The sequence below is a fragment of the Winogradskyella sp. PC-19 genome (assembly GCF_002163855.1).
Lineage (GTDB): Bacteria > Bacteroidota > Bacteroidia > Flavobacteriales > Flavobacteriaceae > Winogradskyella.
Map to the genome: position 1 here is coordinate 780,816 of NZ_CP019332.1, position 115,343 is coordinate 896,158.

116 protein-coding genes, 1 other RNA gene and 1 riboswitch (1 of these 118 only partly in view) are annotated in these 115,343 nt (G+C 32.9%); of the genes, 44 read left to right on the forward strand and 73 right to left on the reverse strand.

The annotated features are described in order from the left end of the window. Nucleotides 1–127: 127 nt before the first annotated feature. The 5 genes from BTO05_RS03595 to BTO05_RS03615 all read right to left on the reverse strand — a co-directional run bounded on the left by BTO05_RS03595 (nt 128) and on the right by BTO05_RS03615 (nt 4,288). Nucleotides 128–382: a VIT domain-containing protein gene (locus BTO05_RS03595; RefSeq protein WP_157662529.1), complete on the reverse strand. Its 255-nt coding sequence runs from the start codon at nt 380–382 to the stop codon at nt 128–130. 118 nt (nt 383–500) lie between these two features. Beyond that, the gene (locus BTO05_RS03600) at nt 501–1,115 is read right to left on the reverse strand and encodes a hypothetical protein (protein ID WP_157662530.1); all 615 of its coding nucleotides are present in this window, start codon (nt 1,113–1,115) and stop codon (nt 501–503) included. A 91-nt stretch (nt 1,116–1,206) separates the two neighbouring features. Further along, nucleotides 1,207–2,289 carry an AMP-binding protein gene (locus BTO05_RS03605; RefSeq protein WP_087491345.1) on the reverse strand — a complete coding sequence of 361 codons (1,083 nt, stop codon included), beginning with the start codon at nt 2,287–2,289 and terminating at the stop codon, nt 1,207–1,209. Further along, nucleotides 2,289–3,254 (reverse strand): CPBP family intramembrane glutamic endopeptidase, encoded by a 966-nt coding sequence (locus tag BTO05_RS03610; RefSeq protein WP_317041907.1) that lies wholly within the window; start codon nt 3,252–3,254, stop codon nt 2,289–2,291. Before BTO05_RS03610 ends, BTO05_RS03605 begins: the two co-directional genes overlap by 1 nt. Next, nucleotides 3,251–4,288, reverse strand: a complete 1,038-nt coding sequence (locus tag BTO05_RS03615) for an o-succinylbenzoate synthase (RefSeq protein WP_087493278.1) — start codon at nt 4,286–4,288, stop codon at nt 3,251–3,253. The genes BTO05_RS03610 and BTO05_RS03615 overlap by 4 nt, the downstream gene beginning before the upstream one ends. 98 nt (nt 4,289–4,386) lie before the next feature. Here BTO05_RS03615 and BTO05_RS03620 point away from each other — a divergent pair, with 98 nt between their 5' ends. Continuing rightward, complete coding sequence (locus tag BTO05_RS03620; protein ID WP_087491347.1) at nt 4,387–5,178, forward strand: SDR family oxidoreductase; 792 nt, start codon at nt 4,387–4,389, stop codon at nt 5,176–5,178. Nucleotide 5,179: 1 nt separating this feature from the next. On the opposite strand, the gene BTO05_RS03625 is transcribed toward BTO05_RS03620, so the two are convergent. Genes BTO05_RS03625 through BTO05_RS03635 form a run of 3 tightly spaced genes read right to left on the reverse strand, consistent with a single transcriptional unit; the run spans nt 5,180 to nt 7,638 of the window. Continuing rightward, nucleotides 5,180–5,863, reverse strand: a complete 684-nt coding sequence (locus BTO05_RS03625; protein ID WP_087491348.1) for a DUF2490 domain-containing protein — start codon at nt 5,861–5,863, stop codon at nt 5,180–5,182. 15 nt (nt 5,864–5,878) lie between these two features. Further along, nucleotides 5,879–6,784: a 1,4-dihydroxy-2-naphthoate octaprenyltransferase gene (gene menA / locus BTO05_RS03630; RefSeq protein ID WP_087491349.1), complete on the reverse strand. Its 906-nt coding sequence runs from the start codon at nt 6,782–6,784 to the stop codon at nt 5,879–5,881. A 14-nt stretch (nt 6,785–6,798) separates the two neighbouring features. Beyond that, on the reverse strand, nt 6,799–7,638 hold the full coding sequence (locus BTO05_RS03635; protein ID WP_087491350.1) for a 1,4-dihydroxy-2-naphthoyl-CoA synthase: 840 nt from the start codon (nt 7,636–7,638) through the stop codon (nt 6,799–6,801). Nucleotides 7,639–7,950: 312 nt separating this feature from the next. Here BTO05_RS03635 and BTO05_RS03640 point away from each other — a divergent pair, with 312 nt between their 5' ends. Beyond that, nucleotides 7,951–8,361 (forward strand): hypothetical protein, encoded by a 411-nt coding sequence (locus tag BTO05_RS03640; protein ID WP_087491351.1) that lies wholly within the window; start codon nt 7,951–7,953, stop codon nt 8,359–8,361. Nucleotides 8,362–8,365: 4 nt separating this feature from the next. Here BTO05_RS03640 and BTO05_RS03645 read toward each other — a convergent pair whose 3' ends face one another. The 5 genes from BTO05_RS03645 to BTO05_RS03665 all read right to left on the reverse strand — a co-directional run bounded on the left by BTO05_RS03645 (nt 8,366) and on the right by BTO05_RS03665 (nt 13,058). Beyond that, on the reverse strand, nt 8,366–9,196 hold the full coding sequence (locus tag BTO05_RS03645; protein ID WP_087491352.1) for a S1 RNA-binding domain-containing protein: 831 nt from the start codon (nt 9,194–9,196) through the stop codon (nt 8,366–8,368). A 93-nt stretch (nt 9,197–9,289) separates the two neighbouring features. After that, nucleotides 9,290–9,628: a DUF2853 family protein gene (locus tag BTO05_RS03650; RefSeq protein WP_087491353.1), complete on the reverse strand. Its 339-nt coding sequence runs from the start codon at nt 9,626–9,628 to the stop codon at nt 9,290–9,292. Nucleotides 9,629–9,722: 94 nt separating this feature from the next. Further along, nucleotides 9,723–11,483 (reverse strand): 2-succinyl-5-enolpyruvyl-6-hydroxy-3-cyclohexene-1-carboxylic-acid synthase, encoded by a 1,761-nt coding sequence (gene menD, locus BTO05_RS03655; protein ID WP_087491354.1) that lies wholly within the window; start codon nt 11,481–11,483, stop codon nt 9,723–9,725. Between the two features lie 33 nt (nt 11,484–11,516). Beyond that, nucleotides 11,517–12,632: a chorismate-binding protein gene (locus BTO05_RS03660; RefSeq protein ID WP_087491355.1), complete on the reverse strand. Its 1,116-nt coding sequence runs from the start codon at nt 12,630–12,632 to the stop codon at nt 11,517–11,519. Further along, on the reverse strand, nt 12,633–13,058 hold the full coding sequence (locus tag BTO05_RS03665) for a PaaI family thioesterase (RefSeq protein WP_087491356.1): 426 nt from the start codon (nt 13,056–13,058) through the stop codon (nt 12,633–12,635). 54 nt (nt 13,059–13,112) lie between these two features. On the opposite strand from BTO05_RS03665, the gene BTO05_RS03670 reads away from it, so the two are divergent. From BTO05_RS03670 to BTO05_RS03700, 7 genes are all read left to right on the forward strand, one after another. Next, entirely contained in the window at nt 13,113–13,751 is a 639-nt protein-coding gene (locus BTO05_RS03670) for an alpha/beta hydrolase (RefSeq protein ID WP_087491357.1), read from the forward strand. Next, nucleotides 13,748–14,326 (forward strand): GNAT family N-acetyltransferase, encoded by a 579-nt coding sequence (locus BTO05_RS03675; protein WP_087491358.1) that lies wholly within the window; start codon nt 13,748–13,750, stop codon nt 14,324–14,326. The genes BTO05_RS03670 and BTO05_RS03675 overlap by 4 nt, the downstream gene beginning before the upstream one ends. A gap of 43 nt (nt 14,327–14,369) precedes the next feature. Next, a complete protein-coding gene (locus tag BTO05_RS03680) occupies nt 14,370–14,672 on the forward strand; it encodes a hypothetical protein (RefSeq protein ID WP_157662531.1) in 303 nt (100 codons plus the stop codon). A 223-nt stretch (nt 14,673–14,895) separates the two neighbouring features. After that, nucleotides 14,896–15,591 carry an ABC transporter ATP-binding protein gene (locus BTO05_RS03685; protein ID WP_087491360.1) on the forward strand — a complete coding sequence of 232 codons (696 nt, stop codon included), beginning with the start codon at nt 14,896–14,898 and terminating at the stop codon, nt 15,589–15,591. A gap of 12 nt (nt 15,592–15,603) precedes the next feature. Beyond that, nucleotides 15,604–18,105: a TonB-dependent siderophore receptor gene (locus BTO05_RS03690; protein ID WP_087491361.1), complete on the forward strand. Its 2,502-nt coding sequence runs from the start codon at nt 15,604–15,606 to the stop codon at nt 18,103–18,105. Nucleotides 18,106–18,108: 3 nt separating this feature from the next. After that, a complete protein-coding gene (locus tag BTO05_RS03695; protein ID WP_087491362.1) occupies nt 18,109–19,557 on the forward strand; it encodes a DUF3526 domain-containing protein in 1,449 nt (482 codons plus the stop codon). Continuing rightward, complete coding sequence (locus BTO05_RS03700; RefSeq protein WP_087491363.1) at nt 19,554–20,903, forward strand: DUF3526 domain-containing protein; 1,350 nt, start codon at nt 19,554–19,556, stop codon at nt 20,901–20,903. Before BTO05_RS03695 ends, BTO05_RS03700 begins: the two co-directional genes overlap by 4 nt. Before the next feature lie 21 nt (nt 20,904–20,924). On the opposite strand, the gene BTO05_RS03705 is transcribed toward BTO05_RS03700, so the two are convergent. The 11 genes from BTO05_RS03705 to dnaK all read right to left on the reverse strand — a co-directional run bounded on the left by BTO05_RS03705 (nt 20,925) and on the right by dnaK (nt 31,579). Continuing rightward, entirely contained in the window at nt 20,925–21,971 is a 1,047-nt protein-coding gene (locus BTO05_RS03705) for a succinylglutamate desuccinylase/aspartoacylase family protein (protein ID WP_087491364.1), read from the reverse strand. A 158-nt stretch (nt 21,972–22,129) separates the two neighbouring features. Further along, a complete protein-coding gene (locus tag BTO05_RS03710) occupies nt 22,130–22,450 on the reverse strand; it encodes a YtxH domain-containing protein (RefSeq protein WP_087491365.1) in 321 nt (106 codons plus the stop codon). 121 nt (nt 22,451–22,571) lie between these two features. Beyond that, a complete protein-coding gene (locus BTO05_RS03715; RefSeq protein WP_317041908.1) occupies nt 22,572–23,357 on the reverse strand; it encodes a hypothetical protein in 786 nt (261 codons plus the stop codon). Between the two features lie 152 nt (nt 23,358–23,509). Further along, a complete protein-coding gene (locus BTO05_RS14095) occupies nt 23,510–23,674 on the reverse strand; it encodes a hypothetical protein (RefSeq protein WP_198295255.1) in 165 nt (54 codons plus the stop codon). Beyond that, complete coding sequence (locus tag BTO05_RS14100; RefSeq protein WP_198295256.1) at nt 23,671–23,841, reverse strand: hypothetical protein; 171 nt, start codon at nt 23,839–23,841, stop codon at nt 23,671–23,673. Before BTO05_RS14100 ends, BTO05_RS14095 begins: the two co-directional genes overlap by 4 nt. Before the next feature lie 248 nt (nt 23,842–24,089). Further along, nucleotides 24,090–25,469 carry a serine hydrolase domain-containing protein gene (locus BTO05_RS03720; RefSeq protein WP_087491367.1) on the reverse strand — a complete coding sequence of 460 codons (1,380 nt, stop codon included), beginning with the start codon at nt 25,467–25,469 and terminating at the stop codon, nt 24,090–24,092. 200 nt (nt 25,470–25,669) lie between these two features. After that, entirely contained in the window at nt 25,670–26,068 is a 399-nt protein-coding gene (locus tag BTO05_RS03725; protein ID WP_087491368.1) for a hypothetical protein, read from the reverse strand. Nucleotides 26,069–26,449: 381 nt separating this feature from the next. Continuing rightward, nucleotides 26,450–27,199, reverse strand: coding sequence for a fibrobacter succinogenes major paralogous domain-containing protein (locus tag BTO05_RS03730; RefSeq protein ID WP_087491369.1), 750 nt, complete (start codon nt 27,197–27,199; stop codon nt 26,450–26,452). A 67-nt stretch (nt 27,200–27,266) separates the two neighbouring features. After that, nucleotides 27,267–28,214 (reverse strand): NAD(P)H-dependent flavin oxidoreductase, encoded by a 948-nt coding sequence (locus BTO05_RS03735; RefSeq protein WP_087491370.1) that lies wholly within the window; start codon nt 28,212–28,214, stop codon nt 27,267–27,269. A 58-nt stretch (nt 28,215–28,272) separates the two neighbouring features. Next, complete coding sequence (locus BTO05_RS03740; RefSeq protein WP_087491371.1) at nt 28,273–29,505, reverse strand: class I SAM-dependent rRNA methyltransferase; 1,233 nt, start codon at nt 29,503–29,505, stop codon at nt 28,273–28,275. 169 nt (nt 29,506–29,674) lie between these two features. Next, a complete protein-coding gene (gene dnaK, locus BTO05_RS03745) occupies nt 29,675–31,579 on the reverse strand; it encodes a molecular chaperone DnaK (protein ID WP_087491372.1) in 1,905 nt (634 codons plus the stop codon). 187 nt (nt 31,580–31,766) lie between these two features. Here dnaK and BTO05_RS03750 point away from each other — a divergent pair, with 187 nt between their 5' ends. Together BTO05_RS03750 and BTO05_RS03755 are read left to right on the forward strand one after the other, a co-directional pair. Next, nucleotides 31,767–32,249 (forward strand): hypothetical protein, encoded by a 483-nt coding sequence (locus BTO05_RS03750; RefSeq protein WP_087493279.1) that lies wholly within the window; start codon nt 31,767–31,769, stop codon nt 32,247–32,249. Between the two features lie 119 nt (nt 32,250–32,368). Beyond that, on the forward strand, nt 32,369–33,793 hold the full coding sequence (locus BTO05_RS03755) for an L-serine ammonia-lyase (protein WP_087491373.1): 1,425 nt from the start codon (nt 32,369–32,371) through the stop codon (nt 33,791–33,793). Between the two features lie 2 nt (nt 33,794–33,795). On the opposite strand, the gene BTO05_RS03760 is transcribed toward BTO05_RS03755, so the two are convergent. After that, complete coding sequence (locus BTO05_RS03760) at nt 33,796–34,269, reverse strand: 3-methyl-2-oxobutanoate hydroxymethyltransferase (RefSeq protein WP_087491374.1); 474 nt, start codon at nt 34,267–34,269, stop codon at nt 33,796–33,798. A gap of 106 nt (nt 34,270–34,375) precedes the next feature. Here BTO05_RS03760 and panB point away from each other — a divergent pair, with 106 nt between their 5' ends. Together panB and BTO05_RS03770 are read left to right on the forward strand one after the other, a co-directional pair. Continuing rightward, nucleotides 34,376–35,194: a 3-methyl-2-oxobutanoate hydroxymethyltransferase gene (panB, locus tag BTO05_RS03765; protein ID WP_087491375.1), complete on the forward strand. Its 819-nt coding sequence runs from the start codon at nt 34,376–34,378 to the stop codon at nt 35,192–35,194. Nucleotides 35,195–35,205: 11 nt separating this feature from the next. Continuing rightward, nucleotides 35,206–35,904: an RluA family pseudouridine synthase gene (locus tag BTO05_RS03770; RefSeq protein ID WP_087491376.1), complete on the forward strand. Its 699-nt coding sequence runs from the start codon at nt 35,206–35,208 to the stop codon at nt 35,902–35,904. Between the two features lie 3 nt (nt 35,905–35,907). Here BTO05_RS03770 and BTO05_RS03775 read toward each other — a convergent pair whose 3' ends face one another. From BTO05_RS03775 to BTO05_RS03795, 5 genes are read right to left on the reverse strand one after another with little or no spacing between them, the layout of a single operon-like run. Continuing rightward, complete coding sequence (locus tag BTO05_RS03775) at nt 35,908–36,756, reverse strand: biotin-dependent carboxyltransferase family protein (RefSeq protein ID WP_087491377.1); 849 nt, start codon at nt 36,754–36,756, stop codon at nt 35,908–35,910. Further along, nucleotides 36,753–37,481 carry a 5-oxoprolinase subunit PxpB gene (gene pxpB / locus BTO05_RS03780; RefSeq protein WP_087491378.1) on the reverse strand — a complete coding sequence of 243 codons (729 nt, stop codon included), beginning with the start codon at nt 37,479–37,481 and terminating at the stop codon, nt 36,753–36,755. Before pxpB ends, BTO05_RS03775 begins: the two co-directional genes overlap by 4 nt. A gap of 5 nt (nt 37,482–37,486) precedes the next feature. Continuing rightward, a complete protein-coding gene (gene pxpA, locus BTO05_RS03785) occupies nt 37,487–38,230 on the reverse strand; it encodes a 5-oxoprolinase subunit PxpA (protein ID WP_087491379.1) in 744 nt (247 codons plus the stop codon). Beyond that, on the reverse strand, nt 38,220–39,443 hold the full coding sequence (locus tag BTO05_RS03790) for an Nramp family divalent metal transporter (RefSeq protein WP_087491380.1): 1,224 nt from the start codon (nt 39,441–39,443) through the stop codon (nt 38,220–38,222). The genes pxpA and BTO05_RS03790 overlap by 11 nt, the downstream gene beginning before the upstream one ends. A 1-nt stretch (nt 39,444) precedes the next feature. Next, nucleotides 39,445–40,554: a DUF2891 domain-containing protein gene (locus BTO05_RS03795; protein ID WP_087491381.1), complete on the reverse strand. Its 1,110-nt coding sequence runs from the start codon at nt 40,552–40,554 to the stop codon at nt 39,445–39,447. 103 nt (nt 40,555–40,657) lie between these two features. On the opposite strand from BTO05_RS03795, the gene BTO05_RS03800 reads away from it, so the two are divergent. Then, a complete protein-coding gene (locus BTO05_RS03800) occupies nt 40,658–42,811 on the forward strand; it encodes a hypothetical protein (protein ID WP_087491382.1) in 2,154 nt (717 codons plus the stop codon). Here BTO05_RS03800 and BTO05_RS03805 read toward each other — a convergent pair. The 7 genes from BTO05_RS03805 to BTO05_RS03835 all read right to left on the reverse strand — a co-directional run bounded on the left by BTO05_RS03805 (nt 42,808) and on the right by BTO05_RS03835 (nt 52,067). Next, nucleotides 42,808–44,346, reverse strand: coding sequence for a YifB family Mg chelatase-like AAA ATPase (locus tag BTO05_RS03805; protein ID WP_087491383.1), 1,539 nt, complete (start codon nt 44,344–44,346; stop codon nt 42,808–42,810). The two genes, BTO05_RS03800 and BTO05_RS03805, sit on opposite strands and share 4 nt — an antisense overlap. A gap of 27 nt (nt 44,347–44,373) precedes the next feature. Continuing rightward, a complete protein-coding gene (locus BTO05_RS03810; protein WP_087491384.1) occupies nt 44,374–45,333 on the reverse strand; it encodes a YheT family hydrolase in 960 nt (319 codons plus the stop codon). A gap of 12 nt (nt 45,334–45,345) precedes the next feature. After that, a complete protein-coding gene (locus tag BTO05_RS03815) occupies nt 45,346–47,244 on the reverse strand; it encodes a CocE/NonD family hydrolase (RefSeq protein ID WP_087491385.1) in 1,899 nt (632 codons plus the stop codon). A gap of 89 nt (nt 47,245–47,333) precedes the next feature. Continuing rightward, entirely contained in the window at nt 47,334–48,956 is a 1,623-nt protein-coding gene (gene ade, locus BTO05_RS03820; RefSeq protein ID WP_087491386.1) for an adenine deaminase, read from the reverse strand. A gap of 42 nt (nt 48,957–48,998) precedes the next feature. Further along, nucleotides 48,999–50,312: a tRNA lysidine(34) synthetase TilS gene (tilS, locus tag BTO05_RS03825; RefSeq protein WP_087491387.1), complete on the reverse strand. Its 1,314-nt coding sequence runs from the start codon at nt 50,310–50,312 to the stop codon at nt 48,999–49,001. Nucleotides 50,313–50,348: 36 nt separating this feature from the next. Further along, complete coding sequence (locus BTO05_RS03830) at nt 50,349–50,702, reverse strand: four helix bundle protein (RefSeq protein ID WP_087491388.1); 354 nt, start codon at nt 50,700–50,702, stop codon at nt 50,349–50,351. Nucleotides 50,703–50,765: 63 nt separating this feature from the next. Continuing rightward, entirely contained in the window at nt 50,766–52,067 is a 1,302-nt protein-coding gene (locus BTO05_RS03835) for an anthranilate synthase component I family protein (RefSeq protein WP_232459771.1), read from the reverse strand. 108 nt (nt 52,068–52,175) lie between these two features. Between BTO05_RS03835 and BTO05_RS03840 the strand changes: the two genes are divergently transcribed. Beyond that, nucleotides 52,176–53,531, forward strand: coding sequence for a DEAD/DEAH box helicase (locus BTO05_RS03840; protein ID WP_087491390.1), 1,356 nt, complete (start codon nt 52,176–52,178; stop codon nt 53,529–53,531). A 9-nt stretch (nt 53,532–53,540) separates the two neighbouring features. On the opposite strand, the gene BTO05_RS03845 is transcribed toward BTO05_RS03840, so the two are convergent. The 4 genes from BTO05_RS03845 to BTO05_RS03860 form a co-directional block, all read right to left on the reverse strand. After that, the gene (locus tag BTO05_RS03845; RefSeq protein WP_087491391.1) at nt 53,541–53,948 is read right to left on the reverse strand and encodes a DUF2721 domain-containing protein; all 408 of its coding nucleotides are present in this window, start codon (nt 53,946–53,948) and stop codon (nt 53,541–53,543) included. 84 nt (nt 53,949–54,032) lie between these two features. After that, nucleotides 54,033–55,355: a serine hydrolase domain-containing protein gene (locus tag BTO05_RS03850; RefSeq protein ID WP_087491392.1), complete on the reverse strand. Its 1,323-nt coding sequence runs from the start codon at nt 55,353–55,355 to the stop codon at nt 54,033–54,035. Nucleotides 55,356–55,439: 84 nt separating this feature from the next. Further along, a complete protein-coding gene (locus tag BTO05_RS03855; protein ID WP_087491393.1) occupies nt 55,440–56,069 on the reverse strand; it encodes a hypothetical protein in 630 nt (209 codons plus the stop codon). A gap of 13 nt (nt 56,070–56,082) precedes the next feature. After that, complete coding sequence (locus BTO05_RS03860) at nt 56,083–56,448, reverse strand: hypothetical protein (protein WP_087491394.1); 366 nt, start codon at nt 56,446–56,448, stop codon at nt 56,083–56,085. 310 nt (nt 56,449–56,758) lie between these two features. Between BTO05_RS03860 and BTO05_RS03865 the strand changes: the two genes are divergently transcribed. Together BTO05_RS03865 and BTO05_RS03870 are read left to right on the forward strand one after the other, a co-directional pair. After that, nucleotides 56,759–57,700, forward strand: coding sequence for a sensor histidine kinase (locus BTO05_RS03865; protein ID WP_232459772.1), 942 nt, complete (start codon nt 56,759–56,761; stop codon nt 57,698–57,700). Further along, nucleotides 57,693–58,430, forward strand: coding sequence for a LytR/AlgR family response regulator transcription factor (locus tag BTO05_RS03870; protein WP_087491395.1), 738 nt, complete (start codon nt 57,693–57,695; stop codon nt 58,428–58,430). The genes BTO05_RS03865 and BTO05_RS03870 overlap by 8 nt, the downstream gene beginning before the upstream one ends. 151 nt (nt 58,431–58,581) lie before the next feature. On the opposite strand, the gene BTO05_RS03875 is transcribed toward BTO05_RS03870, so the two are convergent. The 9 genes from BTO05_RS03875 to BTO05_RS03915 all read right to left on the reverse strand — a co-directional run bounded on the left by BTO05_RS03875 (nt 58,582) and on the right by BTO05_RS03915 (nt 66,443). Continuing rightward, nucleotides 58,582–59,118, reverse strand: coding sequence for a hypothetical protein (locus BTO05_RS03875; protein ID WP_087491396.1), 537 nt, complete (start codon nt 59,116–59,118; stop codon nt 58,582–58,584). A gap of 130 nt (nt 59,119–59,248) precedes the next feature. After that, the gene (locus BTO05_RS03880; protein WP_087491397.1) at nt 59,249–60,079 is read right to left on the reverse strand and encodes a hypothetical protein; all 831 of its coding nucleotides are present in this window, start codon (nt 60,077–60,079) and stop codon (nt 59,249–59,251) included. Nucleotide 60,080: 1 nt separating this feature from the next. Beyond that, nucleotides 60,081–60,629: a DinB family protein gene (locus BTO05_RS03885; RefSeq protein ID WP_087491398.1), complete on the reverse strand. Its 549-nt coding sequence runs from the start codon at nt 60,627–60,629 to the stop codon at nt 60,081–60,083. Between the two features lie 66 nt (nt 60,630–60,695). Then, nucleotides 60,696–61,148 carry a hypothetical protein gene (locus BTO05_RS03890; RefSeq protein WP_087491399.1) on the reverse strand — a complete coding sequence of 151 codons (453 nt, stop codon included), beginning with the start codon at nt 61,146–61,148 and terminating at the stop codon, nt 60,696–60,698. Nucleotides 61,149–61,165: 17 nt separating this feature from the next. After that, entirely contained in the window at nt 61,166–62,572 is a 1,407-nt protein-coding gene (gene lpdA / locus BTO05_RS03895; RefSeq protein WP_087491400.1) for a dihydrolipoyl dehydrogenase, read from the reverse strand. 239 nt (nt 62,573–62,811) lie between these two features. Then, entirely contained in the window at nt 62,812–63,582 is a 771-nt protein-coding gene (locus BTO05_RS03900) for a LuxR C-terminal-related transcriptional regulator (RefSeq protein WP_087491401.1), read from the reverse strand. Nucleotides 63,583–63,677: 95 nt separating this feature from the next. After that, a complete protein-coding gene (locus BTO05_RS03905) occupies nt 63,678–65,270 on the reverse strand; it encodes a S41 family peptidase (protein WP_087491402.1) in 1,593 nt (530 codons plus the stop codon). Between the two features lie 85 nt (nt 65,271–65,355). Next, complete coding sequence (locus BTO05_RS03910) at nt 65,356–65,901, reverse strand: CPBP family intramembrane glutamic endopeptidase (RefSeq protein ID WP_232459773.1); 546 nt, start codon at nt 65,899–65,901, stop codon at nt 65,356–65,358. 83 nt (nt 65,902–65,984) lie between these two features. Continuing rightward, nucleotides 65,985–66,443: an Lrp/AsnC family transcriptional regulator gene (locus BTO05_RS03915; protein WP_087491404.1), complete on the reverse strand. Its 459-nt coding sequence runs from the start codon at nt 66,441–66,443 to the stop codon at nt 65,985–65,987. A 159-nt stretch (nt 66,444–66,602) separates the two neighbouring features. Here BTO05_RS03915 and BTO05_RS03920 point away from each other — a divergent pair, with 159 nt between their 5' ends. Then, entirely contained in the window at nt 66,603–67,805 is a 1,203-nt protein-coding gene (locus BTO05_RS03920) for an aminotransferase class I/II-fold pyridoxal phosphate-dependent enzyme (protein ID WP_087491405.1), read from the forward strand. Nucleotides 67,806–67,807: 2 nt separating this feature from the next. On the opposite strand, the gene BTO05_RS03925 is transcribed toward BTO05_RS03920, so the two are convergent. After that, nucleotides 67,808–68,842, reverse strand: a complete 1,035-nt coding sequence (locus BTO05_RS03925; RefSeq protein ID WP_087491406.1) for a metal-dependent hydrolase — start codon at nt 68,840–68,842, stop codon at nt 67,808–67,810. 494 nt (nt 68,843–69,336) lie between these two features. Here BTO05_RS03925 and nhaC point away from each other — a divergent pair, with 494 nt between their 5' ends. After that, nucleotides 69,337–70,830: a Na+/H+ antiporter NhaC gene (gene nhaC, locus BTO05_RS03935; RefSeq protein ID WP_087491408.1), complete on the forward strand. Its 1,494-nt coding sequence runs from the start codon at nt 69,337–69,339 to the stop codon at nt 70,828–70,830. An 8-nt stretch (nt 70,831–70,838) separates the two neighbouring features. Here nhaC and BTO05_RS03940 read toward each other — a convergent pair whose 3' ends face one another. Together BTO05_RS03940 and katG are read right to left on the reverse strand one after the other, a co-directional pair. Then, complete coding sequence (locus tag BTO05_RS03940; protein ID WP_087491409.1) at nt 70,839–71,309, reverse strand: ankyrin repeat domain-containing protein; 471 nt, start codon at nt 71,307–71,309, stop codon at nt 70,839–70,841. 70 nt (nt 71,310–71,379) lie between these two features. Next, nucleotides 71,380–73,590: a catalase/peroxidase HPI gene (katG, locus tag BTO05_RS03945; protein ID WP_087491410.1), complete on the reverse strand. Its 2,211-nt coding sequence runs from the start codon at nt 73,588–73,590 to the stop codon at nt 71,380–71,382. A gap of 263 nt (nt 73,591–73,853) precedes the next feature. Between katG and BTO05_RS03950 the strand changes: the two genes are divergently transcribed. Then, a complete protein-coding gene (locus BTO05_RS03950) occupies nt 73,854–74,573 on the forward strand; it encodes a hypothetical protein (protein ID WP_087491411.1) in 720 nt (239 codons plus the stop codon). Between the two features lie 72 nt (nt 74,574–74,645). Then, complete coding sequence (locus BTO05_RS03955; protein WP_087491412.1) at nt 74,646–74,882, forward strand: putative signal transducing protein; 237 nt, start codon at nt 74,646–74,648, stop codon at nt 74,880–74,882. A 74-nt stretch (nt 74,883–74,956) separates the two neighbouring features. Here the strand turns inward: BTO05_RS03955 and BTO05_RS03960 are convergent, their stop codons facing one another. Continuing rightward, complete coding sequence (locus BTO05_RS03960) at nt 74,957–76,582, reverse strand: ABC-F family ATP-binding cassette domain-containing protein (RefSeq protein ID WP_087491413.1); 1,626 nt, start codon at nt 76,580–76,582, stop codon at nt 74,957–74,959. A gap of 152 nt (nt 76,583–76,734) precedes the next feature. On the opposite strand from BTO05_RS03960, the gene BTO05_RS03965 reads away from it, so the two are divergent. After that, nucleotides 76,735–78,180, forward strand: coding sequence for a TlpA family protein disulfide reductase (locus tag BTO05_RS03965; protein ID WP_157662532.1), 1,446 nt, complete (start codon nt 76,735–76,737; stop codon nt 78,178–78,180). A 31-nt stretch (nt 78,181–78,211) separates the two neighbouring features. Here the strand turns inward: BTO05_RS03965 and fsa are convergent, their stop codons facing one another. From fsa to ffs, 4 genes are all read right to left on the reverse strand, one after another. Continuing rightward, on the reverse strand, nt 78,212–78,865 hold the full coding sequence (gene fsa / locus BTO05_RS03970) for a fructose-6-phosphate aldolase (protein WP_087491415.1): 654 nt from the start codon (nt 78,863–78,865) through the stop codon (nt 78,212–78,214). Nucleotides 78,866–78,958: 93 nt separating this feature from the next. After that, a complete protein-coding gene (locus tag BTO05_RS03975; protein WP_087491416.1) occupies nt 78,959–79,366 on the reverse strand; it encodes a hypothetical protein in 408 nt (135 codons plus the stop codon). 44 nt (nt 79,367–79,410) lie between these two features. Then, nucleotides 79,411–80,214, reverse strand: coding sequence for an SDR family oxidoreductase (locus BTO05_RS03980; RefSeq protein WP_087491417.1), 804 nt, complete (start codon nt 80,212–80,214; stop codon nt 79,411–79,413). Nucleotides 80,215–80,296: 82 nt separating this feature from the next. After that, nucleotides 80,297–80,395: signal recognition particle sRNA small type (gene ffs / locus BTO05_RS03985), an RNA gene on the reverse strand. Nucleotides 80,396–80,483: 88 nt separating this feature from the next. On the opposite strand from ffs, the gene BTO05_RS03990 reads away from it, so the two are divergent. The 5 genes from BTO05_RS03990 (at nt 80,484) to BTO05_RS04010 (ending at nt 84,933) form a co-directional block, all read left to right on the forward strand. After that, complete coding sequence (locus BTO05_RS03990) at nt 80,484–81,506, forward strand: glutaminyl-peptide cyclotransferase (protein WP_087491418.1); 1,023 nt, start codon at nt 80,484–80,486, stop codon at nt 81,504–81,506. A 3-nt stretch (nt 81,507–81,509) separates the two neighbouring features. Beyond that, nucleotides 81,510–81,899 (forward strand): acyl-CoA thioesterase, encoded by a 390-nt coding sequence (locus tag BTO05_RS03995; RefSeq protein WP_087491419.1) that lies wholly within the window; start codon nt 81,510–81,512, stop codon nt 81,897–81,899. 84 nt (nt 81,900–81,983) lie between these two features. Then, nucleotides 81,984–82,733 carry a hypothetical protein gene (locus tag BTO05_RS04000; RefSeq protein ID WP_087491420.1) on the forward strand — a complete coding sequence of 250 codons (750 nt, stop codon included), beginning with the start codon at nt 81,984–81,986 and terminating at the stop codon, nt 82,731–82,733. A gap of 75 nt (nt 82,734–82,808) precedes the next feature. Next, complete coding sequence (locus BTO05_RS04005; protein WP_087491421.1) at nt 82,809–84,386, forward strand: hypothetical protein; 1,578 nt, start codon at nt 82,809–82,811, stop codon at nt 84,384–84,386. A gap of 1 nt (nt 84,387) precedes the next feature. Then, entirely contained in the window at nt 84,388–84,933 is a 546-nt protein-coding gene (locus BTO05_RS04010) for a hypothetical protein (RefSeq protein WP_157662533.1), read from the forward strand. Between the two features lie 53 nt (nt 84,934–84,986). Here BTO05_RS04010 and glyA read toward each other — a convergent pair whose 3' ends face one another. Beyond that, the gene (gene glyA, locus BTO05_RS04015) at nt 84,987–86,261 is read right to left on the reverse strand and encodes a serine hydroxymethyltransferase (RefSeq protein ID WP_087491423.1); all 1,275 of its coding nucleotides are present in this window, start codon (nt 86,259–86,261) and stop codon (nt 84,987–84,989) included. A 113-nt stretch (nt 86,262–86,374) separates the two neighbouring features. On the opposite strand from glyA, the gene fahA reads away from it, so the two are divergent. From fahA to BTO05_RS04045, 6 genes are all read left to right on the forward strand, one after another. Further along, complete coding sequence (fahA, locus tag BTO05_RS04020) at nt 86,375–87,667, forward strand: fumarylacetoacetase (protein ID WP_087493281.1); 1,293 nt, start codon at nt 86,375–86,377, stop codon at nt 87,665–87,667. A 99-nt stretch (nt 87,668–87,766) separates the two neighbouring features. Further along, nucleotides 87,767–88,942: a hypothetical protein gene (locus tag BTO05_RS04025; RefSeq protein ID WP_232459774.1), complete on the forward strand. Its 1,176-nt coding sequence runs from the start codon at nt 87,767–87,769 to the stop codon at nt 88,940–88,942. A 91-nt stretch (nt 88,943–89,033) separates the two neighbouring features. Continuing rightward, on the forward strand, nt 89,034–89,609 hold the full coding sequence (locus tag BTO05_RS04030) for a non-canonical purine NTP diphosphatase (protein ID WP_087491425.1): 576 nt from the start codon (nt 89,034–89,036) through the stop codon (nt 89,607–89,609). 17 nt (nt 89,610–89,626) lie between these two features. Continuing rightward, nucleotides 89,627–90,187, forward strand: coding sequence for a hypothetical protein (locus BTO05_RS04035; protein ID WP_087491426.1), 561 nt, complete (start codon nt 89,627–89,629; stop codon nt 90,185–90,187). A gap of 313 nt (nt 90,188–90,500) precedes the next feature. After that, nucleotides 90,501–92,375, forward strand: a complete 1,875-nt coding sequence (locus tag BTO05_RS04040; protein WP_087491427.1) for a DEAD/DEAH box helicase — start codon at nt 90,501–90,503, stop codon at nt 92,373–92,375. Between the two features lie 166 nt (nt 92,376–92,541). After that, a complete protein-coding gene (locus tag BTO05_RS04045) occupies nt 92,542–93,351 on the forward strand; it encodes a carboxypeptidase-like regulatory domain-containing protein (RefSeq protein WP_087491428.1) in 810 nt (269 codons plus the stop codon). Between the two features lie 13 nt (nt 93,352–93,364). Here BTO05_RS04045 and BTO05_RS04050 read toward each other — a convergent pair whose 3' ends face one another. After that, nucleotides 93,365–94,018 carry a TrmH family RNA methyltransferase gene (locus tag BTO05_RS04050; protein ID WP_087491429.1) on the reverse strand — a complete coding sequence of 218 codons (654 nt, stop codon included), beginning with the start codon at nt 94,016–94,018 and terminating at the stop codon, nt 93,365–93,367. Between the two features lie 50 nt (nt 94,019–94,068). Here BTO05_RS04050 and BTO05_RS04055 point away from each other — a divergent pair, with 50 nt between their 5' ends. After that, entirely contained in the window at nt 94,069–94,749 is a 681-nt protein-coding gene (locus BTO05_RS04055; RefSeq protein ID WP_087491430.1) for an SIR2 family NAD-dependent protein deacylase, read from the forward strand. 34 nt (nt 94,750–94,783) lie between these two features. Here the strand turns inward: BTO05_RS04055 and BTO05_RS04060 are convergent, their stop codons facing one another. Together BTO05_RS04060 and BTO05_RS04065 are read right to left on the reverse strand one after the other, a co-directional pair. Further along, nucleotides 94,784–94,984: a helix-turn-helix transcriptional regulator gene (locus BTO05_RS04060; protein WP_087491431.1), complete on the reverse strand. Its 201-nt coding sequence runs from the start codon at nt 94,982–94,984 to the stop codon at nt 94,784–94,786. Further along, nucleotides 94,984–95,430, reverse strand: a complete 447-nt coding sequence (locus BTO05_RS04065) for a hypothetical protein (protein WP_087491432.1) — start codon at nt 95,428–95,430, stop codon at nt 94,984–94,986. The genes BTO05_RS04060 and BTO05_RS04065 overlap by 1 nt, the downstream gene beginning before the upstream one ends. A gap of 159 nt (nt 95,431–95,589) precedes the next feature. On the opposite strand from BTO05_RS04065, the gene BTO05_RS04070 reads away from it, so the two are divergent. Further along, entirely contained in the window at nt 95,590–96,324 is a 735-nt protein-coding gene (locus BTO05_RS04070; protein WP_087491433.1) for a thioredoxin family protein, read from the forward strand. Between the two features lie 2 nt (nt 96,325–96,326). Here BTO05_RS04070 and BTO05_RS04075 read toward each other — a convergent pair whose 3' ends face one another. From BTO05_RS04075 to BTO05_RS04085, 3 genes are read right to left on the reverse strand one after another with little or no spacing between them, the layout of a single operon-like run. Next, on the reverse strand, nt 96,327–97,562 hold the full coding sequence (locus BTO05_RS04075; protein ID WP_087491434.1) for a glycosyltransferase family 4 protein: 1,236 nt from the start codon (nt 97,560–97,562) through the stop codon (nt 96,327–96,329). 60 nt (nt 97,563–97,622) lie between these two features. Continuing rightward, nucleotides 97,623–98,324 (reverse strand): helix-hairpin-helix domain-containing protein, encoded by a 702-nt coding sequence (locus tag BTO05_RS04080; protein WP_087491435.1) that lies wholly within the window; start codon nt 98,322–98,324, stop codon nt 97,623–97,625. Then, complete coding sequence (locus BTO05_RS04085) at nt 98,321–98,527, reverse strand: hypothetical protein (RefSeq protein WP_087491436.1); 207 nt, start codon at nt 98,525–98,527, stop codon at nt 98,321–98,323. The genes BTO05_RS04080 and BTO05_RS04085 overlap by 4 nt, the downstream gene beginning before the upstream one ends. 368 nt (nt 98,528–98,895) lie before the next feature. Here BTO05_RS04085 and BTO05_RS04090 point away from each other — a divergent pair, with 368 nt between their 5' ends. The 3 genes from BTO05_RS04090 to BTO05_RS04100 all read left to right on the forward strand — a co-directional run bounded on the left by BTO05_RS04090 (nt 98,896) and on the right by BTO05_RS04100 (nt 101,110). Continuing rightward, a complete protein-coding gene (locus BTO05_RS04090) occupies nt 98,896–99,468 on the forward strand; it encodes an adenylosuccinate lyase (protein WP_087491437.1) in 573 nt (190 codons plus the stop codon). A gap of 65 nt (nt 99,469–99,533) precedes the next feature. Beyond that, on the forward strand, nt 99,534–100,877 hold the full coding sequence (gene purB, locus BTO05_RS04095; RefSeq protein ID WP_087491438.1) for an adenylosuccinate lyase: 1,344 nt from the start codon (nt 99,534–99,536) through the stop codon (nt 100,875–100,877). Continuing rightward, nucleotides 100,874–101,110: a hypothetical protein gene (locus tag BTO05_RS04100; RefSeq protein ID WP_087491439.1), complete on the forward strand. Its 237-nt coding sequence runs from the start codon at nt 100,874–100,876 to the stop codon at nt 101,108–101,110. The genes purB and BTO05_RS04100 overlap by 4 nt, the downstream gene beginning before the upstream one ends. Nucleotides 101,111–101,133: 23 nt before the next feature. On the opposite strand, the gene BTO05_RS04105 is transcribed toward BTO05_RS04100, so the two are convergent. The 4 genes from BTO05_RS04105 to BTO05_RS04120 are packed head-to-tail and all read right to left on the reverse strand — an operon-like array spanning nt 101,134 to nt 103,316. Then, nucleotides 101,134–101,682, reverse strand: a complete 549-nt coding sequence (locus BTO05_RS04105; RefSeq protein WP_087491440.1) for a DUF4252 domain-containing protein — start codon at nt 101,680–101,682, stop codon at nt 101,134–101,136. An 11-nt stretch (nt 101,683–101,693) separates the two neighbouring features. Further along, nucleotides 101,694–102,311, reverse strand: a complete 618-nt coding sequence (locus BTO05_RS04110; protein ID WP_232459775.1) for a DUF4252 domain-containing protein — start codon at nt 102,309–102,311, stop codon at nt 101,694–101,696. 26 nt (nt 102,312–102,337) lie between these two features. Next, entirely contained in the window at nt 102,338–102,817 is a 480-nt protein-coding gene (locus tag BTO05_RS04115; RefSeq protein ID WP_087491441.1) for a hypothetical protein, read from the reverse strand. After that, nucleotides 102,804–103,316 (reverse strand): RNA polymerase sigma factor, encoded by a 513-nt coding sequence (locus BTO05_RS04120; protein WP_087491442.1) that lies wholly within the window; start codon nt 103,314–103,316, stop codon nt 102,804–102,806. Before BTO05_RS04120 ends, BTO05_RS04115 begins: the two co-directional genes overlap by 14 nt. Before the next feature lie 252 nt (nt 103,317–103,568). Here BTO05_RS04120 and BTO05_RS04125 point away from each other — a divergent pair, with 252 nt between their 5' ends. Next, nucleotides 103,569–105,014 carry a S41 family peptidase gene (locus tag BTO05_RS04125; RefSeq protein ID WP_087491443.1) on the forward strand — a complete coding sequence of 482 codons (1,446 nt, stop codon included), beginning with the start codon at nt 103,569–103,571 and terminating at the stop codon, nt 105,012–105,014. Nucleotides 105,015–105,067: 53 nt separating this feature from the next. Here the strand turns inward: BTO05_RS04125 and BTO05_RS04130 are convergent, their stop codons facing one another. Next, nucleotides 105,068–106,939 carry a TonB-dependent receptor plug domain-containing protein gene (locus BTO05_RS04130; RefSeq protein WP_087491444.1) on the reverse strand — a complete coding sequence of 624 codons (1,872 nt, stop codon included), beginning with the start codon at nt 106,937–106,939 and terminating at the stop codon, nt 105,068–105,070. Between the two features lie 62 nt (nt 106,940–107,001). After that, nucleotides 107,002–107,204, reverse strand: a riboswitch (cobalamin riboswitch). 67 nt (nt 107,205–107,271) lie between these two features. Between BTO05_RS04130 and BTO05_RS04135 the strand changes: the two genes are divergently transcribed. From BTO05_RS04135 to BTO05_RS04160, 5 genes are all read left to right on the forward strand, one after another. Beyond that, nucleotides 107,272–108,414 (forward strand): ABC transporter substrate-binding protein, encoded by a 1,143-nt coding sequence (locus tag BTO05_RS04135; RefSeq protein WP_087491445.1) that lies wholly within the window; start codon nt 107,272–107,274, stop codon nt 108,412–108,414. Continuing rightward, nucleotides 108,407–109,435, forward strand: coding sequence for a FecCD family ABC transporter permease (locus BTO05_RS04140; RefSeq protein ID WP_087491446.1), 1,029 nt, complete (start codon nt 108,407–108,409; stop codon nt 109,433–109,435). Before BTO05_RS04135 ends, BTO05_RS04140 begins: the two co-directional genes overlap by 8 nt. A gap of 4 nt (nt 109,436–109,439) precedes the next feature. Then, nucleotides 109,440–110,234, forward strand: coding sequence for an ABC transporter ATP-binding protein (locus BTO05_RS04145; protein WP_087491447.1), 795 nt, complete (start codon nt 109,440–109,442; stop codon nt 110,232–110,234). Nucleotides 110,235–110,341: 107 nt separating this feature from the next. Further along, the gene (locus BTO05_RS04150; RefSeq protein ID WP_087491448.1) at nt 110,342–111,664 is read left to right on the forward strand and encodes a DNA recombination protein RmuC; all 1,323 of its coding nucleotides are present in this window, start codon (nt 110,342–110,344) and stop codon (nt 111,662–111,664) included. 268 nt (nt 111,665–111,932) lie between these two features. Then, nucleotides 111,933–112,469, forward strand: coding sequence for an acyl-CoA thioesterase (locus BTO05_RS04160; RefSeq protein WP_087491450.1), 537 nt, complete (start codon nt 111,933–111,935; stop codon nt 112,467–112,469). A 253-nt stretch (nt 112,470–112,722) separates the two neighbouring features. Here BTO05_RS04160 and BTO05_RS04165 read toward each other — a convergent pair whose 3' ends face one another. The 3 genes from BTO05_RS04165 to carB all read right to left on the reverse strand — a co-directional run. Continuing rightward, nucleotides 112,723–113,544: a T9SS type A sorting domain-containing protein gene (locus BTO05_RS04165; RefSeq protein WP_087491451.1), complete on the reverse strand. Its 822-nt coding sequence runs from the start codon at nt 113,542–113,544 to the stop codon at nt 112,723–112,725. A gap of 2 nt (nt 113,545–113,546) precedes the next feature. Beyond that, nucleotides 113,547–114,077 carry an ankyrin repeat domain-containing protein gene (locus BTO05_RS04170; protein ID WP_157662534.1) on the reverse strand — a complete coding sequence of 177 codons (531 nt, stop codon included), beginning with the start codon at nt 114,075–114,077 and terminating at the stop codon, nt 113,547–113,549. 87 nt (nt 114,078–114,164) lie between these two features. Continuing rightward, nucleotides 114,165–115,343, reverse strand: partial view of a carbamoyl-phosphate synthase large subunit gene (gene carB / locus BTO05_RS04175; RefSeq protein WP_087491453.1) — the 3' portion only. The gene runs 1,677 nt beyond the window's last position; 1,179 of the gene's 2,856 nt are visible here — the last part of the coding sequence; its start codon lies off the right edge, out of view; its stop codon occupies nt 114,165–114,167.

The window sequence follows — 115,343 nt, forward strand, 5'->3', positions numbered from 1 at the left end:
TTTCAAACTGGTAATTCTCATTTTCAATAGATAGGTTCTGTTCATAGCTTATTACAATTCTTTTATAGCCTTTTGCTGGTATTGGATAAACTCTTACTTTATAATTATTTCCTTTTGTTTGTTCTAATTAGGCTGGGTCAATTCTCTGTTTTATTGTGTTCTCATAAGCAACTCGACCAAGTTCTTTTTCAACAATAACGGCATCTCTTAAATAACCATTTAAGTCCATAGATAAATGAGATACAGTTTGCCCTTGACCGAGTGGAAAAGCTAATTCACCTTCTAAAATTCTATCTTTCCCATTATAAAAGGTCATGTCATAAGTTACTTTTGCATATTGATTAGAAATATCTGCGTGTACCTTTAATTTACTTAATTTCAAATGTCTATTACCATTTAGTTTTACATACGGGGACGTTTGAGAATAAATGGTATTTATGCAAAAAAATAGGATGAATACGTGTAATAATTGTTTCATGATATGACTGTTTTTATGATTATTAATTTTTGATAACCTGAATGATTTCAGGAAGTAAGGCTAATGCCGAAAGTACTACTGCAGCACCAGTACCTTTATTTTTTGTTGGTACAACATTAGATGCAATACTTGGATTAGTTGCAGTAGATGCCTTTGCAATACCTTTTCGCTCTGGTAGACGCACCATAACAACTTTATTATCATAGCCTTCTTCAAAATTTACATTAGCATATTTGTAAGCGAATTCGATACCGTCTTTTGCAAAGGCTTCGATACTTTCTTTTGGATACTCAACTGTGTAAAGCAGTTTTTTTAAATCTGTAGCATTACTCTTCTGGAGTGCGATTCCACTATAATGATTATAAGTTGCTATACTTAAATAATCATCCTCAGTAAGGCGTTTTGATAGTAACTTAAAAGTCTGTTTTAGTATAAACTTGTCTTCATCAGAAAAACCTGCTGAATGGGTTTTTAATAAGAAAGTGACATTCTGTGGATTACCATCTTCTTCAAAATGATCTACAATAAATGTAAATAGATTTTCGAGTGTTACAGATTCTGTTTCAATCTTCTGCTCTTGACTGTTTAGTTGCGCTACTGTAAATAGTATAACAACACATTGGATTAGCTTTTTCATTGGTTCTGTATTTAAAATTCTTGATAAAACTAAATGCATTACCACTTTTAAAAAACACAGAATGAGTGAAGTGTAACTTTTGGTGAGTAAACTATCCTAAAACTAAATCGATAGTTTTTTGACGCTGTACTTTTCCATTAGAAGTCAAAACGAATTGATTAATAGCATAGATTTTCTTAGGCCTTTCGTATTTATGGAGTGACTTAGATTCTTGTATTTTACTATGAAGCTCTGAAGATATATCCTTGGAAGTCTCGATAATTAAAATAACTTTTTCTCCAAATTTATCATCAGGTTCAGAGCAGACAATTATACGTTTTTTTATGATTGGCAATAACTTTTGTTCGATTTGCTCTGGAAATAATTTTACACCACCAGAGTTGATAACATTATCAAAACGACCAAGCCATTTAAATTCTTTGTTAGATTTTAATTCTACAACATCATTAGTAACTAGTGGTACTTCCATTAAATTAGGAGCGTCAATAATTAAACAATCGCGTTTGTCTTGACTGAAACTAATTGTCGGTAATGCTTTAAAAAAATCTTCACCATCTTGAACTAATGATTGTAATGGTTTTAACGCTACGTGTGTCACTGTCTCCGTCATACCATAAGTTTCGTAGAATTTTATAGGACTCGTTTTTATCCAATCTAAAAGAAAAGGTACAATTTTAGAACCACCTACAATAACTGTTTTAACATTATCTAATTTTTTGATAGAACCAGCTACTTGTATTGGCACCATGGCACAAAAATCATATGTTTTATTTGTATCAAAAAACACCTTAGAATGCGGAATTACAGAGTCCATATGCAGACCTAAAACCATAGCTCTAACAAGCATCATTTTACCAGCAATGTAATCGCTTGATAAACAATTTAAAGCGGTGTTTGATGGTTTTAAATCAAAATACGCTCCTGTTGCTAAGGCTGAGTTAACCATGGCTTGCTTCTTTAACTTTATGCGTTTTGGAGTACCTGTAGAGCCAGAAGTTTCGGCAAATATAAAATAATCTTGATTAAGCCAATCGGTTAAAAATTGACCTGTTTTATATTCGAAAATATTTTTAGATTTTTTTAAATCTAAGGCTTTAATCTTAAGCTCTTCTGTATTATACGATTGGCCGTTATACTTAAATTCTTTGTGAACTTCTATAAAACTATTTGACATTATTCTAAGACTTTATAATCGTCTTTCGGTAGCTCTTTTACTTCCCCAAATAATTTTTCTTTCCAGTTTGTCCAACCATATTTTTTTGAAAGTATAAATAATAATATCGGATATACTATCAACACAGGTAATACAATCTCTGAAACTGTCATTTTTGAAGGATCAGCTGTGTACGTTAAAAGTGCATCCGTCTGTAATGCAGACCAATCTGCTGTTACCAAAAATGCTGTAAACATATTATTAGCAGCATGAAAACCTAGGGCTAATTCTAGACCATCATCCATTAAAGTCATTATTCCTAAAACTAATCCAGTACCTATGTAAAATACCATCATAATTGGACCTAATTTATCTACTTCTGGATTTAAGCCATGTAGCAATCCAAAACCAACTGATGTGAGTATTAATGGCATCCATTTATTTTTAAAAACGACTCCAAGTCCTTGCATAAGATATCCTCTAAAAAAATATTCTTCGAAACTGGTTTGTAAAGGCATTAAAAAAATAACAAGGGCCAATAAAATTAAAAATGGTTTTAGATTTAGATTATAAATATAATCTTCAGGAGCCATATTAAAGGACAGAGCTGTAGTCGCAGTAGAATATAATCCCCAGATTATGAAAATAAACCAAAATCGTTTCCAATCTACTGAAGGTCTTGTCGTTGTAAGTTTTACAAAAGATTGATTGTGTAAGTATTTAGAACAAAATACAACGCCTAATAAGCCTATAGCAAATGAAAAAAGCATTAAGAACAAAAACAAATTTTTACCTAATAGCTCAGCCATTTGAGCAATATCAGTAGTAATAGCCAAACTAGCACCATTAGCTACTTCTATACCAATGAATATTAATAGAGGTATCATTCCTATTATCTGCCATGCAATAAAAATTATTACGGTACCTATTAAGTAACGCCACCAATCAAATAATCCTAAAAATGCTTGCTGTATATAATTCATCATAAAATATTAAAATTCCAATTTTGTTTTTTATCGTAATGCAAAGTACCATTTTTTACAGTTAATGGCGAAGGAAAATTATTGGTAAATAAACTTCCTGTACCAAGACCTTGAGGCATTTTGTTACCCAAAGTATAAGTCCACTGTGCAATGGCATTTAGCCCAACATTACTCTCCAAGGCACTTGTTATCCACCATTTTAAGTTATGCTTTTCGGCAGTAGTAATCCATTGTTGACTTCCTAATATACCGCCGATAAGACTTGGCTTTAAAATAATGTATTGCGGTTTTATGATTGATAATATTTCTTCTTTCTTTTTAATTGAAAAAACACCTATTAACTCCTCGTCTAAAGCAATATCTATCGGAGACACTTCACAAAGACTAGCCATAACATCAAACTGGTTTGGCTTTATAGGCTGTTCTATTGAATGTAATCTGTATTCTGATAGTCTCTTTAACTTTTCTAAAGCTATATTTGGTGCAAAAGCACCATTAACATCTACTCGTAATTCTATATCTGAAACTGAGAATTCTTTTCGAATGGACTTTAAAATATCTAACTCAGTCTGAAAGTCGATTGCTCCAATTTTTAGTTTTATACAGTTGAAACCAGCATCAATTTTTTCTATTATCTGTTTTCGCATAAAGTCTTCGTCTCCCATCCAAACCAAACCATTGATATTAATATCGTCTGTTCCATTTGTAAATTCTGAAGGAAATAATTCAAACTTATATTCAGACTCAAGAGACATAAAAGCCATTTCTAATCCAAACTGAATACTTGGGAATTCTTCTAACTCATTAAGTAGAGTATTTAAGCCCAGATTAATATTATTACAAGCCCACTTAAGTTTAGCTTCATAATCTGGTCTATCATCGATTGATAAGCCACGCAAGATTCCACATTCTCCAATACCAGTTTTATTGTTTTTTTCGAGAGTAATAAACCAAGTTTCTTTAGTAGACATTACACCTCGAGACGTTCCGCTTGGGCGTTTGAAATTAAGAATATGTTTTAGGTATTTTGCTTTAATCATAGCGCTTCAAAGATACTTAAATAATTCTTGGTTTTTTTATTGAAACAGTTAGTAATAACTTAATAATTTCTAATTTTGACCTTTAAGTTTTAACTATGGATTTTACAAATAAAGTAATTTGGATAACTGGTGCATCAAGTGGTATCGGGAAGGCTTTGGCTATTAAGCTATCTCAATTAGATTGTAAACTTATTTTATCTTCTAGACGTGAGACGGAATTAAACCTTGTGAAATCTCAATGTCATAATCCAGAAAATATTGTAATACTTGCTTTTGATTTGGCAAACTACGATATGATGAAACCCATAGCTGAAAAAGCTATTTCCAAATTTAAAAATATCGATATCTTAATAAATAACGGTGGTATTAGTCAACGTTCACTGATAATCGATACTGACATTTCTGTTGACAAAAAACTAATGGAAATCGATTATTTAGGTACTGTTGGTTTGTCAAAAGCATTATTACCACATTTTATAACTAATCAAAATGGACATTTTGTAACAGTTACAAGTCTAATGGGAAAATTTGGTTCACCATATCGTTCTGGATATTGTGGTGCCAAACATGCGCTTCATGGTTTTTTTGATGTTCTGCGTATGGAACATGAAAAAGATAATATAAAAGTTACTCTGATTTGCCCTGGTTTTGTAAATACTGATGTGTCCAAAAATGCACTTACTGGTGATGGTTCAAAATTAGAGACATTAGATAAAGCGACAGAAAATGGTTTATCAGTTGAAGCGTTTGCTAAGCGAATGCTTAAAGCCATTTCAAAGGGAAAATTTGAAGCCTACATAGGTAAAAAAGAGACTATAGGTGTACTATTAAAGCGGTTCTTTCCTAAATTACTACACAAAACTGTAATGAAAAGTGAAGTGAGATAAACTACAACTTATGATGCATACTAAACTGTAATTGTCCTTTACCCCATGTATTAGTTTTCTGGTTCATCCAACCAAATTGAAAACGGATATTACTATTTATTACATAGCCCAATCCAAGATAGGTACGATTACGGTCAAATAGTTCAACTTCTCTACCATCACCAATTTCTTGTTGACCATTAATAAACAATTCGTTATATAACGCTGCATAGATTGTTTTTGGACTTAGCGCCTTATTATTAATTGGGATATTTAAAAAAAGGTTATAGCGGTATCGAGTTCTAAAATCTTGATTTTCAACAAAACGTTGTTCATACCTAAACCTATGTGTTAGCAAAAAGCGTCCAAATTTTGATGAAAATAATGCTTCTTGATAAATACGACTCTCATTAGATGTGTCGTTGTTAGCTCCTGGAACACCTGAAGTGATATTTGCGTAACCTAAAGTAAATTTTATACTTGTTTCTTTTGGTGTGTATGTAAAACCTGAACGAAGTAATAATTGCTCCTTATCACCTAAGCCTTGCCAATCACGGTATTGAAAATCACCTTGGATTCCAAATTGACTATCTTTTAATTGATGAGTAAAAAAATACATGTACCATGCTCCTGTTTGTGATTGATCTACTTGAGCAATTGACAAAAATGTAGCAAAACAAAAAACTAGTAATAGTATAAATCTCATTTCAATTATGTGTTTTTAATAAAGTAAATAGCCTATTCCCAATAAGATTGAAAATAAAAATGTAGTTAAAGCCAATACCTTTAGTTGACTATCGAAGTCGTTAGGATATTTGGCTTGTTTAATTTTTTTCAGATGAATTACTAAAGGAATGAAACTCAGAAGAAAAATAAAATTATAAGGTTCTACATAATATAGAATGCTGTAGGTCAGTGCAGTTAACATAGCACCTATTACTAAAAAATAATGATAGTTCTTAGCTCGTTTAGCGCCAAGTTTAACAGCTAATGTTATCTTGCTAACTTTTGCATCTTCTTCTCTATCACGCATGTTGTTTAGATTTAAAACAGCAACACTTAATAGGCCTAATGCAGTAGCAGGTAAAAACACAATATGGTCTATGGTTTTGACATTCAATAAATATGTTCCTAAAACACTAATAAAACCAAAAAACACAAAAACAAAAACATCTCCTAAAGCACGGTAACCATAAGGAGAATCACCCATTGTATAATTTATAGCTGCGTATATTGACAAACTACCTAGAACTATAATAAGTAAAGTATACAGGAAATTTTGATGACCAAATGCAACATATACTAACGATATAGTTAAAGCTATAACAACAAGAATATTCTTCTTTATAGCCTCAAACATTTGTTTAGGGGTAATTTCTCCACTTTGTATGGCGCGTTGAGGACCAACTCTATCTTCGTTATCGGTTCCTCTTACACCATCTCCATAATCATTTGCTAGATTAGAAAGGATTTGTAAGCTCACCGTGGTTAACAAAGCCAAAACAAATACAAAGATGTCAAATCTTCCATTATAAGCCGCTAAACAAGTGCCAATTATGATTCCTGATACTGATAAAGGCAGTGTGCGCAATCGCATAGCAGAAAGCCATGGTTTTAATTTACTCATAAATTTCTATAGATTTATGGAATCCATTTTTTATCAAAATTGGGTTTACGCTTTTCTAAAAATGCGTCTCTACCTTCTTTAGCTTCGTCTGTCATATAGGCTAATCGTGTAGCTTCACCTGCAAAAACTTGCTGTCCAACCATACCGTCATCTGTAAGATTCATTGCAAATTTTAGCATTTTAATAGACGTTGGTGACTTAGCTAATATCTCTTGTGCCCATTCGTAAGCTGTATCTTCTAATTCTTGATGAGGAATTACTGCATTTACCATTCCCATTTGGTAAGCTTCTTGTGCAGAGTAATTTCTTCCCAAGAAAAAAATTTCTCTAGCCTTTTTTTGACCTACCATTTTAGCTAAATATGCTGAGCCATAACCGCCATCAAAACTAGTTACATCTGCGTCAGTTTGCTTGAAAATTGCGTTTTCTTTACTTGCCAATGTTAAATCACAAACTACGTGTAAACTATGACCGCCACCTACTGCCCATCCAGGAACGACAGCAATAACTGCTTTAGGCATAAAACGAATTAAGCGCTGTACTTCCAATATATTTAGTCTGTGATAACCATCTTCTCCAACATAGCCTTGATGTCCTCTTGCCTTTTGGTCACCGCCAGAGCAAAAACTCCATATACCATCTTTAGTAGATGGTCCTTCTGCACTTAATAGTACTACACCAATGTTAATGTCTTCATTGGCATCATAAAATGCATCATAAAGTTCTGATGTAGTCTTTGGTCTAAAAGCATTTCTAATGTCTGGTCTATTAAAAGCTATACGAGCTACACCATTACATTTTTTATAGGTGATATCTTCATATTCCTTAGCTACTTCCCATTTTATTTTACTCATATAATCAATCAATTTGAAAAACAAAAATACGCATAAATTATATTTAATTTTTTTTAGATTTTTAATAATTATTGAAGTTTTATTTAGCGCTTATCAAATTTATAAACATTCGAAAACGATGTAGTGATTTTTACATAAAACACTAAAAATCATATTGTTTAGTAATTACTAATTTATTCGTAACTTAATTATCAATATCAAGATAAATCAAACAAAACATTCTTTAATTATTCTTAAAAAAGTTAAAGTCATTTAATCAGTATTAAAAAACTATGCATGCATAGTACTTTTGTAGTCCGAAAAAAATAAAATATGTCTATAACTGATTACGAAAATATAACCAATATAATTGACTACAAGGAAGTTAAAATTGGAAAACTCTTTTTTTTTGATAGATATGTAGTCACTGAATTTAATGAAGGTGTTCATATAGATTTTGAATCTTTTAAAGAGACTAAAGATGCAATTTTAAAGTTTTTTGGAGAGAAGGACTTTGGTGTCATTACTAATAGGACTAATACGTATTCTTTGGACTTAAATGATGCAAAACGATTTAATGAAAGTTTTCCTAACCTCAAAGCTTATGCTGTAGTCTGTAATACCTTGTTCGGCAAAGGTATCTTTGAAGTTGAAAACCAATTCTTTACCTATAACAGAAAAATATTCAAAGTAATAGAGGATGCTATTCCGTGGGTTGAAGAGATTCTTGAGTCTGGTAATTAGAGTATTATTTTAAATAAATACCATCTTCTTTAATTTCAATTTTTCGGTCTTTGTACAGTGAACCAATAGCTTTTTTAAAACTCTTTTTACTCATTTGTACTGTATCTTTTATATCATCAGGTGCAGATTTATCATTTAATGGTAAAAACCCATTGTTATCTCCCAAAACAGTTAAAATGGTTTGTGCATTTGGCTCTATAGCTCTATAACTTGTCTGACTCAATGAAATATCTAATTTATTTCCTGGTCTAATTTTTTTAACAATTCCCTTTAACTTATCACCAACACTTATGTCTTTAAAGATTTCGTCTTTAAAGACTAGTCCAAGATGGCGGTTATTTACAATAACATTCATACCAAGGTCGGATGGATGAGACACTATTAAATCTACTTCTTCGTAGTGCTCGACAGTCAATTCTTTGTTATCTAAAAAACGATTAGTTTTACTTGACGCGACAAGACGTTCGGATTCTTCATCTAAATAGCAATGCACCAAATACCAGCCTCCAGCTTTCATCTTAAATGCTTGCTCTTTAAATGGGCAAAATAATTCTTTAACTAAACCCCAATCCAAAAAAGCACCAAACTTAGTCACTTGATTACAACGTAATAAAGCAAAATCACCTCTCTTTATATAAGGTTTGTCAGTGATGGCAACTGGTCGTTCTTCATTATCTAAATAGGCAAAAACTTCTATCTTATCACCAATTTCGAATGTCTCAGGAACATATCGATTTGGCAAAAGAATTTCATTTTCTTCATTATCACCTAAAAAAAGTCCAGGTTCAGTATCTCTTAAGATGGTAAGTGTGTTATAATCGCCTATTTGTATCATACCGCAAAGTTATTATTATTAATGTTTGTAGCTAAAAAAAGCGCTAATATTCTCAATGAAATATTAGCGCTAACTTATATAGATTATTTTATTCTAATAAACAGACTCTTTTTTAAAGTGCTTAGTAAGCATATAATAAATTACAGCTCTATACTTGTTACGATTAGAACGTCCGTAAGTTTCGATAACACTATCAATAGCTTTATCTAAATCAGCGCTATCACTAAGTCCTAATTTCTTAATTAAAAAGTTATTTTTAACTGTAGCTAACTCTTTATCGTCAGAACCTGAAACTGTAGCAGCATCTGCATTATAAATAGATGGTCCTAAACCAACAGTTACTTTTGTCAACAAGTCCATGTCTGGATTCATACCACATTTGTCTTTTAAGTCTGCAGCATATTTTGCAATTAAGTCGTCTCTTTTGCTCATTTTATTTATTTTTTCAATTAATAATCAACAACGATTTAAATATAGTAAATTTTACCTTTAAAAGTCAAGTGGTTATAAATTATTCGGTATTTTATTACTTAATAAACTCGAAGTAATTGAGTAAAATCTCATCATTGATTTGAGAAGGTGTGAAAACTTCTAGTAATTTTGGTTGATTAGAATCATCATAAAATGATGTTAGTTCTTTTTTCAACGCTTCATTTGAGTCTGCTGATTGATATTCAAAACCATACATTTTTGACAAATCTGAAGCATTAAGATTATGCTTCGTCTCAAAATAAGTGTCGAAATTATCAGTGTTTTTATGACCAGGTAATATCCTAAAAATACCGCCACCACAATTATTTAGTACTATTATTCTGAAATTTTTTGGTATATAATTATTCCACAACGCATTACTATCGTAAAAGAAACTCAAATCTCCAGTAATAAAAGTCACTCGTTCTTTTGAAATAGATGCCGACCCTAATGCTGTACTTGTACTACCATCAATACCGCTTGTTCCTCTATTACAAAATACAGATATATCCTGTCTAAGTTGAAATAATTGAGTATACCTAATCGCAGAGCTGTTACCTACTTGTAGCTGACTATTCCTCGGAATACTATTCAGGAAATAATCAAAAACTGTAAAATCCGAATACGGAATTGTACTTAAGTAGTCATCGTGTAGCTTTCTTCTTCTCTCTCTGATAGATAACCAATATTGCTTATAATCACTTTTAACGGCATCTTTAATCTCTGGTAAAAATGATTCAAAAAAAGTATTAGGACTTAATTTTATGTGCTTGTCTAATGCAAAAAAAGTATCATTAGCATTGTACTTATCTATATGCCAGTGATAATTGGGTTTGTAATCTCTTAAAAAGCGTTTTACTTTTTTAGAAACTATCAAACCGCCTAAAGTTAATAATACTTCAGGTTGTAATTTCTGAAAATCTTCTTTATCTAATGGCGCTATAAGTTTATCTATTCCAGGAAAAACATCTTGATGGTATAAATTTGATGTTGTTTCAGTTAAAACAATCACACCTTCATCTTTTACCAATTGGTCTAAAACATTTTGCTCCACTGAATTTGGCTGAAGTACTCCAACCAAAACTAATTTTCGTTTTGAATTTTTCCAGATATTAGAACACTCTTTGATAACGGAGTCTTCAATATTCTTTTCAATATTTGGAAGTTTGAAAGGTTTTGGACTTATGGTCAATTCATCAACTCTACCATATAAAGGTTCGTCAAAAGGAACGTTAATATGTACTGGTCCAGAATTTATAACTGCACTATTTAACGCTTTATGGATTTCTTTTTCATTCTGGGATTGAATGCCATCTTGTAAACCTAAAATTTTCTCGACTTTATTTTCTAAATTTTTGAAAATTGGAACTTCCTCTTTTGGTGGTTTATGTGTTTCTTCTCTTAAATCTAGTTTAAGATTCGCACTATAAAAAACGTGTTCCCCGAAAACATTCTTTTGTTTTATGGTTTGTCCGTCGCCTATATCTATAAGATGTTCTGGTCTATCAGCAGATAAAACAACTAATGGAATACGACTGTAATATGCCTCTGAAACTGCTGGGTAGTAATTGAGTAAAGCACTACCAGATGTACAAACTACAGCAGTTGGCTCTTGATTTTGTTGCGCAATACCCATTGCAAAAAATGCAGCACAGCGCTCATCTACAATACTATAACATTTAAAAAAATCATCGTGTGTAAAACCAATAGTTAAAGGTGCATTTCTACTTCCAGGAGAAATAACAATATGCTTAATATTATGCGTTTTGCATAAGGTAACAACTGTCTGTGCTAAAGGAATTTTAGAGTAGTTCATCAACACACAAAGATAAGGAATTTCTCAGTGGACTTAGCTTAATATATTCCCAATAGTTTTAGCTTTATTTTGGGTTTCTTCCCATTCTTTTTCAGCAACAGAACCTCTGGTAATACCACCACCAACATAAATTGTTGCAGTATTGTCTAGAATCTGCATACAACGCAAATTAACGTAGAAATTTGATTGTGTTTTTACAACACTGTAAGCGTTATTCTCAATATTTCGTCTATTGGTGTTACGCGTTTTTGCGATTTTAAAGTTTAATTCACCAAGGAAACCTGTGTAAAACTGACGATTATAGCCTTCGCTTTTTAATATAAATGTCTTGGCTTTTTCTTTTGGAAAACCACAAACAGCAGGTGTTGGGTGCAACGCTTCGATAATAGATTTTAACTCAGATTTACTATCTATACGGCTAATCAATCGAGTTTTGAGATGCCATAAATTTCCAGCACGAATCGTTTCTACTTCAGAGATTTTAGTATTTGTAGTATATGGCGAAATCTGATTTGCTAAAAAATCAGTAACGATTTGTTGCTCTTCTAATTCTTTTTTTGTCCAGTTTGGAATACCTTCAACGCTATAAGGTTGTGTTCCTGCTAGCGAAATTGTGGTCAACTGCTGACCTTCGACCTTAAATAATAACTCAGGTGTTGCGCCTAACCATAAGCCTACTTTTGGATGATACCAGCAATAAACCATCGCATTTTTATAAGTATTGAATAGGCGTTTAAAAATAGTAATCGGATGTTCAGAAACTGGCTGTTTTTCAGAACGAGATAGTACTACCTTTTCTAATTCTCCATTTTCAATAGCATCTATTCCTTTATTGACTAGATTTATATGAAATGACTGACCGGAAGAATTAATTTTAGAATCTGAATTTAGAGACTTATCCACTTTTAAGTTAGATATTTCTAATACTTGATGTTCACATTCATTTTGTGGTAAAATAACTGCAGAAGATTCTAAATTGAAAGGTGAAAACACAAATCCACTTTCTTTAAAATCTTGTGTTTCGTACAACTCATCATCTTTTTGCAACCAATATTTTATGATAGAATTTATTGGACGACTATATACAACAAAAGGTGATTTTTTGTCATATTGTTGTTCTAAATTCTGAAAAAAAGAGGCTTCGGTCATTTACTTTTTCTTAGGCAAAGTAATTGTAGATAAACGGCAAATAGAAATCAAATTATCGTCCTGGTCAGTGACTCTAATATCCAATAATTGCGTTGTACGTCCACGATGCAAAAAAGATGCTTTTGCATAGACATAACCTTCTTTTGCACTTTTTAAATGGTTGGCTGTAATCTCTAAACCACGCACAAAAAACTCGTCAGTGTTTGTAAATATATGTGATGCAAAACTCCCTACACTTTCTGCTAAAGCTGCTGTTGCGCCACCATGCAAAACGCCGTCTGGCTGATGTACTTTTGGTGTCACTGGCATTCGGGCTGTAAGTGTGTCTTCGGTAAAATCAACAATCTTGATATCTAAGGTTTCCATTAGTGTATCTTTACTTGCCGCATTTGCTTTTTGTAGTAATTCTTCTTTAGAGATTTGCATAGTTATACCTACTTTTAGAGTCGGAATGCAAAAATACTGAAAGTACAAGGAATAATGAATACGACCGAAAAAGAAATCACTTATACAACAAGCAATTCATATGCTACGCTTAACCAATTAAACAAAGACACCAAAACTATTTGGCTCGTCTTTCATGGTATGGGTTATTTAAGCCAATATTTTCTGAGATATTTTAAAAATTTAAATCCCAATGAAAACTATGTTATAGCACCGCAGGCACCGAGTAAATATTACATTCAACCAAAAATGCATGTTGGCGCCAATTGGTTAACACGTGATAATACTGAAGTTGGAATGCAAAATATCATGAATTATATAGATGCTGTGTTAGAAACTGAAGGTATTCCAAGTGACAAAAACCTTATTATATTCGGATACTCTCAAGGTGTTAGTATTGCCACACGTTACGTAACAAGACGTCAATTACAACCAACAAAATTGGTACTACATTCTGGAGGCATACCAAAAGAATTGAGCTCTAAAAATTTTCAGTACTTATCTGAAACTTGTAAAGTGAAATTGATTTACGGTACTAAAGATGAGTATTTAGACGAAGTTAGAATTGAAATCGAACGTAAACGCGCTAACGAATTATTTGGGAAACGATTAGCAGTCTTACCATTTGAAGGTAAACATGTTGTTAATGTAGATTATATAAATAACTTGGTATGAAGTCACCAACATTAGAAAACAACCGCGTAAAACTAAGCTTAATCGATTTGAGTAATTATGAGCAATTACAGACAATAGCTCAGGAAAAAGACCTCATCCACTACTCACCTTCTGATATATCTACACCAGATAAATTACGTGATTATGTACAATTAGCTGTAGATGGCTATTACCACAAAACTATTATTCCTTTTATTGTTTATGACAAGCAAAAGCAAGTCTATGCAGGTTCAACAAGATTTGGACTTATCAACTGGAAAAATAAAGTCTTACACATAGGTTGGACATGGATTGGGCACGAATTTCAAGGCACAGGTCTAAACAAAAATATGAAGTTTTTAATGATGCAATACGCTTTTGAAACTTTAGAATTCGAGAAAGTAGAATTTAGAATTGACGAGCGAAATCTAAAATCAAGACGTGCTGTCGAAAAAATTGGCGGAACACTTGAAGGTATCTTACGTAAAGATACTATTATGAAAGACGGTTTTAGACGTAGTACTTGTTGTTATGGTATACTTTTGGATGAATGGAGAAATACTAAGCAGAATTTATTAAAAACTTTAAATAATTAAATATTATTGCAACCAAATTGCATTAAATATTTATATTTGACACGTGAAGAAAGATATAAATAAAAGAATTATAAACCTTTTTTTTACGGTAATCCTAATGCTACCAATGGTACTAAGTGCTCATGCCTTAGACCATATAAGCGATGATGATACCAATCCATGTGAACAATGCGATTTTTTAGCAGAGTCTTACGAGCTAGATTTTATTAGCACTACTAATAGCTTTGTAGAAATTGAGCCATGTCTTGTACCAAATTCATTTGTGTTATTCACAAGTTATCAAATCTCTAAAGAAACAATAGTTTTACCAGAATTTGTATACAACAAACCTCCTCCTAAACATTAGAGGAATATTCTTGACTTTTTTTTTAAAATAATATGCTATTTAATTATTTATAGCAGCATTAATTCTAACATTTTTTTTTAAACAAATAATTTATTTTCTTTTTTGAAATTGATAGAACTCAATTTACAATAGATATATTTTATTTTTTCAAAAGAATATTCTTGATTCTATTACGGGTTGTCCGTAACCAATACTAATTACACAAACCTTTACATTTTTACATATGCTTGAAGCAGTAAATCTTACCAAAACTTACGGTAAGCAAAATGCGCTTGATGCGCTAAATCTGTCTGTAAAAAAAGGAGAAATCTTTTGTTTACTTGGACAAAATGGAGCTGGAAAAACAACAACAATAAATCTATTTCTAGGTTTAATCGAAGCTACTAGTGGTGAAGCCTTAGTAAATGGAATTTCAATTAAACCTAATCAGAATAGTACAACTAAAATGATAGCATACATTCCTGAAGTTGTACAGCTATATGGTAATCTTTCTGGAGTTGAAAATCTTGATTTCTTTAGCAGATTAGCAGGATTTAAATATCAAGCAAATGATTTATCTGAATATTTATTAAAAGCTGGTCTTGAAGAAGAAGTTCACCATAAAAAATTAGCGTCTTACTCCAAAGGAATGCGACAAAAAGTAGGTATAGCAATAGCATTAAGTAAAAATGCAGATTATATTTTTATGGATGAACCAATTTCTGGTCTAGACCCAAAAGCCACTTTAGACTTTACTAAAATATGTAAAGAGCTAAGTCAACAAGGTAAAGCTATTTTTATGGCAACGCATGATATTTTTAATGCCGTAAACGTAGGTACACGAATAGGTATCATGAAAAAAGGACAATTGGTACACACCGCAAATACCAATCAAATCAATGCGGAAGAACTTCAAAATTTATATTTAAAAACTATCTAATAAACAACTAAAATGAAATTATTTAAATCATTAACAAAACTATTAATACTTCTATTTAGTATTACAGTATTTGCTCAATCTAAAGTCACAGGAACAGTAGTTGACGAAAAAGGTATACCAATCAATACTGCTACTATTGTCCTAAAAAACTCAAATGGTAAACTAGGGGAAATCACAGATGAAGAAGGTAAGTTTACCATAACTACAACAGCCGGCACTTACAATATTGAAATAAGCTATTTAGGATTTCAACTTTATAAATCAACTATCGATATTACCGATAATGAGACTAAGAATATTGGCACAATTACCTTATTAGAAGGCACTGAACAACTACAAGGTGTAGAAATTTTAGGTCGTGTAAGAAAAGATTACAATAGTGATTACTCTTTCTCAGCTACAAAAACATCTATAAAAAACAGAGAGTTGCCTCAGTCAGTAGCAACTGTTACCAAAGAGCTTATCGATGACCGTGTGGCTTTTCAACTACCAGAAGCTGTTAGGACAGTAAGTAACGTTGCACTTACTGGTTTATATAATCATTACAATATCAGAGGTATTACACAAGCAGACGATGGTCAAATGCTTAATGGTATGCGTACACGTCAGTACTACTTTTTACAACCGATTACATCACATCTAGAACGTGTAGAAGTTATTAAAGGTCCATCTTCGGTAACTTTTTCTAGTGCAGATCCTGGCGGAACAGTAAATATGGTAACTAAAAAACCATTAACTGAGAAAAGAAATTCGGTAAGCTTAACAGCAGGAAGCTTTGGTACTCTTAGAGCCACAGCAGATTTCACTGGACCTTTAAACGAATCTAAAACCTTATTATACCGTTTTAATGCAGCATTTCAAGAAGCAGATTCTTTTAGAGATGTTGTAAATAACAACGCCATTTTACTAGCGCCATCTATAAGTTTTGTTCCTAATGAAAACACTTCACTTAATGTTGAGATGATTTATAATGATGCTGAAGGGAACTTAGATAGAGGTCAGCCAATTTTTGGGGCTATAAATGGTGAATTTGATTTGAATAGCACGCCTATTACAAGAAATGTTGGTGCTTCTAATGACCATTACAAAAATAAGGAGGTGATTTTAATGGCTAACTTTACTCAACGATTTACTAAAAGTTTTGCGTTTAATGCGCAGTACATGAAGCAAACTTGGGATGAAGATTTGGCTGAGCACCGTGTTGATGGTACTGCTGTAGATATTGATGGCAATGTAATACCAACTCTCGCAAGGTTAAGATACGATAGAAGACAGCAATTTTGGGAAACTGATAATTTTAGTGCTTTCTTTACTTACGATATAGAGAAAGGTAACATTACTAATAAATTTTTAGTAGGCTATGATGCCACACGTTGGGAAAGACAAATTGGTGCAGGTTTTCTTAGAGCCAGAAGATACTTGACAGTTAATGGCGGACAAGCAAATTACGACCCAAGTAACCCTGGGAACTTTCAGCAAATGACAGTTGATGGTGTTACTATGCCAGTACCAGCAGTACCCCATTTTAATCTAGAAGACCCTTTTAATGGTGCAAGAAATACAGACAATTACAATCTTGCCACATTATCAATTCCAGCTAACTTAAATACTTCTAATGGTATCTATATTCAGAATCAATTTAAAATTGGAAAATTATCTGCTTTAGTAAACTTAAGATACGAATGGTTTAAAGACATCTTTGATTACAAGAGTAATGACGAACAAGAATTTACAACAAGTGCATTTGTACCAAGACTTGGTTTAACTTACGAAGTAAATGATAATATTAGTGCATACGCTACATATTTAGGCGGATTTCAACCACACACTAACACAGTCTCTTTATCACCAACTGCCGAAGGTTTTTTCTGGGCAGCATCACCAGGTAGATATGACCCATTAGAAAGTAGTTTAGTTGAGGTTGGTGCCAAAGGTGAATTTTTAAATGGAAGAATTTTTGCTAATCTTGCGATATTTAATATAACACAGAAAAACATTCTTTTAGGTGATACTTACGATTTAGATACGTTAACAACGAGAGGTGAGCAACGCAGTAGAGGTTTTGAGTTTGATATTTCGGGTTACGTATCTAATAATTTTCAATTAATGGCATCATATGGATTTAATGATGCAACTATTGAAGAAGATGCTATTGAAGAATTTATCGGAGAAAGAATTGGTGGAGCTCCAAAACATAATGCAAATTTCTGGGGTAGATATAACTTTAATTCTACATCTACTTTTAGAGGATTAGGTGTTGGTTTGGGTGCGCAATATGTAGACGAAAGGTTTACATGGTACAATCCAACTTATTCTACTGATAGAGTTTTATTACCAGATTATACGGTTTTTGAAGGTGCAGTATATTACAAACCAAGTGGTATAAATATGCAGTTGACTTTAAAGGTAAATAACCTATTTAATAAAACATATTGGTTAGGTGGACTTAATCCTTCTAGATTAGGACCTGGTGCACCTCGAAATGTATTACTTAACGCTACTTATAATTTCTAAAACATGAAATGGGCTAACATTCGGCTATTTGTATCACACTTTTGGCGTAATACAAAGTCACTAAAAACATTTTACATCCTTTACATCGTTTTTATATTACTAACAGCTTATGCAGCTTTTAGTGGTATACAAAACCATACAATCCAAAATAATATAAGGGAAGCACATCAAGTGGAAGCGAGACAGAGTTGGGAAGCTAATCCTGACAAGCATCCACATCGTATGGCGCATTTTGGGACATTTGCCTTTAGAATCAGTCCTGTTCTATCGGCATTTGACTATGGTATTGAAAGCTATACAGGAAGTACGGTGTTTTTAGAAGCCCATAGACAAAATAGTGTTAATTTTTCAGAAGCTACATTTGCTTCAGGTGCCCTAAGGTTTGGCGAATTAAGCTTGGCCTTACTACTGCAGTTAGTGTTGCCTCTGATTTTATTTTTTATAGGATTTTCCAGTATATCATCAGACAGAGAAAATAATACACTAAAAATGTTATTATCTCAAGGCGCCACGTGGAAAGACATGCTTTTTGGGAAATCTCTTGGACTATTTTTTATAGCACAACTGTTTTTTATACCCGTTTTATTAGTCGTTGTTTTTACGCTTCTTATTGTTGACAATCAACTAGCAAGTACTTCTGATTGGTTAAGGTTATTGATTATTAGTTTAGGATATTCTATATTCTTTTTTATAGTTTCTGCATTAACTATTGTTATCTCAGCAAGAAGTCATACTTCAAAAAGCGCCTTGTTACGTCTTTTGGGTATTTGGCTACTATTTGTAGTATTGTTACCCAAATCAGCACAAGCATTAGGAAATTATTGGTTTCCTACACCAACAAAACTAGCATTTCAATCTGCTATAGAAGCAGATGTTATTAAAAGAGGTGATAGTCATAATCCTGATGACCCACATTATAATAAGTTACGAGACTCTGTTTTAACAGTTCATAAAGTTTCAGATGTTACCGATTTACCTTTTAACTATTCTGGCTTTGTAATGCGAGAAGGCGAAAAAATATCTTCGCAACTCTATAAAAAACATTATAAATATTTAGTAGCTACCTATAACAATCAGAATAATATTACTCAGCTTTCAGCTTTGGTAAATCCATTTACAGCGATTAAACAGCTCTCCATGACAATATCTGGAACTGATTTTTCCTCATATATCGATTTTCAAGAACAAGCTGATGCCTATCGCTACAGTTTAGCACAAACCATGAATAATTTGCAGATGGAATACATTAGTTCAAAAGCTACAAGTTCCGAAGGGAAAGTTAATGTTATTGGTCATGAACATTGGGAAGAATTTGAAGATTTTAAACACCGACCTATACCTCTTGATTCTTCAATTAAAAATTCATTTTTAGCATTATTATCCATTCTATTATGGGGAATTTTAGCGTTTAGTTTAATCCTATTCACTTCAAAAAGAGCAAAAGCACTATGATTAAATTATATAAGTTATTATTTCAACAATGCATTAGGTCCAAAGAAGTTTGGATGAGTTTGTCATTAATATTTATACTCGGTATAGTAAGTATTGTTATTGGAAGCAAACATCTTGAAAGACAAAAAACTGAAATTGCAGAAGTAGAAGCGCATCAAAAGCAACATTTTGAGCGTCAGGTAAATTTACATAATGAAGATTTAGGTCTACTACTATACTATGCGAAATTTGCGCATATTAATACACTAAATCCACTAGCTGGTTTATCTATTGGGCAGTCAGATGTTAACCCAACCGTTAAAAGGATTACCATAAAAACATTTGAAGCGCAACGCTTTGATACCGACTTGATAAATGCTATGAGTCTACAATCAGGGAATTTAGACCTTTCTTTTATTATTATTTACTTATTTCCTCTACTAGTCATTGTATTAAGTTTTAATGTCGTTTCTGAAGAAACTGAAACCGGTACTTGGTCGTTAATAGCTGTGCAAGCAAAATCAAAATTAAGATTTATAATTTCTAAGCTTGCCATAAGATTTACGTTATTACTTGTAGTTTTATTACTACTATTTATAGTAGCCGTTTTGGTTATGGACATTTCCTTAACTACAACTTTTATCACCATCGTGACCTTAGCAATACTTTATCTTTTATTTTGGTTTGCATTAACTTTTTTAATCATAAGCCTTAAAAAGTCATCTGGATTCAATGCGCTTCTATTGTTATCAGGTTGGTTAGTACTTTTAATTTTACTTCCGGCTAGTATCAATGCCTACGTTGCTTTAAAATATCCTGTTCCAGAAGCATTGACTACTACAATCGCACAACGAGATGGATATCATGTAAAATGGGATACAGATAAAAAAGCCACGATAGAAGCATTTTACAAACATTATCCACAATTTAAAACATATGGTTATCCTACAGATGGTTTTAATTGGTTATGGTATTATGCCATGCAACAAATGGGTGACGACGAATCACAACCTCAACAAAATGCATTAGATAAAAAAATTAGATTACGTGATAAAGCGAGTAATTCAGTATCTTATGTAATCCCTAATATGCATTTACAATTGGCATTTAACCAATTGGCAGGAACAAGTACACGTCAGCATATGGAATATTTGAATGAAACTGAAGCTTTTCATGAGGAATTACGTTTATTCTTTTATCCTAAAGTATTTAAACAAGAGCATGCTGATACTGTAAACTGGGATGATATTAAACCAAAATTTCATGAAACTAAAGTCGAAACATCAGCTTTAAAAAACATATTACCAATACTTGTAATAATATTAGTGATTTTATTTATAGCTGTACCGAAAGCGAAACGTCTTTAAGAAAATATGTGTTTTTAATATTTACTGAAGTAATCCAATACTAAAAATAGTTTCATCCTTATTGATAGGTGGTGTCCCAATCATGTAAAGTATGATACCATCATTTTGTGCTTGTACATCTTCTAATTTGTTTCCAAAAAAATCTGTTATGTATCCTAATGTCTCACCTTTATTAACCATTTGCCCTGCCCGTTTTGAGCTATAAAAAATACCTGTAGATTTACTTTTTATACTGTATCGCTTAGAAATTATAGTTGTATCGCTTTTAGGGTTTATTAAAGAGGTTTCAATCATATCAAGATGATTGAATAATAAAACCATCGCATCTACGATACGAGTAACACTATTATCATCAGTGAGACCAAGTTTACCACATTCTATATCAACAGACGGAATCTTTCTATGAAATGCTTCTTGAGAACAATATATACTTGCCGATTTAAGTCGTTCTTCGGGTATTTTAAAAATAATAGAATAATCAAAACCCATAGCAAGTGCCATATCTCTGCCTTTTTGAGACACTTTTGGCAATGCGTCACTTTGATACCAAGCGTTATAAGCTCTTAAATCTTCAGGAGCATCTCCAGCGTGGATATCAACAAAATAATCTGATTTTGAAATCACTTCTGTTGTTATAAAATGTGCGATTCGTTCGGTTAGAGAACCTTTCGCTTTGCCAGGAAAGGAACGGTTTAAGTTTTTATCGTCCAGTGGATTTAAATATGGTGACCTTCCAAGAAAAGCAGGAACATTAGCCACCTGCACTAAAATAATTGTTCCTTTTAGTTGAATTGGATTAATTTTTTTATTCAGTTCTTGTGCAGCTAGTATTGGCGGATATTCATAACCATGTACACCAGCTGTAATACCTAAAGTTGGTCCAGGCTTTAAACCATGAAATACGGTGACAGGAATATTTACGGTATCCGTTTTATGCGTAATAGGAATTAAAAAATGACTTTTAGTACCGCGCTTTACAGTAGTATTTTTGAAAGTAAAAGTGCTTTGAGCAATTATTTTACAACTAAAAAGCAGCAAAAATAGTATTCCGAATCGAAACAGTTTCATGTTTAAAAGTTTTGATATTCAAAAATAATAAGGCTTTATGTAAAAGCTAAAATAATTTGCTCTAAAATTAAAATGGCCGACTATTAAGTCGACCATCTTTAAAGATTTTTAGTATTTGAAGTTCTCGACTGCGCTCGAACGGACAAAATTTAAAACTTTTAGCTTGTTTGCTGTAATGTCTTATTCTTCTCTTTTAGTATAGCCAATTGCTTTTCTAAAAACGTAATCGCTTTTTCTGCCTTTTGGCTTGCTTTAATTTTTAAATCTTCAATGTCTTCGTTTAGCTTTTCTTTACCTGAAACTGCAGCTTTACTAACATCTTCTTTTACGTCTTTAAAGTCCGAAACTATTTGGTCTTTAACATCCAAACCTTCTTTCTTTAATTTATCTCTTGTATCGCTTCCTTTTTCTGGAGCGATTAACATACCGATACCAGTACCAATAGCTGTACCTAACAATAATGCTGGAATATGAATCATAACTTTTTCTTTTTTTAATTGTTGTGTATCTATATGACTACTAATGAAACGATTTGTTACAAAATAAATGGATTATCTGCCTCAATAATATGTTTTACATTAATCGTGGATTGTTTGGCTGTTAAGTCTTTAAAGCATTATCATCAAAAATCTGCCTTTCAAATTTATTGTGAATTATGATTATAAACAAACCAAAAATTACTGCTGCTATAATCAACAACGTACTGATTAATCCACTAACACCAAAAGACATTCGAATTAAAATAGTAGAAACTATAAATCCTGAATTACGGATAATCTTGTGAAACTTGTCCGTGTAGAAAAAAGAGATTAGCAGTAAAACCACGTCTACCAAAATTAGTACCGTAAAAAACTCATCAAAAAAGAGATTATTTATACTTTCAAAAGACGGTAAATCATTTGAGGAAACTGATACCTCAGATAGCCAATTAAAAAGCGTTGTAATTGCCATTAGAAAAAATAAGGGCACTAAAACTAAAGCAATTATCCGCTTTCGACCTATAAATTTTTCGACTTTTAAATCTATTCTAGGTTTTTGAATATTGATACGTTTCCCTTGTTTTTGAAATTGATATATCAAATAAAAGAGAATGATTGACGCCAAAATATCATAGGTGAATTGTAAATCGCCTTTAATATCAAACCAGTTTGTTGTTAATTCTAGCGACGCTAAATCCTTAAATAATTTGCGAATTATTATAAGTGTAATAATCTCGTATTGTTTGGTAATGTAAGTAGTAAAAGACTTAGGTAAATAATAGATTAACAAATACACTTCATAGATAAGTATAAACGAAAATGGTGTATAAATAGCAGATATTGGATTTTTGAGTAGATCTGATTGGTAAGAAAGATTCAGAATGTCAAACTTCGTCAGGTATATCAAACTTAAATGCACAAAAAAACTAATCAAAGCAACATAGAGAATAAGTTTCTCTATGCGTTTTTGGGAGTTTTCTGAAAGAAAAAATGTGTAAAGTTTTTTGATAATATCAATTTTTAAAATATCATAACTGAATACTCTTTAGTGTAGAAAAGCTAAAGATTGTTAGATTCTTCATAACTCTCATTTATTTCTTTTTCGGTAAGGTTTGGATAATGGTTTTCTTTCTGTTTTTTGTGGGAATTAAAAATATTCCAAAACGTGAAGTATATATATACAGCAAATATTATACCTCCAATAATTAAAAAGCCCTTATTCATGTCGTTCTTCGTTGTCTAATTGCAATAGCAAATAACAGAATTGTTCCTGGCCAGTGTGCTGAGTACTGAGCTTCTTCTGTCATACCTGCTAATTCCAAACCTACAGAATATAGCAAGCATATAAATGCTAAAATAACAGGGTACCATTTTAAAATAATTTTTTTCATTTTATAAGTGTTTATTATTTTGTTTAACTAAAATTACAAAATATTAAACAAAACAACAAAAAACATGTGTTCCTTAATCAATAATTTAAAAAAATTATAGTTTATAAAACATTAAATGTTAAAATAAAAAAAGGGCTTTTTCTTCTGAATTAGCGGGTTGCTAAAAAAAATGAATATATAATTTTTAGACTATCACAAAGTTTAGTTAATATCATTCTCTTGCATACAAATTATATTGAATAAATAAATCATTTATCTTTATCAAAAACAAAGGTTTGTCCGTTTTGAGTGAAAATTATAGTATCATTTTCGGTATTAAAAATCATAGATATTTTTGCTTGGTCAAATTTAAACGTGTGGTCAGCATAACTATCTAAAGGAAAAGCACCTTGACCATCGCCTTGACCCATTAATATACCATCGCGTACAAAAAACCCAATTTTTATAGGAAAGTTTTCGTTAGAGTAAATGCCCGTGTATTTATCTAATTCCTTTTCTGAGAGCTTAATTGTTCTTGGTATGACAAAACCTTCATTATTTAAAATCTTACGTACCTTTTTATTCGGCAATTCAGTTAATCCAGTTGTATTATTCTGAAGGATAATAAATGTCTTATCATTATCTAGTTGTCGTTCTATAAATGTTAGATTTCCTGCCCAAGAACCAGAGTGATTTACAATTTTACCATAGGTTTCTGAATCAGAAATACCCCAACCAAAACCGTAACCAGAACCTTTTCCGTCTTTGGTCTCAGCAGAACTAAAAATCAAAGCCTTATCCACATCATTAACAAGTTTGTCTGTATATAACGCTCTATCCCATTTTAGCAAATCGTCTAAGGTAGAGTTGACCATACCATCACCAACGATACCATCGAGGTAATAGAACGGAATTTCCTTGTCTAAATCTTCTGGGCGTATTTTGTTACCGCTATTATCTGCGATGTAACCTAGAGCGATATTATCGATATCTCTAGCTTCGTATCTACTGCGATACACAAAGGTATTCTTCATACCTAAAGGCTTAAAAATTGTTTCTGCGAGATAGTCCGTAAATGATTTACCTGATGCTTTCTCAATAATAGAAGCTAACAAGGCGTAACCTGTATTACTGTACTCAAACTTTTTTCCTGGTTTAAAATTGGCTTTTGGCTTATACTCTGCTAAAAGTTTTATTATATCGTCATTGGTAGCAAATTTAGATTTGTCCCAATGCTTTTGAAACAAGCCCATATAGTCTGGCAAACCACCAGTATGATTTAGTAAGTTACGCACAGTAACATTTTCATAAAAAGCCAATTCTGGGATATATTTTGAAATCTCATCGTCATAATTTAATCTCCATTGTTTTTGAAGCATTACAATACCAATTGCCGTAAATTGTTTTGAAACGGATGCTAGCTCAAAAATGGTTTCGGTATTTAGTTTTTGCTCAGGTATTTCTACAGCGTTACCATAACTCTTTTTAAAAATAACTTCTCCTTTATCAGCTACCAAAACGTTACCATTAAACATTTTCTTAGCATACAATGATGAAAACAAACTGTCTAATCGTTGTGGTTGATTGTTTTGTGCTAAAATGGTTAAGGAGGAAATTAATGCAACTAGAAGTATGACATATTTTTTCATAGAAATAGTATATGTTTGATTGTTGAACAAGTTAAGAAATTCGAGCAAAAATATTTTTATAAATTATTAGTAATAGCACTATCTTTTTTTATAGAGACTATTATACTTCTCAATCATATACTTAATATTTTTTTCTGTCTCGACCAATGAATCAAACTCTTTTAAAATAGTTGGATTATCAATAAACAAAGGTCTTATTCTTAAATGGGATTCCTTTCTGCCATTAAATCCACAAAATCATTTAACCGAATCTTAGAGCCATCCTTTGAGGTATAAAAAATAACGCCATCAAGTAGTTGGTACACTTTTATTCTACCATCAATAACTAGTCTTATATACCATTCATCATAAATAGTTTTTATAATAGACTGACCGTCCACGCATTTAAGAGACTTTATAGTTTCAACATCTTCAGGAAGTAAGGTTTTCTTATCTCCATTTATAGCTTTAAATTTAATCTTAGACGGATTTAAAAAACTAGTCGCTCTTGTTACCTTTCCGTAAATCGTATCGCCTTTTTTTGTAACTAAATACTCATGCTCTTGAGCAGTACAAACTGCGAAAATGAATAAGTTAAAACAGAGTAGGATTGTTTTCAATGTTGAGCTTATTTTTTTAATTATGCTTATCGATTAGATAAAATCCAGTTTTAATTGATTTTATTGTATGATATGCGAAGTTAGCTTTTCACTTTGTCAAATTAAGATGTCTATAAGTATAAGACTTAAGCTTAAAGTTACATATTCAATGTAATTCTTAAAAAAAGATTTTACTTATTAAGACTATATCTAAATATTTAGTGCATAACTTCATATCAACTAAAAGAGGCTGTCCAAAAAGTATTTATTTTGTCACTTCGAACGAATGTGAGAAATCTCAATTTTATAATTATCAACAAATTATAACTTCAAAAGATTCTTCATTTCATTCTGAATGACACTTTTTAGACAGCCTCTTCTAGTATTTTTTTTAGTTACAACTTAATCGATTTTAATACATCGTATAGCTGCGCCCAATACTATGGATGTATCAGAATAAAATATTGAATTGTCTTCTGTTAATTGTACCCAACGCCTTGTTGTCGAAGAATTATTATCGGTATCTGAAATATTTGTAGTTAACCAAGATGCTATAGCTTCTGATGCTGTAGGAGTACCAAATCCAGAAACGTAACCATTAGGCAATCCGTTAAAACTAGACGCATTAGACCCATTACCTGAAAAAGAATCCCATCCGTTATCGGATTTTAAAGCCGCTGCAATGTTAGAAGAAAATCCGTTAGCATTTAAATGTTGTTCTAAAGCTATAAAATCCGCTTCTGTTGGTATACGCCATCCATCTGGTGCTAATTTTCCTGTTTCTACCGCAAAATGATTATACATAGCACCATAAAAATCCTCTGGTAATTCTTCATCATAAATATTATTTAGATCTGCTGTATTGGCAAATTGATAATGTGCTACTTGATTGTTAATACTTCCCCAATTGCTTCCAAAATCTTCAAATGTATATTTTGTAATTGGTGTACCATCATTTAATCTCGTCACCTCTAGGTTTTCGGCCATCCATGTCTGGTTTCCTATTTTGATAGTTGAATAAACATTACCATCAATATCTGTAACCGTAAGTGGAATCGGAGTTGGTGATGGACTTGAATCATCACTTTCAGAACATTGAAATACTGAGATTGATACTACAAAAATTAAAAGTAAGCGGGTATTTTTTTTCATTTAAATTATGATTTAGTTTATATACATAAAACAATTAAATGATAAAAACACCTACTCTATAAGCTAACTATTTTATTAAATTAGCTACTATATCTTTAACAGGAAGAATCTGTTTGGTATGCTCAATACTAGGTCCAGCAACCCAAACGGTTTTATACGTTGCTTTTTTAGCAGCTTTCTCTGTAGCTTTCATACCAATAGAAAAACGAATCATTTTAACCCATTTTTTGAGTTTCTTGTTTTTATTCAATACAGATTCTAACCACGTTTGTTTAGTTCCTATTTTTTGAACGTAAGGTGTATTAATCACTGTACATGGTGTACCAGAAATACGCTCGGTCATAATAATATCTTCTGCACCGTAATCTACGCAAGCTTGTTTATACTCATCAGTAACACCAGCTTCTAAAGATGCGATAAAAGGACTACCGACAGAAACACCTTCAGCACCATAACTTAACATCTTATCAATATCTGCTTTACAGCCAACACCACCAGCAGAAATTACTGGAATGTTTAATTCTTTATTCAATAGACTTGTTAATTCTTCAGGTGTCAAATTTCCGCGATGTCCACCGGCTTCATTGTTTACAGCTATAGATGCATCTGCTCCTAATTCTTCTACTTTTTTGGCAAATCGTAAATCCGTTACATCACAAAACACTTTAATTCCGGCAGCATGTGCTTGTCGTATAGTTTCTTCTGGACTTCCAAGAGATGTTATAATAAAATCGCAACCTTCTTCGCATAAAACTTCAAGCTGACCTTTATACTTTACGTTGGATTTATTAACGATTAAATTAAAACCAAATGAACCTCCTTCAACTTTATTAGCGTGCAACTCTTTAATAGCTGCTCTTAACTCATCTAACGTTCTGTAATTTAATGCTGGAATACAACCAGCAATTCCTGCTTTCATAGCTTCTGTAACCATTGAAACGTTAGACACCAAAAACATTGGAGCTTGAATGATTGGGTATTTTATATTGAGTAATTGAGTAAGTTTGGTTTGCATAATTGTATTTCTTATGCTACAAATATAATTATAATTTTATTATGCATGCATAATAGTTTCACTCTAAGAATTTATAGTAACCACACTTTAAATAAGCACCTTCAGGAAAAGTGACTGGATGGTCTGTATCGTGTTTAGTTTTAAGCATAGTTTCAAAAAGTCGAGATTGCCCATTTAGAACACGTTGATTTAAATCAAAAAAAGATTGTGCTAAAATCCTAGAAGAACATGATGCCAAAACCAATAACCCATTTTTTGCTGTTAGCTTCTCTCCTAACTCAGCCAACTGCGCGTATTTCTTTTTTGCTAATTCAATTTCTGATTGTTGCTTCGCAAAACTTGGCGGGTCTATAACTACGACATCGTAACGTTTTCCCTTTTGAATTAAAGCCTTCATTTCCTTAAAAGCATCTCCAGAAATCGTTTTATGAATTCCGTAATAATCATTAAGCTTTCCGTTTTCTCTGGCAATATCTAAAGCCTGTTTACTAATATCTAGACTAGTCACCTCATCAGCACCATTTGCTAGTGCATGAACTGAAAATCCACCAGCATATGAGAACACATCCAGCACGGTTTTTTTTGAGCTTAACTCACCAACACGTCTTCTGTTTTCGCGATGATCTAAAAAGTAACCCGTTTTGTGTCCTTTTATAACGTTTGCTGAAAAGTTAACACCATGTTCAATAAATTGTACTACCTCATCTTCTAATTTACCGTAGAGCACTTCTCCATCTTTTAGATTATGGTTATTGCTATTTTGAAGGTTGCGACTCAATCGCATAACTACAGTTTCTGCTTTTGAAATCTCTTGTAAACTATGTAGTATAGTCTCTAAATATGGCAGCCAAATTTCTGAATATAACTTAACAACGAGAACGTTATCATATACATCAGCTATTAATCCTGGAAAACCATCATTCTCACCAAAAAGTAATCGGTAACTATTTGTTTTAGTTTCTAATAAATCACTTCGTAATGCAAAGGCTTTTTCAATTTTATAGTGAAAGAATTCTGCATTAATATCAGCTTTGGTATTTTCAGAGTGAATAATTTTTATTCGGATTGGGGATTTAGCATCGTATAAACCTAGTCCAACTACCTTGTTTTTATTCTTACTAAAAATTATAGCTAAATCACCTGTCTGCGCATCATCATTAATCTTTACAATACTTTTTGAGAACACCCAAGGATGACCTATAACAATGGACTGTTCGCCTTTTGCGTTTAGCTTTACAGCTAATCGTTTTGGTTGTTTGGTAGATTTGATTTTAGTTATGAATTGATTCATTAAGCTTTTATTCTTTTTACTAGACAAAGAAACGGTTTTATTTTTTTAAACATCCGGTTCTTAAATGTTTGATAATTAGAAAACAAAAAACGCAATCCAATTAAGAATTGCGTTTTAGATTCTATTTTTGAGATTCTTCGCTTACGCTCTGAATGACAAAACTTTAAACTTATTTCACTTCTTCGAAGTCAACGTCTTCTACATTATCGCCTTCTGCTTCTGGTTGGCCTTGCGCTCCTGCATCAGGACCTGCAGCACCACCTTGAGCTTCCGCCTGTGCTTTGTACATTTCTTCGCTTGCTACTTTCCAAGCTTCATTGATTTTCTCTAAAGCTGGTTCGATAACTTCTAAATCTTTAGACTCATAAGCTGTCTTTAATTCTGCTAAAGCATCTTCGATTGGTTGTTTCTTATCATCTGATAATTTATCACCAAACTCTTTTAATTGACTTTCTGTTTGGAAAATCATAGAATCTGCTTCGTTTAATTTCTTAGCAGTATCTGCAGCTTTTGCATCAGCTTCAGCATTTGCTTCAGCTTCTTGCTTCATTTTCTGGATTTCTTCATCTGTTAATCCAGAAGAAGCCTCGATACGAATATCTTGTTTCTTTCCTGTTGCTTTATCTTCAGCAGATACTTTGATAATACCATTAGCATCGATATCAAAAGTCACTTCAATCTGTGGTGTTCCTCGTCTTGCTGGTGGAATTCCATCTAAGTGAAAACGACCAATAGTCTTGTTATCTACTGCCATTGGACGCTCACCTTGTAATACGTGAATCTCTACCGATGGCTGATTATCTGCTGCTGTAGAAAATACTTGTGATTTCTTAGTAGGAATCGTCGTATTTGCTTCAATCAAATTCGTTTTAACATTACCCATAGTTTCAATACCAAGAGATAATGGCGTTACGTCTAATAAAAGAACGTCTTTTACATCACCTGTTAATACACCTCCTTGAATACCTGCTCCTAAAGAAACAACCTCATCTGGGTTTACACCTTTACTTGGCGCTTTTCCGAAGAATTTCTCTACAGCTTCAACAACTGCAGGGATACGAGTAGAACCACCTACAAGGATTACTTCGTCAATATCTGACTTAGATAAACCTGCTGCTTTTAATGCAGTCTGGCAAGGCTCAATTGTTCTTTTTATTAAATCGTCAATTAACTGCTCAAATTTAGAACGTGTTAGTGTACGTACCAAGTGTTTTGGTCCACTAGCTGTAGCCGTTACGTATGGTAAGTTGATTTCTGTTTGTGTAGAAGATGATAATTCAATCTTAGCTTTTTCAGCCGCTTCTTTAAGACGTTGTAAAGCCATCGGGTCTTTACGTAAGTCCATATCTTCGTCAGCGATAAATTCTTCTGCTAACCAATCGATGATTCTTTCATCGACATCATCACCACCTAAGTGTGTATCACCGTCAGTAGACAATACTTCGAAAACACCATCTCCTAACTCAAGAATAGAAACATCATGCGTACCACCACCAAAATCAAATACTACGATTTTTTGATCAGTACCTTTTTTATCCATTCCGTATGCTAATGCCGCAGCCGTCGGTTCGTTAATAATTCTTCGAACTTTTAGACCTGCGATCTCACCAGCTTCTTTAGTCGCTTGACGTTGTGCATCATTAAAGTATGCTGGAACTGTGATTACAGCTTCAGACACATCTTGTCCTAGGTAATCTTCAGCAGTTTTTTTCATTTTCTGAAGAATCATAGCTGATAATTCTTGTGGCGTATATAAACGACCATCGATATCTACACGTGGTGTATCATTGTCGCCTTTAACAACGGTATATGGTACACGTTCTGCTTCTTGCTTAGACTCAGAATATTTATTACCCATAAAACGCTTAATCGAATAAACGGTTTTTGTAGGGTTTGTTACCGCTTGTCTTTTTGCTGGGTCACCAACTTTAATTTCACCACCTTCTACGAAAGCAATGACTGAAGGCGTTGTGCGCTTACCTTCTGCATTAGGTATTACAACCGGCTCGTTACCTTCCATTACGGACACGCAAGAGTTGGTTGTTCCTAAGTCAATTCCAATAATCTTACTCATAATTTGTTTATAGTTTTAAATATTTCCGTTTAAGCGAAAATTATAATATGATTCATTAAATAATTTGATTTGTAATAGGCAATGATTATGCCATCAAAAAAAATGTGACATGATGTCAGATATTCTTTTTTTTAAAAATTTAATCTTCGGCACAGCATTTGATATATTTGATAAAAAACATATAATTATGAAACGTATACTTACCCTAATTACCATTTTTGCATTTGCGCTAACAAGTTGCACTACTGAAGAAATTGTTGAAATACAAAACAACGATTTTGTGTCTTCAAGTTTTGAAATAGTTTTGGATTTCAATAGTGCAAATAACTATGAATTTGTTGAACCCTACGGATTTAATGTTTTTCCGTCTGATGTAACTTTGGTCTACATTTTATGGGATACCATAAACGGACAAGATGTTTGGAGACTAGTACCACAGACTGTGATTTTTGATGATGGTAATGATTTGGTCTATAACTTTGATTTTACTCAAGATGATGTTCGTTTCTTCCTTGAAGGTTCAGACTTAGATAATTTGGATTCAGTTTACACACAAAATCAAGTTTTTAGAGTTGTAGTTGTCCCTGCAGATAATGTTGGAAGAATAAATTATTCTGATATAGATACTGTTATAGAACTTTACAATATCGAAAGTTTTCCGAGACGATAATTAATCGTCCTTTATATATAAAAGCCTGAATTAATTTTCAGGCTTTTTTTTATTTCCTAAAAGGAAACACCATACAAAAACAACATCTATATTTGTTGCAAAATAAAACGAATACATAAATGGAAAGTATTTCTGTTTTTGATATGCTAAGTATTGGTGTTGGTCCTTCGAGCTCACACACACTCGGTCCTTGGCGAGCAGCTAAGCAATGGATTAAATATCTTCAGAGTAGAGAGTTATTCACTGGTGTAGCTTCAGTAAAAGTAGAATTGTTTGGCTCTTTGGCTCTAACTGGCAAAGGTCATGCTACAGACATTGCTGTTTTAATGGGGCTTTTGGGTACTGACCCTGTGACTTTTGATATTGCTAATATTCAGAATCAAGTAGACTTGGTTAAAACTTCAAAAATATTAATGCTGAATTTTGAAAAAGAAATTCCTTTTGATTTTGAAAAAAATATAAAGTTTAATCGAAAGTTTTTAGAATTTCATCCTAATGGCGTAAAATTTACTGCAACAATGAGAAATGGTAAGAACAGGTCGCAGACTTACTATTCTATTGGCGGTGGTTTTATCGTTCAAAAAGAACGAAAGCGAGCAAAAATTCAAGTTGAAAAGTTTCAAGCTTTTCCCTTTCCAATACAAAAAGCAACTGAAATCTTAGAGCATTGTCATGCAGAAAATCTTACGATAAGCGAATTGGTTTATAAAAACGAGTTGTCGCTACGTGACCCAGATAGAATTGATACTAAATTAAAAGCTATTTGGGATGTTATGCTAGACAGCATGTATGTAGGTTGTCATACAAAAGGTATTCTGCCTGGTGGTCTTAATGTCACCCGACGCGCTTTCGATAAACATGAAAAACTTAAAGGTAGCAAACCTTATAATGATGCTTATGAATGGATTGAATCTATTAGAAGTACTGAAGTAAAGTTTAGAGAAATACTTAAATGGGTGTCGTGCTTTGCATTAGCCGTCAATGAAGTTAACGCATCTCTAGGTCGTGTAGTCACAGCTCCGACTAATGGAAGTGCAGGCGTTATACCATCTGTTTTAATGTATTATATGGTTATTGAAAATCATGATGCAAACTTTGATGATGTTAGAAAATTTTTACTGGTTGCTGGAGAAATTGGAAGTCTCTTTAAAAAGAATGCCACAATATCTGCAGCGATGGGTGGTTGTCAAGCAGAGATTGGTGTCTCATCTGCAATGGCTGCAGCGGCATTAACTGAACTTATGGGAGGAACTCCTGAACAGGTATTAATAGCTGCAGAAATAGCTATGGAACACCACTTGGGATTGACTTGTGACCCAATTGGTGGATTGGTTCAAATACCTTGCATCGAACGTAATGCTATGGGTGCAATAAAAGCTATAAGTGCTTCTGAACTTGCATTAGATTCTGACCCAAAAAATGTAAAAGTCCCTCTTGATAAGGTTATACAAACCATGTGGGAAACTGCAAAAGACATGAGTTCCAAATACAAAGAAACCTCTGAAGGTGGATTAGCTGTTGGTGTTAATATGGCAGATTGTTAAAACTAGCTTTTTGAAAGTGCTTTACAACCTTGACGTCGTCTTGTATCTACCAAATAGATAATCTTCCAATCTTTATCTTCTTTTACTAGCTGAAAAGAATTTACACCGCAATGGCTAAAATTTTCATCAAACCAAAATTCATAAGCTGTCCAAGCATTTGCCATTTTTCCATCAATACGAATTTTGAAATCTAGAAGCTTTTCTTCGAACTTTTTATCTTTAGGTATTCCAGCTATATTTTTCATAAAACTACTATAATCATTTTCGTCCAAACGAGTTTTACCTTCTTTGTTGACGGAAATAGATTGCATATTTATGTTTCCCTTAGCCATAGACTTAAGCTTAACAGTATCCTGTTTGTGGAATGCTTCAAAAAAATCAATAATTGTTTGTTTCACTTGAGTTTCTTCTTCACTTTGCGTATAGGAAAACGAACAGAAACATAGTAATGTTAGGCTAAACAGAAGTTTTTTCATGATGAATACTTATTATTTATGTGAATTTAAAAAATGTATTTCTCAATAAAGGTAGATAAAAGTTAGACAAATCTCATTATTTTTACGACTCACTAATTACAACCGAATGTCAATAGCAAAAAAACAATACAAAAGAATTACTGTAAAGACCTTAGTAGATATGAAATCTAAAGGTGAAAAAATTTCAATGCTCACAGCTTATGATTATACCATGGCAAAAATTGTTGATGGTGCTGGTATTGATGTAATTCTCGTTGGTGATTCTGCAAGTAATGTTATGGCTGGTCATGAAACAACTTTACCTATAACACTAGACCAGATGATTTATCATGCATCATCTGTAATAAGGGCTGCTGAACGCGCTTTAGTTGTTGTTGATTTACCTTTCGGAACATACCAAAGTGATCCAAAAGAGGCACTACGTTCTGCTATAAGAATCATGAAAGAATCTGGTGGACATGCCGTAAAGCTTGAAGGTGGAAAAGAAATAAAAGAATCTATTAAAAGGATTTTGAATGCTGGGATTCCCGTAATGGGACACTTAGGATTGACACCTCAATCGATATATAAATTTGGGACTTATACTGTTAGAGCCAAAGAAGAACAAGAAGCACAACAATTGAAAGAAGATGCTTTAATGCTTGAAAAAGCAGGATGTTTTGCTATAGTTTTAGAAAAGATACCAGCTGCTCTGGCAAAAGAAGTTGCAGAAAGTGTTTCGATTCCTGTAATTGGTATTGGTGCTGGTGACGGCGTTGATGGACAAGTATTAGTGTTACACGACATGATTGGCATGACACATGAGTTTAATCCTCGTTTTTTACGCCGATATATGAATTTATATGAAGAAATGACGAATGCAATTGGTCAATATGTAGATGATGTTAAGTCAAGTGACTTTCCAAACGAAAAAGAGCAGTATTAATCTAAAATTCTGTGTCTAAAAAAATAATCTCTAATAAATCTAACCTTCAAGTTATCTATGAAGATAACCACATCATAGTTGCAAACAAAAGAGCAGGAGATATTGTACAAGGTGACAAAACTGGAGATAAGCCTTTAAGTGATGTTGTAAAAGAATATATCGCAGAGAAATATAATAAGCCTGGAAACGTCTATTTAGGCGTTGTACATCGATTAGACCGACCTACAACAGGGATTGTCATGTTTGCGAAAACGAGTAAAGCTTTACCTAGGCTAAATAAATTATTTGCTGAAAAGAAAGCTAATAAAACTTATTGGGCTTTGGTAAAAAACCAGCCACCTAAAACTGAAGATAGATTGGTAAATTGGTTACGAAAGAATCCTAAGAACAATAAATCCACAGCTTACAAAAAGGAGATTGAAAATAGTAAGAAAGCTATCTTAAGCTATAAGGTTATTAAAGCACTTGACAACTTTTACTTACTTGAAGTTGACTTAGAAACCGGACGACATCATCAGATACGTGTACAATTATCAGGTATTGGCTGTCCAATCAAAGGTGATTTAAAGTATGGTTTTGACAGAAGTAATAAAGATGGTAGTATAAGTCTTCATGCAAGAACTTTAGAGTTTATTCATCCAGTAAAAAAAGAACCTATTTTCATTGAAGCGCCTCTTCCAAAAGATGCACTTTGGGATGCTTGTCATTAATCTTTATTCTATTAACTTAAATACTATCTTATCCCTTGCTTTTTTTTGACTCAGCAAATTAATTGCTGATTCAGTTAGTTGAAGAACTCTTGGGTAACCACCTGTAGTTTGGCAATCACGCATTAATACAATTAATTTCCCTGAGGGTGTTAATTGTACTGTTCCCGGCAAAACTGGTCCTGTAAGTATAGATTCTAAATCATTATCAAATAATGGAGAAAGTTGATATGCCATACGACTATAAAGATTAGAAACTTGAAACTCTGAAGACAGTAACACCGATTTTTCTTTGTCAGACAATTTCTCAAATTCTGGACCTTTTAAGACATCTAAAAAATTAGATGAATAATCTATTGGCTTTAGCTTAGAAAATGTCTGAGGTGATTTATTAATTAGATTTGATTGCTCTATGCGTAATACATCGTTGTCCTCAATCTTAGCTTTAGATGTAATAGGACTAAAATAACTTCGACTGTTAAGAACCACATTAGATTTAAAGCCATCTTTAACAGCAACGTAAGCATGTAAACCTGATTTTAGCACTTTGAAACTAAGGATATCATTACGCTTCACATTATAAACTTTGTTATTATGAATCAAAGAGTCATTAAGATGCGGAGATATATTTGCTCCGCTAATTACGATTTGAGTATCAATCATAAATTGAAGCTTTGGACCAATCATGGTTATCTCTAACACAGCATCGTTTACCGCGTTGCTCAACAAAGTATTAGCCAACTCAAATGAAAACAAATCCATAGCGCCACTTTTAGGAACTCCAAATTCTCCATATCCAAAACGCCCTTTATCTTGAATTGTTGAAAATAATCCTGACTTTAAAACCTTAATCATTCTATCAACAGGCTTTTAAGGTTATACGTTTTTGATTCAATATCTTTAGAAATAGATATATATTCTTCCATAGAAACCGGCAGAAATTTTATTTTATCACCAGCTTTTGCAAAGCATGGATTATCTTTTTTTATATCGAAAAAATTGATTGGAGAATTACCAATAATATGCCATCCGCCAGGTGAGTTTTGAGGGTAAATTCCGGTTTGATTTCCACCTATTCCAACAGCACCTTTTTTAATGTTTAAATTTGGTGAAGATTTACGATTAAAATGCAGTGATTCATCCAAGCCACCTAAGTATAAAAAACCAGGTAAGAAGCCTATAAAATATACTGTGTAAATTTGCAGATAATGACGTTGGACAATTTCAGCTACTGGTAACTTTTTCTCTTTTGATAAAGTGACTAAATCTATTCCAAAACAGTCATCATAACAAACAGGAACTTCCCAAATTTTCTGTTTTACTAAACTGTGTTCTTCTAATTCAGAATATATGGATTTAAGTTCAGAAAACTTACCATAGACATCTTCAATAGTTAAACCATAATTAATTAATATTGAATTATATGTGTTAATTATATTAACTTTTACTTTAATATACTTGTGAAGTAATTTATTTTTGAAATTTAGGACATCAAATAGCACATTATCATCAATTATTGGTGGCCATTCAATTAAAATAGAACGCTCATTGAATTGAAAATATTTAAGATTATACTTCAAATTAATTATAATATTTTAATAGTATTGGCTTTTAAATTACGGTGTAAATATTCTAAAATAACCGAAGCATTTGTTGTATCTCCATGAACACAAACTGTATCAACTATCAAGTCCACCTCTACTCCATTTATGGTATTGACTTTTTGTTCTGAAATCATCTTAAAGACGTGTTGAAAAACAGTGTCTTTTTTAGTGATTAAAGCGTCTTTTTTTTGACGTGAAACCAGCGACAAATCTTCGTTGTAATTTCTATCTGCAAAACCTTCAAAAACAACTTCAATATTTTCTTGTTTTGCCAATTTAGAAATAACAGAATTATATGGCGCGTACAATTTTAATGGCTTAGAAAAAGAGGTTATGACCTCCAAAATTACTTTAGCAATTTCTTCATCTTTAGCTGCCAAATTATATAAAGCGCCATGAGGTTTAATATGGTGCATTTCTAAGTTTTCGGATTTTAAGACGATTAGTAAATCTTCAACTTGATATTTTAAACTATCAAATAATACTTCCGAAGTCAGCTTCATATCTAAGCGTCCAAAATTCTCCTTATCAGGAAAAGACGGATGTGCTCCTATTTTTACTTGATGTTTCTTAGCTAATCGCACAACAGCTTTCATAGTCTCAAAGTCACCTGCATGACCACCACATGCAATATTACATGAGGATAAATAAGGCATTAAGCTCATCTCATTACCCAAACCTTCGCCAACATCGGCATTGATATCTATTTTTAGATTAGATGACATTAAATACGCTTAAGATTGTTTTTGCACCCAAAAAGACGGCTACTGTCAATATTAAAAAACCTAATATATTCTGAAGTGAAGAATTTTTATACTTGCCCAAAATACTAGATTTATTCATAATCCAAAGTAAAACTCCAGCAATAACAGGCAATAAAAGTCCATTAGCTACTTGTGCGAATTTTATAATTTCAATAGATTTAAATCCTATAGAAGAAAACAAAACACCTAAAAACAGTATAAAAATCCAAACTAATCGAAACCGTTTTGATTTTAGATCGCTTCCCCAACCTAAACAACCAGAAGCAACAAAGGCAGCTGCTAAAGGTGCAGTAATAGCACTTGTAACTCCAGCAGAAAACAAACCAATCGCTAAAAAGTATTTCGCAAAATCTCCAAATAGTGGTTGCAAACCGAGTGCCAAATCTGAAGCATTACTAATCTCTTGAAATGAAACAGACGATGCCGAAATAATAATACACATAGATACTACTCCGCCCAAAACAACAGCTATAATGGTATCTTTTCTAGCAAAGGATAAGTCGGATTCAGACTTCCATTTTGTTTTTGCTAATGACGCATGCAAGAAAATATTATACGGTACTACTGTAGTGCCTATCAAGCCAATTATGGTTAGAATACTATTATCAGGAAACTGCGGCACAAACATACCTTTTAGAACTTCCAAAATATTTGGCTTAGTTATAACTGCTGTAATCAAAAAAACCAAACTCATGAGTATGACCATAAAAACCAAGGCACGCTCAATGATTTTATAATTCCCAATATACAATACTGTAAAAGCAATAAGACCAATTATAATTGGCCACACATCGATACTACGACTCAAAACTTGAAACTCTGGTGTACCAAAAAGTGTTTTTACACCTAGAGCACCACCGGAAATATTTCCTGCTTCATAAGCAGCATTACCAATAACAATAGCAGATAAAATAAGGATTATAATTACAGTTCTTATAATTGGGCTTTTAACCTCTCCACGGATCGTCTCTGACAATCCTTTTTGAGTTATAACGCCTAATCGAGCTGACATTTCTTGTAATACGACAGTAGCCAACACAGATAAAACCATCGCCCACAATAAAGCATAACCAAAGTTAACACCTGCAATTGTGCATAATGTTACGGTACCTGGGCCAATAAAGGCTGCAGCAACTAAAGGTCCTGGACCAATATTTTTGAAGAAATCCTTCATTTTATTCGATTGAATTCAATGCATAAATCGCAAAACTACCAAGCCAATGTCCACCTTCATAACTATCACCGACAATACTTGGTAAGGAATAATTGATGTGTTTGTTTGCTAAATTTTTCAAATGTGAATATTCGGGTAAATCTTTAGCTATATAATTCAAACTCCATGCACGAGAAAAGTTAACACCGTCCAAATGCACTAATTTTCCATCAGTTCTATCTGAAACCTCGCCAACAACAATGTCAAAATTTTTGTTTTTTGCTTCTGGTATAAAAGCTTCGAACCAAGTTTTAAATTCATCTATTGGCAAAACACGTTTCATGATAGCGGCTTCCTCAAAGCATGGTGATAAAAAATCTGAACCACTCGGCTCCCAACTTAATGGACAACTATCATCAGATTTATAAAAATCACGAGCACGTTTTTCAATCATAGATTTTAATTGCTCATTTTTTAATCTAACAGCATAATCAAAGGCAAATGTTAACCCGAAAGCAGTATTCGGATGCTCTCCAACGCGTAAAGGATAATTCAGTTTTGGCAAAAACTCAAGGTATTTATCTACAATTAAATCTGTTAAAGGTTGGAGATTCCCCTCCAATTCTCGTGCAATATCATTATCCCAAATATGAATTTCTTCTGCTAATTTTAATACCCAAGCCCAACCATAGGTACGTTCAAAATTCTTATTGTTTTTATCATCAAAATACGCCACTTCTTTTAGTATATTTTCTTTTGAAATACTGTTTAGCAACCACGCTTCAATCTCGTCTGCTCGCTTTAATCCTGGGAATTGACGCAATAAACTAACTAAACTCCAATGTCCATGAACCGCAGAATGCCAATCAAAGCATCCATAGAATGTTGGATGTAATTCGCGTGGTGTTTTTAAATCATCTACACTACCTAATGTTTGACCTAATCGGTATGGAAATTCTGTACCAACACACGCTAACGGTAAATCTACTAAGCGATTGGCTTGTTCTAAGTTTAAATTTGGTATTTCTTCTTGAGTAACTTCAACATCATTAGAAGATTCAGCTTTGGTTGATTTTTCATTATTACAATTCAGCAATAATAGAAATACAAAAGCAGTAAAAATATTTTTCATCAATCTTATAAATTTTAATAGGCTTTCTCAAAAATACAATTTACATATTATAGCATTTCATATATATTATTTATCTTTCAATTTAAATTCAGTATGTATATAAATGAGAGAAGAAAAACGTAAAAAAAAGTGGATTAAAACACTTCAATTTCTGGCAGCATATTTGGTAGCTGCATGGACATTTTTACAATTTATAGACTGGATACTCAATCGTTATGATATTTCCCCAAATTGGGTGGACTTATTACTTTGGATTTTTATTGGAATCATACCTTCACTCGTAATTTATTTTTATCATCAAGACCGAATAAACAATGGTATTTTAAAACTACGTGAAAAAATAATATTCCCACTTAACTTAATATCACTAGCAGTCATTACATATTTTGGATTTGGAAGTAGTGACTTAGGAGCAACCACTAAAGAAATAAGTTATACGAATGATGAAGGGAATCTATCTACACAACTTATTACTAAAGAAGAATTCAGAATAGGTTTGCCAATTTATCAATTTACAGCCAAAACACAGGACACAGCCTATGCTTGGCTCGATGATGGTATTCAAGAATTGCTATATCAAGATTTATCCCAAGACAAAAATTTGTCTCCCTATTTATCTGATACTGAAGGCACCGTTAATCGTGTATCGGAGTCAAGAATTTTTAATGACTATTATCTTGAAGGCACTTTTGACATAAAAGATAGCATCTATAGCATTACACCAATAATTAAAAATGCTAAAAACGGAAAAACTGTTTCTGAGAAAACTTTCGACGGTACAGATTTACTTTATATACTTGATGATGTTAGCGTATACGTAAGAGAAAATATAGGTATTACAGAAGACAAAAGAGATTTTTATATTGACTTGAATTTAAATGAGTTTTACAGTAATTCTTTAGAAGCTATACGTCATAATATTGAAAGTAACTATTACCGCGCACATGAGTTAGATCCAGAATTTTCTATTTCATATTTTGAAAATGGGCAACGTAGTATACGTTTTAGTAATGGTGCTGAGGGCGAAAAAGCATTGATTGACAAAGCCTATAAATACAGTAATAAACTACCGTTACAAAAGCAATTGCAAATTCGAATATTAAGATATATAGCCTATGAAGAATGGGATTTGGCAGAAAAATTATTAAAACTTCAGTTAGAGATAGACCCTAACGATAATTTATATAATAGACTATTAAATGCTGTTTATGGCGAAACAAAACAGATTAAAGCATACATAAAGTATGCAGAAGATAGATACTCTAAGAACAAAAGTATTGATAATGGAAACAACTTATTAAATGCAAGTCTAGTAAGTGGCGATTACGACAAAGTAATTTCTGCCATAAAAGCCATTGAGGTTGTACAACCCAATAATCCTGAGATTTTTGCTCTTAAACTAAGACCTCAATTATTAAAAGGAGATATTGAAAGCGCTCAAAAAACACAAGACCGCGTAAAAATCATTAATACAAACTGGATAAATTTTGTAAAACCTGTAGACACAGTAATAGAATACTTAAAAAAGAATAAGCCAACTAAAAGAACATTAGAAAAATTTACAGGAAAATATCGCTCAGAAAATTCAGAACAAACTCATGAATTTTTTATGGATGATGAGCGATTAATAAGACACGTCTCCAATCAGGAACTAAGCGCTCCAATTTTAGCTGGTGATGACAAATTAATGACAGGTGGATATAGCTATAGAAATACTACCATTAATGAATTCTTGACTGATAAAAACAGAGATTACTATGCAATAAAACTCCACTTATACAATTTCAATAGACGAATTAATTATCACTATTGGCGTTACGATGACACTATTAAAAATGCCGAAAAAGCGTTAATGGATGGTGATTACGAAAAAGCTGAAATGAATTACAAATTAGCAATTGAAGAATATCCTAACCATTATTTTTTGAAACAGGCTCTAAAGCATATCGAATATGTAAAAAACAATAGCAAAGAAAAGATAGCAGAACAATACAACTCAATTATTGGCAGTTATAACAGTCGTTTGTTTTGGGTGGAAGACGATAAGTTATACTATGAACGCAATGGTTTATCAAAAATTCATTTATACCCTATAACAGAAGATAAATATATTTCTTTATCACGTTATGCCAACCAATACGCATTTGAAACTACAGAAGACGGTAGACTAGCCTCAGCGGTATACTCTTATAAACATGACAGTCAAACTTGGGAAAAATTAACTGAAGGTGATAATTATTTTTTAAAAGACGATTAACCCAACCAACCTTCTCTATCCAAACTTCTGTATTGAATAGCTTCGCTAATGTGAGTACCAGTTAATTCTTTAACACCTTCTAAATCGGCAATTGTACGAGATACTTTAAGAATTCTGTCATAAGCTCTTGCAGAAAGGTTCAAACGCTCCATAGCAGATTTTAAAAGTTGAAGTGAAGCTTCGTCTAACTTACAGTACTGTCGAATCTGTTTGGTATTCATTTGAGCATTGTAGTGTACATTTTCTAATTCTAAAAATCTGTTGGTTTGAAGCTCTCTTGCCGCAGTTACCCGCTTCCTTATATCTACTGAAGATTCACCTTTACGTTCTTCAGAAAGTTTTTCAAAAGGAACAGGCGTCACTTCGATATGTATATCAATTCTATCTAACAATGGTCCAGATATTTTACCCATATAGCGTTGCATTTCGGCTGGACTTGAAGTCACAGGTGCATCTGGGTCATTAAAATAACCACTTGGACTTGGATTCATACTTGCCACTAACATGAATGAACTCGGATAAGTCACTGTAAATTTTGCTCTAGAAATAGTCACTTCTCTATCTTCTAAAGGTTGCCGCATCACTTCTAAAACTTCACGTTTAAACTCTGGTAATTCGTCTAAAAACAACACACCATTATGTGATAAGGATATTTCTCCAGGTTGCGGATAACTTCCGCCACCGACTAAAGCGACATTTGAAATCGTGTGATGTGGGCTTCTAAATGGTCGCTGCGCCATCAATCCAGCATGCGCTTTAACACGACCGACAACTGAATGTATTTTTGTAGTTTCTAAAGCTTCATGTAAAGTCATTGGAGGCAAAATACTTGGCAAACGTTTTGCTAACATAGTTTTACCAGAACCTGGTGGACCAATTAAAATAATATTATGTCCACCTGCTGCTGCAATTTCCATACAACGCTTTATAGATTCTTGTCCTTTGACATCTGAAAAATCAAACTCTGGGAAATTAAGACTCTTATTAAATTCTGCTCGGGTATCTATAATGGTTTGCTCTAGTGTTTCTCCTTTATCAAAGTAGTTAATGACTTGTGTGATATTATCTACTCCAAAAACTTTTAAATCGTTGACAATTGCTGCCTCTTTTGCATTTTGACTTGGTAGAATAAAACCTTTAAAACCTTCTTCTCTGGCTTTTACAGCAATTGGCAAAGCTCCTTTTATAGGCTGCAAGCTTCCGTCTAAAGACAGTTCGCCCATAATAAGATAATCCTCTAAGTATTCAGCTTTTATTTGATTAGATGCTGTGAGAATACCAATCGCCAAAGTTAAATCATAAGCCGAGCCTTCTTTACGCAGATCAGCTGGCGCCATGTTAATGGTAATCTTTTTACCTGGAATTCTAAAACCATTATTCTGAAGTGCAGCAGCAATACGGTAGTTACTTTCTTTAATCGCATTATCTGGCAAACCTACCAGATGGTAACCAACACCTTTATCTACATTTACCTCAACCGTAATAGTTGAAGCTTCGACACCAAATACGGCACTTGCGAATACTTTTTTGAGCATGGATTTTAATTTGATTAAATCTACAAATTAAAGTTTACTTACAAAATCTAAAGCTCGTTTCTCATTATAATAAAACTCTCCTTTTTGTATAAACCCAACGTGACCTCCATATTTAGGCATTTCGAAATATAGATTTGGATTCGCTTTTGCCTCTTTTACTGGATAACAATCTGGTGATAGAAAAGAATCGTTTAGTGCATTGATTAGTAATGATGGCACTTTAATATTCGGTAATAATTGCAGGCTACTCGCCTTTTGGTAATAATCATAAGCGTCTTTAAAACCATGAGCTTTAGATGTATAAACGTGATCAAAATCTATTAATGTTTTTATAGATTTATAATCATCTACAGTAATCTTATCAGGAAATTGCTTTAGTTTAGGTTTTAGCTTTTGTTTTAAATGGTCCAAAAAACGAATGGCATATGCTTTATTTTTTAGACTTAGTAATTCATCACAAGAGCCTTTTAAATCACATGGCGATGAAATTGCTATAACTGCTTTGACGGCTTTAGGCAATTCTCTCTCTTCACCTACATACTTTAAAGCCATATTAGCGCCAAGACTAATACCTTTAATGTAAATCTCATCGTACTTATCAAGAGAAATAATATGTTTGACAACAGCATCTAAGTCTTCCGTGGCTCCAGAATGGTAACTGCGATATAACAAATTTGGTTCTCCACTACAACCTCTAAAATTTACCGCACAAGCATCGATATCGTTTTGATTGAATAGCTTAGCTGCACCTGTCAAATACGGACGTTGTGCATGACCTTCTAACCCGTGCAAGAGAATTATAACTTTATTACTTTTTGATTCTGAATAACTCCAGTCTAAATCTAAAAAATCATTATCAGGCAATGTTATACGTTCTCTTGACTGATCAAGATTGCTGACCTTTCGAGCTAACCCGGAAAATACAGTAGAAACAAAACCACTCTTTGTCCAAAAGAGTGGTTTGTAAGTGGATTCAATAATTGGCATTAATGCAATTAATTATTTTAAGATTGTAAACTCAATTGAAGAATCGTTATAAACCTTGTGTGTTTGGGCTTTAAAGTCCTCTTCTTTAGCCTTAAAGATATTATCTACATACGTCTGCGGATTAGCATCTATGTAAGGGAAAAATGTACTCTGTACTTGTACCTGTATCTTATGCCCTTTCTTAAATGTATGAAATACATCTTGAAGCTTTAGGTTAACAGCAGTTTTTTGATTAGGTACAAATGGCTCAGGATTGGTCATACTGTTTCTAAAACGACCTCTTAAAACTTCGCTTCGTACTAACATGTGGTAATTACTTAGCTTTAAATGGTCTTGGACATCATCTGTATTTTCAGTATCTGCTGGATAAACATCGACTAACTTTACAATCCAATCGGCTGCTGTACCTGTTGTAGATACATTAAGTTTTGATAAAATATCGCCTGCAAGCGTTACATCGTTTTCTAAAACTTCAGTTTCAAAAGTCAATACATCTGGACGACGAGATGCAAAACGCTGGTCATCTGTCATGAACTTACGTGGTGTAAACACTACTTTTATATCTTCGGAATATGGCACTGGTTTTTTTGGATCACTTATAAAGTCTGAAGTTGCAATCATCCTGTTAGCTCTTTGAGTTAAACGCTCTTCTGGCTGCATAAACCAACTTTCCTTAGTCGTATTTTTTGGCGGCCATTGTTCGAATGATTGCCATTCCTTTTTACCTGTATCAAACATGTGCGCTTCAGCTAAACCTGTTTCGCCATTTGCTTCGCCTTTAAGAAAATGATTAAAGAATTTAGTTTCAATATTTTTCTGAAAATAATCGGATAAACTATCTCCGAAATGAACATTTCCAATCACTTGACGTTCTCTATTTCTTGCCCAATCACCATGACTCCAAGGCCCAAAAACGACAGTATTATAATTGTCACTATTAGCTTCAATACTTTTATAAGTATTATAAGGACCATATAAATCCTCAGCATCAAACTGTCCTCCAACAATCATAGTTGCAGGCTTAATATCTTTTAAGTGTTGAATAATTCCGCGTTTCTGCCAGAACTCGTTGTAGGTTACATTTTCTTCAATTTGCGTCATAAAAACGTTTTTCTCGTCATAATAATCATCTAACTTACTTAGTGGCATGTTATCTAAAAAGAATTGGTATTGGTCTTCTGTTCCTATATCCGGAAACTCATACCAAGCTTCTTTTGTTGGTGTATCTTTCATATAACCAAACACTGATGTCGCTCTCCAATAGCTTAACAAAAATGCACCATTATGGATAAAATCATCAAAAAAGAAATCGCCGATACAAGCTTGAGGTGATACTGCTTTTAACGCTGGATGTGAGTCTAACAACGAATATGTTGCATAAAACCCAGGATATGAAATTCCGTATGTACCAACGTTTCCATTGTTATTATCAACGTTATTTACTAACCATTCAATGGTATCATAAGTATCACTAGCTTCATCAACTTGGTTACCCGTTTTATTCGGAATATAAGCACGCATATTATCGTAAACACCTTCACTATTCCATCGTCCTCGTACATCTTGGTACACCATAATATTACCTTCTTCCATCAGGTATTTATTAGGTCCGATTTTAGATTTAAATTCATTTTCGCCATAAGGTCTGCAACTATATGGTGTACGCATCATTAGCATAGGGTATGTCTTTGACGTATCCTTTGGACTGTAAATAGTTGTATGCAATTTAATGCCATCACGCATTTCAATCATCACCTCTTTTTTGGTGTAATTGTCCTTTGCGTAAGTATCTACTGATGCAGTAACTTTATTTGCTTCAGTTTCGGCTTCTGTAAGATTGATGTTTTGTGCGTCTTTACAACCTAAAATAAAGATTGAAAACACAACAACTCGGAAAAGATTTTTAATCATGGTGGTTGGTTTTATTTGAAGCCTAAAGATAATTTTTTCTTTACACAAAAGTTTGAATGAAATGTTAACGTGGTTAGATTGTTAGATTTTTAGATTTCTAGACTCGTGAACTTAAATGAGTCTCCATCAAACAAACCTTTATCACCAAGTTTTAATGATGGAATAACCAGTAATGCCATAAATGACAAGCTCATGTACGGTGCGTGAAGTTCACTTCCCAAATCCTTTGCCATTCTATCTAATTCTGAATAAGCTTCACCAATAGTTTTTGCATTTTGGTCACTCATGATTCCAGCTATTGGTAATGGTACCACTTTTTCTGAATCGTTTGATATTGCACAGATTCCACCTTTATTATCTATTAAAAGATTAACCGCTTTACAAATTGCTTCGTCTGATACACCAACGGCAATAATGTTATGAGAATCGTGACCGACAGAAGATGCTATTGCGCCTTCCTTTAACCCGAAATTCTTAATAAATGCTATCGATGGCTTCTCATTCTTATAGCGATTCACAACCGTCATTTTAAGAACATCAGTTTCAGTATTAGAAACCAAATTTCCATTATCTGTAGTTGCGTCTTGTATAATTTCATTAGTTACCAATTCGCCATCTAAACATTCAATAACACGGATTTGATTAGCATCTGATTTGAATTGGAAATCTGAAACTACTTTGCTGTCTGTATTAAAATTATTCAGAATTTCGAAATCGACGTGCTTGATTTTAGATTCGCCATTACTGAAAACCAATTCACCATCAATGTAGGTTTGAAGCGTTTTAAAGTCTTTTAAATCCTCAACCACAATACAATCTGCGGTATCACCTTCTTTTAACAGACCCACATCAAGATTGTAATGTTTTACTGGATTAACACAAGCAGCTTGCAATACTTTAAATACATCAATGCCTTTCGCAATAGCACGTTCACAAAGCTGATTGATATGACCTAACAATAAGTCATCAGGATGTTTATCATCGCTACAAAACATTATATTCTCAAAATGTTCTGGTAATAAATCAATTAAGGCTTCAAAGTTTTTTGCAGCACTACCTTCGCGAATAATGACCTCCATACCTTTTTGAAGCTTCTCTAAACCTTCTTCACAGGAGAAACATTCATGATCTGTAGTAATTCCTGCAGAAATATATGTATCTAAATCTTTACCTCGTAAACCTGGTGCATGACCATCAATAGGCTTATTGTAATGTTTTGCCCATTCTAGTTTTTTATGAACCTCAGCATCGTCAAAAATAACACCAGGATAATTCATCATCTCAGCCAAGTACTTGATGTCTGGATTTGCCATTAATTGTTTGATATCATCAGAATCTATAATCGCCCCAGCAGATTCAAAAGATGTTGCAGGCACACAACTTGGCGCACCAAAATTGAATTTAAAAGGTGTTTTCTTTCCATTTTCTATCATAAACTCCACACCTTTTACGCCAAGTACATTGGCGATTTCGTGTGGGTCAGAAACTGTTGCAACTGTGCCATGATTAACAGCGATTTTGGCAAATTCAGAAGGCACTAACATTGAACTTTCGATGTGTATGTGAGCATCTACAAAGCCAGGTAAGATGAAGTGATTTTCTTCGCACGGTTTTTCTTCTATGGATTTTATCTTACCACTTTCGATAGTGATTTCTCCTTTAAAGATGCGACGGTTTTGGACGTCTACTATGTTTCCTTTTAGTACTTTCATATATTGAGACTTCTCGACTGCGCTCGAAGTGACAGTTAGTATTTAATGTAACTCTATTTTTAAAATATCTCTTGTTCTTTCATCAACCTTGAAACGGTTATCGGCACGCATACCAACAACCCAAATAATCTTGTCATCAGAAGTTAAAACCCACGTGTTTTGTTTTTCTGAAGGTTTTAATTTTTCATCTTTCAGGTATTTGCTGACTTTCTTTTTGCCATTCATTCCACTTGGGTAGAAAATATCTTCGTTTTGCCAAAGTCTTAATTCTAAAGGAAACTTAAACTTATGTTTGTCGATAAAGATTATATTTTTTGTTGATTCCGAAAGGCTTGAAACTTCTTTAAAGGATATGATTCCTATTGGAGTTTCAACTTCGTTCTTATCATTAGAGATTAGCAGAGAGTATTCGCTTTGCTCAAAATGACTTTTATCTGATAGAATTAACAACTCTCGATGTTTTGTTAGTTTATGCGAATTTGAAGTGACGTATTTACCTGTTTCAGCATCTAATAAATTGAAAACATCATTCCATTCTGTAAAGCCATAATCTTTGAACATCTCAAACAGATATGCTTTTGAATTATTTACTTTCTTGAACTCAGACACTTTAAAGGTGATGCCATTATTATCAATATCTACGATAGCACGTTTAGCAACTGCATTGAGGCTTTCTTCAACAATATCTGCTGTGTCATTTAAGTTCTCTAAGGTATTCTGAAAGCTATCTAACAGCTGTGGATTGATCTCCTTTAAGATGGGAACCACATCGTGACGTAACTTGTTTCTAAGGTATTTTTTGCTTTCATTACTACTATCTTCTCGCCAGTTTATATTGTTTTCTTTTGCATATGCTTCAATGACTTGCCTAGAAAATGGTAGTAATGGACGAATGATATTATCATTAATCATAGGGATTCCCGTTAATCCACTTAATCCAGTTCCCCTAGTGAAATTAATTAAAAATGTTTCGAGATTATCATCGGCATGATGCGCTGTTAGAATATAATCGAATTCTAATTGTTCTGCCAATTCGTTAAACCAATCGTATCTCAATTCTCTAGCAGCCATTTGAATAGACAACTTATGCTCACTGGCGTAAACTTTGGTATCAAAATGCTGAATAAAGGTCTCTACATCTAGTTCTTCTCCTAATTTTGAAACAAAGGCTTCGTCTGCGTCGCTTTCATTTCCTCTTAAGTTAAAATTGCAATGTGCTAATGCAAAATTCAGATTTACTTCTTTGCAAAGTTGTGCTAAAACAACGCTATCAATTCCTCCAGAAATGGCAATTAATAGTTTGCTTTCTTTTAGGAAAGGAAGGTATTGGTTTATATGTTGCTTAAATTCTTTCAATTGAGTAAGAAGTAATAAGACATAAGTTAAAAGATGTTATTGACTAAGTTTCTTGATTAATGTATTCAACATTTTTTCTACTTCAATTGATAAGCTTTTAATTTCTTCCAACTGATTTACATTAATAAATTCTAAATTGATAGCTATTTCTAGCTGGGTTTGCATCTCATATAAAGAACCTCTAGAGATTTGTAAGAAACGAGAATAATCTTTAGTATAATTTCTACCGTAACCTTCAGCTATATTTGAAGGAATTGAAACAGCGCTTCTTTTTATTTGAGAGACTAAAGAGAATCTTTCATCATTAGGAAAAAATTTTAAGACTGTATAAACCAAAGTAACCATCTTAACGGACTTTTGCCAAACTATTAAATCTCTATAACTTTTCATTTTTCAAATTTACAATATATACTTTTTGCCTTTCACTTATCCCTTTTAACTTATGCCTTATTATCAATCTTCCAAAACCTCACGCATTGCCTTGGCTTTAATCAAGCACTCTTCATATTCTCTTAGCGGATTGCTTTTGGCTGTAATCGCACTACCTACAGAGTATGATACATATTTTTGAGATTGATTATACAAAATACTTCTGATGATGACATTAAAATCAAAATTACCTTCTGGTGTGAAATAACCAACTGACCCAGAATATAATCCGCGTTTTGTCTCTTCTAAGTTTTCGATAATTTGCATTGCCGAAATCTTTGGTGCGCCTGTCATACTTCCCATTGGGAATGTAGTTCTTAATAATTCAGCTGGACTTACATTTTCTTTTGCTTCAGAAACCACAGTAGAAATCATTTGATGCACCTGTAAAAAGGAATACACTTTGCAGAGTTCCTCTACCTTAACACTTCCTTTTGTTGCCGTATGCGACAAGTCATTTCGAACCAAATCTACAATCATTATGTTTTCACTACGCTCTTTTTCATCTGTGGCTAATGCCTTAGCTAATTGCTCATCTTCTATCTTATCTATTGAACGCTTTGCTGTTCCCTTTATGGGTTGAGAGATAACATTATTACCTTCTTTTTTTAGATACCTTTCTGGAGAAGCCGATAACAAATATTTAGTATCCGTTTTTAAAAAAGTAGCAAATGGTGGCTTTGAAATATCGTTGAGTTTATTAAAAGTTTCTAAAGGTTGAATCTCTATATTTTCAGCATAAAACTCTTGACAAAAATTAGCTTCGTAAATATCACCACGATTAATGTGCGCTAACATTTGCTCAACTTTATTGAAATATTCGTCCTTGTGAATACGAAGTTTTATTTTTATTTGCTTTGAACTCGGATAGTTCTCGACTGCGCTCGAACGGACAGTGCTTCCAATCTGTTCTAAATCTCCTTCAATTTCGTCATCGACCATTCTTAGGTACTGAATTTCAACTTTATCCTCTTTTATAAGGAATAGTTTTTTTGGCTGAAAGAAATACAAATCTGGAAACTGCAAGCCATCAAAATTATTAGACTGTAAAAGCTCAACATCATTCTTTAAGTCATATGTCAGATAACCAAATAACCAATCATTGGTAATAGATTGGTATTCATTTAATTTTTCAAAAGCACCTTTGTAATCAGTCTTTATAGACGTAAAAGCGTCTACTGCCAAAACCCCATCATAACTACTGTATTTTGGGTTATGGTTATTAGAATCTAACCAAACAACATCATCGTATTGTTGTGCCCAAAACAATAACTGATGCTTAAAGTTTTTAATAGATTTCGGCTGGTGATATTTGTGTGTTCTCAATAGAAAATTAATTAGTGCAAAATACCAAAATTTGGTCATCATACGAAACCTTAACTATCCTTAGTCTACTAATTATGAAACCCTATCTTTGTGCCATAAATTAAGATTGTGAATTTTAGAGATTTAAATTTAAACACACCGCTATATAACGCTATTGATGACTTAGGTTTTGAAACACCTACGCCAATTCAGGCAGAATCATTTAATGTTGTAGCTTCTGGTAAAGATGTTGTTGGTATTGCACAAACTGGTACTGGTAAAACCTTTGCGTACATGTTGCCGATTTTAAAAAATCTAAAATATTCTACTCAAGAGAATCCAAGAGTCTTAGTTTTAGTGCCTACACGTGAGTTAGTTGTACAGGTTGTAAGCGAAATAGAAAAGCTTTCTAAGTATATTAATAACCGCGTACTTGGTGTCTATGGTGGTACTAATATCAATACGCAAAAACAAGCTGTAGCACAAGGTTTAGATATCATTGTGGCAACGCCAGGTCGCTTATATGATTTGGCAGTAAGTCGTGTATTACAATTAAAATCAATACAGAAATTAGTTATTGATGAAGTTGATGTGATGCTCGATTTGGGTTTTAGACATCAATTGATGAATATTTTTGATATTCTACCAGCAAGACGGCAAAACATTATGTTTTCGGCGACTATGACAACAGATGTCGATGAGTTAATCACAGATTTCTTTATTAACCCGACTAAAATATCTATAGCCGTTTCTGGTACACCATTAGAAAACATTACGCAGCAACGCTATGATGTGCCTAATTTTTACACCAAAGTTAATCTTCTTGAAGAATTGCTTCATGATAAAGATACTTACTCAAGAGTTTTAATCTTTGTGGCTTACAAACGAATGGCAGACCGTTTATTTGATAAGCTTGAAGAATTATTCCCTTCAGAAACTTGTGTGATTCACTCTAATAAAACTCAGAATTATAGATTACGTAGTATTGAGCAATTTAGAGAAGGTGAAAACAGGTTACTTGTTGCTACAGATGTCATGGCACGTGGTTTAGATATTGATGATGTCTCTCACGTTATCAATTTTGATACGCCAGATTATCCAGAAAATTACATGCACCGTATTGGTCGTACTGGTCGTGCAGAACGTAAAGGACAATCCATTTTATTATCTACAGAAAAAGAACAAGAGTCAAGAGAACGTATCGAAGCGTTAATGCAAATGCAAATTGATACTCATGAAATCCCTGAATCTGTTGAGATTTCTAAAGAGCTGATTGAAGAAGAACGCAATGTCATAAAAGAACGCTACAACCCTACAAAGCGTAGAGATGAAGATGCACCTGGACCAGCGTTTCACGAAAAAAGCGAGAAAAATCAAAAAGTAAATCTTGGTGGTAGTTACCGAAGAGAAATTGCGAAAAAATACAAAAAACCAAAAACTCGTGGCGACAAAAACTACAATAAGCGTAATAAAAAACGTAAGTAATTCGAGGTTTTAGCGCTGTTTCAAATCGTCTTCGATATCACTTAAATGGTTATTTAATGCCTTTGCAGAGATTTGTATTTCCCAAATCAAAAAGGCTAATGATACCAGAAGAAGTACCAATCCTAAACCAAATACATATACAGCAAGCACATGGTAATCGATGTAAATCAAAAACATGGTCAGTACACAAAGTAATAAACTCGTGATGCCAGAGATTTGCATGTAACGTGTTAAATCTAAACGTAACTTTAGGTTTTTGATTTGTTTGATTAATGACGCTTCTTTGCGTTTTAAATATTCGTCTCTTAGATTTCTAATCACCGATGCATAGGCCAAAAATCGATTGGTATACGCTAACATAATTAAGGAAATTGCCGAAAATAAAAGTGCTGGTGTTGTTAGTGTGAGTTCTTCCAAAAGCTGTTTTTTAATTACCTCTAAAGATAAAAAAAAGCGAACTAAAATGTTCGCTTTATAAAAATAAAATAACCAAAAACACTACTACTTTATTTTCTTAAACAATATAGGTTTATCATTTCCTTTAGTAAACTTCACTACTTCTATTCCTGGATAAAAATCTAATACGATACTTAAATTATCATATATAAACTGATGTTGCTTTGTCGCTCTTAACTCTTGTAAATTACTTTGCTCTGGAGCACCCATCAAAACAGTTCCATTAGCCTTGAATATCAATTTGTAAGGTACTTCCGAACTTGCATATTCGCCTTCATATATTTTTACTTGTTCTTCAGTTAATTGTAACTCTGTAAAAACTGGCATAATGATGGATTGACCATTAGTAACTCCTAAAACTGATAACATAATTTGCATTTTACTAAAACTTAATGCGTTTGCTGTAAGCGCAATAGTTACTTTCGTTTTTGGCACATGTATTAACATGGACTGAAATCCATCAATGCCACCTTCACTAGCATAAATATCTAGACCATCAAGATTAGCATAGAAGATTCCATGACACGTCTCTCCATCATTCGTCTTTTTCATCGCTTCAAAACTTGAATCAGACATCAGTTTACCAGTAAAAAGCGCGTCCATAAATTTGGTTAAATCTGAAGAGGTAGAAACAATTGCTCCTGCTCCACCTGGATTTGACATATCGGTTTCTAATTGCTTACTCCACTTTATATTTTCGATAGCATAAGAATGACTTTCATTATTTTCTGAATCAATTTTTCCACCAAAATAAGTATCCTTTAAGTCTATTTTACTTGTGATTCTTCGCTCTAAAGCTTGTGCATAGATATCTTTATCGATGCTTTCAATAATGTAACCAAGTAAAATATAATTTGTATTACTATATGCTGTTTTGTCACCAGGATTGAAATCTACATCGTAGGATTTTAATCTCTTTAACATATCAGCTCTTGATGATGACCCTAACATCCACTCTCCAAAATCTGAGGCGTTGGTGATATTAAACAATCCACTACTATGATTGAGTAAGTTTGCTATTGTAATCTTTGATGCATTAGGTATCTCATTAAAATATAGAGATAAAGGTGTATCTAATGTTAATCGTTTTTCATCTATAAGCTGAAAAATCATAACTGCTGTAAATGCTTTTGTGATAGAGCCAATTCTGAATTTTGTCTCATTAGTATTTTTTACATTGCTAGAAACATCTGCAAATCCAACGGCTTTATTGTAAAATTGATTTCCGTCTTTTGTAACAGAAATTGTTGCCATGAGCTTATTATTAGCTTCTAGCACATTCAAATAATCATCGATTTGTTTGGTGTCTTGTGCATTTAAGTTTACCGCATTGCAAAGCAACACGAAAAGGAAAAGTATCTTTTTCATAATTGTTTTAAGATTTATAAAGGGTTGATTATTTTACACCTAATGTATACCTATCAGTGTGCTAAATATGTACCAGTCTACATTTTAATTGTTGGGTCTTTCTGGAATATAAACCACATCTACTTCGATATCATTGCCATATTTTAATACCAACGAACATAACACTGAAACGTTTTTCCCATTGTGATTAGCTGGTTTCATAATTGGCATTTTTCTTAGTACACGCAAGATTTCTGCCTGAATGCTTACTTCTGCATCTCTAACTTTCATCCCAGTTCGGTTTCCGTTTTCGTCGATGATAAAAAAAGCTTCTACTTGCTTTTGTTCTGCAAGATTTAAATCTTTAGAGAGCTTTAAATTAAACTCTCGTTTTATAAATGTTGCCACTTTGGTATTAAAACATGCTTTTGTTTCTTCAGCAGATAGTTCCTCACAACCTTCATACACAGGCGCTATATCAACATCTTTTAATACCATTCTGTTATCTGGACTGTAATCGCCTAAACCGTCACTCTTTGATATAATGCTGCATAAACTTAATAGCGCCTGTTCTTCTTCTTCACTTATATTTCCTTGGACCATTACTTGTTGTTGAACAGCATTGATTTTATTTATCAATTCGCTTTCTGATATATTTGATGATGACTTTTGCTCGCAAGAAAAAACAAGTGCTATGACAAGTATTGAAGCTAGTTGCGTCTTTATAGTATTCATAGTAATGTATTGATTACTTGTTATCGCCTGAATTTAAACTCCATTTGTAAGCCAAAATTCCTATTCTAGCTATAACAAAAGAGAACAATCCAAATGTTATGGTCAATAAAGATACTTTTAGTCCCGCTGAAAAAAGGTCGGGTCTTGTTTCACCAAGAGCTTCTACCATATCAAATAGTCCAATGATTCCCAATAAAGAACCTAAACAACCAATTACTAAGGATAATAAGCTGGAGTCTACTGCCAAACCAATCATTTTTTTAGATTGCGTGTTGTCTTTAGCTTTACTCATAAAGGCTTTTAAAATAAAAAATAATGACAATAACAACAGTATTAAAATAATGTACATCATTGGTCCTCCTTCGTTTAATAATCTCATAATTAAGTTTTTTTATGTTAATAATACTCCAAACTTATGCTTAAACTTTATTTCAAAAAATTTTATGCGACTAACTACCAATTTTAAACTGGATTTAACTACAGCGTCAAAACGCAAACAAAATCTGTTATTCGTCTATAAAATAATAACACCCACAAAAAATAGATTATTATTGTAGCAATATCTTAAAATAGTGAGAATAAAAAATAAAATAACTAAACCTTTAATACGCGTACTGCGTCATATTTTGTTTTGGGTTTTTATAGTGTTTTTCTTCACCTCGATTTTTGGTGTTGGCAACACAATTGATATGAATGTGATTTATTTCTCATTATTTTTAATGCCAGTGACTATTGCTGCTACTTATATTTCTATTTATAAGTTATTACCCGATTATTTAATTACAAAACGCTACTTTTTATTTGGTCTATACAGTATATACACCTTAATCATCTTAGTGTTTAGCGCAGTGTTTTCAATCTTTTTTGCATTAGCATTTTTGACAGATTTTAAGTTTGAAAAAATGACTGTTTTAAGCAAGAGCAGTGTTTTTATAATTACTTGTATTTGCTTGGTAGTTATAGTTGTAAGTGCTTTTAAACTCTTAAAGTTGAATCTAAAGCAGTCGAATAAGAATACTAAACTCGAAGCCAAAATACTTGAAGCACAACTAAAATTAAAAGAACAAGAACTTAAGTATTTGAAGATGCAGATACATCCGCATTTTTTGTTTAACACCTTAAATACCATCTATGGATTTGCACTAAAAAAGTCTGAGCAAACTCCAGAAATGATTCTGAAACTTTCCAACTTGCTCGATTACTTATTATATCAAGTCGATAAACCATCTGTTAGTTTAGCCGAAGAGATTAACCATATTAAAGATTACATCAGTCTCGAAGAAACACGTTTTAATGACACTTTAGATATCAGCTTTAAAGAGTCTTCTTGTTCTGAAACATTAACTGTAGCACCAATGCTCTTCTTGCCGTTTATCGAAAACAGTTTTAAGCATGGTAAGATTATCGATGGTAAACTCTCTATTACTATTGCATTTGTATGTACTGCGAAAAGTATTGATTTTACCATTAGTAACTCGCACGAAAAGACATTATCAAAACCTCACGGTATTGGTTTAGAAAACATAAAAAAGCGTCTAGAGTTATTGTACAAAAACCAGTATGATTTAAAAATTACGGAAACAAAAAATAATTATAAGGTGCAACTTAAATTGGATTTAAAACATGGCTAAAATCGTTTCGTGCATCATAGTAGACGATGAAGCTATGGCAAGAGATATCATAGCCATGCATCTATCAAAGATGGAGCGCATTAACGTTGTGGCTAAATGTAGTAATGCGGTTGAAGCGTTTAATGCCATTAGCCAACATGATATCGATTTGGTGTTTTTGGACATTAACATGCCCGAAATTACAGGTATTGCCTTTGCCAAATCTATTAATAAAAGTATCAAAGTTATTTTTACAACAGCGTACCGTGATTATGCTGTCGAAGGTTTTGATTTACAAGCTGTAGATTATGTGATGAAGCCTATTTCTTTTGAGCGTTTGTCACAGGCTATTAACCGCTATTTTGAAATTGCTGAAACAAGTATACCACCAACGGCAGCAAAGCCTATAGAACTACAAGATTTTATCTTTGTTCGTGCCGACCGCCAAATGCAAAAAGTAGATTTTGATAGTATAATCTATATCGAAAGTTATAGCGACTACATTAAAATTTACTTAAAAGATACTTCGACTAAGCTCATTACAAGCAAAACGCTAGTTACCCGCGAAACGATAAGCAATATCGAAGCCAAACTCCCAAAGTCTCAATTTTTGAGGATACATCGCTCTTATATTGTTGCTATTAAAGAAATAACAGCTTTTACCAATGAGTTTGTTACTATTAGTGACAAAACCTTAACGATTAGTCGAAGTTATAAATCAGAAGCTTTAAAAGTATTGGAAAGGTTTTAGGAGTTACGCTTATCGGTTCTGGCTATGGTTTCGTTACGGAATGGTACGCGAGTATCATTCCGCCGTAACCATAAATTTAGCAAAAAGGCTTGAAATTCCGATTAGGAATTTCAGCCGTAATGAACTATAGCCGTTGTTGTACAATGTTTTTTTATTCTATTTTAAACGACTTGATTATGTTTTCAAGTTCGCATAATTCCTCTTTACCGTATTTGTTTTTTGAAACTGCAAGGTTCAAAGTGTAGAATAAATCATCTGTTGGATGTTCAACTGTTACATATAATCCAATTATTGGAATCGTATCGAATTTTTCTTCTACGAGATTCCAAATCGCCTTTTTTTCAAAAATGTCCGTTATTCCATTTTCAAGCACGTCATACTTGCTTTCAACATCCTTTTGTTGCTCCTCAAGATTCATCCAAGGTTTTGCTTTTCCCATTTCTGTAAGTCCGAAATATTTGAAAGCATTCCCATCAAAAATTCCAGCACTTATTCCATTATCAGTTATTTCTGGATTCCAGTCATTACTTGGTAATTTAATCGAATAACGATGTTCCATTCCGAACAAAGTAACATCACTATCTAAATTGATTTTTTCACATTCGCAGTTTTTTAGAAATTCCGATTTTTCAGAACAAGAAATCAGTAATAAAATTCCAAATATGAATAATGAGATTTTGTTTTTCATCAAATGTTGTACAACGTTAAGATAAACTCAGTTTCAATTGTGTTTATCGATTGATAAGCGAAGTTAGATTTTTGGTTTCATAAAGTCAATAGCTAAAGCAATTGACTTATAAACAGTTATAAACAAAAATCTACGTTTTGTAAGCGTCGTATTTAGCCAATTCTATCTCGACAATGGCTTCCCACTTTTCTTGTGTGTCTTTCTTTTCGCCCTTTTGGGTATCGGCATCATAACGCTCTTGAAATAGCTTGTATTCCTGGAAGGTAGATTCAAAAAGTGCTTTTGCTCTTGTAATGTCTTTGCTCGTTAGGTTATTATCAAACAATGTTTTGCGTAATTTTCTGGTAAAGATTTCTGTAATATCAAAGTGTATTTGCTCGTGGCGTAATACATAATCGTTCATATGTTCTGGTATACCCCAACTTTTAAAGGTATTAAACGTGTTATGCACAATAATTTCTGAGGCTTTAAAAGGATTAAAACTAGACTCAATACCAAAACCTGAGTTGGTTATTGCCAATGTGTTTGGATGCGCCTCTGTGTCTGGTGTGCCTTTAAAATCACTCCAAACTAATCGTCGTTTATCACTCCATTCTATTTTAGTCTCATACACTTTTGGGTCATCGACTTTATATATTTTTCCCCAAATCCTAAAACAACTACTCCACTTACTTGGTTGTTTCTCTTGGGTAATTTTAACCAAGTTTGCACCAGAGTTTCTTGCGACTTCCTTGAGGTTATTAATGTTTTGATAATACCCACAATTAACGGAAAAACCGTTGTCTTTGGCACTAACTTCACCAATTAATTGTCCTTCTATATCTTGATTATCTGTTTGCTCTAAGACCACTATCAATGTGCCTTTTGGCAAAGGCTCTAGCTTGGTTTCGATATTGCTTTTTAGTTTTGGTGCGCAAGCAAAAACTGAAAAAGCTAATGTTATAAGTATGTATTTTTTCATATTATTGATAGAGTACGTATCGTGGTGGATTGATGCCTTTTAATCTTAACGAAACCAACATCTGTCCTCGGTGATGGGTTATATGGTCTGATAGTAACATTAAAATCTGGCGTTTTGTTCTATTGGCACCAAAATAATCTAAGCGTTCTGATAGTTTATTTACATCATAACTCGAAATCAGCGCGATAGCCCTATCATAAGTATCATTAATAAGTTTTATCATTTGCGCCTTGGATTTACCTGCTGTTTTAAAAATGGTGTCGGTTTGCCAAACTCTAGCCGCACGACCACCTAACAACGATTGGCTGTGCCAATCCATAGCGTAACCTATATGCAGTAAATTTTCTGCAAAACTCATAGACTCTGGCGTTGCACGGAAATCGTAATTTTCTTCAAGCATCATATCAGCAACCAGCAAGGTGTATTTTTTGGAATTCTCTAAACGTTCTAAATACTCTTTTACATAAGTATCTTCTTTTTTCATTTCTTTTTCGGATGTACAACCAAAGCTTAAGATTGAAAGGACTAGAAGTATTGCTATATTTTTCATTACATAAAAGTATAAAAAAAGCGAATCTCAAGATTCGCTTTTTTTATAAATAATTAAAGTTCGGTTTTATTTACCAGAACCCATGTCATAAAGCACTTTAAGTATTTTACAAGACGTTTCTTTTCCTAAATACTCCATCAGATACTTGTGTGTATCACTAGTCAAATCATCCGTTTCTTTTTTTAATTCTTCGGTAATACCAGATGATTTGTCGCAATTATCAATTTTAGCTCCAAATGCTGGCTCTTGTATTTTTTGAAAAGAAGCCATATATGCCTGTTTTTCTTCATCAGTCATTTCAGATAATACATTTTGTATATGAGCAGGAAATTTCTCTTGACCGTTTTCTGCTAAATATATAAAAGACTCAAACATCTTTGGATGCAAATCAGTAATTACAGTATTAACACAGCCACAAATCACATTAGCATAATTATCAATGGCTTTCTTTTTCTTCTCAGTAATCTGTCCAAAAGATAAAAATGGTACTACGAGCAGTATTAAAAATAAATTTTTCATGGTTGTGTATTAAAGGTTTATATATGTAATGCTCTATCGTCAGTAGCAGCTAATGCGGCTTCTTTGATAGCTTCTGCAAATGTTGGATGTGCATGTGAGTAACGCGAAATATCTTCGGCAGATGCTCTAAACTCCATCGCAGTAACAGCCTCGGCAATTAAATCAGCACAACGTGCGCCAATCATATGCACACCTAATACTTCGTCAGTTGTTTTATCTGCTAAGATTTTCACAAAACCATCAATATCTCCAGAGGCTCTTGCACGACCTAAAGCTCTAAATGGAAACTGACCAACTTTATAAGCTATACCAGATTCTTTTAATTCTTCTTCTGTTTTACCAACAGCAGCCACTTCTGGCCATGTATAAACTACACCAGGAATTAAGTTATAATCGATATGAGGTTTTTGTCCTGCTAACGTTTCGGCTACAAATACACCTTCTTCTTCAGCTTTGTGAGCTAACATTGCGCCTTTAATAACATCGCCAATAGCATAAATGTTAGAGGCAGATGTTTGTAAATGTTCATTAACCTCAACTTGTCCTCTATCATTAATTTTTACGCCTGCAGCTTCAGCATTTAATCCATCTGTGTATGGACGACGACCAACAGATACTAAACAGTAATCACCTTTAAACTCTACAACTTCGCCTTTTTTGTTTTCTGCTTTAACAATAACTTCATCACCAATACGCTCAACAGATTGTACTTTGTGAGACATCTGCATTTTGCACTTGGCTTTCTTAAAGACTTTGTTAAGCTCTTTAGATAAACCTGCATCCATCGTTGGCAAAATACGGTCTTGATATTCAATTACTGTCACCTGACTACCTAGTCGGTAATATACTTGACCAAGCTCTAAACCAATAACGCCACCACCAATAACAATCATATGTTTTGGAATTTCTTTGAGCTTTAAAGCTTCGGTAGATGTAATGATGCGTTCTTTATCTAATTCTATAAATGGCAGGTTGCTTGGTTTACTTCCTGTTGCTATGATGATATTTTTACCTTCAATAGTTTCAGTAGAGCCATCGTTTTTAGCAATATTTACGTGAGTCGCATCTTTAAAAGACCCTAAACCTTCGTAAACCTCGATATTATTTTTCTTCATTAAGAAATCAATACCACCAGTTGTTTGGTCTACAACAGCTTGCTTACGACCAATCATTTTTTCAAGATTAACTTTTATATCACCCGGAATTTCAATGCCGTGATCCGCAAAATGCTTTGTTGCTTCTTCGTAATGGTGTGAAGAGCTTAAAAGTGCTTTACTAGGAATACAGCCTACATTAAGGCATGTACCACCAAGTGTTGAATATTTTTCGATTATTGCGGTTTTCATGCCTAATTGTGCACAACGAATTGCTGCAACATATCCACCAGGACCAGAACCTATAACTACGACATCGTATGAATTCATAAGAAGTTTTTTATCTAATTAAATGTAACTACAAAAATACAACTTAGAATAACCATTTGCGAATAGAATACTCCATTTTTTAAGATATTAAAAAATGAAAAATGCCTAAAAACAGCATATATGCAGTCTAGGCATTTTCTATATTTATTATAATTATCCCCCAATAATTATAATAAAAATTACTACGTAAAGATGAATTATAATTCAATCATTCACAATACTCAATTTGAGTAAATACATTAAATCATATTTTTATTAATCATAAGCATACCTACCAATTCTCCTGTTGAAGAAATATTAAGTTTTTTCAAAATATTTCTTCTGTGAGTATCTACAGTGTGGGAACTAATATTTAAACGATTTGATATTTGTTTACTGCTTAAATCTTGAACAAGTAAACGAATAACATCTCTTTCTCTATGACTTATTCCCGCTGATAATAATTTTTGCGAATAACTATTGAAGAATATAGTTTCATATTCGTCATTAGAATTAAGAATTTTTGCAGATGCCGAAATGTCCATCTTTATGTCCTCGTGTAAAACAGTATAATGTGCTAATCCTATAATTGGTTTTCCTGTTTTATCAAAAGCTAGAGGCGTTGTGTTTTGAATAATATTTACATATTTGTCTTCGGAATTTTTGAATCTATAATTCCAAGTATAATTTGCTTTACTTCTATCTTTAGAATTAATATTATTTAATGTAAACTCCATCAATTCGTTTAATGCTGCAAGCCATTTGTCCAAATCCTCTGGATGTATCCTACTCCAGAAATAACGCATGCCTTGGGTTTTTAAAATTTCAGATTCTAACCCTAAGCAAGATTTAAAATTTTTACTTACATACTCAAATGTTAGGCTTTGTGTATTTGTTATACAGAAAAATGTAGAACTGTATGGCAAATAAAAATCTAACTCAATGATTTTTTTTATATGCGCCTCAAGAGATGGTTTGTCATAAGACTTAAATATTAATTTATATAAATCCTTTACTTCTTTGTACTTCATAAATTACGTTGAATCAAAACTCTAATATAAATATAATTGAATAAAGAATACTCATTATATTAAAAGTCTCTAATGGAATGTTGCACAAAATCAATTTACTTTTTCGTTTCAATATCTCCTAAAACCCACTCTAATTCAGGATCAATACCATTAAGTCTATCTTGGTATGTTGGACTGATTTCTACATCTGGTTGTACACCATAACCATCTGGTGTGGTTTTATATTTAGAATCAATATGCATCAAGCCAATTCTTGCTTTTACCTTAGTGTTAGGTAATTCATAAACCTTATAAAATCCTGCAACTGTACCGTTATATGCGCCTCCAGTTTCTTCGCCCACAATAGTCGCTCTTTTACTGCCTTTTAGTTGTGTAGAGATTACAGAAGATGCCGAAAACGAATTACCATTAACTAAAACATAAACATTACCCTTAAAATTTAATGGACTTGGCTCTGTCTCTTTTGCAGATTTAAACTTGTAATACAGTTGCCCATCTTTTTTACTGGTATGAATAAGATTGTGCGTAATAATACCTGGTGATAATAGCCCAAACACAATTTTTTGTAAAGTAGAAGACGTATTACTCATAGCTGTTTTTAGCATTGGTATTCTACTATTTGTTTCGCTCAGGTTAATCAACTGAAAATTCTTGTCCGTGAGATAAGAATACAAATTAGTAATCTCATTTAGTCGCCCACCAAAATTATCTCTTAAATCGATTATTAGATTTTTTGATTTAGCCGAATCTATTTTTGTAAAAGCTTCTTCATAAAAAGCTTCGTAATCACCTCTACTAAAGCCTCTAATCTTCATTAAAGCTACAGTACTATCTTTTCCTATAAATTTTAAATCTCTATTATTAATCTTATTTAGATAGTCGTAGCCATACTTTTGACGTTCTTTAAATAGTTTTTTACGCTTTAGTTTTTTAGCTTTTTTCTCGGCTTTAGTAAGCTTCTTTTTTGGTTTGGCATTCTTTAGTGAATCAGATTTTAAAGAATCGACTTTTTTCTTTTCTTTTTTGACACGTTTGTATTTTTTGATAAAAGTTGAGTCAGAATTTTTTAGTGTTAATGAGATGCTATCAAATCGACCTATGTCCTGATTGTAATACCCAAAGAAACGTTTACCTACTACTCTATTATAGAATGTTATATTGTAACCATCTGATGCTACTGATTTTTTGAATTTTGTCATCAAGTCCTTAGTCTCTTTACCATCAACCTTTAAGATTATAGCATTAAGTAATAGTGAATCATTCCCTTTGGCTTTACTGATAATCAATTTGTCCTCGACATATTCAGTTTCTAGATTGTTGATATCAAACTTTTTTAACTTATTAGCTCTTTTCTCTTTTCGATTAAATTTTACTGAAGGTGGCGAGACTGACATATGGCCTTGACCAACAAACTTCGTAACCTTAGCTAGCTCTTTATGAAATTTTCGACTGGTCATTGGCGCTTTAATAGCAGTTTTTAAACTATCAAACTTAAAGTCTAAAGTTTCCTTTGGGGTAAACTGATATAATCTTGGGTGTAGGCGTTTTAATTGCTTGTATACCTTATCGACATCTTCTCGCAAATCCTCTACAGGATGCATCTTAGTTACCGCTTCGTTATAATTAGCAATACTTCCGCATGATGAAACAATAATTGTGAATCCGATTAACAGTAAAAATTTCTTCATATATAATTTTGAATTGATGAATTAAAAGTAAGTCTTTTTATTAAAGACGAAAAAAAAGTAGAAATGGTTGCCTTCTTAATAAAACTTATGCAGGAAAACCGAGCATTTCACCCATACCAACTGTATATAACCAACAGCCATAAAGTGTGTGTTCTATCAATACAAAAAGAGTAGACTTTGTTTTTGAATAGGTAAATGCAAATAACAAACCACCAATAAAAGTGATAAACATTACTAGAGTATTACCAAAAAATAAATGTCCTAATGAGAACAAACCTGCATTAATTAAAATGAATAAATTTTTGTTTTTAAAAAGTAGCTCGTAACGTTTAAAAAAGAATGTTCTGTAAACCAACTCTTGTGGAATCACAGAAACTAGTGTATAAACAGCTAAGAAAAACAACCAAACTTTTGTTTTTTCTATAACGACATAATATAATTTCTCAGGAGTTGTTACATATACATAGATTGATAACAATAGTGCTATTACTGAAAATTTAATAGCCGTACCAATAATAAACGGTCTCCATTTTGATTTTGATATTTTTGAGAACGAAAAATTATCAACCATAACAGTAATCAGAATAACATACAAAAATGCCAAAGCACCCAAAGTTATTTTAGTTTCCATTGGCCATTGTAATACCAGCGAAACAGGAAAAAGAACAAATAGCACAAAAAGCTCTAGTGCTCTATATCGTTTAGATTTAAACATCATAAAATAATCGCTGTACTATGTTTGACTTCGTTAATCATAAACATACTGTGAGTACTGCCAATATGATTAATATTGGTCAGTTTTTTGACCATAAACTCTCTGAATTCTTCCATATCTTCAACTATAACCTTGAGCAAGTAATCGTAATCACCACTAATATGATAACACTCTAATACTTCTTGCAATTTAGCAACTTCTCTTTCGAATTGCACTACGTATTCTTGCGTATGTTGTGTTAGTTTAACATGGCAAAACGCCACAAAACTCTTATCGACAAGTTCCTTATTTATCAAAGCTACATAATTGCTTATAAACCCTTGATTTTCTAACTTTTTTATACGTTCGTAAACAGCAGTGACAGATAACCCTAAAATGTTTGACAATGCTTTTGTGGTTTGCTTACAATCATCCTGAAGTAATTGCAGTAAACGTTTATCAGTAATATCTAAAACCATAAGCGTAAAATTTTCATCATTAATTAGCTTTATTCACATAAAATTAGATAAAAAATCTAAATATTTAATAATTATATGATTTATTTACTAAAATAACTTTACTCTATTGTTTTTGATTCTAAATATTATGAATTTTGAATTAAATAAAAATAATATATCATGGCTTTTAAACCTGCAAACAATATTCAAGATTTACAATATTTTGGTGAATTCGGAGGTGTAAATCCTTCGATTTCAGACTCATCGACTTACACGTTTTTATCAGCAAAAACAATGTTTGATACCTTTGAAGGTAATGCAGATGGTTGTTATTTATATTCTCGTCACTCGACACCTTCAAACTTATATCTAGGCGAAGCTCTAGCTGCAATGGAAGGCACAGAAACCGCGACTGTAACTGCATCAGGAATGGGAGCAATCACACCAGTTTTAATGCAATTATGTGGACAAGGAGAACATATCGTTAGTAGTCGTACAATCTATGGAGGCACCTATGCTTTCTTAAAGAATTTCACACCACGTATGGGTATCGATACATCGTTTGTAGATATTACAAAATTAGATGTTGTTGAAGCTGCCATAACCTCAAAAACTAGAGTGTTGTATTGCGAATCGGTAAGTAATCCGCTTTTGGAAGTTGCAGACATTAAAGGTTTGGCTAAACTTGCCAAAAAACACAACTTAAAATTAGTCGTTGATAATACGTTTTCACCATTATCAATTTCTCCAGCCGAATTGGGTGCAGATATAGTTATACATAGTTTAACCAAATTTATTAACGGCTCAAGCGATACTGTAGGTGGCGTTATTTGTGGGTCACAAGAATTTATTGACCAGCTACGAAATGTTAATGACGGTGCTTGTATGCTACTAGGTTCTACGATGGATAGCTTAAGAGCGGCTTCGGTTTTAAAGAACCTAAGAACACTTCATATCAGAATGCAACAACATAGCTATAATGCTTCGTATTTAGCAGAAAAATTTGAAAATGATGGTCTCAAGACTGTATATCCTGGACTTAAATCGCATCCGTCACATGGTTTATTTTCAGGAATGATGAATGATAAGTATGGCTTTGGAGGAATGCTAACAATAGATGTAGGATCTCTTGACAAAGCAAATGCTTTGATGGAACTTATGCAGGAAAGAAACCTAGGTTATTTGGCAGTAAGTTTAGGTTTTTACAAAACACTATTCTCAGCACCAGGAAGTTCAACTTCATCAGAAATTCCTGAAGAAGAACAAGCAGAAATGGGCTTAAGCGATGGATTAATACGTTTTTCTATTGGACTTGATGCTGATATAGAACGCACCTATAAAATGATGCATAAATGCATGAAAGATTTAAATATTCTTAATTAACATTAAATACCTTTTAATCGTCTAATCATCGGTCCTAAAACAGATTCAAACGTTGGATTGTCTTCCATCTCAGGTCTATTATTTTTCATATCCCAGCGGTTATTCTTTTTGTGAATTCTGAATGAAAATAGTGAAGAATTAACGTCATCAGGATTTAATAAAGCATATCTCAAATCTTTATAGATAAACTCACCAAAATCGTCTGCTTTTATAACACGATAATAGTCGTCGCTAAACCATGTCAATGTAGACAAATCAATATCATTCATTGGGATTATTGGAATTTCTTTAGGAATCACTTTCCAAGTGTCAATACGGTTTCCTTTATCCAAAAGGGAATAAAAACCAAGATGAAATGCATCGTCTGTCTCAGCGACACCATACCACAATAAGTTGTTTAATATTGTAGGCTGTGTTCTAAATCTTTGAAACTTTATGTTACTTTCGACTAGTGATTTTTCAAAAACTGAATTGATATAAAATTTATTTACAACTGTAAATAACATATATACTGAGCTTATTCCTACGCCGAGTTTTAGCCAAACTTTTCGTTTAGGCTTACTCCGTTTATAAAACATTAATATTATCAAACAGAGTAAAAAAGGCAATGTATATAGTGGGTCAGCAACAGCAATATTATTAAACGCTACACGATAATCTGAAAACGGATAAAATAATTGTGTGCCATAAGGTGTAAAACAATCTAAAATAGGATGTGTCAATAAGGACCAAAAGAATAGTTTTTGCCAATCACGAAGTTCTGTTGTGCTTTTACGCTTTCCTTTGTCATATAGTTTAAAGACCAACCAGCCGAAAATAAAGGTCCCTAAAATAGAAAATAGAATGGAGTGCATAAATCCACGATGGAACGCCATGGCTTGAATTTCGTTATCGTAAAGCCAACCACCTATAAAAACATCTAAATCTGGGATTGTACCACCAATAGCGCCAAACAATAATGCTTTATTTCCAATTTTCTTACCTAAAACAGCTTCGCCACAAGCAGCACCTAAAACAATTTGAGTTAATGAATCCAATTATAATTAAATTAATACAATGGTGGTGAAATTAATTATTAAAATGGATACTTCTAGATTAATGAACAATAGAATTTAATTTTTTCAGTGATTTTTACGATTTCAATTTTTAATTCTTGCTCAAAAGACTTCTTTTCCTCAAGTCTACAATCCTTATCTAGCAATTCTAAATTCACTGATATTGAAGACACATAATTAAGAGTCATTACCTTTTTGCAAAGCTCACTATTTGCCCTACGAAGTTCTTTTTTAGCTTCTAAAGAAGATATACTTCGCTTTCTGAATCTTTTAATTGCTGAACAAATTTTTGTGGATACCATAGCTAAATAATTATAACTAAAGTTCATATTCACCTAAAATATTGACAAACAGAAAGTTAAAATCAAATTAGTTTTGCCGATGAAATACTTATCTATTCGATAAAATAAATTATAATGGCTTAATTTGTTATAAGAGTAAGATTATTGTAAAATTACGTAATCAAACATATTCAAATGGAAGACGAAAACAATTACACAGAAATAAAAATAAAGAATCAAAAAATAATGGATAATAAAGAGCTTAGTCTGCTCGAAGCATTAGTTCCTGTTGTTATTCTGATGTGTATGTTGGCTTACAATATCTTTTTTGTTGATGGACAAGAGTGGTTTGGAGGATATACAAATCAAATCATTTTATTACTTGGTGGTGTCGTTGCTGCAGTTGTTGGGTTCTTAAATAAAGTGACCATTGGTAATATGATAGCTGAAATATGGGAGAATCTAAAAAGTGTATTTGTTCCAATTATGATTTTATTTTTGGTTGGTGCTTTAGCAGGAACTTGGTTAGTTAGTGGTGTAATTCCTGCTATGGTCTATTATGGACTACAAGTATTAAGTCCCGAAATTTTCTTACCTGCTTCAGTAATTATTGCAGCAGTTATTTCTATTGCTACTGGTAGTTCATGGACTACTTCCGCTACTGTTGGTATTGCATTAGTTGGTATTGGAACAGCACTAGGCATCTCTCCAGGTATGATTGCGGGCGCAGTTATTTCTGGTGCTTATTTTGGGGATAAAATGTCACCATTGAGTGATACAACAAATTTAGCTCCTGCAATGGCAGGTACTGATTTATTTACACACATCAGATACATGGCATTAACCACAGTTCCTACAATTATTATTACGCTTATTGTCTTTGGAATTATTAGTGCTAATATTGAACCAACTGGAAATGCTGACATTAGTAATTTGTTAGCTTCGATTGATAAAACTTTTAACATTACACCTTGGTTATTTTTAGTACCTGCTGCTGTAATTGCTTTAATTTTGATGAAGACTAAACCACTAATTGCATTAGCTACAGGTGTTATTTTGGCTGCTATTTTTGCTTTTATTTTTCAACCTGAAGTCTTAGCTGGATTATCTGATTCAAATTTGTCTGCAATAACGACTTCGGTATTAACAGACACAAGTATAACAACTGATAATGAAGCTTTAAACGAGTTGTTTTCTTCAGGTGGTATGAACGGTATGATTTGGACTATTCTATTAATAGTTTGCGCAATGGTTTTTGGTGGCATAATGGATGGTATTGGTGCCCTAGCGAGAATAACGAAAGCATTATTATCTATAGCTTCTAGTATTTTTGGTCTTTTTGCAAGTACAGTTGTTAGCTGTTTAGGGATAAATACTATTGCTTCTGACCAATACCTAGCAATCGTTATACCAGGAAAAATGTTTAAAAAAGCTTATGAAGATAAAGGTTTAGCTCCTGAAAATCTTAGTCGTACGCTAGAAGATTCTGGTACAGTCACCTCTGTATTAATCCCTTGGAATACTTGTGGCGCTTATCAAAGCGGTGTGCTCGGCGTAGGTGTAGGAGAATATTTTGTATATGCTATGTTTAACTGGTTGAGCCCATTTACAACATTACTATTTGCAGCTTTTAGAATAAAAATAAAAATGCTTCGAAAAGAAAAATATAATAAAAAAGCCGCTAATTAGCGGCTTTTTTATTTTAGTAAGGTTGCTATTTTTTGAAAACTCTTAACTTCTGCATAAAGAAGAGCAGTTTTACCTGTATTATCTTTTAAAGACTTATCGGCTCCTTTATTTAATAGAAACTTGACCATCTCTTCTTGCTGATACATCGTTGCAAAAATTAAAGGTGTAACATCTGCATTATTACGAGCATTAATATCAGCACCATTATTTAACAGTAATTCAGCAATAGCCATATTTCCTTTAAAACTTACACCAATCAAAGCTGTATTGCCTGACGCATCTTTAACATCAACCTCAGCATTATATTTCAAAAGAATTTCTGAAGCTTCTTTATTATCAAAATAAGTAGCAAATATCAATGGCGTAAAGCCTCTTGCATCTTTTGCGTTTACAATTTCAGGGTTATTTTCAATCTGAGCTACTAGCCTATCATTAAAACCTTTTCTTATAGTGTCAAAAAACAGTTCGGTTGCATTCATAATTCAAAATTTATAAAAAAAGGAATGCACTATCAAAGTACATTCCTCTTTTTTCATAATCCATTAACATTTATTTTAAATCGAAACGATCCAAGTTCATTACCTTGTTCCAAGCTGTAACAAAATCATTCACAAAACGCTCTTCTCCATCATTTGCACCATAAACTTCTGCAACTGCTCTAAGCTCTGTATTAGACCCGAAGATTAAATCTGCTCGCGTTCCTGTAAATTTAACTTCACCGGTTCTTCTATCTCTACCTTCAAATATTGTATCGTTATCAGAAGTTGCACTCCATGTGTAGGTAAAGTCTAAGATGTTTGTAAAGAAATCATTTGATAAACTACCAACATTATCAGTAAATACACCATAGTTAGAACCGTCAAAATTAACACCTAAAACTCTTAATCCACCAACTAAAGCTGTCATTTCAGGAATAGAAAGTGATAATAGATTTGCCTTGTCTACTAATAAATCTTCCGCAGCAACATCTAACTTTGGACTCATATAGTTTCTAAATCCATCAGCGATTGGCTCTAAATATCCAAAAGATTCTAAATCTGTTTGTTCTTGTGAAGCATCACCTCTACCCTGAGTAAATGGAACAGACACATCATGTCCAGCATTTCTAGCTGCTTCTTCAATACCAGCAACACCTCCTAATACAATTAAATCAGCCATTGAAATAGTTCCACTAAATTCGTTCTGTATGCCTTCATAGACTTTAAGAACTCTATCTAATTCAGATGGGTTATTAACTTCCCAATTACGCATTGGTTCTAAACGAAGGTGACCGCCATTGGCACCACCACGTTTATCTGAATCTCTATATGTCGACGCTGATGCCCAAGCTGTTTTTACCAAATCAGAAACTGATAATCCTGATGCTAAAATCATTTTCTTTAATGATGTGATATCAGAATCACTTAAATTATAATTTACTGTTGGAACTGGGTCTTGCCATAACAACTCTTCTTTAGGAACTTCTGGTCCTAAATAACGTTGAATTGGTCCCATGTCTCTGTGCGTTAACTTATACCAAGCTCGTGCAAATGCATCTTCAAACGCTTTGTGGTCTTTATGGAAACGTTCAGAAATTTCTCTGTATGTTGAATCCATTTTTAAAGCCATATCAGCTGTAGTCATCATCAAGGCTTGTGTTCCATTTCCTCCAGCTGCTGGTGCTCTTCGTGCATTAGAAGCAGCTGTTGGTGTCCATTGATGTGCACCTGCAGGGCTCTTTGTCAATTCCCAATCGTAATTCAATAAGACATCAAAATAATCTGCATCCCATTGTGTTGGGTTTGGTGTCCACGCGCCTTCTATTCCACTTGTAATAATATCATCTAAAACACCGGACTGAAATGTATTTTTCCAACCTGTACTCATTTCTTCAATCGATGCGCCATGAGGCTCAACACCAACATATTCTTCTGGGTCAGCAGCACCATGTGCTTTTCCGAATGTATGTCCACCAGCGACTAATGCAACAGTTTCTTCATCATTCATAGCCATGCGACCAAAAGTTATTTTAATATCATGAGCTGACTTAAGTGGGTCTGGCTCTCCGTTTGGTCCTTCAGGATTAACATAGATAAGTCCCATGTGCACTGCACCTAAATGTCCTTCTAAATCTCCATCGCTAGTATCATAACGCTCATCGTTATCTAACCAACCTGTTTCTGAACCCCAATAAATATCTTGTTCTGGTTCCCATACGTCTTCACGACCACCAGCGAAACCAAAAGTTGGGAAACCCATAGATTCCAAAGCAACATTTCCTGCTAAAATCATTAAATCTGCCCAAGAGATTTTATTTCCGTATTTCTTTTTTACTGGCCAAAGTAATAAACGTGCTTTATCTAGATTCCCATTATCTGGCCAACTATTTAAAGGCGCAAAACGATGTGTTCCACTTCCTGCACCACCACGACCATCTCCTACACGGTAAGTACCTGCACTGTGCCATGCCATACGAATCATAAATCCTCCATAATGACCATAATCAGCAGGCCACCAATCTTGAGAATCCGTCATTAAGTTCGTTAAGTCCTTTTTTAATTCGTCATAGTTAATACTATTAAAAGCTTTAGCATAATCAAAATCTTCACCCATTGGGTCATTTTTTGGTGCATTTTGACGAAGTATGTTTAATTTTAATTCGTTAGGCCACCAATCTCTATTTTGTGTTCCACCACCAGCAGATTTTTTTTGAGTTCCACTCAAAAAAGGGCAATTTGCCGCATCACTGCTATTGATGTTGTAATTTCCTTTGTTATCCATTGCTATTGTATAGTTTATATTATTTTCCGACTATAAAATTAGGAAATAATAGGAGCATGAAGCGTTAGTGATATATTAAATATTTATTTTTTCATAAGCGTTATCTATCATAGGCAAAATATCTATTACTACTTTTAATATTCACACTCTTTTTGTTTAACCTTTACTAGTCATTTAAACCCTGAATTAACTTTTGATTAAACACAAATGTTAAAGACTTGTACTGCATTGATTTGATTAGTATTTTTATAAATAAAAACGCTATGTTATTGAAAAAGACCAACATTGAGGAAAAACTACAGCGCTTAAAAAGAAAAGAAAATTCTGAATCTTTGATATTAGAGTCCGTAAAATCCATCTTGAAAAAAGATGATAATCATGACGAAAAAATAATTAAAACTCTAAACTCTGGTAAATCTTCTAATGATAATTCTTTTGAGTTTGATTTGTTAGAAACCAAAAACATATACCACATTGACCAAATTAAGCAGATTTGTATAGATTATCGTCTACGTTTTTTAGACACCAAGTACTTTAAAGGAAATTTACCATACGAAGCAGTGTCAAAAATTAAAGCTCTTGAGAAATCCCATAAAACTGATATTACGGGTTTTAAGATAGTAGCACCTTCAAAACTATTTAAGTTAGAAAATGCAGATGATCCATTACTATTTGCACCTATAGGTAATGGTTATTATTATCTCGTTCATAAATGGGGAAATGACCTTAACCCTTTTAGGCGTTTATTAATGTGGCCATACAAGAGTTTTGGAAATCTAATATTTACAACCTTATTAGTAAGCTTGTTAGCTACTGGTTTGGTTCCTGATGGTTTATTTTCAGATAAAATGACGTCTTCGCAAACAGGTATGATTTTCTTTTTTATGTTTAAATCTATTGCAGCTATTGTACTGTATTATGGGTTTGCCGCTGGAAAGAATTTTAATACTGCAATTTGGGATAGCAAGTATTTTAATGCCTAATAAATAGCAACAATTTTGTAACATACATTTAAATTTTGTAACTTATAGTTATAATCTTTAAATCGTTTAGTTATGGAAAATTCAGAATATGTAAAAGTTTACGGAGGCAACTTTATTTTAGCTAATCGTGTTATTGCTGAGCTACAATCAGTTGGTATTGTTCCTATTATTAAAGACGAGTCAGAATCTCAAAGACTGGCAGGCTATGCATCACTAGATGGTGGTCATCAGGATGTTGTTGTTAGAAGAGATGAGCTAGAAAAAGCTACGGAAATTGTTAATCGTGTAAAAGCTGAAATGGAAGCTTAAGACATAAAAAAGTAAAACAAAAAAAGGAACGCCAAATTGACGTTCCTTTTTTTATTTTTAAGCTATACTATAGATTATACATTTACTGCATACATCTTTTCGCGTTGCTCTTTAATCTTTTTATCACTCATATATTCATCAAAAGTCATATAACGGTCAATGACACCATTTGGTGTTAACTCTATAATGCGGTTACCTACAGTTTGTGCAAACTCGTGGTCATGTGTTGTTAAAAGTACTGTGCCTTTAAAATTCTTAAGAGAGTTATTAAATGCTGTAATACTTTCTAAATCCAAGTGGTTTGTAGGCTCATCTAGCTGCAAGACATTAGCTCTTGTCATCATCATACGACTTAACATACAACGTACTTTTTCTCCACCAGACAGTACATCTGAGGTTTTAAGCGCTTCTTCTCCACTAAAAATCATTTTCCCAAGAAATCCACGAATATGAACTTCTTCGCGTTCTTCTTCAGTTTGTGCCCATTGACGTAACCAATCAACTAATGTTAATTTGTTGTCAAAATATTCGCTATTGTCTAATGGCAAATAAGATTGTGTTGTAGTGACACCCCAAGCATATTCACCTGAATCTGCTTTTTCTTTTCCATTTAAAATTTGATAAAAAGCAGTTGTAGCTCTTGAATCTTTAGAATAGACAACAACCTTGTCGCCTTTATTTAAGTTAATATCTATATTTCTAAAAAGTGTTTCGCCATCTATACTGGCAGATAAACCTTTTACATTTAGGATTTGGTCTCCGGCTTCACGGTCACGTTCAAAAATAATAGCTGGGTAACGTCGACTAGAACGTCGTATTTCAGCAATATTTAACTTATCAATCATTTTTTTACGACTTGTAGCCTGTTTAGACTTTGCTACGTTTGCCGAGAAACGACGTATAAATTCTTCTAATTCTTTCTTTTTCTCTTCTGCTTTTTTGTTCTGCTGTGCATGCTGTCTCGCCGCTAACTGCGATGACTCGTACCAAAACGTATAATTACCTGAAAAGTGGTTAATCTTCCCGAAATCTATATCCGAAATATGCGTACAAACTGCATCTAAAAAGTGTCTATCGTGAGATACTACAATTACACAATTATCATAATTTGCCAAAAAGTTTTCTAACCAAGAAATTGTTTCGTAATCCAAATCATTGGTAGGCTCATCCATAATAAGCACATCAGGGTTACCAAATAATGCTTGTGCCAAAAGTACACGCACTTTTTGCTTACCATCTAGGTCAGCCATTAATGTATAATGAAAATCTTCTTTGATACCTAAATTAGATAACATTGCTGCTGCATCACTATCGGCATTCCAACCGTTCATTTCTTCAAATTGCACTTGTAACTCGCCAATCTTTTCAGCATTTTCGTCCGTATAATCAGCGTATAATGCATCAATCTCACTTTTTAACTTATATAACGGCTTATTACCTTTTAGGACGGTTTCAAGAACAGTATCCTCGTCATGCTTGTTATGGTTTTGCTCCAAAACAGACATACGCTTTCCTGACTCTAAATGCACATGACCAGAAGTTGGGTCCATTTTTCCCGCTATAATTTTTAAAAACGTAGACTTCCCAGCACCATTGGCACCAATAATTCCATAGCAATTACCATTATTAAAAGTCGTATTTACTTCGTCGAATAATACGCGTTTTCCGAATTGTACTGAAAGATTAGAAACTGATAACATTTATAGGTGTTTTATTTGGCGGCAAAAGTAGAAAATTTAAGTGATTACAGGAAATATATGTCAATGATAGTAACATTTAACTAGGCATTAACAACACAAAACCTATCCAAGGCATATTTTTGTCCATAATGAAGTGCAAAAAGTTACTTTTAATGAAACCCCACATTTTATACCTCACAGCATTACTCTCTTTATTTATGGGATGTAAGAGTACATCTGATAATAATGCAGATACTGCATTCTTTGGTGGTGAGATTATCAATCCAAAAGGTGATAAGGTTATTTTTTACAGTCGTGATGGCAAAATTAGTGATACTCTTAAGCTAGATGGTGATAATAGATTTCAAAAAAAGTTTAATTCTATAGAAACTGGTGTTTACTACTTTAGACACGGAAGCGAGATTCAATTAGTCATTGTAGAGCCTAACGACAGCATCATGATTCGTTTAAACACCTATGATTTTGACGAATCATTAGTATTTACAGGAAACGGCGCTAAAAAGAATAATTACTTACTTAAAACCTACAATCAGAATTATAATAACAATCGTAAACTAGTAAAGCATAGTGATAAGGAACCTGAAGTGTTTTTAGATTTTGTTGACAAAAGACACCAAAGACAACTTACCGATTTTAAAGAGTTTGTAGCAAAAAAGGACATTTCTGATTTTGCAAAGTCCATTATAAAAGCAAATATTGATTACAATAGTTATGCTGATAAAGAAATTTACCCATTTGCATATTATGGTGAAAATAAAATGGTTCACATAAAAGATTTACCAGATAATTTTTATGACTACAGAGCTAATGTAGATTATAACGCTGACCATTTAAGTGAAAATTTTGCTTACAAAAGATATTTATTTTTTCATTTTGATAACATTGCTGTAAACCACTTCTATAGCAATAATGAATTCCACAGTAAATTCAACAGACATGAATTATCGTATAACAAAGCAAAGTTGGACTTGGTTGATAGCTTGGTGCAAAATGAAATCATAAAAAATAATTTACTGAAGTATAAAACTAGAGCTTTTGTAAACAATAGCGATAGTCAAGACGAAATAAACGAAATTATGGCGTCTTATCTTTCAAAAACGACCAATGAGGAAGATATCAAATACATGAATGGTCTTATCGCATCATTAGATAATTTAAAACCAGGAAAAGGTCTTCCAGACATTAAGGTGATTAATGTAAATAACGATGAATATACTATTGCAGATGTTGTAGATAAGCCAACACTGATTTACTTTTGGTCAACAAACACAAAAAAACATTACAAGAATAGTCACTATCGTGTTAAAGAGTTAAAAAGTCAGTTTCCAAAAATGGGATTTATGTCTATAAACATTAATGACAATCCTGATAAATTCTGGAAAGAAACTATATATCAATACAAATTTGATTTAAACAACGAATACCGTTTTAAAAACCCTAAACAAGCATTACAAACACTTGCTGTAAACTATTTATATAAAGTGATAATTGTAGATAATAAAGCTAACATCATTCATCCTAATGTAAACATATTCAGTAAAGATTTTGAAAATACTCTACAGAATATGATACTAAAAAAGGAGCTCGTATTAAAATAGAGCTCCTTTAAATATTAAGGTTTAGATAAACCTAGTTTCCTTTTTTATAATCCGCTAAAAACTTTTCTAAACCAATATCAGTTAATGGATGTTTTAATAATCCTGATATTGAACTTAATGGACCAGTCATAACATCAGCACCTAATTTTGCACAATCAATAACATGCATCGTGTGACGTACTGAAGCTGCTAATATTTCTGTTTCAAAAGCGTAGTTATCATATATATGACGAATCTCTGCAATAAGATTTAACCCATCGGTAGATATATCATCTAAACGTCCAATAAAAGGCGATACATAAGTTGCACCAGCTTTTGCTGCCAATAAGGCTTGACCTGGAGAAAAGACCAATGTAACGTTTGTTTTGATACCTCTGTCAGAAAAATACTTACATGCTTTTACACCGTCTTTAATCATAGGTAATTTCACCACGATTTGATCATGCAGTTCAGCTAAAGCCTCACCTTCTCTAACCATACCATCAAAATCTGTAGCAATTACTTCGGCAGAAACATCGCCATCTACTATATTACAAATATCCACATAGTGCTTCATAATATTGTCGTGCCCAGTAATACCTTCTTTTGCCATAAGAGATGGATTGGTAGTTACACCATCTAAAATACCCATATCTTGGGCTTCTTTTATCTGCTCTAAATTGGCTGTATCAATAAAAAATTTCATGTAATTGTAGTTTGAGTTGTTGTGTTTAATTTCGGGACGAAGTTACGATAATTGGTAACTTTTAATTGAAAATAAAATAAAAGAAATTAACTTTTATTCAACAACTACTAAACTAAAGTCTTTACTGACATCATCAGAACATGTTGGACTAGAGTCAAAATAACCATCTCTAAAGCTTTCGACATAAAGGTATACTCTAAAATTAAAAGTTCCAGTTTCTAATGGTCTTCCAATAAACTCAATACGTCTTGCGAAATAAATTATATCGATACCTTCAGGAATGTCGCCATAAATCTCAAAGAAGTAATCAAAGGCATTGTCATTTGCAGCATTATCAACTTCGGCAGTAATAATCTGAAAATATTCTTCACCCAGAGTTGCACTAGCTATAGTATTTTCGTTGATTTCTGGGTCAATATCAAAAGCACATTCTAGAAACTCCTCACAAGAGGTTAAGACAAAAAAAGATAATAATAAGGGTAAGTAAAGTTTTGATTTCATGATGAAAGATTTTCTCTTTCAATTCACAAAAAACATACCAAAATTTATAAATTGTAGTGATTCATTAATAGTTTTTCGTAAACCTTATCTGGAAGAATTCGTTTTAAAACTATAGAAAACTTCTGCATAAAAGCACCTACTTTGTAATGAATCTTTGGATTATTACTATTAATAATTTTCAAAATAACCTCTGCTACTTCTTTTGGGTTACCGCCAGAATCTACATGTGCATCCATAGTATTTAACGTCTCGCCATATGTCTTTTTATAGGGAGAATTTTCTAAGACTGGCGCATGGTAACGTCCAGCAGCTATATTAGTAGCAAAGTCGCCAGGTGCCAAATTACACATGTGTACATTAAAAGCCTTGAGTTCCATCCTAAAAGCTTCAGTAACTAGTTCTAAAGCGCCTTTACTTGCACTATAAATACCACGGTAAGGCAATCCCATATAACCAGCAATGGATGTGATATTAATAATCAAACCGCTTTTCCTATCTCGCATACTTGGCAAAACTGCTTTGATAACATTTATGGGACCAAAAAGATTGGTTTCGAAGTTTCGTTTTATTTCTTCATCAGGAATTTCCTCAATTGGACCAGTAATTCCTGCACCTGCATTATTGACTAGAACGTCTATCTTTCCCTCTTTATCTAATACCTCGTCAATACAACTAGTAATAGTATTTCCTTCTGTAACATCTAAAGCGACTAACGTAAATTCGCTATTGGTATACTTATCCGGATTTCGGCTTGTACCATAAACTATAAATCCTTTAGTTTTTAAAAACTCACCTATGGATTTTCCAATCCCTGAAGAACCGCCAGTAATTAATACAACTTTAGACATAAGATATTATAATTTTAATGCTGAAAAATACAAATTTCAAAACTATTCAATGTGAAGAAAATATTTCAGTTTTGGGTACAAAAAAAGGCAAGCTACCTACATCACACCGCTACGACCATTTACCTTTGCTTCGTTCCCGACCTGGAGGATTCAACAGGAGCTGGTTGTGTAGGACTTGCCGGCTGCAAAGATACAACCTTTTAATACTTTCACAATATTTTTTTAATCCTATTTTTTATAAATATCTTGCACAAAACTTAATCAATTTTATGTTTAGATTTAAATATTTAGCAGTCATAGTATTAGCAACTATTATAGTAGGCTGCGCTACCGAAAAGCCTAAGCTTACGGTAAAAACTTCAGCAAAGAAAAATATAGCCACTCTTGGACAGACTGTAAAGTTATCACTTTATAACCCTGATGGTGTAAGTGTAAATTCGATAGATTATCAATTAGAAGGAAAAACAATTACCGGAAATTTAAAAGTAAACGGTAAACTTGGCAAACAAGATTTGGTAGCTAAAGTAATTTCTGGAAATGATACAATTATAGCCGAAAGTGATTTGGTCGTCTTAAATAATAGTCGTCCAGACATATACACCTATGAGATTATTAATACATATCCTCATGACCCAACATCTTACACACAAGGTTTAGAATTTTACAAAGGTGAGCTTTATGAAAGTACTGGTCAATTTGGTGAATCCAAACTGAGAAAAGTTGATTATAAAACCGGAGAAGTTTTAAAGAACATAAATCTTAATAGTGGCTACTTTGCAGAAGGGCTTACCATCTTAGACGATAAGATTTACCAACTCACTTGGAAAGCAGATACCGGAATTATATATGACGTTAATACATTCGAAAAATTAGGCATCTTCAGATATGACCTGAGCAAAGAAGGTTGGGGATTATGCAACAATGGTAAGTCTTTGTACAAATCTGATGGTACGGAAAATATCTGGACATTAAATACTACTACTTTTACTGAAGATGATAAAATACAGGCATATACCAACACAGGTAAAATTGGAAGACTAAATGAGCTAGAATGGATTAATGGAAAAATTTATGCCAACATTTACGAAAAAAATGGTGTCGCTATAATAAATCCTCTAAACGGAGCAACAGAAGGTGTTATTGACTTTACACCATTGACTAAGTTAATTGCAAATTTTTCGGCTAATGATAATGTTCTTAATGGTATTGCCTACAATTCTGAAACTGAAACAGTTTTTGTAACTGGAAAACGTTGGGATAAACTATTTGAAGTTAAGATTGTAAAAAAATAAACATTGCAAATCTTTAAAAAAGAAATTAAGGTCGTTCAAGACGATTTAGACCAACTTAATCACGTTAACAATGTACGCTATGTCCAATGGATTCAGGATATAGCTGAAGCACATTGGCTTAAAAATGCATCACAAAACATATTAGATAATTATTATTGGGTACTGGTAAAGCATACTATCAATTACAAAGGGCAAGCCTTTTTAGGAGATACAGTTTTAATCAAAACCTTTGTAGAATCTTCAAAAGGCGTTAGCTCTATTAGAAAAGTAGAAATGCATAATCAAAACTCAGAAAAACTAATTATTACTTCTGAAACTAAATGGTGTTTAATAGATAAAAAAAATAATCGTCCTACTCGTATTACCTCTGAAATAGCAGAGATGTTTAATTAACGTTTCATTAGGTTAAAATTTATCAAAATCAGTTTTCTGACTAAAAATAATAAACGTACTTGCACATTAGCTAACCCATCAAGAATGTTCAAAAAACTATTTTCTTTTCTCCTTTTAGTATTATCTATATTCTCATTCTCACAAGAAATTAATGGTATTGTCTATGATGCAGAAGCTAGAGTTAAAGGTGTTAAAGTATTAAACATTACCAAAAAAATACTCACGGCTACAAATGACGAAGGTATATTTACTCTGAAAGCAAATGTAAATGACACACTTACATTTCAATCAGTTTTTTACAAACCCATTATGGTAATTGTTAAACCAGATTATTTTGAAGGCACTTATGTTTTTGAACTTCAAAAAATCATTAATGAGCTAGATGCGGTTAATATCAAAGACAAACCAAAAGAAAAACTCTTTGGAGAAAAAGCATTTAATGCAAACTTAAAAGAAGTCATTGCCACAGATAAAAAAAAAGAACCTCAAAAATATAATGCTACTCCTAAATATGGTTTAGACTTTATTCAGGTCGCCAAACTAATTGGCAAACTCTTTAAAAAGAAAAAGAAAGAAATACCTAATACTTTAAAATATAATCAATACAAACTTCTTTTTGCTGAAAACAATTTTTTCACTAAAAAAATGCTTGTTAATGATTTAAAAATCCACGAAAAATACCATTCGCTTTTTTATGAATTTTTAGAAGAGAAGGCGATTCCAGAAACTAAGCTCAGTTACAATATGCGTCTTCAACTTCTTGATGAATTTACACTTTACAGTCAAGAGTTTTTGATAATCGTAGAAATGGCTGAGGAAAAAGTAAAAGATTAATCATTCTTTTCTGTCACTATACTAAATCATAATTTGAAAAGTTATATTTTTAACCAGAAATAACATTTTCACTATATGAAGCGATTGCTATACTTCTTTATTTGTTTTGGAGTTCTAATTTTTTGGAGTTCTTGTCGTAACGATTTCGAATTCACACCAAGTACAGGAAACTTAGAATTTGCGAGAGACACAGTGTATTTAGATACCGTTTTTAATAATATTGGCTCCAGCACATACAACCTAAAAGTTTACAATCGCAGTGATGAAGATATTGTAATTCCGACGATTCAGTTAGAACGCGGAACCGCTTCTTTTTACAGAATGAATGTCGATGGTGGTACTGGCAACGAAGGCACACCACAAGAAGGTAAGTTTTTTGAAAACGTAGAATTATTGGCTAAAGACAGTCTTTTTATTTTTATTGAAACAACAATAGACATTGCTACTTTACCAACTTTGGATACAGAGTTTTTATATACCGATAGAATTTTATTTGATGGTGGAACCAATCAACAAGATGTCGATTTAGTAACCTTAGTTAAAGATGCGGTATTTATTTATCCGGATTTTCAAGGAAACACCACCATGTTCGAGAATCTAAATTTTGATGTCGATGGAGACGGAATTGTTGACGAAACATCGCTTCCTGGACGCTTTTTAACCAATTCAGAATTAACATTTACTAATGAAAAACCCTACGTTATTTATGGTTATGCTGCTACGCCTGAAGGCGAAACCCTAACAATGGAAGCTGGTGCACGTGTACATTTTCATGCGGATTCTGGGATTTTAATTACTAATAACTCTACCCTAACTATTAATGGTGCTTCTAGTAGTGACCAAGAACTTTTAGAAAACGAAGTAATTCTTGAAGGTGATAGATTAGAACCAATCTTTGAAGACGTCCCAGGACAATGGGGAACAGTTTATTTATTCAATGGAAGTGTCAGTAACACTATAAACCATGCTACTATAAAGAATGCTACTATTGGTGTTTTAGCAGAAGGTAATGACGATGCACCAACTGATAAACTAACCATTACAAATTCTCAGATTTACAATACAAGTTCGTTTGGCCTTTTGGGAAGAGCAACTTCAATATCGGCAGAAAATGTTGTGATTAATAACTCTGGACAATCCTCTTTTGCTGGAACTGTAGGCGGAAAATATAATTTTACACACTGCACTATTGCTAACTATTGGAATAACAGTTTTAGACAGTTTCCAGCAGTTTTACTAAACGATTTTACACAAATAGACGAAACTACAATTGGAACAAATCCATTGATAGAAGCCAATTTTAATAACTGTATTATCTACGGAAATGATAATCCAGAATTTATCTTAGACCAACAAGGTGATGATTTTAGTTTTAAGTTTACTAACTGCTTATTACGTTTCGATAACAGTAATTTAGAAGGTACAACCAATTACGTGTTTAGTGATATGACTTTCTATGATAGTAACATTTTCAACGCAGACCCTGATTTTAAAGCACCATTTGATAACTTAATGCAAATCGGTGAAGATTCTGGAGCAAATGGTATAGGAAGCACGATTTTCTCTACACAAGTGCCATTTGATTTATTAAATACATCTCGTTCTGCTTCTCCAGATGCTGGTGCTTTTGAGAGTGTTATTTTTGATGATTAATATGATTAACAAACCTTTTGTTAAGTTAAACGATTCTGATTGGTCGATAATAATTAATGAAATAAATCGTCTTTTTCAAACTGAAATTTTATTTCCAACAGAAGAAGTTATCGTTTCATTTTTTGTAAATGTTCTTAATAATAAAGATGAATTCCAACTTTTAAAAACTGAAGAAATTCCTGAAAAAATAGAAATTATATATTCGCCTTCAGATGCTGTGATGTCATGGTTAAGAGCTTCAGCAGATAGTGAAACTCATAACTATGAAGCCTTAAAAAACGAACCCGAAATAGATTTAGATAGTTATTCATTTTATATTGGAGATGAACTAGCCCAAAAAGTATTTGATAATCTTCAAGTTGACTATTCTGAAGAGTTTGAAGACGAAGTTGAAGATGCTTATGACTTTTGGGATGATAAATTTGAATTGGAAGTGAATTTTGCGAAAAAATGTTGGCAAAAAGCACTTACTAAAACTAATAAATCAGTCATTGGTGTTTTTGTCGCAGGTGATAGCAGTAATGAAGAGATAATTCTAAATAACTAAATAGAAAAGCCTTTCCAAATTGGAAAGGCTTTTTATATATCAAAGAAATATAATTATCCTTTAAACAATGGACGTCCACTCATCAAAGCATTTACTTTAGTTGCAACAGCTTCTAAAGTTGCTTCATCTTCGTAGTTATTAATCACCTCATCTATTAAATCAACTACAAAAGCCATATCATCTTCTTTTAAACCACGAGTGGTTATTGCTGGTGTACCAACTCTAATTCCTGAAGTCACAAATGGAGATTCTGTATCAAAAGGTACCATATTTTTATTCACGGTAATATCTGCTTTTACAAGTGCTTGCTCAGCAGCTTTACCTGTAATATCTTTATTTCTTAAATCAATAAGCATCATGTGGTTGTCAGTACCACCTGAAATTAAATGGTAGTCTTTAGCTACAAATGCTTTTGCCATAGCATCTGCATTTGCTTTTACTTGTAACATATAATGTAAAAAATCATCCGCTAAAGCTTCGCCAAAGGCGATTGCTTTTGCACCAATTACATGCATTAATGGACCACCTTGATTTCCTGGAAAAATACCAGAATCTAAAAGACCTGACATTTTACGTAGATTTCCATTTTTCAATTTTAACCCAAATGGGTTTTCAAAATTTTCGCCCATCATTATTAATCCACCACGAGGTCCACGTAACGTTTTATGTGTGGTTGTTGTCACGATATGGCAATGTGGCATTGGGTCGCTTAAAATACCTTTGGCAATTAAACCAGATGGATGAGAGATATCTGCTAATAACAAAGCACCTACATTATCGGCAACTTCTCTAAACTTAGCAAAATCTATATCTCGAGAGTATGCAGATGCGCCAGCAATAATCATTTTTGGCTTTTCTTTTTCAGCTTGGTCCGATAACATATCGTAATCTATATAACCTGTATCTTTTTTTACACCGTAAAATGTAGGGTTGTATAAACGTCCCGAAAAATTAACAGGAGAACCGTGCGTTAAATGGCCGCCATGAGACAAATCAAAACCCAAAATAGTATCTCCAGGTTTTAAACAAGCATGATATACAGCTGTGTTTGCCTGACTCCCAGAATGTGGTTGCACATTGGCATATGCGGCACCAAACAAAGATTTTGCGCGGTCAATAGCGATTGTTTCGACCTCGTCGACCACTTCGCAACCACCATAGTAGCGCTTACCTGGATAACCTTCGGCATATTTATTTGTCAAAACCGAACCTTGCGCCTCCATAACCTGTGGACTTGCAAAATTTTCAGATGCAATAAGTTCTATTCCATCGATTTGACGTTCTTTTTCAGCTTCAATTAATTCAAAAATTTGTTCGTCGCGTTGCATATGCTTTAAAATGGTGTTAAATGAGCATCAAAAATACGAATTACATTAGTTTTAATTTGAAAAATCATGTAGATTTGAAAGTAAATAATGAACAATTAATCAACATAAGTAATATGCCGCTATCAGCCAACAATCCAAACAGAACATCATGGTTATACGTTAATAAATATTCTGATTTTCCAATTCAGAATATACCTTTTGGCGTGTTTTTGACCAAAGACGATATTATTACTATCGGAACTCGAATTGGTGATACTGCTATTGACTTAGGTGCTTTACATCAGTTGGGTTATTTTGATGGCATTCCTTTGACAGATGATATTTTTCTTCAAGATTCCTTAAATGATTTTATTGCAGATGGCCGTAAAACATGGAGAGCTGTTAGAAACAGGATTGCTGAAATATTTGACAAAAACAACGACACGTTAAAAAACCACACAGCACATAAAGAAATTATATGCTTCCGCTTGGACGAAATAGAAATGAAAATGCCTGTGCTGGTTGGCGATTATACAGATTTCTATGCTAGTAAAGAGCATGCAACAAATGTTGGTACAATGTTTAGAGGTGCCGAAAACGCATTAATGCCAAATTGGTTACATATGCCAGTTGGTTACCATGGTAGAAGTTCTTCAATAATTACGACTCATACTCCAATACATAGACCTCAAGGACAAACACTTCCTGAAGGTGCAGACAAACCTGTATTTGGGCCAAGTAAATTAGTGGATTTTGAATTAGAAATGGCATTTATAACAACGGATGCTAATGACTTAGGAGAACCAATTCCTATCGAAGAAGCTGAAGAGTATATCTTCGGTCTAGTAGTTTTTAACGACTGGTCTGCAAGAGATATCCAAAAATGGGAATACGTACCTTTAGGTCCTTTTCTAGGGAAAAATTTCGCGTCTTCTATGTCGCCATGGATTGTAACTTTAGATGCTTTAGAACCATTTAGAGTTGAAAGTCCTAAACAAGATCCAAAACCACTGTCTTACTTAAGAACAAAAGGAAAGCACAGCTTTGATATTAAATTAGAAGCTGGTATCATCCCAAAAGATGGAAAAGAGACTACTGTATGTAAATCCAATTTTAAATACATGTATTGGAATATGGCACAACAATTAGCGCATCACACGATAAATGGTTGTCCTGTAAATTCTGGAGACATGATGGGTAGCGGTACTATTTCTGGACCTACAGAAGATTCATATGGTTCCATGTTGGAATTATCTTGGAAGGGTACCAAACCTCTTAAGATGAAGGATGGCACTGAACGAAAATTTATAAATGATTACGATACTGTTGTTATGCGTGGTTACTGCGAAAATGATGATGTTCGTATTGGTTTTGGTCAAGTAAAAACACAATTATTACCAGTTTTTAACCCTAAGAAAAATAAATAATAAGACACAAATACAACAAAAAAGCTCAGTTTTATCTGGGCTTTTTTATGTTTGGCACGCCTATTGGAATCTACTATTGAAACCTTAAAACCTACGATTATGAAAAAAATTACAATTTTACTCGTATTAGTTGCATTCGTCGTTTCGTGCGGATCGAAGAAAAAGGTGGAACGTGCCTTAACTTCTGGTAACTACAACAAAGCCATATCAAAAGCAGTTAAACAATTACAAAATAATAAAGATGCTAAACGAAAGCAAGATTATATTTTGTTACTTAAAGATGCCTACGACAAAGCTAATGATAGAGATATCGAAGCCATTACCGGGCTAAAAACGTCAAAAAACCCTGAGTTTTATAGACGTATTTACGAAACCTACAATGCTTTAGCTAACAGACAAAATGCTGTAAAACCATTATTACCATTAAGTGTAAATGGACGTGAAGTATTTTTTAAACAGAAAGATTATACAAATGAAATAGTTAAAGCCCGTGAAAATGTTTCTGATTTCTATTACGAAAAAGGAATAGCGCTTCTAGAAGGCGATGACAAATTTCAAATAAGAAATGCCTACAATACTCTGGCATATATCGAAGATATAAATCCAAATTACGAAAAAACACGTGAGCTCATGCAAGAAGCTCATGAGCGCGGAACAGCACATGTTATTGTAGACATAGAAAATCAGACGAGACAAATCATACCAAGACGCTTAGAAGATGCCCTACTCGATTTTGACACATATGGTTTAAATCAATTTTGGACGCAATATCATGCTGATGAAAATGAAGACATGAATTATGATTATGCCATGCAATTACAATTAGCACGCATTAATATTTCGCCAGAGCAAGTTCGTGAGCGCGAAGTTGTCCGTCAGCAACGCGTCAAAGATGGTTGGCAATACAGATTAGATGCTAATGGTAATGTCGCTAAAGATAGTCTTGGCAATGATATTAAAGAAGATAAAATCATCACCGTTAGGGCTAGAGTTTTTGAAACAGAACAATTTAAACAAGCAGAAGTTTTAGCCAATGTGGTTTTTACAGATTTAAAAGCTCAAGAAACTATAGAGCAATTTAACATAAATAGTGGATTTGTTTTTGAGCATTTTTATGCCACTTTTAGAGGTGATAGACGTGCACTCAATAACGATGACAGAAACTTGATTAGAAATCGTCCAATACCATTTCCAACAAATGAACAGATGATTTTTGATTCTGGTGAAGACCTAAAGCTAAAGCTGAAGGATATTATTTCAGATTATAAGTTATAACGAATATAAAAAATGAAGCCTCGATATATAGGGGCTTTTTTATGACTAATCTATAAATTACTTTATTTTCACATTATAATCTTATTTATAAATGAAACTCGTATTCGCCACCAACAACCTCAATAAATTAAAAGAGGTTCAAGTATTAGTTCCTGACCATATTCAATTATTAAGTTTAGCAGATATTGGTTGTGCAGAAGACATACCCGAAACGCAACCAACAATTGAAGGCAATGCCATCCAAAAAGCAGAATACTTGGTCAAAAACTATGGATACAATTGTTTTGCAGACGATACAGGTTTAGAAGTCGAAGTCCTTAATGGAGAGCCAGGCGTTTATTCGGCGCGATATGCAGGACCAAAACGCAATTCTGATGATAACATGGAAAAACTTCTGCAAAATTTAAAAGATAAATCAAACCGAAAGGCTCAGTTTAAAACAGTAATTGCATTACATCTTAATGGCGTATTAAAAACCTTTACAGGCATTTGTAAAGGAGAAATTACTAAAGAAAAAAATGGCGAAAAAGGGTTTGGTTACGACCCTATTTTTAAGGCCGAAGGTTACAATGAAACATTCGCACAAATTTCATTAGAAGAAAAAAATAAGATTGGACATCGAGGAAAGGCTGTACAAGAGCTAATTCAATTTCTGAATACTTTATAAAATCAAATCTAATATAAATGGAACTCATTAAAGTCATATTTTTTGCCATCGGTACGTTTTTTGGTGTTGATAACAGTATTGTAATGGCCGAAAAGACAAACGTCAGTATAGATACCAAAACGCAAACCATTACTATAAATCAAAATAATCTGTTTACTATAATACGTAATGAGCAAGATAGCATCAAAGTAGCAGAACAACTTTACCGAATTAGCAATCAAGCCACAGAAGAAGAGCGTTACCAATGGCGAGAAGAATTTAATGACTACAAATTAAAAACTCTCGATATAACAACTAACAAAGAGAAAAAACAATTAGATATTAGTATTAAACTAAAATACAATACATCAAAAGACCTAAAAGTTTTTGCAATAGACTATGTCGAAGCCGAAAACAGTTATGCCATAATAAATATCGAATCTTGGAATATCGATACTGACAAAGGCGAACTAAAAGGTAATTATTGGTACTTTAAAGACGATATTTCTTTTAGCATGTCTCCAGCTGCAACAATGCCTGAACAATACAAGCCTCTAAAAAAAGACTTGTATACCTTTTGGAAAATGATAAAACCATAATTGTGTTGTTTATAAAACGTCAACAACTCTATTGTATATCATATTGATTTCTAGATTTTAAAATCCTAACTTAGCTTAACTTCTGATATAAATCATTAAAAACGGATTCATATCATGATATTTAAGCGTAACTCCAAAATCTCGATAAAAACAAAGTTAAATAAAAGTGTATCTTTGCACGCTGAAAGTCAGAGAACTGATTTTCTGATAATTCCTCAGAGTGAGGATGTGTTACAAGGAGAATTTAGAATAAGTATGTCGATTCGCTTCTTATGTAACACTACATAATACAATCGAATACTTATACAAAAGAATGAGCACATTCCAAGAACTCGGTCTTGACCAAGACCTATTGAATGCTATTAACGACATGGGTTTTGTAACTCCAAGTGAAGTTCAGGCACAAGCAATACCATTATTATTAAAAGAAGAACGCGATTTAGTTGCATTGGCACAAACCGGTACTGGTAAAACAGCGGCATTTGGTTTTCCTATGCTTCAAAAAATCGATGTAGAGAGTCGTACAACCCAAGGTCTAATCTTATCACCAACACGTGAGCTTTGTTTACAAATCACAAACGAGCTTAAGCAATACGGTAAATATTGTAAAGGGCTTAATGTAACTGCTATTTATGGTGGTGCGAGTATTACAGACCAAGCACGCCAAGTAAAGCGTGGCGCACAAATTATTGTGGCAACTCCTGGTCGTATGAAAGATATGATTAGCCGTAAACTCGTAGATATTTCTAAAATACAATACAGTGTTTTAGATGAAGCCGATGAGATGCTTAACATGGGTTTTTACGAAGATATTACAGATATCTTATCGCACACACCAGACGATAAAAGCACGTGGTTATTTTCTGCAACAATGCCTAAAGAAGTGGCTACGATTGCAAAAAAATTCATGTACGATCCGTTAGAAATTACTGTTGGTAATAAAAACGAAAGTACAAGTAACGTATCGCATGAGTATTATTTAGTAAATGCTCGTGACCGTTACAACGCACTAAAACGTTTGGCAGACGCTAATCCAGATATATTTTCTGTTATTTTCTGTCGTACAAAACGCGACACACAAAAAGTAGCCGAAAACTTAATCGAAAGTGGTTATAGCGCTGGTGCATTGCATGGAGATTTAAGCCAGAATCAACGTGATTTGGTGATGAAATCTTTCCGTAACAAACAAATACAAATGTTGGTAGCAACAGATGTTGCCGCCCGTGGTATCGATGTAGACAACATTACACACGTTATCAATTACCAATTACCAGACGAAATCGAAACCTATACACACCGTTCTGGTAGAACTGGTCGTGCAGGAAACACTGGAGTTTCTATGGTCATTGTTTCAAAAAGTGAATTACGTAAGATAAAAAGTATCGAGCGTATCATTAAGAAACAGTTTGAAAAGAAAGATATCCCTAGCGGAACAGAAATTACCGAAGTACAGTTAATGTCTTTGGCTAATAAAATACATAATACCGAAACTGGAGACGAGATTGACAAGTACCTTGAAAGTATAAATGAATTATTTGTAGATACGTCTAAGGAAGATTTGATTAAGAAATTTTTCTCAGTAGAATTTAACCGTTTCCATAACTACTACCAAAAATCGAAGGACTTAGGTGTTGTAGATTCTCGTGGTGGTGAAGGTAGAGATTACGGTAAATCATCAAACGACACACGTTACTTTATCAATGTTGGACGTAAAGATGGTTTTGACTGGATGAAATTGAAAGATTTCTTAAAAGAAAAACTAGAATTAGGTCGTGATGATGTCTTTAAGGTAGACGTAAAAGAAAGCTTTTCGTTCTTTAATACTGAAAAAGAAACTCAAGAAAAAGTATTGGCTTTCTTCACAGATTTTAAACACGAAGGTCGTTTTGTAAACGTTGAAGTGTCAGAAAACAGAGGCGGCGGACGTGGACGCAATCGCAGTGGCGGTGGAAGACGAAGAGATGGCGGTAGTGGCGGCGGACGTAGACGTTCAGATGATAGACGTAGCGAAAGACGCTCTAGCGATAGAGGTGACAGAAAACCAAGACGTTCAGATGATTCTGCTAACAGAGGCGACAGACGTAGCAGACGTTCTAACGATGATAAACCAAGAGGAAGACGCTCAGAAAACTCTAACTCTAGCTATTCTGGTTCGGACAGACCAAGACGTTCTCGAAGAAGAGATTAATAATATAATTAAAAGCTCAGAATTTTATTCTGGGCTTTTTTAGTGCTTAAAAAAAATACTAAATCAGACTTACCCAGTAAGATTGGTGTTAATATTACGTCAAATTGAATAGTCCAATTCGCCTAACTGCGTTTTGTTTACTACCTTTACGCTGTAAGAAAAAGTCATGAAGCATTACTTACTTTTATTACTTTGTTTTGTATCCATTAGTATTTATGGACAAGACACAGAATCTTCTAATGAGCCTACACGAGTGCAAGCTACAATAATAAGTAGTACTACTAAAGCACCACTTGTAGATGCCAATATCGTTAACCTAAACCAAGTCATTGGAACCACGACAGACGACAACGGTATGTTTGAGATTAGAGCAAAAGTTAATGATACGCTTCACTTATCGTATTTAGGTTACAAATCCATAAAAGTTCGAGTTACTAATGATTGGATTAAATTTGGTAATACAGAAATTGAAATGACAGATTTGGCATTAGCTCTTGAAGAAGTTGTAGTAAATCAGTTAAAACTTACCGGTTATTTAGAAGTTGATTTAAAACAAATCCCGATTAGGTCAAATAACCGATACAGAATTTCTGGTATACCAAATCAAGGTTATGAAGGCGGACAAACTAATGTGGTTAACAAAGTTTTAGGTGCCATATTTAATCCAGCAGACTTCTTATATAAGATGTTTGGTAAAAAACCAAACCAAATGCGTAAGCTGAAGGAAATGAAGAAAGATGATGAAATTAGAAATCAGCTTTCTAAACGTTTTGACCGTGAGATGTTGACCGTTTTACTTCAAGTTGATAAATATGACTTAGATGAAATCGTCAATCAATGTAACTACTCTCGTGATTTTATTCGCACAGCAAATGACCTTCAGGTTCTAGATGCTATTAGCGAATGTTATGAGGAATATAAGGTCCTTAACAGAAATAACGAGAGAAAACGTAATAAGCGTAAAACTGCACCTTGATTTATTAATTCCACTACGTAGATTTAAAACGCTCTACAATAGCATTATAATCCTTAATAGTTTTCTTTATCCAATCAAAGCGCTTTTCAATAAGTTCTTTTTCGGAAAGTTGCCATTTTACATTAGATTTTCTCAATTGAGCTGTCACGTGCTGTAGAATTATAGCTGCAGAAACAGAAATATTTAAACTCTCCGTAAAACCAACCATTGGTATTTTTAAAAAGCAATCCGCATTTGCTTTAACATAGTCAGATAGGCCTTCTGTTTCACGTCCAAAGAAAAAGCAAGATTTTTTAGAAATATCAAAATCAATTAAATCACAATCGTTTACATGTGGTGTCGTAGCAACAATCTGATAGCCTTGGTGTTTTAAGTCATCGATGCAAGTTTTTACACTACCATAACGCCTTAAATCAACCCATTTTTGGGCACCCATAGCAATTTCTCTATCTATATCTTTCGAGTTGGCTTCTTCAATGACATTTAACTCTTGAATACCAAAAACATCACAAGACCTCATCACTGCACTTGTATTATGTAGTTGGTACACGTCTTCAGTTGCGACAGTAAAATGTTTGGTACGTTGCTGTAAAACAGTTTCGAAACGTTTTAAACGATTTTCAGTAAGATAACCTTCAAGATGTTTTAGAAGTTTTAAATCATTCATAACCCAAAAATATAAAAATAGATGATTGTAAGATTCGCTATTTTTGATTTATGAAAAAACATATTGTTGTATTAACTGGTGCAGGCATAAGTGCAGAAAGCGGTATAAAAACTTTTAGAGATGCAGATGGACTTTGGGAAGGTCATGATGTGATGGAGGTCGCTTCACCTCAAGGGTTTTGTAATAATCCTGAATTAGTTTTAGATTTTTACAATCAACGTCGAAGACAATTAAAAGAAGTAACTCCAAATGCGGCACATATCTCTTTAGTTGAATTAGAAGAAGAATACAAAGTATCGATAGTCACTCAAAATGTAGATGACCTTCACGAACGTGCTGGAAGTACAAATGTATTACATCTTCATGGCGAATTAAGAAAAATAAGAAGTACTGGAAATCCACAAGATATTAGAAACTGGGAAGAAGACATAAATCTCGGAGATAAATGTACTAATGGATACCAGCTAAGACCTCATATTGTTTGGTTTGGTGAAGATGTACCTATGATTGAAAAAGCAGTAGAAATCTGTGAAACAGCAGATATCTTAGTTATTATAGGTACTAGTATGCAAGTTTACCCAGCTGCAAGTTTGATGAATTTTGTTGACTCTAATATCCCGATATATTATGTAGACCCAAACCCTGCTGTAATACACAATTCTAAAATAACTGTGATTCAAAAACCAGCAACATCAGGAATGCTAGAACTTAATAAACTATTAAAAGATTAAGTAAACAATAATTACAACTAAAACAAAGACAACCCTAATCATCATCAGAGAGCTTAAAAAAATCATTTACAGGCTTACTGAAAATTGCAGATAATTTAAGTGCTAAAACTGTTGAAGGTACATATCTATTAGCTTCAATAGAATTTATAGTTTGTCTTGACACTCCAATTTTTTTTGCTAAATCATCCTGTGTAAGACTCAAGATAGCACGTTCTACTTTTATTGTATTCTTCATTATCTGTAGCGTTTTAATGTGTGATAGAATCCTAACTGAATTAAAAGCATAAAACTAAGCAGTTGAAAATCTCCTAGCTCTTTGTAAGACTCACCACCAGAATGTACAATATTGGAAACTCCAAACTCAATATATGGCATTATAATAGCATATAACACACCAAGAATAAATGCTATCGCATAAGATTGTGCTCTTAGAGCAACAATCATTTCATCATCTTCTCTATCTCTAGCTAACGAAATACATAACAGACCAATAATAAAGATAGTTCTACCGATACTCCTAATTAATTCTGCCTGTTCTGGGAATTGTTTTCTTACAAAAAACAACGTAAAAGCGGTAATCAATAAAATTACACCTATCCATTTAAAGGATGTTGGCAATCTAAAATCTAACAATTTTTTTATGCGATTACGTTCGCATTCTACAAAACTCTTCTTATTCATAATTGACAAATTTATTTTATATTTAGTAAAAATAATTTTACTTAATGACAAATATACTTTACATTTTTGAAATTTACAAATTCACCTTCATTTTATACATATTTAATGTTTTACATATCTTAAATTAAAATTGTTATTTTACAGCAAATAATTAATAAAATGAAAAATATTTTCTTTTTTGTACTCCTTAGTTGTTTCTATTTGGGTGCTAATGCACAAACAGAAATAACCGATGCAAATGCAGAATCAAAACTGCTTAATAATAACAATAGACTTATACTTGTAGATTTTTATGCTACTTGGTGTGGGCCATGTAAACGTATGGCGCCAATAATTAAAGAGCTTGAAAGCGAATATCCAAATGTCGATTTTTACAAAATCGATGTAGATAAAAATCAAGTAGATGACGCTTTGGGTGTTTCTGCTATGCCAACCTATGTTTTTATAAAAAACAGTTCTAATCTTGAACAGATTGAAGGTGCAATGAGTAAAGCAAAAATGAAATCACTTTTAGACAAACACTTAAGCAGTGGTTCTACAATTATTACTGCTTATGATGCTACAGCAAAACATGGGAACTCCGATGAATATAGTCAAGCTACTCTAGATGTAATTTGGAACTCCTCTTCAAGACTAAATTCGTTAGCATGGCATACTTACGAAGAACACGGAGATGTTGACTCTCTATTGAAAGCTATCAAAATTGTAGAACGTTCAATTGATTTAGAAGCTACTTATTACAATGTAGATACACACGCTGCTTTGTTATACAAAACTGGTAATTATACAAAAGCTTTAAAGAAAGCCAAAGAAGCTATTGAAATTGCAAAGCAGGAAGGATTGTCATATACCACAACATCAGAGTTAATAGATAGTATTATTGATAAACTGTAGAGCTACTTATTCTTTTCTTCAATCCACTTACTCATGTATTTGGTACTCTGAAGATAGTGGTGCATCAACAATTGTCCAGTGAAGTTTTGTTGACGGTGTGTAACTAGATTTTTAAATAAGTAGGCAATTTTTTCTGCAAAATCAGATGTAAAATTAGAAACATTAAAACGTTGGTTTATAATATTAAAACCAGCGTTTTGTTTTTTATTCCATTTGTTCTTGTCCTGGTATAAGTCTATGGATTTTTGTGCAAACCTACTTGGAGAATCATCAACTAAACCAGCTACTTCATAATTGCCAAACATACCTTCAGCAGCAATAGAAGACATTACACTAGGTGTTCCGTTTTTCATAGCGTCTATAAGCTTTCCTTTTAAACCTGCACCATATCGTAAAGGAGCTAGACAAACTCTCGCACTTTGCATGGTGGCATTGACGTCCTCGGCAAACCCTTTGATTATAAAACCTTCTTTCTTGTTATTAAGCTGAGAGACTTTTTGCGATTCATAAGCGCCATACAAGTGCATTTCTGCTTCTGGTAATTGCTTCTTAATTAAAGGCCAAATATTTTGTTTTAAATGTAATACAGCATCAAAATTTGGCGGATGTAAAAAATTACCAATGGTTATGAAATGCTGACGCTTTTCAAATTCTGGTAATATTTCTATTTCAATTCCTGAAATGGGCTCTTGTAAAAAGGGTAAGTAACATAAAAGATTATTATCTACTTTGAGTTGTTTTGTCAAAATTTCTATTTCAACTTCAGAAATGATTAAACTTAAGTCACTACGGTAAATGCTAGCAATTTCACGTTTAGTGGTATCGTTTTGCAAATATTTTAATGAAAAATCCTCATGATTCTTTATAGCTTCTCCTCTACCTTTCCGTAATCCATGAAAGTCTTCTGTATCAAGAATTCGAATTGTATTTGGGCAATGCTCGGCTACACGCCAACCAAATTGTTCTTCGGTCATAAAGCGGTCAAATACTACGACATCTGGTTCTAAATCTTTTACAAATTCATCAAAAGAAGCATTATTTAATTCAATTTTAGTGATTTTTACACCTATTGAATTTAAATCAAATGCCTTATCACTATCATTAGCAGTAGTGGCAAATGTTATAGCATAACCTTGTTTTTGAAACAAGCGGATAAGTTGTAACATACGACTACCTGCTGCTGAACTTTTAGGTTCGGGCAATACAAAGCCAATAATTAAAAGGTTGCTATGAGACATAACAACCTTTTAATTGAAAATAATATTCTGTTGGAGAATAAGAATCCATTTTTTAGATTTTTATTTATCCTTTAAATAAACAAAACGTTCTAGACGTTTCAACTCTTTATCGTCAACGTATTTTCCAATTTCTTTTCTAAACTGAGTCAAACTGTTGTATGGTCTGTATTCTTCAAACTCATGTGCCATTTTATTTCCAACTCCTGGTAATGCATTGATATCAGCTTCAGAAGCTGTATTTAATTCCACTGGTACAAAGACATAATTCAAATAGCGCTCTACCTCAGTTTTGTCAACATATTTACCAATTTCTCTTTTAAATTGTTTTACGCTAGTATACGGTCTATATTCTTCAAACTCATGCGCCATTTTTTTACCAACACCAGGAATAATTTTAAAATCAGCTTCTGCAGTTGTATTTAAATTAAATGGAACGAATAGTTTTTTATAAAGCGCTTCTTTATTTTCAATTTTAAAAATAGCATCTAAATCATTCATGCTAACAAATGGTCTATTTTCTAAAATCTGAGAGACCATTTCTGAAGGTAATTCTAAGCTATTTAAATCTGCTTCGGTTGCTAGATTTGCATTTAAGACTGTGCTTGCTTTAGTTGTAGTTTCTTCAGTTTTATTTTGAGATGTTTTCGTTGTTGTTTCTACAACTTCACTCTTTTCCTGTTGTTCTTTTGTTTCGTTTTTACACGAAAAAAAGCTTGTGGCTGTTAATGCGAATACGAGTACTAATTTTGTTATATTTTTCATTGTTTTTGATTTATAAGTATTAAATATGAATATCCAATTAATGCTAAAACTATCATACTAAATGGGGCTAGTGTTGGTAATGCACCAGAAAAACTCTCAATAATTAAATCCCAATTACTAGCGGTTGGTGTCATTTCAACCTCAAACTCATAATTGGCATGTAAATGTAAATAACCTCCATAAATACCACCGAGTGCTGTCATTAATAATAGTAGTTTAAATGTACCTTTAATGATGCTTGTCCTTTTAAAATATAGAAGAATCGTGAATATCATTACCAAACCTATACAGAGTATTGGTATGAGCTGTAATATGTCTTCATAATGCTTCAGCAGGAATAACTCCAACAATGTACCAATCATCATAATGACAAAAGCCGATATAATTACGCGCTTTAAACTCAACTATTTTTCTTTCTAATTTTAAATAATATGATGACACAAAATTAAGCACCTAATGTTGGAAATAAAAATTATTTAGATAAATTCTAAATAAAAAACATACGCATTTATGAGATTAAATTTTTAAATAAAATTTCTTTAGTTTAGAATACTGAAAATCAAATATACTCTTGACAAAAGACCAACTTTATACAGAATTAAATTACGTAAATCATTCACGAGAAAAACGCTTGTATTACGCTAATCTTGTAATTGATAATACCTATTTAATATCACCTCTGCTCGAAATTCTTTTTTCTGTCAATGACAAAATATCTTGCAGAGCTGCTTGGGTTTTTGAATTTATGTGCACCGAAAAGCTTGAAAAAATCATTCCCTTCTTAGATATCTTTATTAACAACATAAGTAAAGTTCACCTAGATTCTGCTGTTAGACCAGTTGCAAAAATCTGTGAATTATTATGTACCACTTATTATGGAAAAGATAATTCAGAGATAAAAAATCACTTAAATATAATGCATCGTGAAAAAATTACTGAAGCTTGTTTTGACTGGATGATTAACGAAGAAAAAGTAGCACCCAAAGCTTACGGTATGAACGCTCTTTACCTACTTGGATTAGAATTTGATTGGATACATCCTGAATTACAAATTATTTTAGAACGTGATTTTTCTTTACAGAGTGCTGCTTTTAAGGCTAGAGCGCGACATATTTTAAAAAAATTAAATAAGAAAAAATCTTAAGGCTTTGAACTACAAAATTCTAATAGACTTCATTATATTTGATTCTTTCAAAATTCTGAACATACATGGCACTTTCATCACTGAATGCAATCTCTCCAATTGACGGTAGATACCGCTCAAAAGTCGAATCTCTTGGCAACTATTTTTCTGAAGAAGCTCTCATAAAATATCGCGTTTTAGTAGAAATAGAATACTTTATTGCGCTTTGTGAGATTCCGTTACCACAATTATCATCTGTAGATACAACAGTATTTGAAGATTTACGTAAGATTTATAGAGATTTTTCTTCTGAAGATGCTACTGCAATCAAAGATATAGAGAAGGTTACAAATCATGATGTTAAAGCTGTTGAGTACTTTATAAAAGATAAATTTGACACTTTAGGGTTATCAGATTATAAAGAATTTATCCATTTTGGATTAACCTCTCAAGACATCAATAATACAGCAATACCTTTAAGTATTAAGGATGCCATGAATGATGTTTATGTTCCTGAATACTTTACGCTCCTAGAAAAAATTGAAACACTTGCAGAAGAGTGGAAAGCAATACCAATGCTAGCAAGAACTCATGGACAACCTGCATCTCCGACGCGTTTGGGTAAAGAGATTTTAGTCTTTGCTGTTAGACTTAAAGAGCAATTTAATTTATTAAATGATATCCCAAGCGCCGCTAAGTTTGGAGGAGCAACAGGCAACTTTAATGCACATAAAGTGGCTTATCCAAATATCGATTGGAAAGATTTTGGTACAAAATTCGTACAAGAAAAGTTAGGCTTACAACATTCTTTTCCGACTACTCAGATTGAACATTACGACCATATGGCAGCATTATTCGATGCTCTAAAACGTATTAATACGATAATCATTGACTTAGACAGAGATATATGGACTTACGTTTCAATGGATTATTTTAAACAAAAAATTAAAAAAGGCGAAGTTGGTAGTTCGGCTATGCCACACAAAGTAAACCCTATAGATTTTGAAAATAGTGAAGGTAATTTAGGTATAGCAAATGCTATTTTCGAACATCTTTCAGCTAAGTTACCTGTTTCGAGATTACAACGAGATTTAACAGATAGCACCGTTTTACGAAATGTTGGCGTCCCTTTTGGACACACATTGATTGCTTTTGCTTCTACACTAAAAGGTTTAGGAAAACTATTATTGAATGAAACTAAATTTCGTCAAGATTTAGAAAATAACTGGGCTGTTGTTGCAGAAGCTATTCAGACTATTTTGAGAAGGGAAAATTATCCAAATCCATATGAAGCTTTAAAAGGATTAACAAGAACCAACGAAGCAATTACACAATCTTCAATTTCTAATTTTATTGATACACTTGAAGTTTCTGAGAGTATTAAAAACGAATTGAAAGCTATTTCGCCAAGTAATTATACAGGCATATGAAATTCAAACTTCCATTTCCTCTAAATAACAATACTATTGCCTTAAGTTTTGTAGCTATAATTACACTTTTATTTTTTATAGCAGGAGCATTTAGCGTCTTAGATTACGTAATTATTAAAATTATCATAATTGGTCTAACTGCTGCAATAGCCACTATTGTATCTGTTATTTTATTCAAAAAAGATTTAATAAAAAATCGTCTTGAAGATAATCCTCAAGACGATTCTAATTAACATTTTAATGAATAGAGGTCAGTCTATTTAAAAAAATCGGTAAGACCATTAAGGTCTGTATCTTCAAATTTTACATCATTCATGATTGTTCGTAAAGACATTAGGTCATTAGCGTTCATGTCATCACCTAAGATTCTAGCTACCATAAAACCCTTGTCATTAGCATTTCCTAGAATTATAAGTTCATCGATGTTTTCGATATCTCCTAAAAACTTTACTACAAATTTTCCGTCAGTAGTGTTACCACCTCGCATTAACTCTTCGTATTTAGGATTTTTAAGAATCGTTTTTACGTTTTCTAATTCTGTTTTGTAAACATCACCATTTTTTTCATCTACTTTAAAAGCCAGAACATTAAGCTTATCTATTGATTTATAAGCTTTTTCTTGCTGATCTGAAAGTTCTACTTTATCGACATCAATAAAGCCTGTTGGCACATCGAACGTGGTAAATCCCGGCTTTAACTCATTGTCTACATAATAGGTTTGCAACGTTGGCCCATTGTTACAGCTCACAAAAGCAGTAACAATTAGGGCTAACATCACAAGTTTTTTGATTGATTGAAATTTCATGATGATTTGTATTAGTTTTTCTTGCTAGCTTTCTTAAGCTGCTCGCCACCTGGCATATTCATTTGATTTGTCAACTTTGAGATTTGTCTTAAATCGATATCTCCTGTTAATGATAATACAACTGTTTCGATTTCTCTCTTCTTCCCATTGATCTCAATATCTTGCCCTTTAGTCATTTCTTTAAGACCGTTAACAAACATTAAAAGTTCTTTTACATGGTTTTCATCTTTACCTTCTTTTATATAAAAGAATACGTTCTGGTCACCATCTTTTATGCGCATTAACTCTTCAAGGTCAGTTTTCTTAAGATAAGACTTTACTGTAGCGTTCATATCTGCAGATATTTTTTCGTCTCCTGTTGTAAATACTTTAAAGCCTGTTATGTTTTTAGCCATATTTACAAATTCTTGTGCATCTGGGTCATCTAAGTCAATACCCATTGTAGCTAGCATCTTAAACATCTTTTGGTTAACTACTACTGATGTTACGCCATCTACATCTTCGAATTTGTCAAATACGCCTTGACCAAATGAAACTGCCGATGTCAATACAAAAGCTACTATTAAAATTAAATTTTTACTCATCATACTTATTTTATTATTTCTGTTTACGTGAATCTTCGATTTCATGATTTCTGTTTTTGTGTTATTGTTTGTTATTTTAAAAATTTGTTTGTTGTTTTTCCGAATTCCTTAACAAAATTAGCCTTGTACATACCAGCATTAAAATTATCTGATGCCATCTCTAAAACGTTAAGACTCGATGCGCCTTCGTTAAAATTTGAAGACATAAAGGCTAAAGCATTTTTAGTTTTGTTATACATTTCAATTTCCTTATCAGAATAAGTTGGACCACTCAACATTTGTGGCATCATAATACCGAGCATAATAACCGCTGCCGCCGCGACTGAAATCCATTGATAGAAATTTGATTTCTTTTTAGTGTTTAATGGAACGTCTTTGGTAAACGCTTCTTGCTGCGTATTAGCAAAATAGACAAACAAAGGTTTGTAAGACTCTAAATGAGGTGCTACATCATCACTGGCAAAGTAAGCTCTTAATTGTGCTTCTTCTTGAAGTGTTGTTTCTGCGTTGTCGTACTTTTCTAATAATTTTTCGATACTATTTAATACCATAACTATGTGTCTTAGTTAATTGTTCTCTTATAGTTTTTCTAGCTCTTGATAAGGCTACACGAATTGCTGTTTCATTCATGTCTAACATTTTAGAAATCTCAGAAAAATCGTACTGCTCTATATCTCTAAGCTGAACTATAATTTGTTGTTGTTCTGGTAATGTTTCTATTATGCTCGAGACCCAGTCAACACTATCTCTTGCTTCTACTTGTTTTTGTAATGACGAGTGGCCTTTGTCTTGATAATTACTATGAACTATCTTTAGATTCTGAGCTTGTTTAGACTTTAAACGGTCTAGACAAAAGTTCTTAGTCATGGTCATAGAAAATGCTTCTACATTTTTGTAGTCACTGATTTTCTGTTTGTTTCTCCATAATTTCAAAAGTATTTCTTGCGTCGCATCTTCGGCTTCTTCTCGAGAAACCAGTAGTCGCTTTGCTAAACGAAACACTTTGTCCTTAAATGGCATCACTAATTTTACAAAATCTGCCTGTGTCATTACTTGGTTTGATTGGTTGAAAAACAATTTTAGTTGCTTTCATAATTACGACGAAGCTTAACAATTTTTGTTACAAATACATAAAAATAAAATTTAATGTGCTGATTTTCAATATTTTAAAATTTGAATTATTTTTATAATTATCATCAAAGCTAAAGCCTTAGTCGTATTTCCTTTTAATTCTACAATATTGTAAGTAAATTTAGAGTTTTACAACTGAAACCTATATTATTACAGTAAACCCAAATAAAAATGAAGAGTTTTAAATTACTAATATTAACAGCAATAGTTACTTTTTCGGCAACAAGTTGTTTTGAGGATAGAGATGATAATCTTGTTTTTACAAATGATGTTAAAGACTTTATCTGGAAAGGAATGAATGAGTTTTATATATTCGGAGATGATGTGCCAGATTTAAGAAACGAAAGATTTGGTATTAACGGTGAAGACAATAGATATGATTCTACTCCAGAATATTTAGATTATTTATCAGGTTTTTCATCACCAGAAACCATCTTTGATGCATTAGTGTTTGATGCTGGTAATACTGATAGATTCAGCGTATTATTTCCCGATTTATTTGAAGCATTACAATTATTTGACGGAACAACTGAAACTAACGGTTTAAGATTTTCTGCTTTTCCTGTCCCTGAAAGTTCTAATGAAGTTTATGCCATAGTACGGTTAGTTTTAAATGGTAGTAATGGCGATTTAGCAGGAATAGAACGCAACATGTTTATAACTAGTGTTGATGGAATTACACTAACAACAACGAATTTTGCAGATTTATTAACTCAAGATACAGCTACTTTTGATTTTGCGAATTACAATGATAATGGTACAGAAACTTTAGATGATGATATTATAACACCAAATGGAACAAGTATTACTGCATCTAAATCAACTTTTACTGACAACCCTGTTCATCGCGTAGAAGTAATAGAAGAGGACAACGAAACCATTGGATATATTATGTACAATAGTTTTAGAGGTAACTTTGAAACAGAATTAAATGAGGCTTTTGCTACCCTAAGTGCTGCTAATGTACAGCATTTAGTATTAGATTTACGATATAATGGTGGTGGAAGTATTTTGACAGCAACTAGACTGGCAAATATGATAACTGGTCAATTTAATGGGCAGCCATATGCGAACAATATCAATGGCCCTAATCGTCAAAATGAAAACACAACATTCAATTTCACCAATACTATTGATGGTGGTGCTACAACAAATAGTCTAGGTTTAGATAAGGTTTATGTACTAACGACCAATGGTTCTGCTTCAGCAAGTGAGCTTACAATTAATAGTCTAAGACCTTATATTGAAGTTGTACAAATTGGAACCAATACATCTGGAAAAACAACATCAAACCGATTAGTATTTGATTCTCCTGATTTTGGAACGTCTCAAGTAACATCAGCACACACATATGCCCTTTTTCCATTAACTGGAAATGTATCTAATAGAGATGATGTTTTAGTGCCGTCAACGGGATTAGTACCAAATATACTACTTGAAGAATCTAGAACTAATTTTGGGACACTTGGTGACGTCGAAGAACCACTATTAGCAAGGGCAATAGCTGATATTACTGGGTCAGGAAGATTTACAAATAATATCAGTCATTCTGGCTTTGAAGAACTAAAATCAAAAAAGTTGGATGAACAATTCGATGGGTATATGTATTTTAAATAAAAAGAAAAAGCCACTTCTGTTGAAGTGGCTTTTTTTTTCTTATAAATAATCTTCTAAAACTTAAGATTAAGTCCTAAACTTGCATTTCTTCCTAAAGTTGTAAATCCTAAAATTTCTGAATAATCTTCATTAAACACGTTATTTACGGATGCAAAAACTTTCAATTTATTATTTTCTAGTAACTTATGACTAAAGTATAAGTTGATTAAAGAATAAGCTTCTAAATCTACATTTGAAAAAGTTGCAAAATCTGTATCCTGTCTTTTGCCTACATATTGGGCATCAATAGATGCAAAAGTTTTTGGAGAAAAATCATAACCTAAACTAGCATTTGCACGATGTTTTGGCAAACGAATACGTGTGCCATCTTTTAGTTCTGTAAATGTATAATTTGCAGAAATTGATAAATCTTTTATGATATTAAATTCTGTCTCAATTTCTACACCTTGAACTGTGGCGTCAGTAATTGCATTCTCATAACCGTTTGAACCAAATAGTATTGTATTCTCCTCATCTCTGTTAAAGTACACAGTACTAATTCTAAAACCTTTTTTAGTATTAAATTCAAAACCACCTTCAATAGTCAAGTTTTCTTCTGGTTCTAAGTTAGGATTAGGTCCAAAAAAACCAAATAACTGTGATAGGTTTGGTGCTATAAAAGATGTAGCATAAGAACCAAAAACTTTAGCGTAACCTTCATTTACTGTTACCTTATAAGACGGATTAATATTATACACAAACTGAGACCCATATTCGCTATGGTTATTTAAACGTCCTCCAATATTAACTGTTAGTCCTAAGTCAGTAACATAAACCACATTTGCGTAAGGATCAGTATTTGTAAAACTTTCCTCAACAGCAAACAAACTTTTATAATCACCATAATTAATACCTACAATAGTGTATATATTTTCGTTAAATGTGTATTTATTAAAAGCATCAAGGACAAAACTTTCTGCCTCGTTTACAGACCCAAAAGCAGAAATAGTTTCTCTTTCAATATCCGTATAGGCAGCACTAACTTGCACACTACCATTCTTATAAGTGAATTTTGGAGCTAAGCCTACTCGCTTCTGTTTTGAAGTAAATTGGTCATTAGTGTCTGCAAATGTAAAAGCTGGTGCAGGAAAACCATCAATATCTGTTTTAAACCTATCTATACTTCCGTGAGCAGTTACACTGAAACTATCTGAAAATTCATAGCCTAATTTCAAATTCACGTTATATCTAGAAAATGGGTCAGCTTCAGGATTATCAGATTCTGCAGCGGACAAACCTTCTGCAAACTGATTGCCAAAACTAGCTACATATGTAAAGTCATTTAATGTTCCATTTACGGTAACATTATTTGTAAACTGTTCGGCTCTATAATCATTTTCATCTTGCGACTGATTAGTACCTACTACAGATAGAAAACTTGCTGAAATAGCTTTTTTAGAAGACTTCTTAGTTGTAATGTTAATTACAGCAGTAGCAGCTGAGTTACCGTATAGCGTGCTCGACGCACCTTTTACAATCTCAACACTCTCAATAGTATTTAAGTCCAAAAGACGTAAATCGAATTCATTATTAACCAAAGATGGGTCATTTACCTGTATACCATCAATAAGTACCAAAACCTGTCGATTATTTCCACCACGAACAAAATACCCAAGATTTTGTCCTGCTACACTTCGCGTTCCATTAATTTCGAAACCACTTTTACTATTAATCAATTGCGCTAAAGTGCGTCCTTGATTATTTTCAATCTCTTTTCTAGAAATTTTAATAACTGTCTTACCAGAATTTTCTCGTTTAATTGCAAATCGTGTGTCGGTGACGACCACTTCTTCCAATTTTTCGACTTTTGTTGAATCTTGCGTTTGCGCAAATCCAAGATTTAGCATGCCAATAGATAGCATACCTAACCATTTCATTTTTTTCATTTAAAATTTAATTACTCGAGAACATACAGCGAACTATACGTAAACTTTTATCCCGAAAGTTGTACTTCTATGTTGAAATTGGCAGGTCTCCTGACTTGCGTCTTGTTGTTTGTCTTCCCATTTCTAAAATTTGAAACAGTGACTTTGAAGGTAACAACAAGCTTTATAGCTTACAGTTGCGGGAACAGTTCTGGATTTTAACCAGATTCCCTTTTAATCGAAACATAAATAGTTTATGAATCGAACCAGATTTCGGTGCGAAATTAAACAATTGCTTTAATGTGTTCTATTAAAAGTCTAAATAATATTACTTTTGAAAGAAAACTAAACCTTTGAAATTTTATAAATACATATTCCTATTTCTAGTTTTCGTCGCTTGTAAAAATGATAAGAAAGAAGAATTACTTCCTTTTTCAGAATCAAAACAACTAGAGCTTAAATATGCAAAAGGTTTTACTGTAGTAGAATATGAAGATTACATAATTCTAACCATCTCAAAACCTTGGCCAAAATCTGAGAAAGAGTATACATACTTACTTGCTTCTTCTGAACAATTATCGAAGATGACATTCCCAAAAGATGCTTATGATGGCGTTATAACAAATACTTTAGAAAGAATAGTTGTGACATCAACAACAAACATTCCATCATTAGAGCTTCTAGGTGTCGAAAAAAGTTTAGTAGGTTTTCCCGGTACAGACTATATTTCATCTGACAAAACAAGGCAACTTATAAATAATGGTTCTGTAAGAGAACTAGGAAAAAATGAAGGTATAAACACCGAAGTATTAATAGAACTAAATCCAGACGTAGTTGTAGGTTTTGGCATTGATGGTGTTAATAAAACCTTCGAAACAATAAAAAGAGCAAACGTACCTGTAATTTATAACGGTGATTGGGTAGAGTCATCGGCACTAGCAAAAGCTGAATGGATCAAGTTTTTTGGTGTATTGTATAATAAAGAACAAGAAGCAGATTCTATTTTCAATACCATAGAGAAAAACTATTTAGAAGCCAAAGCAATTGCTAAGAACGCTAAGACAAAGCCTTCTATTCTGAGTGGTGCAATGACAAAAGACGTATGGCATTTACCTAACGGTAATAGTCCAGAAGCTCAGTTTTTAAAAGATGCTAATGTCGATTATATATGGAAAGACACTTCTGGTAATGGAAGTTTATATCTAAGTTTTGAAGCTGTTCTAGACAAAGCAAAAAATGCTGATATTTGGCTTAGTCCTTCTTACTATTCAAGCTTGAGTCAATTGGAAAAAGCTAATCCACTTTATAATAATTTTGAAGCCTTCAAAAATAAATCAGTTTATAGTTTTTCTAATACGACTGGTGTTACTGGTGGTGTATTGTATTATGAATTAGGCACTGCAAGACCTGACTTGGTTTTAAAAGACATTATAAAAATTTGTCACCCAGAATTATTAGATTCATACACACCTTATTTTTTCAAACCACTTGAATAATAGCAAAACATATCGATTTCAGTTTCTAATACTAGTTTTTGTATTGGTACTTTGCTTTTTTGTCAACATTAGTTTTGGCTCAGTTAGTATTCCTTTTAAAAGTATTTTTTCTAGTCTTTTTGGCACCATAGAAAATTCTACTTGGGAAGTTATAGTAACAGATTTCAGGCTTCCAAAAGCTATTACTGCGATTCTAGTAGGTTCTGGTTTGGGAATTTCTGGGTTATTAATGCAAACGTTATTTAGAAATCCATTAGCAGGACCTTTTGTTTTAGGTATAAGCTCTGGAGCAAGCTTAGGAGTAGCATTAGTTATTTTGGGTTCTGGTTTATTTGGTGGTGTCTTTGCGACAACACTTACAACAAAATGGAGTATTGTTATTGCTGCTAGTTTAGGTAGTTTTATAGTTTTATTAGCCGTTTTAGCGGTTTCTAGTAAAGTTAGAGACACTATGGCGATATTGATTATTGGATTAATGTTTGGTAGCATTACTGCTGCTGTAGTAAGTGTACTCTCTTATTTTAGTTCTGCAGAGCAGTTACAACAATATATTTTTTGGGGATTTGGTAGTTTAAGCAACCTATCGTGGAGTGAACTTTTAATATTTTCTGGAATTTATTTAATCGGATTGTTACTAAGTATCCTATCAATAAAAGGGTTAAATAGTCTTTTACTAGGTGATAATTACGCGAAAAGTTTAGGTCTTAACTTAAAACAAAATCGTCTCGTTATTATAATTGCTACAAGCTTAATTGCTGGTACTATAACAGCATTTGCAGGTCCAATAGCTTTTATAGGCTTGGCAATACCTCATTTAACTCGACAAATTTTTACGACCTCAAATCATAAAATTCTATTACCAGCTGTATGCTTGTTTGGTGCAATTGTTATGCTTATTTGTGATAGTATAGCTCAGATTCCAGGTAGTGATTATATATTACCAATAAATGCAATAACAGCTTTGGTTGGTGCACCTGTAGTTATTTGGCTATTGGTAAGACAACGAAAAATGATGTTTTAATTTAGTGAAAGAAAACAAATCAAATATCATCCTTAAAACTCAAAACCTTTCTATTGGTTACAAAACAAAAAAGAATGAGATTATTGTTGCTTCAAACATAAATTTTGAATTACATAAAGGTCAACTCATTGGATTGGTTGGCGCCAATGGTATTGGTAAATCAACTTTACTCCGAACACTCATAAAAGTTCAGCAAAGTTTGTCTGGAACTATTTTTCTAAATGGAAAAGACCTAAAACAATCCACAAATACTGAATTGGCTAAACAGCTAAGTATTGTTTTGACTGAGCAATTAACCTCTAAAAACTTATCGGTATACGAACTTGTAGCTTTAGGGCGTCATCCTTACACAAACTGGATAGGAAATCTTTCTGACGAAGACACTATCAAAATAAATGACGCGATTGATTTAGTTAATATTTCCGAACTAAAAGACAAAAAGTGTTTTGAACTCAGTGACGGTCAACTTCAAAAAGCTATGATTACTCGCGCATTGGCTCAAGACACAGATATTATCGTTTTAGATGAACCAACTACACATCTGGACATGTATCATAAAGCATATATATTAAAATTATTACAAAGGTTAGCTAAAGAAACTGGTAAGACCATTCTATTTTCTTCACATGAGATAGATTTGGCGATTCAGCTTTGTGATACAATGATTGTAATGACTGATAAAGACATTATTTGCAATCAACCTAGTAGTCTTATTGAAAATGGGGTTTTTAATTCGCTATTCCCAAAAGATATGATTGCCTTCGATACCAAAACGGGTAGCTTTAAGATTACTAAATAGCCCTTTTTCATTAGTACGACAAATCAAAAATCTGTTGAAAACTAAAGATGCTTCACTTCACTCTAAATGACAAAAAAATTATCTTTGAAGAAACTCAGATTTAAAACATGAACGACACGCTTATTCTTTTGATTGCAATTATAATTTCTGCCGGAATTGGTGCTTTTATTGGACTTAAATTTTCACAGCTTAAAAGTAAAAGTGAACGTAGTACTTTGGAAGAAAGACAACTTCAGCTTAATAATACTATCAATGATTTAAAACAAAATGTTGAAAAGACAGAATCTGAACGTGAAGAAATTCGTCGTGAAAAGGATTTTTTAAATACCGAATTATCGCGTCGCAATACTGAGTTTGAAAACCTGCAACATCAAAATTTAAAACGTGACGAAGAGCTTGCCAAACAACAAGAACAGCTAAGAAAAGATTTTGAATTAATGGCATCAAAAATTCTTGAAGAAAAATCTGAAAAGTTTACAACTCAGAATAAAGAAAACATAAAAAACATACTCAATCCATTAGAAGAGAAAATAAAAACGTTTGAAAAGAAGGTTGAAGATTCGCAGAAGGAAAGTATAAGTATGCATTCTGCTCTTAAAGAACAATTACTTGGTCTTAAAGACTTGAATCAGCAAATGGCAAAGGAAGCCACTAACCTAACAAAAGCATTAAAAGGCGATAGTAAAACACAAGGGAATTGGGGTGAATTAGTTTTAGAACGTGTTTTAGAAAAATCTGGTTTAGAGAAAGACCGTGAATATTTTGTACAACAAAACTTTCAGCGCGAAGATGGCTCTCGTGTAATGCCGGATGTCGTTTTGCATCTACCTGACTCAAAGAAAATGATTATTGATAGTAAAGTATCACTAACTGATTATGAGCGAATGGTTAATGCCGAGGACGAGGAAAGAGCTATGTATCTAAAATCTCATGTTAGTTCTATAAAAAAGCATGTGGACCAACTTTCAGCAAAAAACTATCAAGATTTATATGACATAGAATCTCCAGATTTTGTGTTAATGTTTATTCCAATTGAACCAGCTTTTGCCGTAGCTATCAATGAAGATAACTCGCTTTACAACAAAGCTTTTGAGCAAAATATTGTTATTGTCACACCTTCTACGCTTTTGGCAACATTACGAACAATTGATACGATGTGGAATAACGAGAAACAGCAACAAAATGCTATTGAAATTGCAAGACAAGCTGGTGCACTTTACGATAAGTTTGAAGGCTTAGTTACTGACCTAACAGGAGTTGGTAAAAAGATTGACGCTGCTAAAAATGATTATTCTTCTGCCATGAACAAATTAGTTGAAGGAAAAGGAAATTTAATTTCTCGTGTCGAAAATATCAAGAAAATGGGAGCCAAAGCTAAAAAATCATTACCTGAGAATATCATTAAAAGAGCTGAAGAAGATTTTGAATAAAAAAACTATTGATACCATTTATAAGTGGACGCTTCGCTTTTACTATATAAGAACCCTTTTAGCTGGTATTATCTGTATTTGCTTTTCCGTTATTTTAATTATAACAGATTATAAAATTTCAAAAAAAGAAGATTTCAATTTATTTATAATAATTTTTAGTGCAATTCTAGGTATTGTTTTTTTATTGATTGGTCTATTTCAAAAAACTGAAACTGAATTTGGAATAAGAAATAAATGGCATGAAAAATACATTGAATAAACAATAGATATGCAAAAGACCGTAAAAGAATCTCAAATAGAAATATCTCAACTCATGCTTCCATCTAACACCAATTTTGGTGGCAAAATACATGGTGGTTATATCTTGAGTCTTATGGACCAGATTGCTTTTAGTTGTGCGACAAAACATTCACGTTCTTATTGTGTAACTGCTTCAGTTGATAAAGTAAATTTTAGAAATTCTATTGAAGTTGGTGAGCTAGTAACTATGAAAGCTTCAGTAAACTATGTTGGTAATTCTTCGATGGTCGTCGGTATTAGAGTAGAATCTGAAAATATAAAAACCGGGAATGTAAAACATTGCAATTCTTCTTATTTTACTATGGTGGCTATTGATGAAGCTGGAAAAACATCAAAAGTACCAGAACTTATTGTACAAACTAAAGAAGAATTAAAGCGTTTCCTAAAAGCTATAAAACGTATTGAAGCTAGTAAAAATAGACAAGTTGAGTTTTCAGATTCAAATTTTTCAGCTCAAGATTATATTGAAGAACTGAAAGACTATCGTGTAGATATTCAACTTTAAGTTTGTAAAACTATTTTTTCCATGTACCGCCGTATTTGTAATTAGAATTATTCGGTTTTACATCCAATAAACAATTTTTACATACAAAAACCCAAGTTTTTGAGGTGTCGTATTGTACGCGATACATCGTGGAAAACTCTTTCTTACAAACATCACAATATTTGATTCTCATAACATGAATTAAATTTTAATCAAAATAAAAATGACTACCAACATTGATTGATAGTCATTTAATATTATTATGAAATTAGTTTTATTGCTTAATAAAACGTTTAGTCTGCGTAGACTGATCACTTGTTAATTTAACTAGATAAACACCAGCTCTCCAATTATACACATTGATAGATGTATCATTTTTTGATAGCTGACCTCTATATATTTGTTTACCTAGTACATCATAGACTTCGATACTATAATCTCTACTAGCATCGTAAACAATACCAATATTTAAATCTTTGGATGCAGGATTGGGAGATATTGTAAACTTTGTAGGGTTAATTTGAAAATCTTCGTTGCTCAAAACATTATTTGTAGATAATACAGCACCTCTACCACCAGAATGAAATCCAAAGGAGTTGTTTGTTCCAGCTCCACCCTTAGCCCAAACTAGAGTAAAAGAAGTTGGTGGTGCTGTTGGAAAGTCAAAATCATTTGGATCACCAGTATCTCTAGCTCTTGTTGCTATCACTGTTCTTGTAGTACCATTAACTGTATTTCCACCTGAAGATATATTCCAGTTCTGAGTAACATCAATACTTGGTTGACCATTACCACCAGGCATTTTTCTGTCAGAAATTGAATTATTGGTATATATTGCCACATCTCCACTTCCATCAGTATTATTAAATTGTCCCATAGAACTTCCAGCAGAATATACAACGTTAGATAAGCCGACGCCAAGCCATTCATTTGATGGGCCTATCATAGTCATTGTAACTATATCTGTTGTAGTATTAACATCAAACTTAACAGAATAATTTGAACCATTAAGGTTAACAGTTCCGGTTGTCCAATTTTGAGAAAACCCAAAAACAGTTAATAATAAAAAGAATAAAAGGGTAATTTTTTTCATCATATTTAAGATTTTTGGAGCTTTAATAATTCATTTAATTTTTCGTCATTATGACTAATTGCATAATCTAAAGCAGATTTATCTACGTTATTTTTAATAGTAAAATCAGCTTTTGCATTTACTAATTTTTCAACAATTATATAATTTTTAAATAATACTGCATAATGAGCAGCTGTCACACCTTGGTCATCAGCTATATTAGGGTTTGCATTGTGATTTAATAAAATCTCGACAATATTATCGTAACCTTTTACAGTTGCAGCCATTAATGGTGAACCATACGATGTTTTATTGTTTAAACTCTTAACTTTATTAACCAAGAAGCTAACTATATCTTCGTGCCCATAATAGCATGATAATACTAGTGCTGAATATCCATTCTCTTCCTCGGCATTTACAATATTAGTATCAATATTATATAACCTTTCTACCGCATCTAAATCTCCTTGTCTACAGGCATCAAATATATTTTGCTGCGCAATCAATAAAGTATTCAGGCATAAAAACGTTACAAATAAGAATGTTTTTTTATTCAAAATCAACTATTTAAGGTCTAATTTATAAAAAAAATCCCATAATCAAGTATTTTGTCGGTAAATTACACGTTTTGTCGGAATTTTAACTTATTTACTAAGATACATCTTACGTCTTGAATACAAATCATAGAACTCATCATCCTTTAAACTATCAATAAATAAGATGCTTTCACCAGTACTTTTCATTTCTGGCCCTAACTTTTTATTTACATTAGGGAACTTATTAAATGAGAAAACCGGTTGTTTTATGGCATAACCTTCAAGTTGAGGATTAAAATCAAAATCAGTGACTTTCTTTTCCCCTAACATCACTTTAGTCGCATAATTTACATAAGGCTCTTTATAAGCTTTTGCAATAAATGGTACCGTACGAGATGCTCTTGGATTTGCCTCGATGATATAAACTGTATCGTCTTTAATTGCAAATTGTATATTAATTAGACCTACAGTATTTAATGCTCTAGCAATAGTATGCGTATGGTCTATAATTTGTTGTTTTACCAAATCACCTAAGTTAAACGCTGGCAATAAAGCATTACTGTCACCAGAGTGAATACCGCAAGGTTCAATATGCTCCATGATACCAATTATATATACGTTACCATCTGCATCACAAATGGCATCAGCTTCAGCTTCGATAGCACCATCTAAATAATGATCTAATAACAACTTATTACCAGGAATAGATTTTAATAAATCAATAACGTGTGCTTCTAATTCGTCTTTATTAATTACGATTTTCATTCCTTGTCCTCCAAGTACGTATGATGGTCTTACCAATATTGGGAAATCTAAAACATCTGCAATTGCAAGTGCCTCATCAGCCGTTTCGGCAACATCAAATTCTGGGTAAGGAATATTATTTTCTTTTAAAATAGTTGAAAAACTTCCACGATCCTCAGCTAAATCCAGAGATTTAAAGCTAGTTCCCATAATTTTAACTCCCCATTTTTCTAACTTTTCAGCTAGCTTCAAAGCAGTTTGTCCTCCAAGCTGTACAATCACGCCTTCAGGTTTTTCATGCTGAATAATGTCGTAGATATGTTCCCAAAAAACAGGTTCAAAATATAATTTATCAGCAATATCAAAATCAGTTGATACAGTTTCAGGATTACAGTTAATCATTATAGTTTCGTAACCGCATTCTGCAGCAGCTAGAACACCGTGTACACAACAGTAATCAAACTCGATACCTTGACCTATTCTGTTTGGTCCAGAACCTAATACAATAATTTTCTTTTTGTCTGTGACTACACTTTCGTTATC

Bases quoted from the DNA above. Each gene is read 5' to 3' on its own strand.
- BTO05_RS03600 (WP_157662530.1), bottom strand. From the start codon at position 1,115: ATGAAAAAGCTAATCCAATGTGTTGTTATACTATTTACAGTAGCGCAA.
- dnaK (WP_087491372.1), bottom strand. From the start codon at position 31,579: ATGAGTAAGATTATTGGAATTGACTTAGGAACAACCAACTCTTGCGTG.
- BTO05_RS14100 (WP_198295256.1), bottom strand. From the start codon at position 23,841: ATGAAAAAAATTATTTTAAAATGGTACCCTGTTATTTTAGCATTTATA.
- ade (WP_087491386.1), bottom strand. From the start codon at position 48,956: ATGAAAGTACTAAAAGGAAACATAGTAGACGTCCAAAACCGTCGCATC.
- purB (WP_087491438.1), top strand. From the start codon at position 99,534: ATGGCACTTTCATCACTGAATGCAATCTCTCCAATTGACGGTAGATAC.
- BTO05_RS03685 (WP_087491360.1), top strand. From the start codon at position 14,896: ATGCTTGAAGCAGTAAATCTTACCAAAACTTACGGTAAGCAAAATGCG.
- nhaC (WP_087491408.1), top strand. From the start codon at position 69,337: ATGGAAGACGAAAACAATTACACAGAAATAAAAATAAAGAATCAAAAA.
- BTO05_RS04040 (WP_087491427.1), top strand. From the start codon at position 90,501: ATGAGCACATTCCAAGAACTCGGTCTTGACCAAGACCTATTGAATGCT.
- BTO05_RS04125 (WP_087491443.1), top strand. From the start codon at position 103,569: ATGAAGAGTTTTAAATTACTAATATTAACAGCAATAGTTACTTTTTCG.
- BTO05_RS03730 (WP_087491369.1), bottom strand. From the start codon at position 27,199: ATGAAAAAAAATACCCGCTTACTTTTAATTTTTGTAGTATCAATCTCA.
- menD (WP_087491354.1), bottom strand. From the start codon at position 11,483: ATGAACTACTCTAAAATTCCTTTAGCACAGACAGTTGTTACCTTATGC.
- BTO05_RS04010 (WP_157662533.1), top strand. From the start codon at position 84,388: ATGATTAACAAACCTTTTGTTAAGTTAAACGATTCTGATTGGTCGATA.
- BTO05_RS03940 (WP_087491409.1), bottom strand. From the start codon at position 71,309: ATGAATGCAACCGAACTGTTTTTTGACACTATAAGAAAAGGTTTTAAT.
- BTO05_RS03760 (WP_087491374.1), bottom strand. From the start codon at position 34,269: ATGAAAAAACTTCTGTTTAGCCTAACATTACTATGTTTCTGTTCGTTT.
- BTO05_RS03860 (WP_087491394.1), bottom strand. From the start codon at position 56,448: ATGAGATTATTAAACGAAGGAGGACCAATGATGTACATTATTTTAATA.
- BTO05_RS04030 (WP_087491425.1), top strand. From the start codon at position 89,034: ATGAAACTCGTATTCGCCACCAACAACCTCAATAAATTAAAAGAGGTT.
- BTO05_RS03880 (WP_087491397.1), bottom strand. From the start codon at position 60,079: ATGAAAAAATACATACTTATAACATTAGCTTTTTCAGTTTTTGCTTGC.
- pxpA (WP_087491379.1), bottom strand. From the start codon at position 38,230: ATGTCATCTAATCTAAAAATAGATATCAATGCCGATGTTGGCGAAGGT.
- BTO05_RS03740 (WP_087491371.1), bottom strand. From the start codon at position 29,505: ATGAATCAATTCATAACTAAAATCAAATCTACCAAACAACCAAAACGA.
- BTO05_RS03905 (WP_087491402.1), bottom strand. From the start codon at position 65,270: ATGAAGAAATTTTTACTGTTAATCGGATTCACAATTATTGTTTCATCA.
- BTO05_RS03670 (WP_087491357.1), top strand. From the start codon at position 13,113: ATGAATACGACCGAAAAAGAAATCACTTATACAACAAGCAATTCATAT.
- BTO05_RS03690 (WP_087491361.1), top strand. From the start codon at position 15,604: ATGAAATTATTTAAATCATTAACAAAACTATTAATACTTCTATTTAGT.
- BTO05_RS03875 (WP_087491396.1), bottom strand. From the start codon at position 59,118: ATGAAAAACAAAATCTCATTATTCATATTTGGAATTTTATTACTGATT.
- glyA (WP_087491423.1), bottom strand. From the start codon at position 86,261: ATGCAACGCGACGAACAAATTTTTGAATTAATTGAAGCTGAAAAAGAA.
- BTO05_RS03640 (WP_087491351.1), top strand. From the start codon at position 7,951: ATGTCTATAACTGATTACGAAAATATAACCAATATAATTGACTACAAG.
- BTO05_RS03610 (WP_317041907.1), bottom strand. From the start codon at position 3,254: ATGATGAATTATATACAGCAAGCATTTTTAGGATTATTTGATTGGTGG.
- BTO05_RS03710 (WP_087491365.1), bottom strand. From the start codon at position 22,450: ATGATTCATATTCCAGCATTATTGTTAGGTACAGCTATTGGTACTGGT.
- BTO05_RS03950 (WP_087491411.1), top strand. From the start codon at position 73,854: ATGTTATTGAAAAAGACCAACATTGAGGAAAAACTACAGCGCTTAAAA.
- BTO05_RS03720 (WP_087491367.1), bottom strand. From the start codon at position 25,469: ATGAAAAAATATGTCATACTTCTAGTTGCATTAATTTCCTCCTTAACC.
- BTO05_RS04080 (WP_087491435.1), bottom strand. From the start codon at position 98,324: ATGAAAAATATAACAAAATTAGTACTCGTATTCGCATTAACAGCCACA.
- BTO05_RS04110 (WP_232459775.1), bottom strand. From the start codon at position 102,311: ATGAAATCGAAGATTCACGTAAACAGAAATAATAAAATAAGTATGATG.
- menA (WP_087491349.1), bottom strand. From the start codon at position 6,784: ATGAGTAAATTAAAACCATGGCTTTCTGCTATGCGATTGCGCACACTG.
- BTO05_RS03635 (WP_087491350.1), bottom strand. From the start codon at position 7,638: ATGAGTAAAATAAAATGGGAAGTAGCTAAGGAATATGAAGATATCACC.
- BTO05_RS03810 (WP_087491384.1), bottom strand. From the start codon at position 45,333: ATGCCAATTATTGAATCCACTTACAAACCACTCTTTTGGACAAAGAGT.
- BTO05_RS03975 (WP_087491416.1), bottom strand. From the start codon at position 79,366: ATGAAATCAAAACTTTACTTACCCTTATTATTATCTTTTTTTGTCTTA.
- BTO05_RS03605 (WP_087491345.1), bottom strand. From the start codon at position 2,289: ATGTCAAATAGTTTTATAGAAGTTCACAAAGAATTTAAGTATAACGGC.
- lpdA (WP_087491400.1), bottom strand. From the start codon at position 62,572: ATGAATTCATACGATGTCGTAGTTATAGGTTCTGGTCCTGGTGGATAT.
- BTO05_RS03620 (WP_087491347.1), top strand. From the start codon at position 4,387: ATGGATTTTACAAATAAAGTAATTTGGATAACTGGTGCATCAAGTGGT.
- BTO05_RS03750 (WP_087493279.1), top strand. From the start codon at position 31,767: ATGAAACGTATACTTACCCTAATTACCATTTTTGCATTTGCGCTAACA.
- BTO05_RS04050 (WP_087491429.1), bottom strand. From the start codon at position 94,018: ATGAATGATTTAAAACTTCTAAAACATCTTGAAGGTTATCTTACTGAA.
- BTO05_RS04085 (WP_087491436.1), bottom strand. From the start codon at position 98,527: ATGACAGCACTCGGTGGTATTTATGGAGGTTATTTACATTTACATGCC.
- BTO05_RS03960 (WP_087491413.1), bottom strand. From the start codon at position 76,582: ATGTTATCAGTTTCTAATCTTTCAGTACAATTCGGAAAACGCGTATTA.
- BTO05_RS03800 (WP_087491382.1), top strand. From the start codon at position 40,658: ATGAGAGAAGAAAAACGTAAAAAAAAGTGGATTAAAACACTTCAATTT.
- BTO05_RS03890 (WP_087491399.1), bottom strand. From the start codon at position 61,148: ATGAAAAATTTATTTTTAATACTGCTCGTAGTACCATTTTTATCTTTT.
- BTO05_RS03735 (WP_087491370.1), bottom strand. From the start codon at position 28,214: ATGCAAACCAAACTTACTCAATTACTCAATATAAAATACCCAATCATT.
- BTO05_RS03980 (WP_087491417.1), bottom strand. From the start codon at position 80,214: ATGTCTAAAGTTGTATTAATTACTGGCGGTTCTTCAGGGATTGGAAAA.
- BTO05_RS03920 (WP_087491405.1), top strand. From the start codon at position 66,603: ATGGCTTTTAAACCTGCAAACAATATTCAAGATTTACAATATTTTGGT.
- BTO05_RS03870 (WP_087491395.1), top strand. From the start codon at position 57,693: ATGGCTAAAATCGTTTCGTGCATCATAGTAGACGATGAAGCTATGGCA.
- BTO05_RS03665 (WP_087491356.1), bottom strand. From the start codon at position 13,058: ATGCAAATCTCTAAAGAAGAATTACTACAAAAAGCAAATGCGGCAAGT.
- BTO05_RS04100 (WP_087491439.1), top strand. From the start codon at position 100,874: ATGAAATTCAAACTTCCATTTCCTCTAAATAACAATACTATTGCCTTA.
- BTO05_RS03915 (WP_087491404.1), bottom strand. From the start codon at position 66,443: ATGGTTTTAGATATTACTGATAAACGTTTACTGCAATTACTTCAGGAT.
- BTO05_RS03775 (WP_087491377.1), bottom strand. From the start codon at position 36,756: ATGATTAAGGTTTTAAAGTCAGGATTATTTTCAACAATTCAAGATAAA.
- BTO05_RS04075 (WP_087491434.1), bottom strand. From the start codon at position 97,562: ATGTCTCATAGCAACCTTTTAATTATTGGCTTTGTATTGCCCGAACCT.
- BTO05_RS03885 (WP_087491398.1), bottom strand. From the start codon at position 60,629: ATGAAAAATATAGCAATACTTCTAGTCCTTTCAATCTTAAGCTTTGGT.
- BTO05_RS03830 (WP_087491388.1), bottom strand. From the start codon at position 50,702: ATGAAAAGTTATAGAGATTTAATAGTTTGGCAAAAGTCCGTTAAGATG.
- BTO05_RS04105 (WP_087491440.1), bottom strand. From the start codon at position 101,682: ATGAAATTTCAATCAATCAAAAAACTTGTGATGTTAGCCCTAATTGTT.
- BTO05_RS03675 (WP_087491358.1), top strand. From the start codon at position 13,748: ATGAAGTCACCAACATTAGAAAACAACCGCGTAAAACTAAGCTTAATC.
- fahA (WP_087493281.1), top strand. From the start codon at position 86,375: ATGCCGCTATCAGCCAACAATCCAAACAGAACATCATGGTTATACGTT.
- BTO05_RS04130 (WP_087491444.1), bottom strand. From the start codon at position 106,939: ATGAAAAAAATGAAATGGTTAGGTATGCTATCTATTGGCATGCTAAAT.
- BTO05_RS03990 (WP_087491418.1), top strand. From the start codon at position 80,484: ATGTTTAGATTTAAATATTTAGCAGTCATAGTATTAGCAACTATTATA.
- BTO05_RS04025 (WP_232459774.1), top strand. From the start codon at position 87,767: ATGAAAAAAATTACAATTTTACTCGTATTAGTTGCATTCGTCGTTTCG.
- BTO05_RS03755 (WP_087491373.1), top strand. From the start codon at position 32,369: ATGGAAAGTATTTCTGTTTTTGATATGCTAAGTATTGGTGTTGGTCCT.
- BTO05_RS04160 (WP_087491450.1), top strand. From the start codon at position 111,933: ATGCAAAAGACCGTAAAAGAATCTCAAATAGAAATATCTCAACTCATG.
- BTO05_RS03660 (WP_087491355.1), bottom strand. From the start codon at position 12,632: ATGACCGAAGCCTCTTTTTTTCAGAATTTAGAACAACAATATGACAAA.
- BTO05_RS04150 (WP_087491448.1), top strand. From the start codon at position 110,342: ATGAACGACACGCTTATTCTTTTGATTGCAATTATAATTTCTGCCGGA.
- BTO05_RS04070 (WP_087491433.1), top strand. From the start codon at position 95,590: ATGAAAAATATTTTCTTTTTTGTACTCCTTAGTTGTTTCTATTTGGGT.
- BTO05_RS03790 (WP_087491380.1), bottom strand. From the start codon at position 39,443: ATGAAGGATTTCTTCAAAAATATTGGTCCAGGACCTTTAGTTGCTGCA.
- katG (WP_087491410.1), bottom strand. From the start codon at position 73,590: ATGGATAACAAAGGAAATTACAACATCAATAGCAGTGATGCGGCAAAT.
- BTO05_RS03645 (WP_087491352.1), bottom strand. From the start codon at position 9,196: ATGATACAAATAGGCGATTATAACACACTTACCATCTTAAGAGATACT.
- BTO05_RS04005 (WP_087491421.1), top strand. From the start codon at position 82,809: ATGAAGCGATTGCTATACTTCTTTATTTGTTTTGGAGTTCTAATTTTT.
- BTO05_RS03700 (WP_087491363.1), top strand. From the start codon at position 19,554: ATGATTAAATTATATAAGTTATTATTTCAACAATGCATTAGGTCCAAA.
- BTO05_RS04000 (WP_087491420.1), top strand. From the start codon at position 81,984: ATGTTCAAAAAACTATTTTCTTTTCTCCTTTTAGTATTATCTATATTC.
- BTO05_RS03855 (WP_087491393.1), bottom strand. From the start codon at position 56,069: ATGAATACTATAAAGACGCAACTAGCTTCAATACTTGTCATAGCACTT.
- BTO05_RS04165 (WP_087491451.1), bottom strand. From the start codon at position 113,544: ATGATGAAAAAAATTACCCTTTTATTCTTTTTATTATTAACTGTTTTT.
- BTO05_RS04115 (WP_087491441.1), bottom strand. From the start codon at position 102,817: ATGGTATTAAATAGTATCGAAAAATTATTAGAAAAGTACGACAACGCA.
- BTO05_RS04035 (WP_087491426.1), top strand. From the start codon at position 89,627: ATGGAACTCATTAAAGTCATATTTTTTGCCATCGGTACGTTTTTTGGT.
- BTO05_RS03625 (WP_087491348.1), bottom strand. From the start codon at position 5,863: ATGAGATTTATACTATTACTAGTTTTTTGTTTTGCTACATTTTTGTCA.
- BTO05_RS03850 (WP_087491392.1), bottom strand. From the start codon at position 55,355: ATGAAAAAGATACTTTTCCTTTTCGTGTTGCTTTGCAATGCGGTAAAC.
- BTO05_RS03900 (WP_087491401.1), bottom strand. From the start codon at position 63,582: ATGAAGTACAAAGAAGTAAAGGATTTATATAAATTAATATTTAAGTCT.
- BTO05_RS04065 (WP_087491432.1), bottom strand. From the start codon at position 95,430: ATGAATAAGAAGAGTTTTGTAGAATGCGAACGTAATCGCATAAAAAAA.
- BTO05_RS03955 (WP_087491412.1), top strand. From the start codon at position 74,646: ATGGAAAATTCAGAATATGTAAAAGTTTACGGAGGCAACTTTATTTTA.
- BTO05_RS03795 (WP_087491381.1), bottom strand. From the start codon at position 40,554: ATGAAAAATATTTTTACTGCTTTTGTATTTCTATTATTGCTGAATTGT.
- BTO05_RS04055 (WP_087491430.1), top strand. From the start codon at position 94,069: ATGAAAAAACATATTGTTGTATTAACTGGTGCAGGCATAAGTGCAGAA.
- BTO05_RS03865 (WP_232459772.1), top strand. From the start codon at position 56,759: ATGAATGTGATTTATTTCTCATTATTTTTAATGCCAGTGACTATTGCT.
- BTO05_RS14095 (WP_198295255.1), bottom strand. From the start codon at position 23,674: ATGAATAAGGGCTTTTTAATTATTGGAGGTATAATATTTGCTGTATAT.
- BTO05_RS04060 (WP_087491431.1), bottom strand. From the start codon at position 94,984: ATGAAGAATACAATAAAAGTAGAACGTGCTATCTTGAGTCTTACACAG.
- fsa (WP_087491415.1), bottom strand. From the start codon at position 78,865: ATGAAATTTTTTATTGATACAGCCAATTTAGAGCAGATAAAAGAAGCC.
- BTO05_RS03910 (WP_232459773.1), bottom strand. From the start codon at position 65,901: ATGGAAACTAAAATAACTTTGGGTGCTTTGGCATTTTTGTATGTTATT.
- panB (WP_087491375.1), top strand. From the start codon at position 34,376: ATGTCAATAGCAAAAAAACAATACAAAAGAATTACTGTAAAGACCTTA.
- BTO05_RS04045 (WP_087491428.1), top strand. From the start codon at position 92,542: ATGAAGCATTACTTACTTTTATTACTTTGTTTTGTATCCATTAGTATT.
- BTO05_RS03650 (WP_087491353.1), bottom strand. From the start codon at position 9,628: ATGAGCAAAAGAGACGACTTAATTGCAAAATATGCTGCAGACTTAAAA.
- BTO05_RS03805 (WP_087491383.1), bottom strand. From the start codon at position 44,346: ATGCTCAAAAAAGTATTCGCAAGTGCCGTATTTGGTGTCGAAGCTTCA.
- BTO05_RS03705 (WP_087491364.1), bottom strand. From the start codon at position 21,971: ATGAAACTGTTTCGATTCGGAATACTATTTTTGCTGCTTTTTAGTTGT.
- BTO05_RS04120 (WP_087491442.1), bottom strand. From the start codon at position 103,316: ATGACACAGGCAGATTTTGTAAAATTAGTGATGCCATTTAAGGACAAA.
- BTO05_RS03965 (WP_157662532.1), top strand. From the start codon at position 76,735: ATGAAACCCCACATTTTATACCTCACAGCATTACTCTCTTTATTTATG.
- BTO05_RS03815 (WP_087491385.1), bottom strand. From the start codon at position 47,244: ATGATTAAAAATCTTTTCCGAGTTGTTGTGTTTTCAATCTTTATTTTA.
- BTO05_RS03695 (WP_087491362.1), top strand. From the start codon at position 18,109: ATGAAATGGGCTAACATTCGGCTATTTGTATCACACTTTTGGCGTAAT.